At 72.5% G+C, this 115343-nt stretch carries 97 protein-coding genes, 1 tRNA gene and 4 pseudogenes (2 of these 102 running past the window's edge); 47 read left to right on the forward strand and 55 right to left on the reverse strand.

The window, feature by feature from the left end; genetic code table 11:
- The 3 genes from QFW77_RS04065 to rlmM all read left to right on the forward strand — a co-directional run.
- Positions 1–44, forward strand: partial view of a hypothetical protein gene (locus QFW77_RS04065; protein ID WP_280573022.1) — the 3' portion only. The gene continues 322 nt to the left of window position 1, outside the view; 44 of the gene's 366 nt are visible here — the last part of the coding sequence; the start codon falls outside the window, past its left edge; the stop codon is at positions 42–44.
- A complete protein-coding gene (locus QFW77_RS04070; protein ID WP_280573198.1) occupies positions 44–619 on the forward strand; it encodes a nucleoside deaminase in 576 nt (191 codons plus the stop codon). The genes QFW77_RS04065 and QFW77_RS04070 overlap by 1 nt, the downstream gene beginning before the upstream one ends.
- A gap of 65 nt (positions 620–684) precedes the next feature.
- The gene (gene rlmM / locus QFW77_RS04075; RefSeq protein ID WP_280573023.1) at positions 685–1728 is read left to right on the forward strand and encodes a 23S rRNA (cytidine(2498)-2'-O)-methyltransferase RlmM; all 1044 of its coding nucleotides are present in this window, start codon (positions 685–687) and stop codon (positions 1726–1728) included.
- Positions 1729–1747: 19 nt separating this feature from the next.
- Here rlmM and QFW77_RS04080 read toward each other — a convergent pair whose 3' ends face one another.
- Positions 1748–2101: a hypothetical protein gene (locus QFW77_RS04080; RefSeq protein ID WP_280573024.1), complete on the reverse strand. Its 354-nt coding sequence runs from the start codon at positions 2099–2101 to the stop codon at positions 1748–1750.
- Here QFW77_RS04080 and QFW77_RS04085 point away from each other — a divergent pair.
- Positions 2100–2318, forward strand: a complete 219-nt coding sequence (locus QFW77_RS04085; RefSeq protein WP_280573025.1) for an EF-hand domain-containing protein — start codon at positions 2100–2102, stop codon at positions 2316–2318. The genes QFW77_RS04080 and QFW77_RS04085 overlap by 2 nt on opposite strands.
- Positions 2319–2361: 43 nt before the next feature.
- Here the strand turns inward: QFW77_RS04085 and QFW77_RS04090 are convergent, their stop codons facing one another.
- Together QFW77_RS04090 and ubiH are read right to left on the reverse strand one after the other, a co-directional pair.
- The gene (locus tag QFW77_RS04090; protein ID WP_280573026.1) at positions 2362–3540 is read right to left on the reverse strand and encodes an FAD-dependent oxidoreductase; all 1179 of its coding nucleotides are present in this window, start codon (positions 3538–3540) and stop codon (positions 2362–2364) included.
- Entirely contained in the window at positions 3537–4742 is a 1206-nt protein-coding gene (gene ubiH / locus QFW77_RS04095) for a 2-octaprenyl-6-methoxyphenyl hydroxylase (RefSeq protein WP_280573027.1), read from the reverse strand. Before ubiH ends, QFW77_RS04090 begins: the two co-directional genes overlap by 4 nt.
- 124 nt (positions 4743–4866) lie before the next feature.
- Between ubiH and QFW77_RS04100 the strand changes: the two genes are divergently transcribed.
- From QFW77_RS04100 to QFW77_RS04145, 10 genes and pseudogenes are all read left to right on the forward strand, one after another.
- Entirely contained in the window at positions 4867–5454 is a 588-nt protein-coding gene (locus tag QFW77_RS04100; RefSeq protein WP_280573028.1) for a hypothetical protein, read from the forward strand.
- Positions 5455–5475: 21 nt separating this feature from the next.
- On the forward strand, positions 5476–6030 hold the full coding sequence (locus tag QFW77_RS04105; protein ID WP_280573029.1) for a cob(I)yrinic acid a,c-diamide adenosyltransferase: 555 nt from the start codon (positions 5476–5478) through the stop codon (positions 6028–6030).
- Positions 6027–6962 (forward strand): histone deacetylase family protein, encoded by a 936-nt coding sequence (locus QFW77_RS04110; RefSeq protein WP_280573030.1) that lies wholly within the window; start codon positions 6027–6029, stop codon positions 6960–6962. Before QFW77_RS04105 ends, QFW77_RS04110 begins: the two co-directional genes overlap by 4 nt.
- A 214-nt stretch (positions 6963–7176) precedes the next feature.
- Entirely contained in the window at positions 7177–9576 is a 2400-nt protein-coding gene (gene lptD, locus QFW77_RS04115) for an LPS-assembly protein LptD (RefSeq protein ID WP_280573031.1), read from the forward strand.
- Entirely contained in the window at positions 9573–10889 is a 1317-nt protein-coding gene (locus tag QFW77_RS04120; protein ID WP_280573032.1) for a peptidylprolyl isomerase, read from the forward strand. The genes lptD and QFW77_RS04120 overlap by 4 nt, the downstream gene beginning before the upstream one ends.
- A 1-nt stretch (position 10890) precedes the next feature.
- Positions 10891–11886: a 4-hydroxythreonine-4-phosphate dehydrogenase PdxA gene (pdxA, locus tag QFW77_RS04125; RefSeq protein WP_280573033.1), complete on the forward strand. Its 996-nt coding sequence runs from the start codon at positions 10891–10893 to the stop codon at positions 11884–11886.
- Positions 11883–12221: a tRNA-binding protein gene (locus tag QFW77_RS04130; protein WP_280573034.1), complete on the forward strand. Its 339-nt coding sequence runs from the start codon at positions 11883–11885 to the stop codon at positions 12219–12221. The genes pdxA and QFW77_RS04130 overlap by 4 nt, the downstream gene beginning before the upstream one ends.
- On the forward strand, positions 12218–13027 hold the full coding sequence (gene rsmA / locus QFW77_RS04135; protein WP_280573035.1) for a 16S rRNA (adenine(1518)-N(6)/adenine(1519)-N(6))-dimethyltransferase RsmA: 810 nt from the start codon (positions 12218–12220) through the stop codon (positions 13025–13027). Before QFW77_RS04130 ends, rsmA begins: the two co-directional genes overlap by 4 nt.
- Before the next feature lie 35 nt (positions 13028–13062).
- Positions 13063–13446, forward strand: a complete 384-nt coding sequence (apaG, locus tag QFW77_RS04140; RefSeq protein WP_280573037.1) for a Co2+/Mg2+ efflux facilitator ApaG/CorD — start codon at positions 13063–13065, stop codon at positions 13444–13446.
- Between the two features lie 80 nt (positions 13447–13526).
- Positions 13527–14351, forward strand: a pseudogene (locus tag QFW77_RS04145) (symmetrical bis(5'-nucleosyl)-tetraphosphatase); the annotation flags it as partial.
- 10 nt (positions 14352–14361) lie between these two features.
- On the opposite strand, the gene QFW77_RS04150 reads toward QFW77_RS04145, so the two are convergent.
- The 17 genes from QFW77_RS04150 to nudE all read right to left on the reverse strand — a co-directional run bounded on the left by QFW77_RS04150 (position 14362) and on the right by nudE (position 28791).
- Complete coding sequence (locus QFW77_RS04150) at positions 14362–14853, reverse strand: dihydrofolate reductase (protein ID WP_280573199.1); 492 nt, start codon at positions 14851–14853, stop codon at positions 14362–14364.
- Positions 14854–14878: 25 nt separating this feature from the next.
- The gene (locus QFW77_RS04155; RefSeq protein WP_280573038.1) at positions 14879–15673 is read right to left on the reverse strand and encodes a thymidylate synthase; all 795 of its coding nucleotides are present in this window, start codon (positions 15671–15673) and stop codon (positions 14879–14881) included.
- Positions 15673–16590 (reverse strand): prolipoprotein diacylglyceryl transferase, encoded by a 918-nt coding sequence (lgt, locus tag QFW77_RS04160; protein WP_280573040.1) that lies wholly within the window; start codon positions 16588–16590, stop codon positions 15673–15675. Before lgt ends, QFW77_RS04155 begins: the two co-directional genes overlap by 1 nt.
- Before the next feature lie 31 nt (positions 16591–16621).
- Positions 16622–17404 (reverse strand): TerC family protein, encoded by a 783-nt coding sequence (locus tag QFW77_RS04165; protein ID WP_280573041.1) that lies wholly within the window; start codon positions 17402–17404, stop codon positions 16622–16624.
- A 44-nt stretch (positions 17405–17448) separates the two neighbouring features.
- Positions 17449–17829 carry a diacylglycerol kinase gene (locus QFW77_RS04170; RefSeq protein ID WP_280573042.1) on the reverse strand — a complete coding sequence of 127 codons (381 nt, stop codon included), beginning with the start codon at positions 17827–17829 and terminating at the stop codon, positions 17449–17451.
- 237 nt (positions 17830–18066) lie between these two features.
- The gene (locus QFW77_RS04175) at positions 18067–18444 is read right to left on the reverse strand and encodes a VOC family protein (RefSeq protein WP_280573043.1); all 378 of its coding nucleotides are present in this window, start codon (positions 18442–18444) and stop codon (positions 18067–18069) included.
- 25 nt (positions 18445–18469) lie between these two features.
- The gene (locus QFW77_RS04180; protein WP_280573044.1) at positions 18470–19114 is read right to left on the reverse strand and encodes an RNA polymerase sigma factor; all 645 of its coding nucleotides are present in this window, start codon (positions 19112–19114) and stop codon (positions 18470–18472) included.
- A 37-nt stretch (positions 19115–19151) separates the two neighbouring features.
- On the reverse strand, positions 19152–20165 hold the full coding sequence (locus QFW77_RS04185) for an isoaspartyl peptidase/L-asparaginase family protein (RefSeq protein WP_280573045.1): 1014 nt from the start codon (positions 20163–20165) through the stop codon (positions 19152–19154).
- 83 nt (positions 20166–20248) lie between these two features.
- A complete protein-coding gene (locus tag QFW77_RS04190) occupies positions 20249–21484 on the reverse strand; it encodes an ABC transporter permease (RefSeq protein ID WP_280573046.1) in 1236 nt (411 codons plus the stop codon).
- Between the two features lie 112 nt (positions 21485–21596).
- A complete protein-coding gene (locus QFW77_RS04195) occupies positions 21597–22307 on the reverse strand; it encodes an ABC transporter ATP-binding protein (RefSeq protein ID WP_280573047.1) in 711 nt (236 codons plus the stop codon).
- The gene (locus QFW77_RS04200) at positions 22304–23827 is read right to left on the reverse strand and encodes an efflux RND transporter periplasmic adaptor subunit (protein WP_280573048.1); all 1524 of its coding nucleotides are present in this window, start codon (positions 23825–23827) and stop codon (positions 22304–22306) included. The genes QFW77_RS04195 and QFW77_RS04200 overlap by 4 nt, the downstream gene beginning before the upstream one ends.
- Positions 23828–23920: 93 nt before the next feature.
- Positions 23921–25192: a sensor histidine kinase gene (locus QFW77_RS04205; protein WP_280573049.1), complete on the reverse strand. Its 1272-nt coding sequence runs from the start codon at positions 25190–25192 to the stop codon at positions 23921–23923.
- A gap of 24 nt (positions 25193–25216) precedes the next feature.
- Positions 25217–25930 carry a response regulator transcription factor gene (locus QFW77_RS04210; RefSeq protein ID WP_180678515.1) on the reverse strand — a complete coding sequence of 238 codons (714 nt, stop codon included), beginning with the start codon at positions 25928–25930 and terminating at the stop codon, positions 25217–25219.
- 215 nt (positions 25931–26145) lie between these two features.
- Entirely contained in the window at positions 26146–26475 is a 330-nt protein-coding gene (locus QFW77_RS04215; protein WP_280573200.1) for an Mpo1-like protein, read from the reverse strand.
- A gap of 52 nt (positions 26476–26527) precedes the next feature.
- Positions 26528–27364: a nucleoside triphosphate pyrophosphohydrolase gene (gene mazG, locus QFW77_RS04220; RefSeq protein ID WP_280573050.1), complete on the reverse strand. Its 837-nt coding sequence runs from the start codon at positions 27362–27364 to the stop codon at positions 26528–26530.
- A 79-nt stretch (positions 27365–27443) separates the two neighbouring features.
- On the reverse strand, positions 27444–28250 hold the full coding sequence (gene cysQ, locus QFW77_RS04225; RefSeq protein ID WP_280573051.1) for a 3'(2'),5'-bisphosphate nucleotidase CysQ: 807 nt from the start codon (positions 28248–28250) through the stop codon (positions 27444–27446).
- Positions 28237–28791 carry an ADP compounds hydrolase NudE gene (gene nudE, locus QFW77_RS04230; RefSeq protein ID WP_280573052.1) on the reverse strand — a complete coding sequence of 185 codons (555 nt, stop codon included), beginning with the start codon at positions 28789–28791 and terminating at the stop codon, positions 28237–28239. The genes cysQ and nudE overlap by 14 nt, the downstream gene beginning before the upstream one ends.
- A gap of 38 nt (positions 28792–28829) precedes the next feature.
- On the opposite strand from nudE, the gene bioA reads away from it, so the two are divergent.
- The gene (gene bioA, locus QFW77_RS04235) at positions 28830–30257 is read left to right on the forward strand and encodes an adenosylmethionine--8-amino-7-oxononanoate transaminase (protein WP_280573054.1); all 1428 of its coding nucleotides are present in this window, start codon (positions 28830–28832) and stop codon (positions 30255–30257) included.
- A gap of 49 nt (positions 30258–30306) precedes the next feature.
- Positions 30307–31041 carry a 16S rRNA (uracil(1498)-N(3))-methyltransferase gene (locus tag QFW77_RS04240; RefSeq protein WP_280573055.1) on the forward strand — a complete coding sequence of 245 codons (735 nt, stop codon included), beginning with the start codon at positions 30307–30309 and terminating at the stop codon, positions 31039–31041.
- Between the two features lie 26 nt (positions 31042–31067).
- Here QFW77_RS04240 and QFW77_RS04245 read toward each other — a convergent pair whose 3' ends face one another.
- Genes QFW77_RS04245 through QFW77_RS19100 form a run of 3 tightly spaced genes read right to left on the reverse strand, consistent with a single transcriptional unit; the run spans position 31068 to position 35603 of the window.
- The gene (locus QFW77_RS04245; RefSeq protein WP_280573056.1) at positions 31068–31541 is read right to left on the reverse strand and encodes a chemotaxis protein CheW; all 474 of its coding nucleotides are present in this window, start codon (positions 31539–31541) and stop codon (positions 31068–31070) included.
- Positions 31538–33235: a chemotaxis protein CheB gene (locus tag QFW77_RS04250; RefSeq protein ID WP_425603264.1), complete on the reverse strand. Its 1698-nt coding sequence runs from the start codon at positions 33233–33235 to the stop codon at positions 31538–31540. The genes QFW77_RS04245 and QFW77_RS04250 overlap by 4 nt, the downstream gene beginning before the upstream one ends.
- The gene (locus tag QFW77_RS19100) at positions 33228–35603 is read right to left on the reverse strand and encodes a response regulator (RefSeq protein WP_425603271.1); all 2376 of its coding nucleotides are present in this window, start codon (positions 35601–35603) and stop codon (positions 33228–33230) included. The genes QFW77_RS04250 and QFW77_RS19100 overlap by 8 nt, the downstream gene beginning before the upstream one ends.
- A 185-nt stretch (positions 35604–35788) precedes the next feature.
- On the opposite strand from QFW77_RS19100, the pseudogene QFW77_RS19200 reads away from it, so the two are divergent.
- Positions 35789–35992 (forward strand): annotated as a pseudogene (locus QFW77_RS19200) (pentapeptide repeat-containing protein); the annotation flags it as partial.
- Positions 35993–36100: 108 nt separating this feature from the next.
- Positions 36101–36586, forward strand: a pseudogene (locus tag QFW77_RS19205) (pentapeptide repeat-containing protein); the annotation flags it as partial.
- A gap of 607 nt (positions 36587–37193) precedes the next feature.
- On the opposite strand, the pseudogene QFW77_RS19110 reads toward QFW77_RS19205, so the two are convergent.
- The 5 genes and pseudogenes from QFW77_RS19110 to pilG form a co-directional block, all read right to left on the reverse strand.
- Positions 37194–39488: pseudogene (locus tag QFW77_RS19110) on the reverse strand (FimL-related protein); the annotation flags it as partial.
- 94 nt (positions 39489–39582) lie between these two features.
- A complete protein-coding gene (locus tag QFW77_RS04265; RefSeq protein WP_280573058.1) occupies positions 39583–41604 on the reverse strand; it encodes a methyl-accepting chemotaxis protein in 2022 nt (673 codons plus the stop codon).
- 30 nt (positions 41605–41634) lie between these two features.
- Entirely contained in the window at positions 41635–42192 is a 558-nt protein-coding gene (locus QFW77_RS04270) for a chemotaxis protein CheW (protein ID WP_280573059.1), read from the reverse strand.
- Positions 42189–42560, reverse strand: coding sequence for a response regulator (locus QFW77_RS04275; protein WP_280573060.1), 372 nt, complete (start codon positions 42558–42560; stop codon positions 42189–42191). Before QFW77_RS04275 ends, QFW77_RS04270 begins: the two co-directional genes overlap by 4 nt.
- 20 nt (positions 42561–42580) lie before the next feature.
- Positions 42581–42982, reverse strand: coding sequence for a twitching motility response regulator PilG (gene pilG / locus QFW77_RS04280; protein ID WP_280573061.1), 402 nt, complete (start codon positions 42980–42982; stop codon positions 42581–42583).
- A 181-nt stretch (positions 42983–43163) separates the two neighbouring features.
- Between pilG and gshB the strand changes: the two genes are divergently transcribed.
- Positions 43164–44108 (forward strand): glutathione synthase, encoded by a 945-nt coding sequence (gene gshB, locus QFW77_RS04285; protein WP_280573062.1) that lies wholly within the window; start codon positions 43164–43166, stop codon positions 44106–44108.
- A gap of 4 nt (positions 44109–44112) precedes the next feature.
- Entirely contained in the window at positions 44113–44991 is an 879-nt protein-coding gene (locus tag QFW77_RS04290; RefSeq protein WP_280573063.1) for an energy transducer TonB, read from the forward strand.
- Positions 44992–45081: 90 nt separating this feature from the next.
- Here the strand turns inward: QFW77_RS04290 and lepB are convergent, their stop codons facing one another.
- The 5 genes from lepB to mrcB form a co-directional block, all read right to left on the reverse strand.
- Positions 45082–45717, reverse strand: a complete 636-nt coding sequence (lepB, locus tag QFW77_RS04295; RefSeq protein WP_280573064.1) for a signal peptidase I — start codon at positions 45715–45717, stop codon at positions 45082–45084.
- Between the two features lie 183 nt (positions 45718–45900).
- Positions 45901–46614, reverse strand: coding sequence for a tRNA (adenosine(37)-N6)-threonylcarbamoyltransferase complex dimerization subunit type 1 TsaB (gene tsaB, locus QFW77_RS04300; RefSeq protein WP_280573065.1), 714 nt, complete (start codon positions 46612–46614; stop codon positions 45901–45903).
- A gap of 103 nt (positions 46615–46717) precedes the next feature.
- On the reverse strand, positions 46718–48790 hold the full coding sequence (gene yoaA, locus QFW77_RS04305; RefSeq protein ID WP_280573066.1) for a DNA repair helicase YoaA: 2073 nt from the start codon (positions 48788–48790) through the stop codon (positions 46718–46720).
- Between the two features lie 58 nt (positions 48791–48848).
- Positions 48849–49391, reverse strand: coding sequence for a tetratricopeptide repeat protein (locus QFW77_RS04310; RefSeq protein ID WP_280573067.1), 543 nt, complete (start codon positions 49389–49391; stop codon positions 48849–48851).
- Positions 49388–51862, reverse strand: coding sequence for a penicillin-binding protein 1B (gene mrcB, locus QFW77_RS04315; protein ID WP_280573068.1), 2475 nt, complete (start codon positions 51860–51862; stop codon positions 49388–49390). Before mrcB ends, QFW77_RS04310 begins: the two co-directional genes overlap by 4 nt.
- 118 nt (positions 51863–51980) lie before the next feature.
- Here mrcB and QFW77_RS04320 point away from each other — a divergent pair, with 118 nt between their 5' ends.
- Together QFW77_RS04320 and QFW77_RS04325 are read left to right on the forward strand one after the other, a co-directional pair.
- Entirely contained in the window at positions 51981–53264 is a 1284-nt protein-coding gene (locus tag QFW77_RS04320; RefSeq protein ID WP_280573069.1) for a glycosyltransferase, read from the forward strand.
- On the forward strand, positions 53264–54583 hold the full coding sequence (locus tag QFW77_RS04325) for a glycosyltransferase (protein WP_280573070.1): 1320 nt from the start codon (positions 53264–53266) through the stop codon (positions 54581–54583). Before QFW77_RS04320 ends, QFW77_RS04325 begins: the two co-directional genes overlap by 1 nt.
- 158 nt (positions 54584–54741) lie before the next feature.
- Here QFW77_RS04325 and QFW77_RS04330 read toward each other — a convergent pair whose 3' ends face one another.
- Both QFW77_RS04330 and QFW77_RS04335 read right to left on the reverse strand, forming a co-directional pair.
- On the reverse strand, positions 54742–56289 hold the full coding sequence (locus QFW77_RS04330) for a hypothetical protein (RefSeq protein ID WP_280573071.1): 1548 nt from the start codon (positions 56287–56289) through the stop codon (positions 54742–54744).
- Positions 56290–56373: 84 nt separating this feature from the next.
- A complete protein-coding gene (locus tag QFW77_RS04335; protein WP_280573072.1) occupies positions 56374–58512 on the reverse strand; it encodes a RelA/SpoT family protein in 2139 nt (712 codons plus the stop codon).
- Between the two features lie 65 nt (positions 58513–58577).
- Here QFW77_RS04335 and QFW77_RS04340 point away from each other — a divergent pair, with 65 nt between their 5' ends.
- Positions 58578–59069 carry a hypothetical protein gene (locus QFW77_RS04340; protein WP_280573073.1) on the forward strand — a complete coding sequence of 164 codons (492 nt, stop codon included), beginning with the start codon at positions 58578–58580 and terminating at the stop codon, positions 59067–59069.
- 43 nt (positions 59070–59112) lie between these two features.
- Here QFW77_RS04340 and QFW77_RS04345 read toward each other — a convergent pair whose 3' ends face one another.
- Positions 59113–59328 carry a hypothetical protein gene (locus QFW77_RS04345; RefSeq protein WP_280573074.1) on the reverse strand — a complete coding sequence of 72 codons (216 nt, stop codon included), beginning with the start codon at positions 59326–59328 and terminating at the stop codon, positions 59113–59115.
- 152 nt (positions 59329–59480) lie between these two features.
- Positions 59481–63563, reverse strand: coding sequence for an ATP-dependent RNA helicase HrpA (hrpA, locus tag QFW77_RS04350; RefSeq protein ID WP_280573076.1), 4083 nt, complete (start codon positions 63561–63563; stop codon positions 59481–59483).
- 89 nt (positions 63564–63652) lie between these two features.
- Here hrpA and QFW77_RS04355 point away from each other — a divergent pair, with 89 nt between their 5' ends.
- Together QFW77_RS04355 and recQ are read left to right on the forward strand one after the other, a co-directional pair.
- Entirely contained in the window at positions 63653–64240 is a 588-nt protein-coding gene (locus QFW77_RS04355; protein ID WP_280573077.1) for a Dps family protein, read from the forward strand.
- A 242-nt stretch (positions 64241–64482) separates the two neighbouring features.
- Complete coding sequence (gene recQ, locus QFW77_RS04360; protein WP_280573078.1) at positions 64483–66309, forward strand: DNA helicase RecQ; 1827 nt, start codon at positions 64483–64485, stop codon at positions 66307–66309.
- A gap of 28 nt (positions 66310–66337) precedes the next feature.
- On the opposite strand, the gene QFW77_RS04365 is transcribed toward recQ, so the two are convergent.
- The gene (locus QFW77_RS04365; RefSeq protein WP_280573079.1) at positions 66338–70852 is read right to left on the reverse strand and encodes a DEAD/DEAH box helicase; all 4515 of its coding nucleotides are present in this window, start codon (positions 70850–70852) and stop codon (positions 66338–66340) included.
- A 215-nt stretch (positions 70853–71067) separates the two neighbouring features.
- On the opposite strand from QFW77_RS04365, the gene QFW77_RS04370 reads away from it, so the two are divergent.
- Complete coding sequence (locus tag QFW77_RS04370; RefSeq protein WP_280573080.1) at positions 71068–79827, forward strand: glycoside hydrolase family 94 protein; 8760 nt, start codon at positions 71068–71070, stop codon at positions 79825–79827.
- Positions 79828–80323: 496 nt separating this feature from the next.
- Positions 80324–80512 (forward strand): hypothetical protein, encoded by a 189-nt coding sequence (locus QFW77_RS04375; RefSeq protein ID WP_280573081.1) that lies wholly within the window; start codon positions 80324–80326, stop codon positions 80510–80512.
- 101 nt (positions 80513–80613) lie between these two features.
- Here the strand turns inward: QFW77_RS04375 and QFW77_RS04380 are convergent.
- A tRNA-Lys gene (locus tag QFW77_RS04380) sits at positions 80614–80689 on the reverse strand.
- Positions 80690–80964: 275 nt separating this feature from the next.
- On the opposite strand from QFW77_RS04380, the gene ccoN reads away from it, so the two are divergent.
- From ccoN to QFW77_RS04475, 19 genes are all read left to right on the forward strand, one after another.
- Positions 80965–82476 carry a cytochrome-c oxidase, cbb3-type subunit I gene (ccoN, locus tag QFW77_RS04385; RefSeq protein ID WP_280573082.1) on the forward strand — a complete coding sequence of 504 codons (1512 nt, stop codon included), beginning with the start codon at positions 80965–80967 and terminating at the stop codon, positions 82474–82476.
- Entirely contained in the window at positions 82473–83093 is a 621-nt protein-coding gene (gene ccoO / locus QFW77_RS04390) for a cytochrome-c oxidase, cbb3-type subunit II (protein ID WP_280573083.1), read from the forward strand. The genes ccoN and ccoO overlap by 4 nt, the downstream gene beginning before the upstream one ends.
- A 1-nt stretch (position 83094) precedes the next feature.
- Positions 83095–83232: a cbb3-type cytochrome oxidase subunit 3 gene (locus QFW77_RS04395; protein WP_280573084.1), complete on the forward strand. Its 138-nt coding sequence runs from the start codon at positions 83095–83097 to the stop codon at positions 83230–83232.
- Complete coding sequence (gene ccoP, locus QFW77_RS04400) at positions 83229–84161, forward strand: cytochrome-c oxidase, cbb3-type subunit III (RefSeq protein WP_280573086.1); 933 nt, start codon at positions 83229–83231, stop codon at positions 84159–84161. The genes QFW77_RS04395 and ccoP overlap by 4 nt, the downstream gene beginning before the upstream one ends.
- Positions 84162–84199: 38 nt before the next feature.
- Positions 84200–84454 (forward strand): hypothetical protein, encoded by a 255-nt coding sequence (locus QFW77_RS04405; RefSeq protein WP_280573203.1) that lies wholly within the window; start codon positions 84200–84202, stop codon positions 84452–84454.
- A 2-nt stretch (positions 84455–84456) separates the two neighbouring features.
- A complete protein-coding gene (locus QFW77_RS04410; protein WP_280573087.1) occupies positions 84457–86004 on the forward strand; it encodes a 4Fe-4S dicluster domain-containing protein in 1548 nt (515 codons plus the stop codon).
- Positions 86001–86516, forward strand: a complete 516-nt coding sequence (locus tag QFW77_RS04415) for a FixH family protein (protein WP_280573089.1) — start codon at positions 86001–86003, stop codon at positions 86514–86516. Before QFW77_RS04410 ends, QFW77_RS04415 begins: the two co-directional genes overlap by 4 nt.
- Positions 86513–88945, forward strand: a complete 2433-nt coding sequence (locus QFW77_RS04420) for a heavy metal translocating P-type ATPase (RefSeq protein ID WP_280573090.1) — start codon at positions 86513–86515, stop codon at positions 88943–88945. Before QFW77_RS04415 ends, QFW77_RS04420 begins: the two co-directional genes overlap by 4 nt.
- A complete protein-coding gene (gene ccoS / locus QFW77_RS04425; protein ID WP_280573091.1) occupies positions 88942–89154 on the forward strand; it encodes a cbb3-type cytochrome oxidase assembly protein CcoS in 213 nt (70 codons plus the stop codon). The genes QFW77_RS04420 and ccoS overlap by 4 nt, the downstream gene beginning before the upstream one ends.
- Complete coding sequence (locus QFW77_RS04430) at positions 89144–89872, forward strand: sulfite exporter TauE/SafE family protein (RefSeq protein ID WP_280573092.1); 729 nt, start codon at positions 89144–89146, stop codon at positions 89870–89872. The genes ccoS and QFW77_RS04430 overlap by 11 nt, the downstream gene beginning before the upstream one ends.
- A gap of 129 nt (positions 89873–90001) precedes the next feature.
- A complete protein-coding gene (gene azu, locus QFW77_RS04435; protein ID WP_280573094.1) occupies positions 90002–90472 on the forward strand; it encodes an azurin in 471 nt (156 codons plus the stop codon).
- Positions 90473–90575: 103 nt separating this feature from the next.
- Positions 90576–90989 carry a group III truncated hemoglobin gene (locus QFW77_RS04440; protein WP_280573096.1) on the forward strand — a complete coding sequence of 138 codons (414 nt, stop codon included), beginning with the start codon at positions 90576–90578 and terminating at the stop codon, positions 90987–90989.
- Between the two features lie 44 nt (positions 90990–91033).
- Positions 91034–92440, forward strand: coding sequence for an oxygen-independent coproporphyrinogen III oxidase (gene hemN / locus QFW77_RS04445; protein WP_280573097.1), 1407 nt, complete (start codon positions 91034–91036; stop codon positions 92438–92440).
- Between the two features lie 19 nt (positions 92441–92459).
- On the forward strand, positions 92460–93212 hold the full coding sequence (locus QFW77_RS04450) for a helix-turn-helix domain-containing protein (protein WP_280573099.1): 753 nt from the start codon (positions 92460–92462) through the stop codon (positions 93210–93212).
- Between the two features lie 198 nt (positions 93213–93410).
- Positions 93411–95735, forward strand: coding sequence for a nitric-oxide reductase large subunit (locus tag QFW77_RS04455; protein WP_280573100.1), 2325 nt, complete (start codon positions 93411–93413; stop codon positions 95733–95735).
- A 117-nt stretch (positions 95736–95852) separates the two neighbouring features.
- Entirely contained in the window at positions 95853–97088 is a 1236-nt protein-coding gene (locus QFW77_RS04460) for an NnrS family protein (RefSeq protein WP_280573101.1), read from the forward strand.
- 25 nt (positions 97089–97113) lie between these two features.
- The gene (locus QFW77_RS04465; protein ID WP_280573102.1) at positions 97114–97515 is read left to right on the forward strand and encodes a SirB2 family protein; all 402 of its coding nucleotides are present in this window, start codon (positions 97114–97116) and stop codon (positions 97513–97515) included.
- Entirely contained in the window at positions 97499–99475 is a 1977-nt protein-coding gene (locus QFW77_RS04470; RefSeq protein ID WP_280573103.1) for a pyridoxal phosphate-dependent decarboxylase family protein, read from the forward strand. Before QFW77_RS04465 ends, QFW77_RS04470 begins: the two co-directional genes overlap by 17 nt.
- Positions 99472–100575 (forward strand): PLP-dependent cysteine synthase family protein, encoded by a 1104-nt coding sequence (locus QFW77_RS04475; protein ID WP_280573104.1) that lies wholly within the window; start codon positions 99472–99474, stop codon positions 100573–100575. The genes QFW77_RS04470 and QFW77_RS04475 overlap by 4 nt, the downstream gene beginning before the upstream one ends.
- Before the next feature lie 255 nt (positions 100576–100830).
- Here the strand turns inward: QFW77_RS04475 and QFW77_RS04480 are convergent, their stop codons facing one another.
- The 6 genes from QFW77_RS04480 to QFW77_RS04505 form a co-directional block, all read right to left on the reverse strand.
- Positions 100831–101280, reverse strand: coding sequence for a CopD family copper resistance protein (locus QFW77_RS04480; protein ID WP_280573105.1), 450 nt, complete (start codon positions 101278–101280; stop codon positions 100831–100833).
- A gap of 56 nt (positions 101281–101336) precedes the next feature.
- Complete coding sequence (gene fabB, locus QFW77_RS04485) at positions 101337–102557, reverse strand: beta-ketoacyl-ACP synthase I (RefSeq protein WP_280573107.1); 1221 nt, start codon at positions 102555–102557, stop codon at positions 101337–101339.
- Between the two features lies 1 nt (position 102558).
- Complete coding sequence (gene fabA / locus QFW77_RS04490; protein WP_280573108.1) at positions 102559–103074, reverse strand: 3-hydroxyacyl-[acyl-carrier-protein] dehydratase FabA; 516 nt, start codon at positions 103072–103074, stop codon at positions 102559–102561.
- 130 nt (positions 103075–103204) lie between these two features.
- Complete coding sequence (locus QFW77_RS04495) at positions 103205–103429, reverse strand: hypothetical protein (protein WP_280573109.1); 225 nt, start codon at positions 103427–103429, stop codon at positions 103205–103207.
- Positions 103430–103544: 115 nt separating this feature from the next.
- On the reverse strand, positions 103545–105629 hold the full coding sequence (locus QFW77_RS04500; protein ID WP_425603265.1) for a TonB-dependent copper receptor: 2085 nt from the start codon (positions 105627–105629) through the stop codon (positions 103545–103547).
- Between the two features lie 67 nt (positions 105630–105696).
- Entirely contained in the window at positions 105697–106077 is a 381-nt protein-coding gene (locus QFW77_RS04505; RefSeq protein ID WP_280573110.1) for a DUF2946 family protein, read from the reverse strand.
- 172 nt (positions 106078–106249) lie between these two features.
- Here QFW77_RS04505 and nirK point away from each other — a divergent pair, with 172 nt between their 5' ends.
- On the forward strand, positions 106250–107629 hold the full coding sequence (gene nirK / locus QFW77_RS04510; protein WP_280573112.1) for a copper-containing nitrite reductase: 1380 nt from the start codon (positions 106250–106252) through the stop codon (positions 107627–107629).
- A 57-nt stretch (positions 107630–107686) separates the two neighbouring features.
- Here the strand turns inward: nirK and queC are convergent, their stop codons facing one another.
- The 10 genes from queC to ruvB form a co-directional block, all read right to left on the reverse strand.
- Positions 107687–108352, reverse strand: a complete 666-nt coding sequence (gene queC, locus QFW77_RS04515) for a 7-cyano-7-deazaguanine synthase QueC (RefSeq protein WP_280573113.1) — start codon at positions 108350–108352, stop codon at positions 107687–107689.
- Between the two features lies 1 nt (position 108353).
- Positions 108354–109034, reverse strand: coding sequence for a 7-carboxy-7-deazaguanine synthase QueE (gene queE, locus QFW77_RS04520; protein ID WP_280573114.1), 681 nt, complete (start codon positions 109032–109034; stop codon positions 108354–108356).
- 536 nt (positions 109035–109570) lie between these two features.
- Positions 109571–110368: a tol-pal system protein YbgF gene (gene ybgF, locus QFW77_RS04525; protein ID WP_280573115.1), complete on the reverse strand. Its 798-nt coding sequence runs from the start codon at positions 110366–110368 to the stop codon at positions 109571–109573.
- A 6-nt stretch (positions 110369–110374) separates the two neighbouring features.
- Positions 110375–110887: a peptidoglycan-associated lipoprotein Pal gene (gene pal / locus QFW77_RS04530; protein ID WP_280573116.1), complete on the reverse strand. Its 513-nt coding sequence runs from the start codon at positions 110885–110887 to the stop codon at positions 110375–110377.
- Positions 110888–110949: 62 nt separating this feature from the next.
- Positions 110950–112269, reverse strand: a complete 1320-nt coding sequence (tolB, locus tag QFW77_RS04535; protein WP_280573117.1) for a Tol-Pal system beta propeller repeat protein TolB — start codon at positions 112267–112269, stop codon at positions 110950–110952.
- Positions 112270–112347: 78 nt separating this feature from the next.
- The gene (locus QFW77_RS04540) at positions 112348–113301 is read right to left on the reverse strand and encodes a TonB C-terminal domain-containing protein (RefSeq protein WP_280573118.1); all 954 of its coding nucleotides are present in this window, start codon (positions 113299–113301) and stop codon (positions 112348–112350) included.
- On the reverse strand, positions 113301–113738 hold the full coding sequence (tolR, locus tag QFW77_RS04545) for a protein TolR (protein ID WP_280573120.1): 438 nt from the start codon (positions 113736–113738) through the stop codon (positions 113301–113303). Before tolR ends, QFW77_RS04540 begins: the two co-directional genes overlap by 1 nt.
- A 51-nt stretch (positions 113739–113789) precedes the next feature.
- On the reverse strand, positions 113790–114452 hold the full coding sequence (tolQ, locus tag QFW77_RS04550) for a protein TolQ (RefSeq protein ID WP_425603273.1): 663 nt from the start codon (positions 114450–114452) through the stop codon (positions 113790–113792).
- A gap of 255 nt (positions 114453–114707) precedes the next feature.
- The gene (gene ybgC, locus QFW77_RS04555; protein WP_280573122.1) at positions 114708–115133 is read right to left on the reverse strand and encodes a tol-pal system-associated acyl-CoA thioesterase; all 426 of its coding nucleotides are present in this window, start codon (positions 115131–115133) and stop codon (positions 114708–114710) included.
- A protein-coding gene (gene ruvB, locus QFW77_RS04560) for a Holliday junction branch migration DNA helicase RuvB (protein ID WP_280573123.1) crosses the window boundary here: on the reverse strand, positions 115130–115343 show its final stretch. 851 nt of this gene lie beyond the right edge of the window; the window shows 214 of its 1065 coding nt (coding positions 852–1065); its start codon lies off the right edge, out of view; it ends in the stop codon at positions 115130–115132. Before ruvB ends, ybgC begins: the two co-directional genes overlap by 4 nt.

Below are 115343 nucleotides of genomic sequence, written 5' to 3' on the forward strand. Positions count from 1 at the left end.
GCTGCGAAGCGGTGCGGCAGCCGCTGCGGGCGCCGCTGGAATGATGCTGTACGCGCAGGTCCATCTCACCCTGCCCGCCTGGGTGCACGAGGCGGTCGATCCGACGGCGGCGATCGACGGCGACGAGGCCAAGGTGGCGCTGGCGGTGGCGCTGTCGCGGCGCAACGTCGAGGCCGGCAGCGGCGGCCCGTTCGGCGCCGCGGTCTTCGGCCCCGACCAGCGGATCGTCGCGGTCGGCGTGAACCGGGTGCTCCCGCAGAGCTGCTCCGTCGCCCACGCCGAGACCATGGCGTTCATGCTGGCCCAGCAGCGCCTGCAGCGCGCACGGCTCAACCGGGACGCCGCGGACCGGCCGGTCGGGCCGTATACCCTGGCGACCTCGGCGCAGCCGTGCTGCCAGTGCTACGGCGCCGCGGTCTGGGCCGGCATCGACCGGCTGCTGATCGGCGCGCGCGCCGAGGACGTGATGACCCTGACCGAATTCGACGAAGGCCCGCTGCCGGCCGACTGGACCGGCGAACTGGCGCGGCGCGGGATCGAGGTGGTCCGCGATCTCGATCGCGAGGCCGCCTGCGAGGTCCTGCGCGACTACGGCCGGGCCGGCGGCGGGCGCTACTGAGCGCAACTTCCGCGGCGCGCCCGCTCCGGCCCCCTTCCCCGCCTGCGGCACCCGACGGAAACCCGATGCAAGACGCCCTGCTGTGCTACTGCCGCGCCGGATTCGAACCGGAACTGGCGGCCGAGCTGACCGAACGCGCGGCGCTCGCCGGCATCGCCGGCTATGCCCGCGCGAACCGCGACGACGGCTACCTGCTGTTCCATGGCGAATGCGGCGATGCGCTGGCGTCGGCACTGCCCTGGAATGCGCTGGTGTTCGCCCGGCAGAAGATGGTGCTGATCGCCGACGTCGCCGCGCCGGACCCGCGCGACCGCATGGCGCCGGTCCTGGCGGCGCTGGAGGGGCGCGGCCGCTACGGCGAGCTGTGGATGGAACACCCCGATTCCGACTTCGGCAAGCCGCTGTCGGGGCTCGCGCGCAGCTTCGGCAACGCGCTACGCCCGGTGCTGCGCGCGCGCGGGTTTCTCAGCGCCAGGGACGAGCCGCGGCTGCCGCGCCTGCACGTCTGCTTCGTCGCCGGGGACCGGGTGCTGCTCGGCCGCAGCCAGCCGGCCGACAGTGCGCCGTGGCCGCTGGGGATCCCGCGGTTGCGGCTGCACGCCGGCGCGCCCTCCCGCTCGGCGCTGAAGCTGGAGGAGGCCTTGCTGTCGCTGCTCGGCGAACGCGAGCGTCAGGCCCTGCTCAAACCCGGCATGCGCGCGGCCGACCTGGGCGCCGCACCCGGCGGCTGGACCTGGGTGCTGACCCGCCACCACCTGCGCGTGGCCGCGATCGACAACGGCCCGCTGCAGGCGCAACTGCACGACACCGGCCTGGTCGAGCACCTGCGCGCCGACGGGTTCCGCTGGTCCCCGGACGCGCCGCTGGACTGGATGGTCTGCGACATGGTCGAACAGCCGCGGCGCGTGGCCTCGCGGATGGCGACATGGTTCCGCGAGGGCTGGTGCCGTCACGCGATCTTCAATCTGAAACTGCCGATGAAGCAGCGCTGGCAGGAAACCCGGCGCTGCCTGGACCTGTTCGCCGACGAGGCCGGTGCGCCGCTGACGATACGCGCGCGGCAGCTGTACCACGACCGCGAGGAGATCACCGTGTTCGCCACCATTTGAACGATCCACCGGTCGCATTTCAAGTGAACTTCACCGCTGCCGGTATACGTTTGGTTGCGGGATGGATATCGATCTTCATGCGGTCTTCATCCGCCCAAAAGGAGAGCCCCATGTTCCGCAGCACCTTGCTCGCAATCTCGCTGTCCGCATTCGCAGCACCACTGACGCTGTTGGCCCAGCATCCAGCGGCGCCGATCACGTCGACACATCCCACCAGCCAGGCGACCGGGGAAACGCCGACCGGTGCGACCCGACCGTCGGCGCCGATCGACCCGGCCGGGCCGGCGATGCCTTCCCCCGCCACGCCGACCGCGCCATCCAAGAATCGGACTGCTCCGGCGGAGCCGGCCAGCGGTGAAACGGCCGTGATCATGCAGAACGGCCAGGAGGTCCGGGTCAACTCGCTGTCACCCAAGCCGGAGCTCAGCGACTATCGGGTCGATTTCTCCGCGCTGGACCGCGACAACGACGGCGACCTCAGCCGTAGCGAAGCCGCTGCCGACGAGACCCTGGGCGCCCAGTTCGATGCCGTCGACCGCAACGAGGACGGCCGGCTGAGTCGCTACGAACTTTCGGATTGGACCCGGTAACCCAGGCGCTCACGCGCGTGTAGCAGGCACCTTCGCGCGCGCTCTACCTGCCGGCGGCGCGGCGCCACAGCGCGTCGACCAGGGGCGGCATCGCGCCCGCGATCCCCAGCAGGCGGCCGCGCAGCAGCGTCGGCAGCAGTGCGTCGTTGGAGAACACCCGGTTGATGCCGTCGAAGGCATAGGCGGCCACCGCGTTCTCGCTGCGGCGCACACGCGCCCAGCGCTGCAGGACGCTTGCCCGGGCCCAGTCGCCGCCGCGGCGCCGGGCCCGCAGGATCGCATCGCGCAGCGCCGACACGTCGCGCAGGCCGAGATTGACGCCCTGGCCCGCCAGCGGATGCACCACGTGGGCAGCGTCGCCGAGCAACAACACCCGGCCCGCCAGCGCCCGCTCGCTGAGCTGCCGCCGCAGCGGGAACGCGACCCGGGGCGACAGCGGCTTCGCCGCGCCCAGGCGTGCGTCGAACGCGCGCGTCAGCGCATCGCCGAACCCGGCGTCGTCGAGACCCAGGACCCGTGCCGCCTCGGCATCCGGCAGCGTCCATACGATCGAACTGCTGCCGTCGGCGCAGGGCAGGAACGCCAGCGGTCCGCCCGGCAGGAAGCGCTGCCAGGCGGTGTCCTCGTGGCCGCGCTCGGTACCGACGTAGGCGACGACGCCGCGCTGGCGATAGTCGCGCGTTTCCACGGCGACGCCGGCCAGGCCGCGCAGCAACGAATCCGCCCCGTCGGCGGCGATGGCCAGCCCGGCGGCGACCCGGCCGCCGTCGTCCAGCCTCAGCACCACGCCGTCTGGCTCCTGCTCCAGGGATTCCACGCGTGCCGGGCAGCGCAGCACCACCCCGGCCGCGGGCAGCGCCGCCCACAGTCGGTCCACCAGCAGCGCGTGTTCGACGATCCAGCCAAGCGCCTGGCTCCCGAACGCGTCGGCGTCGAACACCAGCTCGCCCCCGCCGCCTGCGTCGAACACGCGCATCCGCCGGTAGCAGTGCGCGCGCGCCTCGCGCACCGGCCCCCAGGCGTCCAGCTCGCGCAGCAGCTGCACGTTGTCGGGCGCGAACGCGTAGACGCGCAGATCCGGCCGATCCGGCGACCACGGCGCCGGGGCGGCGGCTTCTACCAGCTCCACCGACAGGTCCAGCCGCGCCAGCATCAACGCGCACGCGGCGCCGACCACGCCACCGCCGACCACCGCGACGTCGCTGCGCCGACGGCGGCTCATGCCTGCGCCCGACACAGCGCCGGTACCTGCCCGCGATAGCCCATCGCGCCTGTGGCGAGCAGCGACTGCACGGCGGGCACCCGGTCCACCGCGAGCAGGCCGAGGCTGCGCAGCGGGCCGAGCAGCGGCGCGGCGCCCGCGGTCATCCGCGCCAGCCCGTCCGAGAACGCCAGGGTGCGCTCGCGATCCTCGCGGCGGCGCTCCGCATACGCCCGCAGCAGCGCCTCGCCGCCCGGATCCCCAATCTCCGCCGCCACCAGTTCCGCCAGCGTCAACGCGTCGCGCAACCCGAGGTTGAACCCTTGCGCACCGACGGGATGCAGGGTCTGCGCGGCATTGCCGACCAGCACCGCGCGCGTGGCCGTGGTGCGCCCCGCGACCAGGCCCAGCGCCGGATACGCGCTGCGCGCGCCGGCCGCGACGAAGCGGCCGGCGCGCCAGCCGAATGCCGACTGCAGGCGCGCAAGGAACGCCGCCTCGTCCAGCCCCGCGGCAGCCTGCGCTTCCGCGCGCGCGACGCCGTGCACCACCCCGTAGTGGCGGTCGCCGCGCGGCAGCAGTGCGGTCGGACCGTGTTCGGTGAACCGTTCGTAGGCGGTTCCGTCGGGGGGGCGGGAGCTGCGCACGCGCGCCACCAGCAGGGTCTGCCCGTAGTCGTGGCGTTCGGCGCCGATGCCCAGCGCCTCGCGCACCGCGCTGGCGGTGCCGTCGGCGGCGACCAGCAGGCGCGCGTGCAGCACCCGTTCGCCGGCGGCGTCGGCGATGCGGACCCGTTGCCTGTCGCGGTCCGCGGCGCAGCCGAGGAACCGCGCCGGGCGATAGCGGCTCAATCCCGCCAGCTCGTCCAGCCGCGCCGCCAGCGCCGTGCCGAAGTCGCGCGCCACCACCACCTGGCCGAAGCTCTCGCGGCCGTAGTCGGTGGCGAGCAACAGCGCGCGGCCGAAGTCACCGGCGCGGCTGACGTGGATGCGGCGGATCGCGCCCGGCGGCGCGGCGAGCTTCTGCAGCACCCCGAGCGCGGTCAGCGCATTGACGGTGGCATCGGCGAAGCTGAGATTGCGCTCGTCGAACACCGCCGGCAGCCCACCGGCAGGCGTGGCCTCGACCAGGCCGACGTCGAGGCCGGCCCGGTCCAGCGCGATCGCCAGGCTGGCGCCGACCAGGCCGCCGCCGACGATCAGGACGTCGTGATCGGAACGCATCCGGTGCATGATAAGCGCGGCGCGCCCTGCGCGCGCGACCACGCGCTTGGCGGCCGGCGCGGCACGTCCACACGGCAGCGGTGCCGTTCCGCTAAAATGCCCGCCTGCCTCCAGGAACCAGCCCATGACCGCCACCACCCACCGCGCCCTGATCCTGGTCCTGCTGGCCGCCCTGATGGCCAGCACCCGCGTGCATCACTTCGCGGCGGTGCCGGACGCTTCCTGGGCGGTGTTCTTCCTCGGTGGCTTCTACCTGCGGGACTGGACCCGCTGGGCGTTTCCCGCACTGATGCTGCTCGCGGTCCTGGTCGATGCGCTGGTCATCACCGCGCAGGGCCTCAGCTTCTGGCAGCACTACTGCGTCTCGCCGGCCTACTGGGCGCTGGTGCCCGCGCACCTGGCCCTGTGGGGCGGCGGCTGGTGGCTGCGCAACCGCTACCGCGGCGTCGGCCTGCGCTCGCTGGGCCTGGGCGCCGCCAGCCTGCTGGTGGCGGTGGCCGTATGCCACTTCGTCGCCCAGGGCAGCTTCTACTGGCTGAGCGCCAGCGTTCCCGCGCCGGATCTTGCCGGCTGGTGGAAGAACTACAGCGACTGGTTGCCCGCCTATCTCGGCGTCGCAGCCCTCTACGTCGGGCTGGCCGCCGCCGCGCACGCCGTGCTCGTCCAGTCGCTGCCCGGCCGCACCGCCGCCGCGCCCGCCCCGCGACGCTGACCGCGACGCGCCGGAGCGCCGATGGGCAATCGCCTCTCGAGGATCTATACCCGCACCGGCGACGATGGCAGCACCGGGCTGGGTGACGGCAGCCGCATCGCCAAGGACTCGGCGCGGGTCGCCGCCTACGGCACCGTCGACGAGGCCAATTCCGCGATCGGCCTGCTGCTCGCCTGCGCCCTGCCGGACGACGTGGCCGAATTGCTGACCGCCGTGCAGCACCAGCTGTTCGATCTCGGCGGCGAACTGTGCATCCCCGGCCACGCGGCGATCGAGGACGGCGACATCGAGCGCCTCGAACGGCACATGGACCGCTACAACGAGGACCTGCCGCCGCTGAAGGAATTCATCCTGCCCGGCGGCGGCGAGGCCGCGGCGCGCTGCCACCTGGCCCGCACCATCGTGCGGCGCGCCGAGCGCGCCACCGTGACCCTGGCGCGCACGGAGCCGGTGCGCCCGCAGGCGGTCGGCTACCTCAACCGGCTGTCGGATCTCCTGTTCGTGCTGGCCAGGGTGCTGGCGCGCGCCGGCGGCCACGGCGAAGTGCTGTGGAACCACGAACGCCGGCGACGGTGAAGCCCTTCCTCTACACCCACCCGGCCTGCCTGGGCCACGACACCGGCCCCGGCCATCCCGAACGCGCCGAGCGCCTCGGCGCGGTGATCCAGGCGCTGCGCAACGGCCTTCCCGACCTCGGCTGGCGAGAAGCGCCGTTGGCGACCCGCGGGCAGCTGCTGCGGGTGCACGCGGCCGCGCTGCTCGAGGCGGTGCTGGAATCGGGCGCCACGCAGCCGATTCCGCTCGATCCCGACACGGTGCTCTCGCCCGGCTCGCCCGAGGCCGCGCTGCGCGCCGCCGGCGCCGGCGTTGCCGCGGTGGATGCGGTGCTGGGCGGCCAGACCGAAGCCGCCTTCTGTGCGGTGCGCCCCCCGGGGCACCACGCCACCGGCGGCGAGGCGATGGGATTCTGCCTGTTCAACAACATCGCGGTGGCGGCCGCGCACGCGCTGGACGCGCACGGCCTGGCGCGGGTGGCGATCGTCGACTTCGACGTCCATCACGGCAACGGCACCCAGGCGATCTTCGAAGCCGACCCGCGCGTGATGTATCTCAGTTCGCACCAGTCCCCGCTGTTCCCGGACACCGGCGCCAGGATCGAGCGCGGGGTCGGCAATATCGTCAACGTGCCGCTGCCGCCGGGCGCGGGCAGCCGCATGTTCCGCGATGCCTGGCGCGAGCGCCTGCTGCCGGAACTGGACGCGTTCGCCCCGCAGCTGCTGCTGGTCTCGGCGGGTTTCGATGCGCACTGGCGCGATCCGCTCGCGCAGATGCAGCTGGACGCCGCGGACTACGCCTGGCTGACCGGCGAGCTGCGCGAGATCGCCCGGCGCCATTCGGCCGGGCGCATGGTCTCGATGCTGGAAGGCGGCTACGACCTGCAGGCGCTGCGCGAGGGAAGCCTGGCCCACGTGCGCGCCATGGCGGGCGACCGGCCGGGCAGCGCCTGATCCCCCACGCGTCGTCGGTCACCGGCCCGCACCGTGGCGAGGCGGTGGCGATCACCGGAGCCTTCGCCCAACGCCACACCGTTCAGCGCCGGTTCCGCCTGCCTTGTGCGGTACGCAGGCAGCCCATGACGCCGGAGAAACATGGCGAGGACCGAATTGCCGCTTCACGAGGGATGCGGCATGCTGGCGGCCGTTTGCCAGACCGGACTCCTGCGTGCGCCCTGTCCTCCGCCTGTTGCCGTTGCCGCTGTGCATCGCGCTTTCCCTGAACGCCATGGCCGACGAGCGACCCGAGGACTGGCGCCTTTGCCCGCTGGAGGACGCGGTCCCCGAATTCCCGGACGCGCCGCCGCCGGTCGGCGAGCCGGGGGATCGCGAGAACCAGCCCACCGAGATCGGCGGCGACGCGCTGACCGGCGTCTACGGGGCCGAGAGCAACCTGCAGGGTAACGCCACGTTGCGACGCGGCGACCAGTTCCTGGCCACCGACAATCTCACCTACGACGCCGAGACCACGACCTACGTCGCCGACGGCAGCGTGCGCTACCAGGATTCGGGGATGCGGATCGTCGCCGAACGCCTCACCGGCGACCAGGCGGCGGACTCCCACAGTATCGAGAACGTGCGCTACCAGCTGATCGAGCGCCGCGGCAACGGCGGCGCCGAGCGCGCCGAGATGGTGGGCGACCAGGGCTCGTTGATCGGCTCGACCTACTCGACCTGCCCGCCCGGCCAGCGCTGGTGGGAACTGCGCGCCGGGCGCATCGACGTCGACCTCGAAGAAGGGTTCGGGACCGCGCGCAACGCCACCCTGCGGGTGGGCAAGGTGCCGGTGCTGTACATGCCGTGGTTCAAGTTCCCCATCGACGACCGCCGCAAGACCGGCCTGCTGTACCCGGCCATCGGCTATTCCAGCCGCAACGGCTTCGACTACCGCCAGCCGATCTACCTGAACCTCGCGCCGCACTACGACATGACCCTGGAGCCGCGGATCATGACCCGCCGCGGCTACCTGCTGGGGACCGAGTTCCGCTATCTGGCGGAAGGCGGGAGCGGCACCATCGACTTCGAGTACCTGCCGTCCGACCGTCTCACGGAGGACGGACGCCAGGAGGAGATCGACCAGGGAATCCGCGAGGAGAACCGCCGCGAGGACGACCGCGGGATGTTCCGCTACCGGGGACGGCAGCGCATCAACGGAACCTGGCAGGCGCGCGCCAGCCTCAACTGGATCAGCGACCCGCGCTACATCGAGGACCAGAGCAGCAGCCTGATCACGGGGGCTTCCAGCACCATCAACAGCAGTGCCGGGATCTACGGCCGCGGGCGCTACTGGGACGGCGGCCTGATGGCCGATTACCGACTGTTGGCCGACTACACCTTGGCCGAGACCCGGTTGCCCTTCTATCGCCTGCCCCGCGCGTTCCTGAACTGGGAACAGCCGTTCGGGCCGGGGGTGGTGGCGGGTCTGTACGCCGACGCCACCCGCTTCGGCCACGCCGCGGACCCCGCCACGGCAGGCGGCCCCGACCCTCGGCCGGGTGGCAGCCGCGTGGATCTCAAGCCCTTCGTGTCCTTCCCGATCGAAGGCGACGCCTGGTACGTCCGACCCACGTTGGCCTGGCGCTATACCGCCTACCGGCTGGAGGACCAGCTCGCGGAGAACCTGGCGCCCGGCGGCGAGGAGCCGGACACCTCGCCTTCGCGCAGCCTGCCGATCGCCAGCGTCGACGCCGGCCTGTTCTTCGACCGCGAGACCCTGTTCCGCGGCGACAGCTACCTGCATACCCTCGAGCCGCGGCTGTTCTACCTCAACACGCCGTATCGCGACCAGGACAACCTGCCGCTGTTCGACACCCGCGCGATGACCTTCAGCTGGGGCCAGTTGTTCCGCGACAACCGCTTCTCCGGCGGCGACCGCCAAGCCGATGCCAACCAGCTGACGGTGGCGCTGACCACGCGCCTGATCCGCGAGTCGGACGGGCTGGAGAAGCTCTCGGCCAGCATTGGCCAGATCCGCTACTTCGACGATTCCCGCGTCACCCTGAACCCGGGTGCCGACCCGCTCGAGGCAGGCGAATCGTCCTGGGTGGCGCAGGCCAACTACGCCATCAACGACCGCTGGACCATGGGCGCCGCCTACCAGTGGGACCCGAAGATCAACCGCGACGACCTGGTCAGCCTGCGCACCCGCTACCTGATCGGCGACGACGGCATCGCCAACTTCAACTACCGCTACCGCCGCGCCCAGCTGGAGCAGGTCGACTTCTCGTTCCTGTACCCGCTCAACCCGGCCTGGAGCCTGGTCGGGCGCTACTACTACTCGCTGCGCGACAGCAAGGTGCTCGAGGGCATCGCCGGCGTGCAGTGGGACAGCTGCTGTCTGGCGGTGCGGCTGGTCGGCCGGCACTACGTGCGCAATCGCATCGGCGAGACCAACAACGCCATTCAGCTGGAGGTCGAACTCAAGGGTCTAGGGTCCGCCGGTCCGGACACGGAAGGCCGGTTGCGCCGTGCTATTCTCGGCTATTACCGAGACGACCTCTATCTCGTCCCGCCATCGGAACTCGAGGGCGGCACCGACGACGACCTAACGATCGATCCCCTGCCATGAAGAAACTCCTGTTTTCCCTCATCGCCGCCGCTGCGCTGCTCGGCGGCGCCGCTCAGGCGCAGCAGGTCCAGCCGCTCGAGCGGATCGCCGCCGTGGTGGACGAGGACGTGATCCTGCAGAGCGAGCTCGATCGCGCGGTGGCCAACATCCTGGCCCAGTACGGGGACCGCGGCGACCAGCTGCCGCCGCGCGAGATCCTCGAGCGCCAGGTGCTCGAGCGCCTGATCCTGGTCCGCCTGCAGACCGACCGCGCCGCCGCCACCGGAGTGCGGGTCGGCGACGCCGAGGTCGACGCGGCGGTGGCCAACATCGCCCAGCAGAACAACTTCACCACCGAGCAGTTGCGCCAGCAGCTCGAGAACGACGGGATGTCGTTCGCCGATTTCCGCTCCTCGCTGCGCGAGGAGCTGATGATCCAGCGGCTGCGCCAGCGCTTCGCCCAGAGCAGCATCTCGGTCAGCGATGCCGAGGTCGACGCGGCGCTCGAGGCGCAGGCCGGCGGCGGCACCCAGTACCAGCTCGCCCACATCCTGGTCGCGCTGCCCGACGGCGCCACCCCGGAGCAGATCTCCACCGCACAGCAGAAGATCGACGGCATCAAGGGCCTGCTCGATCGCGGCGAGATGGAATTCTCCGCCGCCGCGGTGCGCTATTCGGACAGCCCCAACGCACTCGAAGGCGGAGACCTCGGCTGGCGCAGCCTGGACGAGATTCCGGCCGCCTTCGCCGGGCAGATCCGCAACCTGCAGCCCGGCCAGGTGATCGGGCCGATCCGCGGGCCGAGCGGGTTCCAGCTGCTGCAGCTGGTATCCACCCGCGAGAGCGCCGCCACCGGCACGGTGACCGAGTACCAGGCGCGGCACATCCTGATCCGCACCGATGCGCAGACCGGCGACGAAGCGGCCCGTGCGCGCGCCGAGACGCTGCGCGCCCGCGCCGCCGGCGGCGCCGATTTCGCCGAACTGGCCAGCGAGCATTCCGAGGACGCCTCCTCGCGCGAGCGTGGCGGTGACCTGGGCTGGTTCACGGCCGAGCAGTTCGGCCCGGAATTCGGCGGCCGGGTCGCGGCGCTCGAGGACGGCGCCATCTCCGAGCCGTTCAAGACCCAGGCCGGCTGGCACGTGGTACAGCGCATCGGTTCGCGCCAGGCCAGCGCCAGCGGCAACGAGAACCGCCGCGCCCAGGTGCGCGAGGCCATCGGCCAGCGCAAGCTCGAGGACGAGTGGGACCGCTTCCTGCGGCAGATGCGCGGCGAGGCCTTCGTCGACATCCGGACCGGCGCCTCCGCGCCCGACGCGGACGCTGGCGGCTGACGTGCGCCGTCCGCGCCTTGCGCTGGTCCCGGGAGAGCCGGCCGGCGTCGGGCCGGAACTCGCGGTCGCGGCGCTGCGCCGCGAATCGGACGCCGATCTGGTGGTCTTCGCGGAAGCCGCCACCCTGGCCCGCGCCGCGCGAGTGCTCGGCACCGCGCTGACCTTCCACGACAGCCGCGCCGATCGCGCGCAGCTCGGCGACGACGGGGTCCGGCTGGTCGAGGTGCCCAACGTCGCGGAAGCCGCCTTCGGCAGCCCGGATCCGCGCAACGCCCGCAGCGTCGTGCTCGCCTTGCGCATGGCCGCCGAAGCCTGCATGGCGGGCGAGTACGACGGCATGGTCACCGGACCGGTGCACAAGGCCACGATCAATGCCGGCGGCATCGCCTACACCGGCACAACCGAACTGCTCGCGGCCCACGCCGGCTGCGAGGTGGTGATGATGCTGGCCAACCCGCTCATGCGGGTGGCCCTGGCGACCACGCACCTGCCGTTGCGCGCCGTCGCCGACGCGCTCGACGGGGAGCGGCTCGAGCGCACCCTGCGGATCCTGCACGCGGCGCTGCGCGGGGATTTCGGCATCGACGACCCGCTGGTGGCGGTCCTCGGGCTCAACCCGCACGCAGGCGAGCAGGGCCACCTGGGGCGCGAGGAGATCGAGGTCGTCGCCCCGGTACTCGAACGGCTGCGCGCCGAGGGCATGCGCCTGGACGGCCCCCTGCCGGCGGACACCGCGTTCCTGCCGCGGCGGCTGGCCGCCACCGATGCGGTGCTGGCGATGTATCACGACCAGGGCCTGCCGGTGCTCAAGTACAGCGGTTTCGAGCAGGCGGTGAACCTGACCCTCGGCCTGCCCTACCCGCGGGTGGCGGTGGACCACGGCACCGCGCTCGACCTGGCCGGCAGCGGCCGCGCCGATCCTTCCAGCATGCTTGCCGCGGTCGCCGCCTGCGCGCGGATCGCCGGTGTGCGCCGTACACGGGAACAGCAACGATGAACGAGATCGCCTGGGACGACTTCATGAAGGTGGAGCTGCGGGTCGGGCGGGTGCTCTCGGCCGAACCGTTTCCGCAGGCGCGCAAGCCGGCCTATGTGCTCAAGGTGGATTTCGGCCCCGAGATCGGCGTGCGCCGCTCGAGCGCGCAGATCACCGCGCTGTACCGGCCCGAGCAACTGGTCGGTCGCCTGGTGGTGGGCGTGGTGAACTTCCCGCCCAAGCAGATCGGCCCGCTGATGTCCGAATGCCTGATCACCGGCTTCCACGACAGCGAAGGCCGCGTCGCCCTCTGCGTGCCCGACCACGAGGTGCCGCCGGGCACCCGGCTGCTGTGAGCGCCGGAGACCCGGCAGCGGCCGGCTTCGGCCGGGCCAAGAAATCGCTGGGCCAGCACTTCCTGCACGAACGCGCGTACATCGAGCGCATCGTGCAGGCGGTGGATCCGAAGCCGGGCGACCGCCTGGTGGAGATCGGTCCCGGCCGCGGTGCCCTGACCCTGCCGCTGCTGCGCCGGCACGGTGCGCTGACGGTGATCGAGTTCGATCGGGACCTGGTCGCGCCGCTCGCCGCCGCGGCCGAGGGACTGGGCGAGCTGACGATCGTTCGCGCGGACGTGCTCGCCGTCGACTTCGGCGAGATGGCCGGCGGCGGTCCGCCGCTGCGCCTGGTCGGCAACCTGCCCTACAACATCTCTTCGCCGATCCTGTTCCATGCCCTGGACCACGCGGGTGCGATCCGGGACATGCATTTCATGCTGCAGAAGGAGGTGGTGGAGCGCATGGCCGCCGGCCCGGGCAGCAAGGTCTACGGCCGCCTGAGCGTGATGCTGCAGGCCCGCTGCGAGGTGCTGCCGCTGTTCGACGTGCCACCGGGGGCATTCCGGCCACCGCCCAAGGTCGACTCGGCGGTGGTCCGGCTGCTGCCGCGCGCGCCCGCTTCGACCGGCATCGCCGACCAGGCCATGTTCGCGGCGGTGGTGCGGGCGGCGTTCGGCCAGCGCCGCAAGACCCTGCGCAACGCCCTGTCGGGGGTCTGCGACGCAGACGCCATCGCCGCCGCCGGCATCGACCCCGCGGCGCGCGCCGAACAGCTGGAAGTGGCCGCATTCGTCCGACTCGCGAACGTTTGTCCTCCTCGGTAGTCGAACCCTTCACCCGCGGCCATTACACTGCCTGCATGGAAGAGATTCCCGACTACACGCTGGAGATCCAGATCGCCACGCGCTTTCTCGACGAGGAGTCGGAACCCGAAAGCGACCGTTACGTGTTCGCCTACACGATCCGGATCCGCAATCTCGGCCGATGTCCCGCGCAGCTGCTGCGTCGGCACTGGATCATCACCGACGGCAACGGCAAGGTCGACGAGGTTCGCGGCGAGGGCGTGGTCGGCCAGCAACCACGGCTGGAGCCCGGCGAGCAGTTCGAATACACCTCCGGCGCGGTGCTGGAGACCGCGGTCGGGAGCATGCAGGGCAGCTACGACATGGTCGGCGACGACGGCACCCGGTTCGATGCGCCGATCCCGCCCTTCACCCTCTCCATGCCGCATACCCTCCACTAGGGCCCGCCGACGCTTATGGAGTGCGCCGCGCCGTTGCCCGATCGCCGCCAGACAGGCCGGCTTCGCACCGGAGCCGCGGCATGAGCGTGTGGGCGATCGGGGACCTGCAGGGTTGCCTCGGGCCGACCCAGCGCCTGCTGGAGCGCATCCGTTTCGATCCGGCCGCCGACACGCTCTGGTTCTGCGGCGACCTGGTCAACCGCGGGGGCGAGTCCCTGGAAACGCTGCGCCTGGTCCACTCGCTGCGCGCGCACTGCCGCGTGGTGCTGGGCAACCACGACCTGTCGCTGCTGGCGGTGGCCGAGCGCGACCAGGCGCAGCAGCGCCGGGTCAATCCCGACCTGCAGCGGGTGCTGTTCGCCGAAGATCGCGACGTGCTGCTGGACTGGCTGCGCGGCTGCCCGCTCGTGCATGCGGACCGCGAGCTCGGCTGGATGATGGTGCACGCCGGGCTGGCGCCGAAGTGGACCACGCGGATGGCCGAGGCTCACGCCCGCGAGGTCGAGCAGCGGCTGCGCGGCGAAGGCTACCGCAAGCTGCTGAAGAACATGTACGGCGACCGCCCGGACTGGCACTCGGGCCTGCGCGGGATCGAGCGCGAGCGCGCCATCATCAACATCCTCACCCGGATGCGCTACTGCACCCCGCGCGGTCGCATCGCCGTCGAGGAAAAGGGCGCGCCGGGCACGCAGGCGCCGGGGCTGTATCCGTGGTACGAGGTCCCCGGCCGCGAGGAGCGCGATCTGAGGATCGTCTGCGGGCATTGGTCCACCTTGGGCCTGTTCATCGGCCTGGGCGTGCATGCGCTCGACACCGGAGCGGTCTGGGGCGGCCGGCTCACCGCGCTGCAGCTGGACAGCGAGGAACTCCGGGTGGTGCAGGTGCCGGGGCGCCAGCCGCCGGGCTGAATTCCGCTCAGCGGGCGCGGACGTGGTCGACGAACTCGAAGGCGTGGGCGTGCCGCGCGTCCGCCGGGTGCGCCTCGCGCGCTTCGATCCTCCAGTTGGCGCGATCGAATGCCGGGAAGAAGGCGTCGGCGTCCTCCACCGCGGTGTCGACATGGGTCAGGTGCAGGTGGGTCGCCCGCGGCAGGGCCAGCGCGTAGATCTCGCCGCCGCCGATCACCGCCAGCGCGGCCGCGGCTTCCTCGGCCGCGCGTTCCAGCGCAGCGTCGAGCGAGCCCACCGCCTCCATCCCCTCGAACGGCGCCCGCGTGCCGCGGGTCATCACCAGATTGCGGCGCCCCGGCAGCGCTCGCCCGAGCGACTCGGCGGTCCGGCGCCCCATCAGCACCGGCTTGCCCAGGGTCAGCGCCTTGAACCGCTTCAGGTCGTCGGGAAGGCGCCAGGGCAGCGCGTTGCCGCGGCCGATGGCGCGATTGCGGTCGATGGCGGCGATCAGGGCGATCCTCACCGCTGCCGCACCCGCCGGCTCACACCGCCACCGGCGCCTTGATCGGCGGCCAGGGATCGTAGCCCTCGAAAGCGATGTCGTCGTAGGCGAAACCGAACAGGTCCTCGACGGCCGGATTCAGGCGCAGCCTCGGCAGCGGCCGCGGCTCGCGCGCCAGCTGTTCGCGCGCCTGCGCGTAGTGGTTCGAGTACAGGTGCGCGTCGCCCAGGGTATGGACGAAATCGCCGACCCCCAGGCCGCTGACCTGCGCGACCATGTGGGTCAGCAGCGCGTAGCTGGCGATGTTGAACGGCACGCCGAGGAAGATGTCGCCGCTGCGCTGGTAGAGCTGGCAGCTCAGCTTCCCGTCGACCACGTAGAACTGGAACAGCGCATGGCAGGGCATCAGCGCCATCCGCGGCAGGTCGGCGACGTTCCAGGCGGAGACGATCAGCCGGCGCGAATCCGGGTTGCGGCGAATCTCCTCGAGCACCCAGCGCATCTGGTCGATCTCCACGCCATCGGTCCCGGTCCAGCGTCGCCATTGCTTGCCGTACACCGGGCCCAGTTCGCCCGTGGCGTCGGCCCACTCGTCCCAGATCGAGACGCGGTGGTCCTTGAGGTAGCCGATATTGGTCTCGCCTTTCAGGAACCACAGCAGCTCGTGCACGATCGAACGCAGGTGCAGCTTCTTGGTGGTGACCAGCGGGAACCCCTCGGCCAGGTCGAAGCGCATCTGCCAGCCGAACACGCTGCGGGTGCCGGTGCCGGTTCGGTCGGCCTTCTGCGCACCCCGTTCGAGCACGTGCCGCAACAGCTCCAGGTACTGCCGCATCAGCCCCGCCCCGCCGGGGCCGCGCCCGGCTGCGGTTGCAGCACCGGCGCACCGCGCGACTTCCACAGCAGGAACAGCCCCAGCGCGATCAGTGGCAGGCTCAGCACCTGGCCCATGGTCAACCAGCCGAAGGCGAGGTAGCCGAGGTGCGCGTCCGGCTCACGCACGAATTCCACCGCGAACCGGAACACGCCGTAGCCGAGCGCGAACAGCCCGGACACGAAGTAACGCGCGCGCGGGCGCCGCGACGCCCACCACAGCACCGCGAACAACACCAGCCCTTCCAGCAGCGCCTGGTAGAGCTGCGAGGGGTGGCGCGCGAACGCATCGAGCGCCCCGGACTCGTGCAGGCGCCGCAGTGCATCGGCGTCGAGGCCGCGATAGCGATCGGGCAGGCTGGCGGGGAACACCACTCCCCAGTCGCCGCCGGTCGGCTTGCCCCACAGCTCGCCGCCGATGTAGTTGCCCAGGCGCCCGAAGCCCAGGCCCTGCGGCACCAGCGGGGCGACGAAGTCCATCAGGTCGAAGAAGTGCAGGCCCTGCCGGCGCGCCCACAGCCAGGCCGCGATCAGCACCCCGAGCAGGCCGCCGTGAAAGCTCATGCCGCCCTCGGTGACCCGCAGCAGCATCAGCGGGTCGGCCACGAAATCCCCGAACGCATAGAACAGCACGTAGCCGATCCTGCCGCCCAGGATCACCCCGAGCATGCCGTAGAACATCAGGTCGCCGAACGCCTGCTCGCTCACGCCCGGCAGCCGGCCGGCGCGGATCCTGCTACGCCCCAGCAGCCAGGCCACCGCGAATGCCAGCACGTACATGATGCCGTACCAGTGCACCTGCGGATGGAAGCTGCGGCCGAACAGCTCGAAGGCCGGCAACGCGATCGCGACCGGGTCGATCTGGTGCAGATGGGTCATGGTCCGGCAGCTCCCGGCGTTCGACGCGCGCTCATCGCGGCATCGGCCGGCGCGGCTCGTCCACCGGCGGCGGCTCGATGCCGGCACGACGCATCGCGTTGCGCTTGGCCCACAGGTTGAGCAACTCCACCAGCGCCGAGAACCCCATCGCCCCGTAGATGTAGCCGCGCGGGATATGCAGCTCGAAGCCTTCCGCCATCAGGTACAGCCCGATCAGCACGATGAACGCCAGCGCCAGCATCTTCACGGTCGGGTTGGCGTCGATGAAGCGCCCGAGCGGCTGCGCCGCCAGCAGCATCACCGCCACCGCGATCAGGATCGCAGCGACCATCACCGGTACGTACTCGGCCGCCATGCCGACCGCCGCGATCACCGAGTCCAGCGAGAACACGATGTCGATCACCGCGATCTGCGCGATCACCGCACCGAACGACGCCGCGGCGGCCTTGCCTCCCACCCCGTCGCCATGGTCCTCGTCCCCACCCACCTGCTCGCGGATCTCCAGCACGCCCTTGACCACCAGGAACACGCCGCCGAGGATCAGCACCAGGTCGCGCACCGAGATCCCCTGGCCGAACAGCGCGAACAGGTCGTCGGTCAGGCGCGCCAGCCAGGCCAGGGTGAGCAGCAGCCCGATGCGGGTGATGCAGGCCACCGCGATGCCGAACTTGCGCGCGAACTCGCGCCGCTCCATCGGCAGCTTGCTGACCGCGATGGAAATGAACACCAGGTTGTCGATGCCCAGCACGATCTCGATCGTGCTCAGGGTCAGCAGCAGGATCCATACCTGCGGGTCGGTCAGCAATTCCAGCATGCGTTGCGTTTCCTCGATGGGTTGGCTTGGCGTGGCGCGACCGGCTAGACCCAGCGCGGCAGCAGGATCAGCGCCCAGGTGGCTCCGGCATTGAGCATCGCCACGAACACCGCGGCCGAACCCATGTCCTTGGCGCGACCGGCGAGCTCGTGGCGTTCCGGGCCGAAACGTTCGATCACCGTCTCGATCGCCGAGTTCAGCAGCTCGACCACGAGCACCAGCAGGCAGCTGCCCAGCAGCATCGCGCGCTCGAGGCCGTTGCCGCCCAGCCACAGCGCCAGCGGCGCCAGCACCCCCAGCAGGTAGGCCTCCAGCCGGAACGAGGACTCGTGCAGCCAGGCCGCGCGCAGCCCCTGAAGCGACCAGATGGTGGCCTTGTAGACCCGCCCCGGCCGGCGCGGCAGGTGCCCGTACTCGTCGGCCATGGCGGCGTCTTCAGCCGCCTGACGCGTCACGGCCGGTGGTGTCGGACGGGCGGGCGGTCCCCCGGCTGGCGGCGCGAAGGCCGGTGGGGGCTGACAGGGGCATCGGCTGCATCGGGATCGGGGTCGGGCCAGGCCGGAATGGCGCCATTCTGCCACAACCGCCGGGTGCGTCCGGCGTGGCGCGCCGGCGCGCGTTGCCACCCGCGCCGGCGGCTGATTCACTGTCGGCGTCCCCGCTCAGCCGCTCCGCGGCGCCGCGGCGGACTGGTAGAGGCTCAACACGTTGCCGTCCGGATCGAGAAAATCCAGTGACAGCCCGCCGTCCGGCGCCTCGCTCACCGGCACCACGATCTCGACGCCCTTGGCGACCAGCGCCTGGGCGCAGTCGTCGATGCCGCCGTCGATGCTGAACACCACTACCGGCGACTCGCCGGGCCGCGCCTCCCGCTGGATGAATACCAGCCAGACCGCCCCGGCCTGCGCGGTCGCGAACGTCCCGTCGTGGCCCTCGACCGCGGACACCGCCAGGCCCAGGGTGTCGCGATAGAAGTCGACCGCGCGGTCGAGACGGGAAACGAAGAACACCACGGTTTCGAGCTTGGCCTGTGCGAGCATCGGGGATCTCCTCTGTTGGTCCCGTCTATCCGTTGCCGCCGGGCGCCGGAACGTGAGCAGGCCGGTCCACCAGCAGCAGATGACCGTCGGGATCGTGGGTCCCCACCGCCGCGATGCCGCGCATGGCCGCCTTCAGCGCGCGGCGCAGCGGCCCCGAACGCGGCCGGCCGCCACCCACCGGGGGCTCCGCCAGCGAGCGGATCGCGCCACGCAATTCCGGGGGCAGCGCCGCGACGGTCCTGCGAACCATCGCCACGCGCTGCCGGAACGCCGCCTCCGGGACGCCCAGCAGCCAGCGGATCTCGGGGGCGCCCAGGCCGTGGAGCGCGAGTTCGGCGACCCTGCGCGAGGCCGGCGGCAGCTTCGCCAGCAGCTGCGTCGCGCAGGCTTCGGGTTCGGAGCCGTCCCCCGGACAGGGACCGAACTCCAGGGGGCCGGCCGCCGCGCGTTCACGCCGGCGGCGGCGCACGGCGGTGCGGACCGCCAGCGCCGCCTGCCGCCGCAGCACCCCCGACAGCCACGCCGGATCGGCGCGGCGGGCCTGCAGCGCGACCAGCAGGACATCCTGCAGCAGGTCCTCGGCGTCGGCATCGCAGCGGCTCAGGCGGCGCGCCTGCGCGCGCAGCGCGCGCAGGGTGGACGGGTCGGGCAGACCGGGCCGGTCCGACACCGGACCGGGCGCCGCCGCGGCGCACACGCCCGCCATGTCAGTCGGGGTCGCGGAAGATCGCGGTGCCGCGGCTGCCGTCCGGATTCACCCAGCCGCGGTACATGCCCGGCGTGTTGAACGGCATGGCGATGGTCCCGTCGGCGTCCAGCGCGATCACCCCGCCGTCGCCGCCGTGGGCCGGGAGCACGTCCATCAGCACCGTTCCGGCCGCCTCGCTCAGTGTCGCGCCGCCGTAGGCGACGCGCGCGCAGATGTCGTGGGCGACGGCATTGCGGATGAAGTACTCGCCCCAGCCGGTGCCGGACACGCCGCAGCGCGCGTCGGCCCAGGTGCCGGCACCGATCACCGGCGAATCGCCCACCCGGCCCCACTTCTTGTTGGTCATGCCACCGGTGGAGGTGGCCGCGGCGATATGCCCCTGGGCGTCCAGCGCCACCGCGCCGACGGTGCCGAAGTAACGACTCGCCGGGAGCCGGCCGGCGGCGCTGCGACCGGCCGCGGCCTCGCGCGCCCGCGCCCGCTCGAGCTGCTCGCGGCGCAGCGGCGTGTCGAACCAGTCGTTGGGCACCCGCTCCAGATCCGGGTGATCGTCGGCGAAGCGCTCGGCCCCTGCGCCGATCAGCATCACGTGCGGGGAACGCTCCATGACCCGGCGCGCGAGCGAGATCGGGCTGCGCACGGTGGCGACCGCCGCGACCGCACCGGCGCGGCGGGTATGCCCCTCCATGATCGAAGCGTCCAGCTCGTGCCGTCCCTCGGCATTGAACACGGCCCCCTTGCCGGCGTTGAACCGCGGCGATTCCTCCAGCACCCGCACCGCCGCCTGCACCGCGTCCAGCGCGCTGCCGCCCTCGGCCAGCAGCGCGTGGCCCGCATCCAGGGCGCGGTCGAGGTCGGCGCGGATCGCGGCTTCCTCGGCCGCGCCGAGCGCGTCCCGCTCCATCACCCCGGCGCCGCCGTGCACCACCAGGGCGACGCGCGGCGCGGGGTCGTCGGCGGCCGCCGCGGTGGCGGCCGCCACGGCCAGGAGCAGCAGGGACAGGATGCGCATGCGTCGGCTCCGCGAAAACCCCGAGGATACCGGAGCCGGGAAAGGGCGACACGCGGCAGCGTTCTCGCGCCGGGCGCCCGGCATCACTGCTGGCGCAGCGCCTCGATCGGATCCAGCTGCGAGGCCTTTCGTGCCGGGTAGTAGCCGAAGAACAGCCCGGTGGCGATCGAGAACCCCGCGGCCATGCCGATCACCTGGCCGTCCAGCTGCACCGGCAGCGCCCCGAACCGTCCCACCAGCAGCGCCCCGGCGATGCCCAGGACGATGCCGATCGCGCCGCCGATCAGCGAGATCAGCATCGCCTCGGCGAGGAACTGCCGGCGCACGTCGGACGGCCCGGCGCCGACCGCCATGCGCAGGCCGATCTCGCGGATCCGCTCGGTCACCGAGACCAGCATGATGTTCATGATGCCGATGCCGCCGACGATCAGCGAGATCGTCGCCACCGCCCCCAGCAGCAGCGACATCAGCCGGGTGGTGGCGGTGCGCGTGGCCACGATCTCCGAGATGTTGCGGACGCTGAAATCGTCCTCTTCGCCGGGGCCGATGCGGTGGCGCTGGCGCAGCAGGGCCTCGACCTCGCCCTGCACGTAGGACAGGTCGTCGGCCTCGCGCACGGTCAGCGCGATCTGCATCACCGCGCGCGGCGGCAGGCCCATCGCCCCGAGCAGGCGCCGCCGCCCGGTCTCCATCGGCACCATCATCACGTCGTCCTGGTCCTGGCCGAAGCCACCCTGCCCCTTGGGCTCCAGCACCCCCACCACGGTGAACAGCACCCGCCCCAGCCGCACCGTCTCGCCGATGCCGCTGTCCTGGCCGAACAGCTCGCGGCGGACCGTCTCGCCCAGGATCACCACCTTGGCGGCGCCGGTATAGTGCTGCGGCTCGAACGGCTGGCCCTCGGCCAGCCGCCAGGCGTTGATCTCGAAGTAGTCCGGCTCCACGCCTTGCCAGGTCGCCGCCCAGTTGTTCTCGGCGAACACCACCTGGGCGCTGCCGCGCAGCGAACCGGACACGTACTGCACCTCGGGAATCTCGCTGCGGATCGCTTCCGCATCGCCCTCGGTGAGGGTGAAGAAGCTGCTCGCGCTCATCCGCGCACCGCCCGGCCCGCGCCGCGAGCCCGGCGAGATGTCGAGCCGCTGCGAACCTAGCCCCGAGACCAGCTTGTCGATTTCCGACTGGGTGCCCTGCCCCACCGAGACCATCACGATCACCGCGGCGATGCCGATGATCACGCCCAGCGAGGTGAGCGCGCTGCGCATCCAGTTGCCGCGCAGGGCGAAGACGGCGGTGCGGAGGATGTCGGTGAAGGTCATGGGGCTGTGATTGGGGATTGGGGGATTGGCGGCTGGCTATGGATGGATGGTCGTGCGGCGCCATGGGGCGAGGAAGAGGCGTGATCGGATACGGCCACATGCACTTGGCCAATCACGAATCACCAATCACCAATCGCGGCTCTTCACGCAGCTCGCCGTCGAGCATCGTCAGGACCCGCCCGGCATGGGCGGCGACCTCGGGGTCGTGGGTGATGATCACCACCGTGTGGCCGTCCTCGCGGAGCCGACCGAACAGTGCCAGGATCTCCTCGCCGGTGCGCGAGTCCAGCGCGCCGGTGGGTTCGTCGGCCAGCAGGATCGGGGGCCGGTTGATCAGCGCCCGGGCGATGGCCACGCGCTGCTGCTGGCCGCCCGAGAGCTCGCTGGGACGGTGAGATTCGCGCTCGGACAGGCCCACCGCGGCCAGCGCCTCGTGGGCCAGCGCGCTGCGCTCGTCGGGCGGAACCCGGGCGTAACCGAGCGGCATCGCCACGTTCTCCAGCGCGCTCATCCTCGGCAGCAGGTTGAAACCCTGGAAGACGAAGCCGATCTTGTCGCGGCGCAGGACCGCCAGCTCTTCGGCGTCGAGCGTCGACACGTCGATGCCGTCGCAGCGGTAGGTCCCCGCGCTCGGGGTGTCGAGGCAGCCGATGAGGTTCATCAGCGTCGACTTGCCGGACCCGGACGGGCCCATGATGGCGACGAAATCGCCGCGAGCGATGCTGATGTCGACATCGCGCAACGCCACCACCTCGGCCTCGGTGCCGGGCGAATACACCTTGCCGAGGCCCTGGGTCTCGATCACCGGGACCTGTCCGCTCACGGGTCCGCCCGTTCGCCGGTGATCAGGATGTCGCCTTCGGCCACCTCGCCCGAGATCTCGGTGTTGCTGCCGTCGCTGGCCCCGATACGGACCATCGCCGCCCGCGGCCTGTCGTCGACCAGCTTGTACACTGGTGCGTATCGCGCCCCGGCCAGCGCCACCAGCTCGCGGTCCCAGCGCTGGCGCTGGCCGGCGTCGAGACTGTCGCGGAAGGCGGCGAAATCCTGCCGATAGCGCTGCAGCATGCGCTGGCGCATCTGCGCCTGGATGTTGCCGTCGCCGGCGCCCGGGCCGATCACGCGCATGCCGCCGCCACCGCCGCCGAACACGCTGCCGCCGCCCTGCGGCGCGGCGGCGCGGCGCGCCTCCGCGCGCTGGCGGATCTGTGCGATGGCGGCATCGAACGCCTCGCGCTGGGCGGCGGTGAGCTCCATCGTCCCGGCCAGCCGCGCCAGCCCCTCGACCGCGCCGCCGCCGGCCCGCACCGGCGGCGCCTGGAGCGCGGCGGCCTGGGCGTCGGAGGGCTTGTAGCGCAGCGCGGCATTGGAGGCCAGCAGCACGTCGTCGCGGTGGCTGACTTCGATCTCGGCGTTCACGGTCAGCCCGGGCAGCAGGGTGCCGTCGCCGTTGTCCACGCTCACCACCACCGGATAGGTGATGACGTTGTTGGTGTCGGTGGCCGACAGCCGCACCTGGCGGACCTCGCCGCGGAAGCGCCGGTCGGCGAAGGCATCGACGGTGAAGGTGACCGCCTGGCCCTCGGCGACCTGGCCGATATCGGCCTCGTCCACCGCGAGCTCGATCTGCATCTTGCCGAGGTCCTCGGCGATGGTGAACAGCTCCGGCGCCTGCAGGCTGGCAGCGACGGTCTGGCCGGGTTCGATCGTGCGGGTGAGCACCACCCCGTCGACCGGCGAGCGGATCTCGGTGCGGTCGAGGTTGACCTGGGTGGTCTGCAGCGATGCGGCCTGCTGGCGGATCTGCGCGCGCGCCGACGCGACCTGGGCGCGCGCCTGGTCGAGCGCGGAACGCGCCAGGTCGACATCGCTTCGCGCGACCAGCTGCCGCTCGCCCAGCCCGGCCTTGCGGCGGTGGTCGAGTTCCGCGTTGCGCAGGGTCGCCTCGGCCTGCGCCAGCGCGGCACGGGCGCTGGCCACCTGTGCGTTGCCCTGGTCGATCTGCGCCTGGTAGCTGCTCGGGTCGATGCGCGCAATCAGCTGGCCCTTGCGCACCTGGTCGTTGAAATCGACCAGCACGTCGGTGACCTGCCCCGAGATCTGGCTGCCGATCACCACCGTGGAGGTCGCGCTGAGCGTGCCGGTGGCCGAGATCACCACGCGAATGTCGCCGCGCTCGACCACGGTGGTGCGCCAGGCGCCCTCGCCCCCCTCGTCGCCGCGTTGCAGCCAGGCCCAGGCCCCGGCGGCGATGACCGCCGCCGCCAGCGCCAGCAGCGCGAGGCGACGCGGGAGTCCGGGTTTCGTCTTGCGCGCGGGCGCGGGTTTGCGGGGCTGGCTCATGAGGTCCTGGTCCGTAGGGTCTAGGCGGGAACGCACGGCGCCTGCCCGGCGTTGACAGGCCACGCAACCGCGGGTGAACGCCGCCCCGCCGCCTCAGCCGCCGAACCGGATCACCGCGGTGGTGCCCCGGCCGGGCACGCTCTCGAGCGCGACCGGCCAGCCGAAACGCTCGCCGAGCCGGCGCACGATCGACAGCCCCATGCCCTTGCCGCTGGCGAACTGGTCGGCGCGATAGAACGGATCGTAGGCGCGTTCCAGGGTTTCAGCGCTCATGCCGATCCCGGTATCGCGCACCACCAGGCGATCGGGGGCGACCTCGACCTCGACGCTGCCGGCTTCGGTGAACACGCAGGCGTTGCTCAGCAGATTGCCGAGCATCACCCCCAGGACCCGCGGCGGCGCGTGCAGCCGCGGCGTGGCGGTGCCGGTGACGCGCAGATCCACCGGTTTGCCCGCGAGCAGCGGCCTGGCCTTCTCCACCTCCTCGAACACCACCTCGCGCACGTCGAGCTCGACGCTCTCCGGAGCCACCTGGGCCTCGCGCGCCAGGATCAGGAACGCGTCGATCACCGCTTCCATGTCACGGCTGGCGCGCTGGATGCGCTGCAGCGAGCGCAACGCCCGCGGCTGCAGCTCCGGGTCGGTAAGCAGCATGTCGGTGGCCACCCGGATCACCGTCAGGGGGGTGCGCAGTTCGTGGCTGGCGTCGCGCGTGAAATCGCGTTCGCGCCGCACGAAGGCATGCACCCGCTCGGACAGGTCGACCAGCGCGCCGCTGAGCTGGCGCACCTCGGTGCCGACGTCGCCGGGAATGCGCTCGGGCGCAAGGATCCCGGCGACGTCGCCGTCGGGCTCCCAGTGCGCGACCTGGCTGGCGAGCCAGCTGACCGGCGCGATCAGGCGCCGCGAGGTGCGGTAGGTCAGCCAGGTCACCAGGTAGAGCGCCAGCATGCCCGCCAGCATCAACGCCAGCGCCCCGCCCCAGAGCACCCGTTTGGGATAGGCGAACGACATGTCGACGTACAGGCGGCCGGCCGCGGTCTGCTGGACCAGCACGTTGCGGTCGAACCCCGGCATCTGGTGATAGCCCGGCGGCAGCCGGCGCAGGGCCTCCGGCAGCGTGGCGCCCGCGGCCCCCGCCGGCACGAAATGCACTTCCGAGTTGGAGGTGGCCGGGGGCAGGAAATCCGGGTCTGCCGCACGGCCGGCCCAGAACTCCTCGGCCTGGGCGTCCAGCCTGGCGTTGATCAGCACCTCCAGCCCGTACGCGCAGGCCACGGTGATGCCCACCACGATCGCCAGGCTCGCCAGCGCCGCCTGCATGAGAAAGGCATAGCGCAGCTTGCGTGGCAGGCCCTGGGACATCGCGGTGCGATCGGTACCGCGGCGTCAGGCCGGCGACTGCTCGATGTCGGCGATGCGGTAGCCGGCGCTCTGCACGGTATGCAGCAGCGGCCGGTCGAACGGCTTGTCGATGGTCTTGCGCAGGTTGTACAGGTGGCTGCGCAGGGTGTCGGAGTCGGGAAGGCTGTTGCCCCAGATCTCGCGCTCGATCTCCTGCCTGCTGACCACCCGTGGCGATTCGCGCATCAGGATGGTGAGCAGCTTCAGGCCGATCGGCGAGAGCTGCAGCTCCTGCCCCGCGCGGGTGGCGCGCAGGCTGGCCGGGTCGAGCACCAGGTCGGCGACCTTCAGCACCTCGGAGCCGACCTGGCGGCGCTCCCTGCGGATCAGCGCCCGCAGCCGTGCTTCCAGTTCCTGGATCGCGAACGGCTTGGTGAGGTAGTCGTCGGCACCCGAGCCGAGCCCGGTGAGTTTCTCGTCGAGGGTGTCGCGCGCGGTCAGCATCAGCACCGGGGTCGACTTGCGGGCCTCCTCGCGCAGGCGCTTGCAGACCTCGATGCCGTCCAGCCGCGGCAGCATCAGGTCCAGCACGATCACGTCGTAGCTGTTCTCCGACGCCAACCGGTAGCCATCCAGGCCATCGGCGGCATAGTCGACCTCGAAGCCGCGACCCTCGAGATACTCGCCGACCATTTCGGAGATGTTTCGGTTGTCCTCGACGATCAGGATGAGACCGCCCGGTTCCTGGGTTCCACGCATACTGGCTCCGATCCACAAAGGGGTTGAAAAGAAGGGGGGCTTCAGCTTTGTGAAGGATGCCGGTCTGGCGGTGCAGGGCTCGTGAAGAAGTCGTTGCGGCGCGGTGCGCCGCCGGGTTTGCCAGCGACCGGCGCCCGTGGCGCCGGTGGAAGGGCGCCCTCGCGGCGGGGCCGGAACGGGCCGGCTGGCGCCCGCCCGGGAGCCGCGCGCCCGACCTAGAAACGGATCCTGCCGATGAGGATGTCCTTGAACATCACCCAGTCGCCGAGGAACGAATACAGCGGGTGGCGGAAGGTCGCCGGGCGGTTCTTCTCGAAGAAGAAATGCCCCACCCAGGCGAAGCCGTAGCCGCAGGCCAGCGCCGCCAACAGCCACCAGCCGTTGCGCTGCCACAGCGCCACCGCGACCAGCACCAGCACGCCGCAGCTGCCGACGAAATGCAGCCGCCGCGACACCCGGTTGGCGTGTTCGCCGAGATAGAACGGATAGAACTCGCGGAAGCTTGCGAAGCGGCGCGTGCGTCTCTCCCGGGCCCATGGGTGCAGCCCATGATGGCGCGTGCCGCGGCGGCGAACAAACCCGCAGGCCAGGCCGGACTCATCCGCCGCCCGGGTCTTGCTCCTCGCGCTTGACGCGTTGCCACAGCGCTTCCTGCGCGGCCAGCGGCATGTCCTGGAGCTGGCGGTCCTGCGCGGCCGCCAGCGCCTCCATCGCCCGGAACCTGCGTTCGAACTTGAGGTTGGCGCGGCGCAGCGCGCCGCCCACGTCCACCCGCGCGTGGCGCGCCAGGTTGGCGGCGACGAACAGCAGGTCGCCGATCTCCTCCTCCAGCCGGTCGCGCGCGCCCGCATCCTCCGGGGCCACCGCCAGCGACTCGAACTCCACCCGCGCCTCGGCCAGCTCTTCCTCCAGCTTGGCAAGCACCGGCGCCGGCCCCGGCCAGTCGAACCCGACCCGCGCGGCGCGGTTCTGCAGCTTCACCGCGCGCTGCCACTCGGGCAGTCCGCGCGCGACCCCGGCCAGGGCGGAGCGATCGGCCTCGCCGCGCGCCTCGCGCTCGCGCCGCTTGTGCGCCTCCCACTCCCGGGTCTGCGCCTCGGCGTCCTCTACCGACGCCCCGGCGAACACGTGCGGGTGGCGGCGGACCATCTTCGCGCAGATCGCGTCCACCACGTCGGCGAAGGCGAACGCCCCCGCCTCCTCGGCCATCCGCGCGTGGAACACCACCTGCAGCAGCAGGTCGCCCAGCTCGTCCCTGAGCGCCCCCATGTCGCCGCGGTCGATCGCGTCGGCGACCTCGTAGGCCTCCTCCACGGTGTAGGGAACGATGCTGGCGAAGGTCTGCTCGAGGTCCCACGGGCAGCCGCCGTCGGGGTCGCGCAGGCGCGCCATGATCTCGAGCAGCCGGTGGATGTCGTTCGCGCTTTCGGTCATCGTTGTCCCGTGGTCGGCTGGTGCGGCCGCCTCTCCGGCCGCAGGAACGGCGTGCGCGGCGGCGGCTGCCGGCCACGGGCTAGGACCCGGACGGCAGCCACTCCCGCCACGGCAGCGCCGGATCGCCCAAGGCGATGAAGTCGCCGTTGAGCAGAGTGTCGCGCTGGTTGTAGCGAAACGGGCGGTCGCGCGGGTCCAGCACCGCCCCGCCCGCGCCCTCCAGGATCGCCTGGCCGGCGGCCGTGTCCCATTCGCTGGTCGGGCCGAAGCGCGGGTACACGTCCATGCGGCCCTCGGCCAGCCAGCAGAACTTCAGCGAGGAACCCAACGCCACCGGTTCGGTCTGGCCGATGCGGGCCATCAGCGCTTCGGTGCGGGCGTCGCGGTGCGAACGGCTGGCCGCCACGCGCAGCGGCGCGCCCGCCGGGCGGTGCACGCGCAGGGTGCGGTCGGTGCGGCCCTCGCGCCGCTGCGCGCCGCAGCCGGCGCCGCCGTACCACACCGCGCCGGTGACCGGCTGCTGGATCACTCCGAACACCGCCACGCCGTCCTCGACCAGGGCGATGTTGACGGTGAATTCACCGTTGCGCTTGACGAATTCGCGGGTGCCGTCGAGCGGATCGACCACCCACAGGCGCGGCCACCGCCGGCGCAGCGCCAGCGGCACGGCATGCGCCGACTCCTCGGACAGCACCGGGATGTCCGGGGTCAGGTCCGCCAGGCCGGCGAGGATCCGGTGGTGCGCGGCCATGTCCGCCGCGGTCACCGGCGAGGCATCGTCCTTGCGCTCGACCGCGAACTCGCCGGCGTACACCTGCAGGATCGCGTCCGCCGCCTCGCCGGCGAGCGCGATCACGCCCTCGCGGACCGCCTCAGCGACCGGCATGGTGCTGCAGGTACTCGCGCACGACGAACAGCGCGGCCAGCGAGCGGCCTTCCGAGAACTCCTCGCGCAGGACCAGCTCGTGCAGTGCATCCAGCCGCCACGGCACCACTTCGAGCTCCTCGGGTTCGTCGCCGGGCAGGCGCTCGGGGTACAGATCGCGCGCCAGCACCAGCCAGGTGAGATGACTCATGTAGGTGGGGGCCAGGGTCAGGGTGCGGATGACCTGCAGGTCGCGCGCGCCGTAGCCGGCCTCCTCCTTGAGCTCGCGGCCGGCGGCCTCGAGCGGGGTTTCGCCGGCATCGATGCGGCCCTTCACCAGGCCGAGTTCGTAGCGGTGCACGCCGGCGGCGTATTCGCGCACCAGCAGCACGGTCTGGTCGTCGATCAGCGGCACCACGGCCACGGCGCCGTGGCCGCGCCCGTGCAGGCGTTCGTACAGGCGCCGCTCGCCGTTGCCGAACTCGAGGTCGAGCCGCTCCATCCGGTAGGGCCCGGCCTCGTGCTCGGTGATCGAGTGGATGGTCGGCAGGCGGCGGCTCATGCTCGTCGTCCGGCTGCCGGCCGGGCGATAATACCGGGATGACTGGGAAACTTCACGATTCGACCATTCTAGCCGACGCCGCCGCATGGCGGGCGCGCGACCTGGCGGTGCTCTGGCACCCGTGCACGCAGATGCGCGAACACCACGGCGGCTTGCCGCTGCTGCCGGTCGCGCGCGGCGAAGGCGCCTGGCTGGTCGGCCCGGACGGCCGCCGCACCCTGGACGCGGTGTCGAGCTGGTGGACCAACCTGTTCGGCCACGCCGAGCCGCGCATCGCCGGCGCCATCGGCCGGCAGGCGCACACGCTGGAGCAGGTGATCCTCGCCGGCTGCTCGCACCTGCCCGCGGTGGAGCTGGCCGAGCGCCTGCTGGCGCTGGCGCCGCGCCAGCCCGGCCGCGATCCGCTGGCGAAGGTGTTCTATGCCGACAACGGCTCGGCGGGCGTCGAAGTGGCGCTGAAGATGGCGTTCCAGTGGTTCCGCAACCGTGGCGACGAGCCGCGGCGGACGAGATTCGTGGCACTGGAGAACGGCTACCACGGCGAGACCGTCGGCGCGCTCTCGGTCGGCGACATCCCGCTGTACCGGCGCGTCTATGCGCCGCTGCTGATGGAAGCGCTGTTCGCGCCTTCGCCGGATGCCTACCTGGCGCGCGAAGGCCAGAGCGCCGCCGGCCACGCCGAGGAGGCCGCCGACGCGCTGGCGCGCCTGTTCGACGAGCACCCCGGCGAGATCTGCGCGCTGGTGCTCGAACCCCTGGTGCAGTGCGCGGGCGGCATGCGCATGTACGATCCGGTCTACCTCCGGCGCGCGCGCGAGATCTGCGACGTGCATGGCGCGTTCCTGATCGCCGACGAGATCGCGGTCGGCTTCGGCCGCACCGGCACCATGTTCGCCTGCGAGCAGGCGCCCGCCGGTGCCCGCGCCGGCGCCGGGGGCGGGATCCAGCCGGACCTGCTGTGCCTGTCCAAGGGCCTGACCGGCGGGTTCCTGCCGCTGGCCGCGGTCCTGGCCACGCAGGCGATCTACGACGGCTTCCTCGACGACTCGCGCGAGCGCGCCTTCCTGCATTCGCACAGCTACACCGGCAACCCGCTGGCCTGCGCCGCGGCACTGGCCACGCTCGACGTCTTCGACAGCGACGACGTGCTGGCGCGCAACCGCGCCACCGCCGCGCGGATGGCGGAGCTGGCCGCGCCGCTGGCCGCGCATCCGCACGTCGCCGACGTCCGCCAGACCGGGATGATCGTGGCCATCGAGATGGCCCCTGGCGGCGAACGCCGCGCGCCGTTCGCGGCGGAGCGCCGCGCCGGCCTGCGCGCCTACCTGCATGCGCTCGAGCGCGGGGTGCTGCTGCGGCCGCTGGGCGACGTGCTCTACTGGATGCCGCCGTACTGCGTGCGCGAGGACGAACTGGCGCTGCTCGCCGACGTCACCGGCAGCGCGATCGAGGCGGCGACGGCATGAGCCGGCCGAGCTGCCCCGAACGGTTGCGGCCCGCTCCGGCGGAACGGCCGTGCGCCTGAGCCGCGCCCACGTCGACGCCGAACTGGCGCCCGGGCGCCGCGTCAGGCTTTCCGAAACCGCTGCCGCGCATCTGCTGCGGGTGTTGCGCCTGCGGGTGGGCGAGGCCTGCGTGCTGTTCAATGGCGACGGCCGCGATTACGAGGCCCGCATCGTGGCCGCCGACCGGCGCGGTGGCGAGGTCGAGATCCTGCACGCGCGCGAGGTGGCCAACGAGTCGCCGCTGCGGGTGGTGCTGCTGCAGGGCATCGCCCGCGGGGAAAAGATGGACCTGATCCTGCAGAAGGCGACCGAGCTCGGGGTCGCCGCGTTCGTGCCGGTGAGCAGCGAACGCAGCGAGGTGAAGCTGGACGCGGCGCGGGCCGAGAAGCGCCTCGCCCACTGGACCAGCGTGGTGGTCGCGGCCTGCGAGCAGAGCGGGCGCGCCCGCATCCCGGTGGTGGCGCCGGTGCAGCCGCTGGCCGCGGCGGCCGGGGAAGCCGCCGACGGGCCGCGGCTGCTGCTCGACCCCGCGGCGGCGTCGGGGGTGGACGGCCTGGATGCGCCGGCGCCGGCGGCGCTCACCATCGCGGTCGGGCCGGAGGGCGGCTGGTCGCCGCGCGACCGCGCCCAGCTGGTGGAGGCCGGGTTTCGGGGCATCCGCCTGGGACCGCGGGTGCTGCGCACCGAAACCGCCGGCATCGCCGCGATCGCCGCGCTGCAGGCGCGCTTCGGCGACCTGCGCTAGCGCACCACCCGCCGCGGCCGCGGCGCTCACGCCGCCTGCTGCAGCGCCTGGTCGATCGAGGCCGCCACGGCGTCGAGGTCGGGAATCAGCGCCGGGTCGCCGTTGAGCAGCACCCGGACCAGCACGTCCGCCGGCAGCCCCGCATCGCCCGGCTCGTCGGTTTCCAGCGCGTCGCGCGGCACCGTGACCAGGCGCGGGAAGCCCTGCGTCAGCAGCGCGAAGTACGGCAGCCGCGGATTGCCGTCGAGCGCCTTCAGCACCGCCACCTTGCTGCCCAGCCCACCCTGCTCCGGGGCGATACCGGCCAGGCGCGAGAACGCCACCAGCGGCAGTTGCCAGCCCTGCCAGCGGATCCGCCCCAGCAGCCAGTCCGGCGCGCCCTCGACCGGGTCCGGGTCGGCGTAGGACAACACCTCGGAAATGGTCGCGTTGGGCAGCAGCAGGCGCGCTTCGCGGACCTGGATCAGCACGCCGCGAATGTCCTGGCGTTGCTCGTTCATGGGGTCGGCTCCTCGAGATGCGCGCCCGCCGGGCGGTCCGGCGGCGGCCAGCGTTCGGCCAGTTCGTCGGCAAGCTGCCTGGGCGTGCCCGAGCGACCGCCTCGGGCGATGACGATATCGGCCGCGGCGCCGTCGTAGCAGCCTTCCGGCGACTGCCCGGCCACCAGCGCCCCACCCCAGGCCTGGCCCATGGCGGCATCGACCAGCGCGGGGTCGCTGCCGCTGAGAAACAACACCGCGCTGTCGTCCGACGGCAGCGACGCGGGCAGGGCCGCGCTGGCGCCCTCGGCCGAGACGAAACGCAGCTGCGCGCGCTCGCGGGCCACGCCGATGTCGGGCGGCAGGAAATAGACATGGCCCGGCTCGACCGCCGCGCCGTCCTCGGCCAGCGTCACCGGCAATTGCGCGGCGCGCTCCATCTGCCGGACCAGCCGGTCGTAGCGGCCGCCGTCCAGGCGCAGGCGCACCAGCAGCGGCCGCGGGAAGCCCGGCGGGATCGCCGCCAGCAGCTGGCGCACCGCATCCGGCCCGCCCAGCCCGCCCTCGATCACCACGGCGCCGCGCTCGGGGCCGTTGCCGTAGCTGTCGGTATCGGCCAGCGAGAGGCCGGCGATGCGCTGCTCGAGCGCCGCCAGATCCGGACCGGAGCGCTCCTGCTCGGGGGCTTCGGCCGCGACGGCCGCCGACGCATCGCCACCGTCGAAGTCGAAGCCATCGAAGGAGAGGGCCCGGTCCGCGGACTGCTCCGCTTCGCCGCCGTGGCGTTCGGCGGCCGGTGCGGGACCATCGCTGGCCGGGCCGGGCTCCGGCAGCGAGTCCTGTTCCGTGCTCGGATCCGCGTCCGTATCGTCTTCGACAACGGGCTCGTAGCTGATGTCCTCGAGGGCCAGCCCGGTGAAGTCGAAGCCTTCCAGCTTCACGTCCTGCAGCGTGTCGCCGCCGAGCGCGATCGCCTCCAGCGCGGAGGCGTCGAGTTCTTCAGTCTCCAGTCCGGACGGCGCGGCGGGCGCCGGCTCCGCACCCTCGTCGGTATTCGCCCCGCCGGTGAAATCGAAGTCGAAGTCGCTCTCCAGGGCCGCGACGGCCGTGTCGTCCGCGGCATCGGTCCGGCCACCGTCATACCCGGCAGCGCCGCCGATGGCCTGGTGCTCGCTGCCGCCCCCCTGCTCGGCCGAAGGCGCGAGGGGCGGGGCTCCGGCATCCAGGCCATCGTCGCGCGGCACCAGGTCGGCGACGTGGCGGGCCTCGCTGGCGATCGATGCCAGGTCGTGCTCGGAGACTTCGCCCATTCCCTGCGGCAACGGCCCGGGGGACGGCTGCCAGTCGCCGGGGTCGTGTTCGCGCCCCGGTGGAAGCACGTCGTCGTGCCGGTGGAGCTTGGCCGCCAGGTGGCGGACCCAGCGGGCGGCGTCCCAGCCGGCGCGCTGCGCCGCCAGCTCGGCCTCGTCGAAGATCACCGCGATCCCCGGGTCGGCGAGCAGCGGCTCGTAGGCCTCCAGCGCCTCCTCGATGGCCGGCTCCAGCGCCACCAGGATCGCCTGCGGCGCGGCGGCGGCCACCTCTGCGACGTCGGTGTCCGTGGGGTCGGCCACCGCCACCAGCTCCGCACCGGCTTCGCGCAGCGCCCGCTCCAGGCGCTCGCGCGCATCGCCTGCCCGGGCCAGCAGCGCGACGCGGGTGGCGCCATCAACCATCGTCGCGCCCGCCCAGCAGATCGAGCACGTTGCGCATCAGTTCGTTCTCCTGGTACGGCTTGCCGAGATAGCGCTCCACCCCGATCTCGAACGCGCGCTGGCGGTGTTTCTCGCCGGTGCGCGAGGTGATCATCACGATCGGAACGCCGCGCAGGCGCGCATCGGCCTTCATCTGCGTGGCGAGCTCGTAGCCGTCCATGCGCGGCATCTCGATGTCCAGCAGCATCAGGTCCGGCACGCGCTCGTCCATGCGCTCGAGCGCGTCCACGCCGTCGCGTGCGGTCACCACCTCGAGGTTGTGGCGTTCGAGCACGCGCCCGGTGACCTTGCGCATCGTGACCGAGTCGTCGACCACCATCACCAGCGGCACCTGGCGCCGTTCTGTGGCCTCCGCAGGCGCCTCGTCGCGCGGCTGCACCGTCTGGCGGCGCACCAGCGGCGCGACGTCGAGGATCACCCGCACGCTGCCGTCGCCCATGATGGTGGCGCCGAAGATCCCCGGCACCGAGGCCACCTGCGGGCCGACCGGCTTCACCACGATCTCGCGGTTGCCGATGATCTGATCCACCGCGACCGCCGCGCGCAGCTCGCCGGCGCCGATCAGCAGCAGCGGCATCTGCAGATGGCCCTCGGCGCGCGCCGGCGCGTGGCCGACCAGCTTGCCGAGGTCGTGCAGGGCGTATTCCTCGCCGCCGTACGAATAGACCGCGCCGGCCTCGGCCATCTGCTCGCGGGTGATCCGGCCGACACCGCGCACCGAGGCGATCGGCACCGCGAAGCTGGTCTCGCCGATGCGCACGAACACGGCCTGGGTGACCGCCAGGGTCTGCGGCAGGCGCAGGGTGAAGGTGGTGCCCTGGTCGCGCCGCGAGTGGATGTCGAGCGTGCCGCCGAGCTGCCGCACCTCGCTGGCCACCACGTCCATGCCGACGCCACGACCGGCCAGGCGGCTGACCTCGTCGGCGGTGGAGAAGCCGGGCTGGAAGATCATCATGTCGAGATCGCCGTCGCCCAGCGCCGCGCCGGTGCGCACCAGGCCGCGCTCCTCGGCGCGGCGGCGGATCGCCTCTCGGTCCAGGCCTCGGCCGTCGTCGCCGACTTCCAGCACCACCTCGGAACCTTCGCGGCGCACCGCGATGCGTACCGTGCCCTGTTCCGGCTTGCCTGCCTCGCGGCGCCGCTCGGGCGCTTCCAGGCCGTGCACCACGGCGTTGCGCAGCATGTGCTCCAGCGGCGCGGTCATGCGCTCGAGCACGTTGCGGTCGAGTTCGCCCTGCGCGCCGTCCAGCCTCAGCTGGACCTGCTTGCCGGTCTCCGAGGCGGCCTGGCGCACCACCCGCCGCAGCCGCGGCAGCAGCGCGTCGAAAGGCACCATGCGCGTGCGCATCAGCCCTTCCTGGAGGTCCGAACTCACCCGTGACTGCTGCAGCAGCAGGGTCTCGTACTGCCGGGTCAGGTCGTCGAGGGTCCCCTGCAGGCTGGTCATGTCGGTGGCCGACTCGGCCAGCGCGCGCGACAGCTGCTGCAGGGTGGAGAACCGGTCGAGTTCCAGCGGGTCGAAGGCGGCATCGCCGCTGTCGCCCTCGCGCTGGAAGCGCGCGATGATCTGTGCCTCGGTTTCGATGTCGAGGCGGCGCAGCTGGTCGCGCAGGCGGGTGTTGGTCTGCTCCATTTCCGCCATGGCGCTGCGGAACGCGCCCAGCTGCTGCTCCAGGCGCGCACGGTAGATCGCTACCTCGCCGGCGTAGTTGACCAGGCGGTCGAGCAGATCGGCGCGGATGCGCACCTGCTCCTGCGGCGCGCGCACCGAGATGTCCTCGCCCTCGCCCGCGACGTCCTCGCCGATCGGCGCCGACAGCGGCGTCAGCGGCTCGATCGGCGCCGCATCGGGCAGAGCCGGGGCCGACGCGGAGGTCTCCGGCGCTTCCGGTACCAGCGTTTCCCCGCGGGCGCGGGCGTCGAACTCGACGCTGAGCCGCTCCGAGGCGCCCACCGCGCGGCGCGCGCCGACCCGCGTGACCATCACGTGCAGCCGGTCGAAGCCGCGCTCGAGCAGCGGGATGCCGTCGCTGCCCAGTTCGCAGCGCTGTTCCACCACGGCTTCCAGCAGCGACTCCATGGCGTGGCCGAGCTCGCCGATGGCCATGATGCCGGCCATGCGGGCGCCGCCCTTGATGGTATGCAGATCGCGCTGCAGGCCGATCAGCGGCTCGCGCTCGCCGGGCGCCTCGCGCAACTGCGCGAGCAGCCCGTCGGAGTGGTCGAGCAGGTCGCCGCTCTCCTCGACGAAAATGTCCACCAGCTCGGCATCCAGGCCGGTCAGGTCCAGCGGCTCGTCGGGATCCTCGGCCGCCGCCGGGACCGCCACGACGTCGCCATCGGTCGCGGCGGCCGTCGCGACCGCACGCGCGACCCGATCCTGTTCGGCGTACTCCGCCTCGAGGCGGGCGTACTCGGCTTCTTCCTCGGCTCGCAGGCGCTCGATCTCGGCGCGCTCTGTCGCGGCGCGCTCGGCCTCTTTCGCCTCCGCGTCGTCCGCTGCGACCCTGGGCTGTGCCGTCTCCAGGCGCTCGGTCTCGACAGATTCGGCCTCGCGACGTTCGGCTTCGGCGCGTTCGGCTTCGGCGCGTTCGGCTTCGGCGCGTTCCGCTTCCGCGCGTTCCGCTTCGGTGCGTTCGGCTTCGGCGCGTTCGGCCTCGGCGCGCTCGGCTTCGAGGCGTTCGGCTTCGAGGCGTTCGGTTTCGAGACGTTCGGCTTCGAGGCGTTCGGCTTCGAGACGCTCGGCTTCGAGACGCTCGGCTTCGAGACGCTCGGCTTCGAGACGCTCGGCTTCGAGACGCTCGGCTTCGAGGCGTTCGATTTCGAGACGTTCGGCTTCGAGACGTTCGGCTTCGAGACGTTCGGCTTCGAGACGTTCGGCTTCGAGACGTTCGGCTTCGAGAAGTTCGGCCTCGAGGCGTTCGGCTTCGAGGCGTTCGGCTTCGAGACGTTCGGCTTCGAGGCGTTCGGCTTCGAGACGTTCGGCTTCGAGGCGTTCGGCTTCGAGACGTTCGGCCTCGAGGCGTTCGGCCTCGTCAGACTCGCCGTCGCGACGCTGGTCTTCCGGCGTTCCGGTACCGGACGCATCGTCCGCGGCCGGCGCGCCGAACCTGGGAACCGCGCTGTCGGCCAGGTCGCCGTAGGCGCTCAGGTCGAACGCCGACAGCTCGCCGTCCACGCCGGGCAGCGGTTCCGCCAGCTCCGGTTCTTCCGGCGGCAGCACCGCCCGCACCTCGGGCAGGGTGTCGCGCAGCGCAGCGAGGCGCGCGGCCAGCCCGGCGCAGGTCGGGACCTGCGGGCGCTCGGCCTTGAGCCCGGAGACCGTCGCCGCCACCACCTTCGACAGTTCCGCCACCGCCGCAACGGCGGCGGGCTCGGCCGCCTCCCCCGCCGCCGCAAGGCGCCGGATGTAGGATTCGGCAGGGGTCAGCGCCTCGGTGATCACCGGCACCTCGGCCATGGCGAAGGCACCGTTCATCGTGTGCACTGCGCGCAGCAGTGCGTCGTCGGCGCTGGTCGGCTCCGCCGACGCCCGCTGCACCCACGCATCCACCGTGGCCAGGTGGCCCGCGACCTCGGCGTCGAGGATCTCCAGCAGCAATGCGTCCACCGCGGCGGGCACCATGTTGCCGTCCATTTCCTCCGCGGCGGGCGCAGGCGCCCCCGCCTCGGCGACGGGAGCGGGCTCGGCGGCTTCGATCTCCTTCGGCGCTTCCTGCACCTGCCCGGAAGCGGGCTCCGCCTCCGCCGCCGGTTCGGCAGGCGGCGGCAGCGCGGCGCCGCGCGATGCGGCATCGCGCGGCGGCGCCTCGTCGCCGGCGGCGATGCGCTCCGCGTCGTCTTCCATCCGCTGCAGGTCGACCTGCAGCGCGGCTTCACCACGCAGCGCAGCCTGCAGTTGCGGGAGCGTGTAGAACGCCTGGTCGACCATCGCCACCACCGCGGGGCTCGCGGCGCGGGTGCCTTCCAGCACGCGGTTGAGCAGGCTCTCGATCTTCCAGCTGAACTCGCCCAGGGTGCGCGCGCCGACCAGACGCCCGCTGCCCTTCAGGGTGTGGAACACGCGCCGGATCGGACGCAACCGCTCCAGGTCGTCGGGCCGCTCCCGCCACGGAGGCAGCAGGCGGTCGAGGTTGTCGATCTCCTCGGCGAACTCCTCGAGGAACACCTCGCGGATCTCGTCGTCGATGTCGTCGTCGGTGGCCTCGAAACCGCCGCTGACTCCGACGGGCGCCGGGGTTGGCATAGCCGGCGTTGGCGCCGGGGCCGGGGACGGAGCGGCCTGGGGCGCCGGTGCCGGCGCGGCCTCGGTGGCAGCGTCCGCGGCGGAAGGCGGCGCTTCCCCGGGCGCGGCCAACGTCTCCGCGACCTCCCCGTGCGCGGCTTCGCGCGCATAGGATGGCTGGCCGGGCTCGCGATCCATGAACGCGGCCACGCCGGCGGCGATGTCCTCGGCGCCGGTGGCGGCGTCCACCGCGTCCGTTGCCGCGCGCTCCGGCGCTCCAGCCGCTGCCGGGGTCTCGGTCGGCAGCGGCCAGTAACCGAGCGCCTCGAGGCTGTTGCGGGCGATGTCGAGGATCTCGTCGCGATTGCCGCGCTGCTCACGCAGCGCCTCTAGGTAGTACTCCAGGCTGGCCAGCGCGTCGGCCAGGGTATCGAGCTGGCGGCCATTGGGCACGCGCCTGCGCGCCAGCAGTTCGGTCTCGGTGTAGCGGCGCACGCCAGTCACATAGCCGGCCGGAAGCGGCAGCTCCAGCATGTGCAGCACGCCGGCGACCTCCTGCAGCAGGCGCGGCACCTCGGCCAGTTCGCCATGCTCCCAGCTGGTTTCGACGAAGGCGACGAAAGCCTGGCGCGCGTCGGCGAAGTTGGCGATCGCCTCGCGGGCGATGACCTCCTGGGCCTTGCGCGACTCGCCGACCAGCGGATCCTCCTCGCTGCCGGCGTCGCCCTCGCCCAGGCGCGCGACCTGGTCGTCGAGCGAGGCGTCGACGTACAGCAGCGAGCCGGCGATGTCGAGCAGGGTGCTCTCATCGGCCTGGCGGTCGCCGCGGACGATCGCCTCCATCGCCTCGCGCTGCTGCTGCACCACGGTGCGGGCCACGCCCAGGCCGAGCATGCCCAGGGTGTCGGCCACCCGGGCGAGCGCTTCGACCTGCGGCTGCAGCAACGCGGCATTGCGCTCGCCGGTGCGCAGGTGCAGATCGAGTACGTCCTTGACCCGCAGCAGGTCCTCCTTGACGGCGCCGGCCACGGTGTCGAGCAGGGCGCGGTTGCGGCCGCGCAGGCTGCCGCGGGCGTGGTCGAGTTCGGCCTGGCTGGGCGCGTCGGCATCGAGCTCGAAGGTCTCGCGCAGCTCGCGCAGCGCGGCATGCTCGCCCGGGGTATTGGCGACGTGGTACAGCAACTGCCGGGTAGGCTCGAGCGCGGTCTCCGGCGAGGGGACGCCGAAGCCGTCCTCCTGCAACTGCTGCCTGGCCTCCCGCACCACCCCGGCGAAGCCCCGGCGCAGCTCGTCGCCCGGCTCCAGCGCGCCGTCGCGCAGCGCGTGCATCACCCGCGCGGCGACCCAGAGCATCCGCCGGACCGGTTCGACCCGGGTCAGCGGAAGCAGCGCTTCCAGCGCCCCGGCCAGGGCGCCGGCGTCGGCAGGCGCGCCGTGCTCCGGCCACGCCGCCATCGCCGCGTTGAGCTCGGCCAACTGCGCCGCCGTCCTGCCGCGCGAGGGTTGCGGCTCGGGCGCGGCCTCGGGCAGGTCGGCCGGAAGCGGACGGTGCAGGTCGGGAACGAACAGCACGCTCTCACTCAGCCCGGTGGCGCCGCGCGCGGCGCGCAGCTCGTTGAGCAACGGCAGCAGCACGATCGGGATGTCCTTGTGCCCGCCCTGCAGCCGCTCCAGGTAATCGGGCAACAGCACCACCCCACGCATCAGCGAGGCGCAGGCGCCGTCGCGGTCGGCGGTCTCGCCGTTCTGCAGCGCCTGCGCCAGCCGCTCCATCTCCTCGGCGACCATCGCCGGCGCGTACAGCTCGACCATGCGCAGCGTGCCCTGCACCTGGTGCAGGTAGCCGGCGCAGAAGCGCATCCGGCTGGTGTCGGTGGGGTCCTCGACGAACGCCTCGATCTCGAGCCGCGCCTGGCGCAGGGTCTCGTCGAGTTCCGGCTTGATCCAGCCGAGCGAGGTGTAGTCGATCGCGTCGCGCAGCGCCGTCATCGCGCACCCCCGGGGGTGTGCGCGCAAACGCGGCTGCAGGCTGTACCGGTGCGCTTCATGCTGGTGTTGGTCTCGTCCTGGCTGGCGGCGGCGGTCAGGCCGGCAGCTTGAAGTCGGCGACCGAGCGGCGCAGGTCGGCGGCGAGCTGGGCCAGGTTGCCGATCGATTCGGCGGTCTGGCTGGCGCCCTGCGAGGTCTGCGCGGTGATCGACTGGATCGTGTCCATCGCCTGGGTGATGTTGGAGGCCGCGGCCGACTGCTGCTGCGCGGCGCTGGAGATGCCCTGAATCAGGTCGGCCAGGCTGGTCGAGACGCTTTCGATCTCGCCCAGCGCGGTGCCGGCGTCCTCGGCCAGGCGCGCACCGGCGACCACTTCCGAGGTCGTCTGCTCCATCGAACTGACCGCTTCGTTGGTATCGCTCTGGATGGTCTGCACCAGCGTTTCGATGCGCTTGGTCGCGTTGGAGGCGCGTTCGGCGAGGCGCTGCACCTCGTCGGCCACCACCGCGAACCCGCGGCCCGCTTCGCCGGCCGAAGCCGCCTGGATCGCCGCGTTCAGCGCCAGGATGTTGGTCTGCTCCGAGATGTCGTTGATCAGTTCCACGATCGAGCCGATCTCCTGGGACGATTCGCCCAGGCGCTTGATCCGCTTGGATGTCTCCTGGATCTGGTCGCGGATCGAGTCCATGCCCTGGATCGTCTGCCGCACAACCCCGGCGCCCTTGGTGGCGATCTGCACCGAGCGCTGCGCCACGTCGGCCGATTCGGCCGAATTCTTCGAGACCTGGTCGATGCTGGCCGCGATCTCGCTGATCCGGTTCGACGCCGAGGTGATCTCGCGCGCCTGGTGTTCTGCGGCCTCGGCCAGGTGCATGGCGGTGGCCTGCGTCTCCTGGGCGCTCGAGGAGACCTGCACCGAGGTGTCGTTGATGGTCTGCACCAGGTTGCGCAGCTGCTCGACCGCGAAATTGATCGAGTCGGCGATCGCACCGGTCATGTCCTCGGTGACGGTGGCCTTGACCGTGAGGTCGCCTTCGGCGAGCGAGCCCATCTCGTCCAGCAGGCGCATGATCGCCTCCTGGTTGCGGTTGTTGAGCTCCATCGTGGTCTCGTAGCGCTCCTTCTGGGCGCGGTTCAGACTGAGCACCAGCAGGACGATGGCGGCCAGCGCGATCGCGCCGGCGATGATGCTGATCCAGATGTTGCCGAGGACGCTGGTGTCGGCGAGCGAGCCGAACGCGGTGAATGCCTGGAACAGGTTCTCGCTGTCGGACAGCAGCTGGTCGGAGCCTGCGGTGATCGCCGCGGCCGCGTTCTGCGCGCCGAACAGGTTCGGGGCGCTGCCGAGGATGGCGTCCAGGTCCTCCTTCATCTCGGTCCACAGCGCGGTGGCGTTCTCCAGCGCCGCCAGTGCGCCGCTGTTGCTCAGCGCCTGCACGTTCATGCCCTCGTCGCCCTCGCGCAGGCCGTCGAGCACCTGCTCGAACACGCCCACGTCGCGCGCCAGCGCCTCGCCGGCGATCGCCGCGGCGGGGCCGCCGGCCTGGATCTCGGTGACGCGCCGCGCCATGGTCGATGCCAGCACCACCTCGCGCAGGGCGATGTAGACCTGCGAGGCCGGCGAGCCGCTGTTCGACATCGCCCGGACCAGTTCGTCCAGCTGCGCCTGCAACTGCGGAACCCGCTGGGTGAAGCGCTCGGCGTTGCCGGCCAGGGCCAGCACCGCCTGCTCGCTGGCGATCACCTGCTCCGCGTTCTTCTCCAGCGGCGCCCAGGTCTCGCTGACCGAGCGGATCGGCCCGGCCACCCCGGCGGTCTCGCCGAAGTTGCCGACGAGCCCGGCGATGTCCTGGTCGATCTCGGCCTTGGTGGACTTGAACGCCGCGTAGGCCTCGGCGTCGCCGGCCACCGCCTCGCGGCCCTGGATGGCGAGCCGCTGCGAGTTCACCTGCAGGCTCGAGGCCGCGGTGCTGGCGCCGCCCAGGCGCGAGGCCTTCCAGATCGCGTAGCCGGTGTTGGCGCCGAAGATCAGCAGCGCGATCGCCAGCACGGTCAGCCAGAAGTTGGTGCCCAGATTGCGGCCCTTGCCGGCGACGGTGTCCATTACGGTGCTCATGGCCTTACCCCTGTTCTTTCGATGCGGCGTTCAGGCCGCGGCTTGTCTGAATTCCGGTGTGCGCGCCAGCCGGTCGAGGCTGAAGATTCCCCACTCGATGTCGCCCAGCCGGTAGGCGCGGTCGACGAAATGCGCGTAGCGCCCCGTGGCCAGCGGCTCGGCCGGCATCTGCTGCTCCTCGAGGAAGCTGCGCTGGCCGAACAGTTCGTCGATGGTCACCGCCACGTCGCCGCCCGGCTGGCGCACGATCAGCACGCGCTGGCTTTCGTGCAGCACCGTGCGCTCGCCCTCGAGAAATTGCTTGAGATCGACGATCGGCAGCAGGTTGCCGCGGATGTTGGCGACGCCGAGCATCCACGACTGCGCCCCGGGCACCGGGGTGATCTGCGGCATCGGCAGGATCTCCAGCACCTCGTCGAAGCCGGACGCGAGGCGCCGCGCGCCGATCCGGTAACCGACTCCGCGCCAGAGCCCAGGCGCGTCCAGCTCCTCGGGCAGGCCGGCCACATGCGCCAGGCTGCGCGCCTCGTAGTCGAGCAGGATCGAGAACGGATCGCCTGGGAGCTGCGGGTCGCGCGCGCGGATCATGTCGCGGCGCCGAGCAACTCGTTGATGCTGCCGATCAGGGTGTCCTCGTTCGGCGGCTTGACCAGGTAACCCTTGGCGCCCTGGCGCATGCCCCAGGCGCGGTCGGTCTCCATGCCCTTGGTGCTGACGATGATCACCGGGATGTGGCTGGTGCCGGCGTCGCGCGACAGCGCGCGGGTGGCCTGGAAACCGTTCATGCCGGGCAGCACCACGTCCATCAGCACCAGGTCCGGGCGCTCGCGGCGGCATGCCTCGATGCCGTCCTCGGCGCTGGTCGAGGTCAGCACCTGGTGGCCGTTGCGTTCGAGCAGCTGGGTGAGGACCGCGGTATCGGTCGGCGAGTCTTCGATCAACAGGATACGTGCCATGGTGTTGCCTTACCCCCCGGTCAGGCGCTGACGTGCTTGCGGATCGCGTCGAGGAGCTCCTCGCGCGTGAACGGCTTGGTGACGTACTGCTCGGAACCGACGATCCGGCCGCGGGCCTTGTCGAACAGGCCGTCCTTGGAGGACAGCATGATGACAGGTGTCTGGCGGAACATCTGGTTGTTCTTGATCAGCGCACAGGTCTGGTAGCCATCCAGCCGCGGCATCATGATATCGACGAAGATGATCTGCGGGTGCTGGTCGGCGATCTTGGCCAGGGCCTCGAAGCCGTCCACCGCCGTGGTCACCTCGGCACCCTCGCGCCTGAGCAGCGTCTCGGCGGTCCGGCGGATGGTTTTCGAGTCGTCGATCACCATCACCCGCAAGCCATCGAGGCTCCCGGCGCGTTTCTGGTCTTGCGTCATCAATGATCCCCTGGCGCGATGTTCCCGACGGCCGACACCGCTGCAATCCGTCTTATATCCCAGCCGGCCGGCGCACTGTCAAGCTTCGCACGCCAGGCGCTTCGCCGCGACCCGGGTGGATGGCGCCGCGGCGCGAATCGCGCCTGCTAACATCGCCGCTCCCCCGCTGCCGCCCGCCGCCATGCCCCTCGATGTGGTCGTCGTGATGGACCCGATCGGCTCGATCAAGGTCGCCAAGGACTCGACCTTCGCGATGCTGCTGGCGGCGCAGCGGCGCGGCCACCGCCTGCACTACGTGCTGCCGGGCGGGCTGTCGGTGACCGCGGGCGTCGCGAATGCGCGCGTGGCGGCACTGACGGTGCGCGACGATCCCGCGGAATGGTTCGAACTGGGAGATGCATCACAACGTACCCTGGGGTCCGGCGACGTGGTGCTGATGCGGCGCGACCCGCCGGTCGATGCCGAATACATCTACGACACCCAGATCCTCGGCCTGGCGCAACGCGCCGGCGCGCTGGTGATCAACGATCCGCAGGGCCTGCGCGACCTGAACGAGAAACTGGCGGCGCTGGAATTCCCCGACTGCTGCCCGCCGACCCTGGTCGGGCGCCAGGCGCAGGCGCTCAAGGCCTTCGTCGCCGAACACGGCGAGGCGGTGCTCAAGCCGCTGGACGGCATGGGCGGGCGCTCGATCTTCCGGGTCCGCGCCGGCGACCCCAATCTGAACGTGATCCTGGAAACCCTGACCTCCGGGGGCCGCACGCTCGCCATGGCGCAACGCTACCTGCCGGAGATCGCCGGCGGCGACAAGCGCATCCTGCTGATCGACGGGGAGCCGGTACCCTACTGCCTGGCCCGGATTCCCCAGGGCGACGACTTCCGCGGCAACCTCGCCGTCGGCGGCCGCGGCGAGGGCCGCCCGCTCAGCGAGCGCGACCGCTGGATCGCGGCCCGGGTCGGCCCGGAGATGCGGCGCCGCGGGATGGTCTTCGTCGGCCTGGACGTGATCGGCGACTGGCTGACCGAGGTCAACGTCACCAGCCCGACCTGCATCCGCGAGCTCGACGCCCAGTTCGGCCTGGACATCGCCGGCGACCTGTTCGCGGCGATCGAGGCCCGCGCCTGAGCCGATGAGCGCCGTCGCGCACCCGTCTTCCACGCCGATCGGCGACCGCGAGCGCCTGAGCGCCACGCTGGTGCTGTCGCTGCTGCTGCACGGCATGCTGGTGCTGGGGCTGGGCTTCACCCTGGACGATGCCGCGCCGGTGGTGCCGACCCTGGACTTGATCCTGACCGAGACCACCAGCCCGCTGACCCAGCAGCAGGCCGATTTCCTGGCCCAGGCCAGCAACCAGGGCGGCGGCGAGCACGAGCGGAGCCGGCGCCCGCGCGAATCACAGCTCGGCCATGCGCCGCAGGACGAGCCGGGCATCGCCCCCGAGCCGCTGCGCGCGCAGTCCCCGGACGCCCGGCCGCCGCCGCAGGCACGGGTGATCAGCAGCCGCAGGGGCGAGCAGCAGGCGGCCGTGCCGGATCCGACTCCGCAGGCCGACCCCTCGCTGCTGCCGGAAGGCCGCGACCGCATCGAACGGGACATGGAGATGGCGCGCCTGGCCGCCGAGATCCACCTGCGCTCGGAACGCTACGCCCGGCGACCGAAGCGCAAGTTCGTCTCGGCCAGCACCCAGGAATACGCCTACGCCGCCTACCTGCGGGCGTGGGTGGACCGGGTGGAACGGGTCGGCAACCTCAACTATCCCGACGAGGCGCGCCGCCGCCGGCTGGCCGGGGAACTGGTCATCAGCGTGGCGATCCGCCGCGACGGCTCGGTGGAGAACGCCCAGGTGATCCGCTCCAGCGGCATCCGCCTGCTCGACGACGCGGCCCTGCGCATCGCCCGCCTGGCCGAGCCCTACCCGCCGCTGCCGCGCACCGAAGAGGAAGTCGACGTGCTCCACGTCACCCGCACCTGGCAGTTCCTGCCGGCGGGCGAACTGGTCGACGGCTGAGGGGCTCGGGAATCGGGAATGGCTTGACTGTCCGCCATCCCAACGCAGGCCGGGACCAGGACCCCGGGGCGCTCCGGGCGTTTCCGTCGCTCACAGCCGTTTCCAGACGAAGCCATCGCCGCGGCGGTGATAGACCGCCAGCGCGCGGCCGTAGAACGCCCGCATCGGCACCAGCCCGAACGCGCGCCCGTCGGCACTGCGCCCGCGGTGATCGCCGAGCACCAGGGCCATGCCTGGCGGAACCTCGATCGGCCCGAGGTCGGGGCCGCCGCCGTCGCGCAGGTCCAGTTCCGCCAGCCGCGCCCCGAAGCGCTCCACCTCCGCGACGGCGCCCGGCGGCCGCAGCCAGGTGCCATCGACGCGCAGGCGCCCGTCGACCAGCTCGACGGTATCGCCGGCCACCGCCACGACCCGCTTCACCAGCCGGGTACCGTCGACCGGGGAGTCGAACACCACCACATCGCCGGGACGCGGGTCGTCGCGGGGGACCAGGTCGACCAGGGTGAAGGGCAGGCGCAGGCCGTAGGCGGTCATGTCGACGGCGATGCGGTCGCCGGGCTGCAGGGTCGGCTGCATCGAGCCGCTGGGCACGTGGTAGTGGTTGGCGAACGAGGAGCGCGCCACCAGCATCAGCAGCACCAGCGCCACTAGCGGCAGCGCTTCGGCGCGAACCCAGGCGCGGGCCCTGGCGGCGGCGGACCCGGCTGCGGCTGGGGAGCGCTGCATGGCGATTCCTCGTCTGCGGTGGCGGAAGCGCGGCACCGGCCGCAGCGTTGGGACCGGTGGGCGCAGCGAAAGTTCATTCCGTCGCCTGGGCCGGTTGCCCGCAGGGCGGGCCAGGCACGCGAACGCCGGCGCGGCGGCCAGCCGGCGCGATCGCCGCCGGGCGCCGCGTGCGGGCTGGCGGAGCTACCGCCCCTGCGTGCGTCGCGCCTGCTGCTGCTCCGCCAGCGTCAGCGCGACCTGGTCGCGCAGGTACGCCGGTTCGAGCCGGTCCGGTGCGATGCCGCCGCCGGCCGCGAATTCCGCGGCCGCCAGCCGCGCCACGTCGCCCGCGTGCGGTAGCGCAGTCGCATCGACGCTGCGCAACGCAGCCGCCAGCCGCGTGGCGAGCACGCCCTCGGCGGCCGCGAAGCCGGTCCCCACGCCGAACCAGCCCGGGGCATCGTCCGGCAACTCCACCGCCACCGGCGGTGCGACCCGCTCCGCGGCGAGCGGCGCCAGCGCGTCGCCCTGGCGACGGAAGGCACCGACGTAGACCTCGCCCATGCGGGCGTCGATCGCGGCCACGACCCGCGCATGCCCTGCGCCGGTGGGCGCCCGCATCGCCAGCGCAGCCAAGGTCGACACCGGCAGGACCGGCAGGTCGAGCGCCAGGGCGATGCCCTGCGCCAGCCCGATCCCCAGGCGCACGCCGGTGAAGGCCCCCGGCCCGCGCCCAACCGCGACCGCGTCGAGCTGCGCGCGCGCGAGCCCCGCCTCGGCCAGCAGCGCCTCCGCCCAGGGCAGCGCCAGCTCGGCGTGGCGGCGCGGGGCGAGTTCGTGGCGCTCGATCAGCCCGGCGTCGGTCCACAGCGCGACGGAACAGGCCTCGGTGGCGGTTTCGAAGGCGAGCAGGTTCATTCGGGAATCGGGAATCGGGAATCGGGAATCGGGAATCGGGAATCGGGAATCGGGAAAAGCCTAACGGCTTTCGTCGCCGGCCAGAGGATCCGGCGAGGCGCGGCTAGCCGGCCGCCTCGGCGAAGGCCGGGGTGAAGAAGGCCTGGACGTCGGCGACGTCGCGGGTGACCGGAAACGGGGGCATGGAGTCAAGGAACACGCGGCCGTAGCCCTTGCCGGTCAGGCGTGGATCGCAGAGCACCAGCACGCCGCGGTCGCGCTCGCTGCGGATCAGCCGGCCGACCCCCTGCTTGAGGGCGATCACCGCCTGCGGCAGCTGTTCGTCCGGGAACGGGTTGCCGCCGGCACGGCGGATCGCCTGCAGGCGGGCCTCGAACACCGGATCGTCGGGGGCGGCGAACGGCAGCTTGTCGATGACCACCACGCTGAGCGCGTCGCCGGCCACGTCCACGCCTTCGCGGAAACTGGCGGCCCCCAGCAGCACGCCGTTGCCGGACTCGCGGAAGCGCTGCAGCAGCACGTGGCGCGGGCCCTCGCCCTGCACGAACAGCGGCCAAGGTCCGCCGCGCAGCAGCGCCGCGGCCTCGCGCAGGGCGCGATGCGAGGCGAACAGCAGGAACGCGCGCCCGCCCGAGGCGTGCAGCACCGGCAGCACCGCCTCGACGAGCGCCGCGGTGTAGTCGCGTGCGGCGGGCTGCGGCAGCCGCGGGGGGAGGTAGCACAGCGCCTGGGCGTTCCAGTCGAACGGACTGGGCGCCAGCAGGGTGCGCGGCGCGTCAAGCCCCAGGCGGGTGGCGATGTGGCCGAAGCCTCCGCCGACCGCCAGGGTCGCCGAGGTGAACACCCAGCCCGCGCGCGACTGCTCGCGATGACTGCGCAACGGTCCCGAAACGTCCAGGGGCGTACGCTGCAGGCGAAACCCGCGGGGCGACAGTTCGTACCAGCGCACGTCGTCGGAAGGAGCGAGGGGGTCGGGCTCGTCCTCTCGCCTGGAGAATTCCGGCACCGAAGAATCGTCGGCGGAAAATGCACCCGAGCCCGTTGCTCTTTCGTCCGGCCCCGGCTCCAGTTCCCGCCACCGCCCCAGTCGCGCCGAGAATTCCAGGGTGCGGGCGTGGCAGGCATCGAGCCCTGGAGCGGCTTCGGCCAGCGGCGCCACCGCGGCGGCGAAGTCGCCCAGCACCGCGGCCAGCCGGTCGAGCGCCGCCGCCACCGCGGGCTCGTCCAGCAGGCGCTCGCGGGTGCCGCGCGCGGGCAGCGCCTCCAGGTCCGCGCGCAGCGCCCGCACCGCCTGCTCCAGCTCGCGGGCCGGTCCCTGCACCACGGCCAGCGCGCCATCCACCTGCCGGCATTCGCCCAGCGCGTCTCGCGCCAGCTCCACCAGCGGCCGGGCGCTCAAGCCCTCGCCGAAGAACTGCGCCGCCAGCTCCGGCAGCTGGTGCGCCTCGTCGACCACGAACGCCTGCGCGCCCGGCAGGATCTCGCCGAACCCCTCCTGCTTGAGCGCCAGGTCGGCCAGCAAGAGATGGTGGTTGACCACCACCAGGTCGGCGCTCTGGGCGCGCTGGCGCGCCTGCACCACGAAGCACTCGCTCCAGAACGGGCACTCGCTGCCCAGGCAGTTGTCGACGGTGGAGGTGACCATCGGGATCAGCGGCGAGTCGTCCGGCATCGCCTCCAGTTCGGCCAGGTCGCCCATGCGGGTACGCCCGCTCCAGGCCATCACGCGCTGGAACAGCGCCACCTGGTCGCGCGCGGTGAAGCGCGGCTCGCCCTTGGCCCGCTCCAGCCGGTACCGGCACAGATAGTTGGCCCGGCCCTTCAGCAGCGCGGTACGCAGCCCCGCGCCCAGCGCGTCGCGCACCCGGGGCAGGTCGCGATGGTAGAGCTGGTCCTGCAGGGCGCGGGTGCCGGTGGAGACGATGGTCTTGAGCCCCGACAGCAGTGCCGGCACCAGGTAGGCGAAGGTCTTGCCGGTCCCGGTGCCGGCCTCCGCCAGCAGCGTGCCGCGGCCCTCGAACGCCTCGGCGATGGCCGCCGACAGGGCCTGCTGCGAAGGCCGGGGGACGAATCCGGGGATTCGCCCCGCCAGCGCCCCGCCCTCGCCCAGCGCCGCGCGCGTAGCCAGCGCCAGGCCGTCAGGCTCGGCGCCCAGAGCGTCGTCCCCGGTGCTCATCGGCGCGTTGCGCACGGCGGGAGCCGGCGCGCCGCCCACTGCAGCCAGGATCGCATGCTCAGTAGCGCTCCGGGCCGGCCACCCGGCAGCCCGCGACCTGCTCGCGCGCCGAGGCGGCGCCTTCGGCGTCCCCGGCCAGCAGCCGCAGTTGCTCCAGGGTCGCCCAGTGCCGGCGGCACAGCGGACCGACCTGGGCACCGAGCGCGTAGGCGCGCTGGGCCAGCGCGTCCGCGGTGGCGAACTCACCCAGCAGCAACGCCAGTTCGGCGCGCTCCTGGAGCAGCGCCGGATCGGCATCCACGATCTCCAGGGCGCGATCGAGCGCCTCGGCCGCCGCCCGGTACTGCCCGGCCGCCTCGAGCCGGCCGGCCTGCTGGCGCAGGTCCTCCACGCGCGGATCGCGCAGCGGCTGCACCGCCAGCTCGCCCTCGCCGTCGCCGGCGGCGGCGCGGATGCTGGCGACCATGCGCGCGGCATCGGCGGGCGGCACCTCGGCGCCGCGCCACGGCTCTCGCGCCGGCCCGCCGGCACAGGCCGCCAGCACGGCGGCGGCCGCCAGCGGCAACACCCGCGCGGCGGCGCGGAATCGCGCGACGCTCATGGCTCGTCCTCCTGGGGCGGGGCCTGCTCGGGAGCAGGCTGGGGGGGCACGGGTTGCGCTTCGGGCGGGGGGTCGCGCTCGCGCTCGCCGATGCCGAACCAGCGGCGCCAGCCGCCGCGGCGTGGCGCCTGGTCACCGGCGGCGGCGGGTCCGGCCTGCTGGTCGTAGCCGCCGTCGGCGATCTCCTCCTCCCCGTAGTAGCTGCAGGGCTGGAACGGCGGCGCGAATCCAGCCACGAACGGAAACCGTCGCGCCTCCGGGCAGCCGGCTTCGGTGCTGAACCCGTGCACTACCCACTGCCAGTCGAGGCCGCCATCGCCGACCTCGAGCGGCGCGCTCGGCAGCCGCGCGAACATGTCCGACCATGCGCGCATCGCGCCGGTGGCGCCGTACAGGCCGGTGGACTCGTTCTGGTCGTTGCCGATCCACACCACCGCGAGATGGTCGCCGGTCCAGCCGGCGAACCAGCTGTCGCGGCCGTCGTTGCTGGTGCCGGTCTTGCCGGCGGGCTTGAGCCGGCCGAGGCCGTCGTTGACCAGCTGGCGGCCGGTACCCGAGGTCACCGCGTGCTGCAGGGCCAGAGTGACCAGGCGCGCGGCGACGGCGTCGCCCTCCTGGGCGGCGGCGGGGGCCTTGTCGTAGCGGTTGACCGCACGCCCCTCGGGGTCGAGCACGCCGCGGACCAGCCGCAGCGGCTGGATTTCGCCGCCGGAGGCGAGGAACTGGTACAGCTGCGCCATCGCGTACGGGCTCTGGTCGACCGACCCCAGGATCAGCGACGGATTGGCCTCGGCCTCGATCCCTGCCAGGGTGCGCAACAGGTCGGCCAGGCGCCGCGGGTCGACGTCCATGCCGATCCGCACCGTGGCCTGGTTGTACGAGCGCGCCAGGGCGTCGATCAGGCGCACGCTGCCGTGGCTGCGTCTGTCCGAATTGACCGGCGTCCAGCGCTTGCCGTCCGGCAGGGTGATGTCGACCGGAGCATCGTCGACCCAGCTCGCCAGCGAGTAGCGGGTCGGCTGCGCCAGCGCCAGCAGGTACACGAACGGCTTGAGCAGCGATCCGACCGGGCGCTGCGCCTCGATGGCGCGATTGAAGCCGTGCTCGGTCGGCTCGCGGCTGCCGACCGCGGCGATCACCTCGCCGTTGTGCACGTCGGTGAGCACCAGCCCGGCCTGCAGCGGCGGGCGCTCGTCGTTGCTGAGCGCCTCGATGGTGCGGCGCACCGCGCCCTCGGCATAGCCCTGCGCAGCGGGCGACATCGCCGTCATCACGCTGAGCCCGGCGCCCTGCAGGGCGTCGGCGGGATAGTCGCGGGCCAGCTGCCGCCGCACCAGGTCGACGTAGGCCGGGAAGCGGTTGGCCGCGAGACTGCCCGGGGTGCTGGTCACCCCCAGCGGGGCGGCGAGCGCACGCCGGTACTCGGCCTCGTCGATCAACCCGGTGCCGTGCATCTGCGCCAGGGCGAAGTCGCGACGCTCGCGGGCGCGCTCGGGATGGCGCCGCGGATCGTAGAACGACGGCCCGCGGATGATCCCCACCAGCAGCGCGATGTGCTCGGTCTCGAGGTCGGCGAGCCGGCGCCCGAACCAGAATTCGGCGCCGGCGGCGACGCCGTGGATCGCCTGCGCGCCGCGCTGCCCCAGGTACACCTGGTTGAGGTACGCCTCGAGAATGACGCCCTTGTCGTAGCGCGCCTCGATCAGCAGCGCGTAGAGGATCTCGTTGAACTTGCGGGTGTAGGTCTGTTCGCGGCCGATCCCGAGCAGCCCGGAGCGCGCCAGCTGCTGGGTCAGGGTGCTGCCGCCCTGGCGCGCCTCGCCGGCGCGCAGGTTGACCCAGACGGCGCGGATCATTCCACTCAGATCGATGCCGCGATGATGGGCGAAGTCGCGGTCCTCGACCGCCTGCAGGGCGTCGGTGAGCAACACCGGCACCTCCTCGACCCGCACCAGCCGCCGCTCCTCCTGCTTCTGCCCGTACAGGGTGGCGATGCGCGCAGGATCCAGCCGTACCCGCTCCACGGCGCGGTCCGCGGCCGGATCGCGCAGGCGCGCCACGCGCCCCCGCGACAGCGTGACCTCCACGCGTGCGGGCGCCACCGCGCCGTCGACGTCCTGGAAGCCGCGGCTGGAAATGATCCACTTGCCCTCGCCGCCGCTCCAGGTCCCCGGACGCTCGCCGTCGCCCTCGCGATAGGCGGCGGAGTCGAGCTCGGTGCGCAGCGTCTGCGCATCCATCGCCAGCCCGGGGGCCAGCTGCAGCGGCCGCGCGTACACCCGCGTCGGCACCTGCCAGCGCAGCTCGCCGAAGTGGCGGCTGACCTGCTGGTTGAGGTACAGCGTATAGGGAATCAGCAGGCCCAGGCCGAGTCCTGCCGCAGCCAGTCCCCAGGTCAGGATCCGCCGCCGCCAGTCGGGGCGCGCCGCGCCGTCGGCGGCGTCGTCTTCGTCGTAATCGATACGGGGCATTGAGCTGGGGGGCGCGCGAGGAATGCGACAATGGGCAATCCCGCGAGTCTAGCGCAGCGCCCCCGCGCGCCTCCCCCGCGGGTGGCCGACCATTCAGATTGCGAGCGACGCCGACGCCGTGCTACCCGATCCCCGCTACCACTGGCGCCGCCTCGGCTCACGCCTGCACCGGCTGCGCCTGGCCGTGCACGCGCGCGGCTGGCGCGGAGCGCTGGCGCGGCTGGCCGAGCGGCCGCCCGCCCCGGCCGATCCCGCGGCCCCGGGCAGACCGGAGCCCGCCGCGCCGCTGCCGGCCGCGGGCGACGGCCGGCGGGTGCTGCTGGTCGACGTCAGCACCCCGCGGCCGGATCGGGACTCCGGCTCGTTGCGCGCGTTCAACCTGATGCGGGTGCTGGCCGAGAGCGGCGACCGCGTCGAATTCCTCCCCGACGACCGCGTCGACGCGGGCGCCTACACCGATGCGTTGCGCCTGCTCGGGGTGGTGGTGCACACCGGGGCCGGCGCCTATCCGCACTGGTTCGCCCGGCACCTGCGCGGCTTCGATGTTCTGGTGGTGAGCCGCTATCACCTGGCCGAGTTCCTGGTACCGCTGGCGCGGCGGATCGCGCCCGGGACGCGCATCGTGCTGGACACGGTCGACCTGCACCACCTGCGCGAACGGCGCGAGGCGGACCTCGGCGGCGACCGCCGGCTCCGCCGGCTGGCCGCGATCACCCGTCGGCGCGAGCTGCGCGCGGTCGCGGAGGCGGACGTGACCTGGGTGGTCAGCCCGGTGGAAGCGGCGCTGCTGCGCGAGGCGCTGCCGCAGGCCCGGGTCGAGGTGCTGCCGAACCTGCACCAGGTCGAGGAAACGCCGGCCGGGTTCGCCGAGCGCGAGGGCCTGCTGTTCGTCGGTGGCGCACGCCATCCGCCCAACGTCGACGCGCTGCGGTGGCTGCTGGCGGAGATCTTCCCGCTGGTCCGTGCGCGCCTGCCGGACTGCGCGCTGCACGTGGTCGGGGACGGCCTGGCCGCGGCGGTGGCCGGACTGCCGCTGCCGCCGGGGGTGCGGCTGCACGGGCACGTCCCGGACCTGTCGCCGCTGCTACGCCGCTGCCGGGTGGGCCTGGCGCCGCTGCGTTTCGGCGCCGGGGTCAAGGGCAAGATCAACCTGTGCATGGCCGCCGGCATGCCGGTGGTGGCCACCGCCTGCGCCGCCGAGGGGATGCATGCGCGGGACGGGGTCGAGCTGCTGGTGGCGGACGCCGCCGCCGCGTTCGCCGAAGCGGTGGCGCGCCTGCACGGGGACGAGGCGCTGTGGACGCGGCTGGCGCGCGCCGGCACCGACAACGTCCGCAACCACTTCTCATTCGACTCCGCGCGCGCCACCATCGCCGCCTCGTTTCCCACGGCCCGATGCTGATGCGGCTGCTCCTGATCGCCTACGAATTCCCGCCCAGCCCGTCGCCGCAGTCGCTGCGCTGGACCTATCTGTGCCGGGAGCTGGCGGAGCTCGGCCACGAGGTGCACGTGCTGGCGCCCGATCTGGGTGGCGAAACGCCCGGCCTGCCTCCGCTGCCCAGCGGCGTGCGCGTGCATCGCAGCTTCCCCGGCCCGGTGCGCGGGATGCTGGCCCTGCTGCGCAAGCGCAAGCAGCGCAAGGCGGCCCGGGGCGCGGCGGGTCCCACCGGCAACGGCGACGCCGCGCGCGACGGCGCCGCGCCGTCTCCGATCCGCCCGCCGCGTAGCTGGAAACAGCGCATCTCCGAGACGGTGCAGCGGATCGCCGAATACCTGCACTACCCGGACATCCGCGGCGAGTGGCGGTACTGGGGCCGGCGCGAACTGCAGCGCCTGCTGGACACCCTGGCGCCGGACCTGGTGCTCAGCTCGCACGAACCCGCCACCTCCCTCGAGCTCGGACTGCTGGCCGCGCGCCGGGGGTTGCCCTGGGTCGCCGACCTCGGCGACCCGGTCCTGGCCGGGTACACCGCGCCGCGCTGGCGCCGCCGCGCGCACCGCCTGGAGCGCGAGGTCTGCGAGCGCGCCGACCTGGTCACCGTGACCAACCCCGCCGCGGCCGCGCTGCTGCACGAACGCCATGCCCGCAGCGGTCCGATCGCGGTGCTGCCGCAGGGCTACGACGACCGCGCCGCTGCCGCCCGCGCCGCTGACGCGACCCTGTTCGATCACGCCAGGCTCGAACTGCTGTACACCGGCAGCTTCTACAGCTTCCGGCGCATCGATGCGCTGCTGGAGGCCCTGGACCGCCATCCGCAGGCGCGCCTGAGCATCGCCGCGATCACCGTGCCGGAATCGATCCTGGCGGCGGCGAGGGGCGCACCCGAACGCATCCGCCTGCTCGGCTTCCTGCCGCACACCGCGATCCTGGCGCTGCAGCGGCAGGCCGACGTGCTGGTCAACATCGCCAACGACGACATCACCCAGATCCCGGGCAAGTTCCACGAATACCTCGGCGCCGCAAGGCCGATCCTGCATCTGGGCGACGCCGACCCGGTCGCGGAAATGGTGGTGGCGCTGCGCCGCGGCTGGAGCTGCGCGAACACCGCCGACGCGATTCACGCACGCCTGGCGGCCCTGGAGACGGCGAAGGCCGACCGGCGCCTGGACGATGGGCTCGCGCTCGGCGCCGAAGGCATCGAGCAGTACGGCTGGAGCCGGATCGCCGCGCGCCTGGATACGCTGCTGCGCGAGGTCGCAGGCCCGGCCCGGACGACCTGACCCGTGCAGGTGGCGAACCGGAAGGCGCCACGGCGCGGGCCTGGAGCACCCGGCAGCACAGGCGGCGACTCCTGGCGCCGCCGGCGGCACCGGGCGTTCGCGTGCAGGGCACGCGCCTCCTGCGGCCCGCTCCGACGGGCCTCCGGGGCCGGACCCGTCTAATCGACGCGGGCCGAGGCCCGCTCCAGCCGCGCTTCGAATTCGGCGAGCCCCGGCACCGCCGGATCGATCTCGCGCGCGGTGGCCGCGGCGTGGCGCGCGGGCTGCAGCTCGCCGGCGCCCAGGCGTTCCTCGCCGACCGCCAGCCAGCGCTGCGCCAGGCGTCGGCGGGCCAGGGCCAGGTCCTCGACCTCGTCGGCCAGCGCCACGCGCGCATCCAGGCAGGCGCGGGCGCGGCCGAGGCTGTTGCTGCGCAGCTCGCGCTCGAAGCACCCGCGCGCGACCGGCAGGAGCTTTTCGCTGGCACGGCGCACGTCGGGGTCCTCGGGAGCGATCGCGCGCGCGCCGCGCAGGTGATCGTAGGCGCTCTCGCCGGGCGGCGTCAGCAGGTCGCCGCGCGCCTCGGCGGCAGCGGCGGCGGTCAGCAGGTCGCGCACCCGCGCCGCGCGTTCGCGCGGCGATAGCCTCGGCCCGAGCCGCGCCTTCAGGCGCCGCGCCCGCTCGACGTGCCGGGCCGCCTCCAGCACCGCGGGATGCTCCGGCGCCAGGGCACCGGCGCGCTCCAGCACCGCATCGGCATCGGCGAAACGGAAATCCGCCGACAGGCGGGCGGCCCGCTGCGCCAGCGCCACCGCCACCCGGTCCAGCCCGGCCCTGGCGTCGGCCGCCTCGCGATCCATCTCCAGCAGCCGCCGGTAATGCCGTTCGGCGCGTTCCAGCCGCCCTCCCTCCAGTTCCCGGGCGGCGGCCGCGAGGGCCGCCTCGCGCTCCTCGGCCAGGCGCGCGGCAGTATCCGGCAGGTCGACATGTCCCGGATCGAAGCTCCGTGCCAGCGCCACCGCGGCGGCGGCACCGGCCAGCTCGCCACGGCGCAGCCCGGCGCGCGCCTCCTGCAGCAGCTCGCCGATGGCGTCCTCGCGCGCGCGCAGTACTTCGGCATTGCCGGAATCCAGCTCCAGGATGCGGCGGTACAGCGGCAGCGCCGCAGCGGGATCGCCGTGCAGCCGACCGGCACGGTGCGCCTGCTGCGCGCGCGCCCACAGCTGGTCCAGGCCGGCGTGCGCGGCCTCGCGCCGGCGCAGCGCATCGGCGGCGGCGGCGGACGCGTCGCGCGGCGCGTCCAGCTCGCGCGCCAGGCGCAGGGCGGCGTGGGCGTCGGCGAAGTGGTTCTGCGCGGTGGCCCGGCGGGCCCGTTCCAGCGCCGCCAGCGCCACCCGCATCAACCCTTGGCGCGCCTCGCTGCGATCCGGCTCCATCGCCAGTGCGGCCTCGTAGAGTTCGCGCGCGCCGCTGCCGTCGGCAGCGCTGAGGTGGCCGCGCTCCAGGGCTGCGCCGGCTTCCTCGCGCAGCTCCTGAGCGCGGGTCTGCGGCCACAACAGCTCGGCCAGCGGCTGCCGCACGGCGAGCAGGATCAGCAGGAGAATTCCGGCGATCGCCGCGGCCCGGCGCCAGTGGCGCCGCCATCCGGAGCGCCAGGCCGCCGCCGACCCGCGCGGCGCTGCGGGGCCGGCACCGGCGGCGGGGCTGGGATCGCGATCACGGTTCACGCGCGCAGCATAAGAGAAGCCGGTGAACGCCGCCGCACCGCCGCCACCGTAGCCGGTGGCGGCGGGCCGGCACCGGCCCGGCGCTCATTCGCGGTAGGCCCGCTCCACCCCGGCGATGCCCTCGATCCTGCCGAGCAGCCGCGAAAGCTGGCCGAAATCGCGTACCCGCAGCTGCAGCCGCAGGCGGGTGCGGCCGAGCCCGCGACCGCCGTCGCTGCTGATGCCCAGCACGTGGGCGTCCTCCTGCGCGATCAGGTTGGTCAGGTCCTTGAGCAGATGCTTGCGATCCACGCCCTCGACGGTGACGTCGGCGTCGTGGGCGCCGCCGCTGCGGCCCCATTCCACCGGCAGCACCCGCTGCGGCTGACGCGCGGCCAGCCGCTGCAGCGCCGGGCAGTCGGCGCGGTGCACGCTGACCCCGCGCGAGCGGGTGAGGTACCCGGCGATCGCCTCGCCCGGCAGCGGCCGACAGCAGCGCGCGATCTGGACCAGCAGGTTGTCGACCCCGACCACGCTGAACGCCGAACTCGGCTTGGGCGGGCGCCGCGGCGCCCGCGGGGCGGAGATCGCCGGCGGCTCCGCCTGTTCGTGCTCGAGCAGCGCGCGCGTCACCTGGTGCGGGCCCACGTCGCCCAGCGCGACCAGCACGTACAGGTCGTCCAGGCCGGCGGCGTTGAACTTGCGCAGCGCCGGCGTCGGATCCGCGTGCTGCAGCCCGAGCCGCTTGAGCTCGCGATCCAGCATGTCGCGGCCGTCCTGCAGGTTGCGGTCGCGGTCCAGCTTGTGGAACCAGGCGCGCACCTTGTCGCGCGAGCGGCCGCTGGCCAGGTAGCCGTTCGCCGCCAGCAGCCAGTCGCGACGCGGTTCGGCGGTCTTGCCGGTGAGGATCTCGACGCGGTCCCCGCTGCGCAGCCGATGGTCGAGCGGAACGATCCGCCCGTTGACCTTGGCGCCGCGGCAGCGGTGGCCGACCATGGTGTGCACGTGATAGGCGAAATCCAGCGGGGTCGCATCGCGCGGCAGGTCGATCACCTCGCCACGCGGGGTCAGGGTGTAGATGCGGTCCTCGACCAGCTCGGTGTCCAGCGCGCCCGCCAGCGCGGCTTCGTCGCCACCGTCCTGGTGCGCTTCGAGCAGGCGCCGCATCCATTCGATCTTGCGTTCCAGCGCGGCGTCGCCGCCGCCGCCCTCCTTGTATCGCCAGTGGGCGGCCACGCCCAGCTCGGCCTGCTCGTGCATGTCGAAGGTGCGGATCTGCACCTCGAGGGTCTTGCCCTCCGGGCCGATCACCGCGGTGTGCAGCGAGCGGTAGTCGTTGCGCTTTGGCCGGGCGATGTAGTCGTCGAACTCGCTCGGCACCGGCGTCCACAGCGCATGCACCACGCCCAGCGCCGCGTAGCAGGCGGGAATGTCGTGCACCAGCACCCGCACCGCGCGCAGGTCGTAGAGTTCGCCGAAGGGGATCCCCTTGCGCTGCATCTTCTTCCAGATGCTGTACAGGTGCTTGGGGCGGCCCGCCACCTCGCCGCGCACGCCCTGGGCGGCGAGCGCCTCCTCCAGGTCGCGCCCGAGCGCCTCGATGTAGCGCTCGCGGCCGGTGCGCTTGTCGTCGAGCAGACCGGCGATGCGGCGATAGGTGTCCGGTTCGAGGTAGCGGAACGCCAGGTCCTCCAGCTCCCACTTCAGTTGCCAGATGCCGAGCCGGTTGGCCAGCGGCGCGTGGATGTCGCGGGTCAGCCGCGCCAGTGCGCGCCGCTCATCGTCCGGTGCCGTCGCCGCGGCACGCATCCAGGCCAGCTGCCGCGCCAGCAGGATCGGCACCACCCGGAGGTCGCGCACGATCGCCAGCAGCAGGCGGCGCAGGCCCTCCTGATTGCCCTCGCCGTCGCGCTCGGCGTGCAGCGCCCAGACCTGCTGGGCGGCGCGCTGCCCGTCGACCAGCATCGCGACGCCGGGGTGTCGGCGTGCGAGTCCGTCTTCGACCGCCGCCCCCCACGTCGGCGCCGCGTGCAGGATCGCGGCGGTCACCACCTCGCCATCGGCCTGCAGCAGCGCCAGCGCGCGCAGCGTCTCGACCAGCAACGGCAGCGCCTGGTCCAGCCCCGGGTCCGCGACCGCCTTCGCCGCCGCCGTTTCCAGCAGCCCGTGCAGCGGTGGGGTCAGCGCCGCCGCGGCCGGCAGCGCGAGCAGGGTGTCCAGCGGGGTGCGTTGGGCGGACGCCACGGACGGTCACGGAGCGGGAATGGACCGACTACACTAATTGATGTCCGCCAACGAGGAACAGACCGATGCGCGCCTTCCGCCTCCTGACCGCCGTCCTGCTGCTGGCCTGCGCCGCCCAGGCGCTGGCGCAACAGTCCCTACGCGACCGGATGACGCCGCAGGAGTTCAGCGCCGCGGGGCTGGACAAACTGGCGCCGGAGGAGCTGGCGGCACTGGATGCCTGGCTGCAGCGCCGGGTGGGCGAGGAAACCGCGGTGGCCGCCGAGCAGGCCCGCGAGGAAGGACGCCAGGAAGTGGTCCGCAAGAATCGCGGTTTCTTCCACTTCGATTCCGAGGAACCGATCGAGGGCACCCTGCTCGGCGAGTTCACCGGCTTCCGCAAGGGAGAGCGCTACACCCTCGACAACGGACAGGTCTGGGAGCAGACCGACCCGACCAGCCTGCCGGGCGTGCGCCGGACCGATCCCAAGGTGACCATCCGCCCGGGCGTGTTCGGCGCCTGGTGGCTGCAGATCGATGGCTACAACACCCAGGCCAAGGTGCGGCGTATCGAATAGCCCATCGGACCCGCCACGTCGCGTGGCGGGCCCGCAACGTGGATCAGTACCAGGTGCAGTCTCCGGGACCGTCGCAGCGCGCGACCAGTTCCCATTCGTTCGCCAGGCACAGGTAGAGCAGGCCGCCGTTATGGCCTCCCTGGTAGTAGGTCGTGCCCTGGTTTTCGGCAGTGCAGGGAATGGGCGGGGCCGCGGAGGCGCTCCCTGCGAATCCGAGCGAAAGCGCAGCGACAGCCAGGGCGGTTTTCAGCTTCATCATGGTCTCTCCTTAGAACGCGAGCTGGGCGGCCGTCCATGCGTCCCTTCCGGCGGTGCGGGACGGCCGAAGTCGACACCGCCGCGGCACCTTTCTACTACGAAGCCCGGCATCCGGACCGCGACCCGGGTCGCGGTTCGGCGTCCGGGTCGGCATTACCCGCCCCGCAGCGCATCCAGCCGGCGCGCCAGCTTCTTCGCCGAGACGTTGCCGCGGGCCCCCAGCTCCTGCGCGTACAGCGAGACCCTCAGCTCTTCCAGGTCGCGGGCGAAGGCGCGCCATTGCGGCGCCTTCGATTCGCCCTCGACCTCGGCCTGCCGCAGCGCGGAAACGAAGGGCGCCAGTTCCAGCATCCGCTGCTGGTCGCGCAGCGGATCGCGCAGGGCGCGCTCGGCGCGCAGCTCCAGCGCCTGCAGGTAGCGGGGGGTTTCGGCCAGCAGCGGCTCCGGGACGTCGCGCAGAAACCCCGGCGGTGCCAGCGCCGACAGCTGCGCCCGCATGTCGTCGAGGTTGGCGCGCGCCCAGCCCATCAGGCCGGAGTCCAGCCTTGCGCGGATCGCCGCGACACGTTCGAGGATGTTCTCGGCCAGGCGCAGGCGGCGGGTCGATTCGGCGAACAGCGCACGTGCCACCGCATCGCGGCGCGCGGCGAACGCCCCGGCATCGCGAACCTCCCCAAGGCCTTCGGCGGCCAGCGCCAGGAAGGCCCCTTCCACCAGGTCTTCGCGCAGCAGGTCGCCACCGCGCGGTTCCGGCGCGCGCGGCGCGGCGGCTTCGATCGCGGCGTAGAGCAGCGCGGTCTTCGGCGCCACCGGCAGCTGCTTGCGCGCCTGCCGGAGCCGGGTCTCCAGCGCGATCCGCAGCAGCCGGAGCACGCCACCGGGGTGAAGCGCGTCGGCGCGCGCCGGGTCGGCGTGCACCGCCAGGCTGGCGCCGTCGCCGGCGTCGGCGAGCGCCGGATAGGCCGCCACCCCGCCGACGCCCGGCACCGAGCGCGGCACCGGCTGCTCCGGAAACTCCCTGAGGCCCTCGCGGGCCATGCCCTCGGCCGCCCGCGCCGCGAAGGCGCGCGCCGCGCGCTCGCCGAACTGCGCGCGCAGCGCGTCCAGGTCGCGCGTTTCCGCGAGCACCTGGCGGCCGTCTGCCGCCAGCAGGCGCAGGTTGATGCGCAGATGCGGTTCCAGCGCCGCACCTTCGAAGTCCGCAGCGGCCACGGCCGCCCCGGTCAGCCGCTGCAGGAAACGCGCCAGCGCGCTCTCGAACGCGTCGCTCTGCGGTTGCGGATGCGCCTCGGCGAAAGCACGGGCGAAATCCGGGACCGGTACGAAGTTGCGGCGCAGCACCTTGGGCAGGGAACGGATCAGCGCCGTCGCCTTCTCCTCGAAGAAACCCGGCGCCAGCCAGCCCAGCCGAACCGGGTCGAGGGCGTTGAGCAGGTGCAGCGGCACGCTCACGGTCATGCCGTCGTCGGGCGCGCCCGGCTCGAAACGGTAGCGCACCGCCAACCGCGCCTCGCCAAGTGCGAGCACGGGCGGGAACCGCGCCGCGTCGCTCTCGTCGCCCACCAGCAGCTCGTCGCGGCTCCACTCCAGCGCGCGCCGCTCCGATTCGGGCGCCTTCGCGATCCAGGCGTCCAGCGTACGCGCATCGACGATCTGCGCCGGAATCCGGGCGTCGTACCACTGCGCCATCCACTCCTCGTCGACCACCAGGCCGGCCCGCCGCTGCTTGGCCTCCTCCTCGCGCGCCCGTTCCAGGGTGGCGAGGTTGCGGGCCAGGAACGGACTGCGCAGATTGATCTCGCCGGCCACCAGCCCGTCGCGCAGGAACAGTTCGCGCGCTTCGCGCGGGTAGAGGCGCCCGTAATCGACCGGGCGCTTCGGCGCCAGGACCAGCCCGAACAAGCCGACCTGCTCGCTGCCCAGCACCCGCCCCTGCGCGCGCGACCAGCGCGGATCGTGATGGCGCCGGGCCAGCAGGTGGCCCAGCTCGGCGATCACCCAGTCCGGCTCGATCGCGGCGTTGGTCAGCGCCCACACCCGCTCGGTGTCGAGCAGCGTCGCCGCGAGCACCCACGGCGGCGGCTTGCGCGCCAGTGCCGAGCCCGGAAACAGCTGGAACCGGCGCCCGCGCGGGCCCTCGTAGAGGTTGCGATCGCCGCGCTGGCCGATCTGGGTGGGCAGCCCGGCGATCAGGGCGCGGTGCAGCGTCGCATAGGGGTGACGGCCCTTGCCCGGCGCCTGCGGGGCGGCGCCGGCCCGCCGGGGCCGCCCTGCCGCGACCTTCGCATCCCCCGGGTCGCCGGCTCCGGCCTCGGCGTCCGCGAGCGCGAGGGGTTCGTCGAGGCCGGCGACCGCCCAGCCGAGCGCCTCGCACTGCAGCTTGAGCTGGCGGTGCAGCTCGCGCCACTCGCGCATCCGCAGGAAGCCGAGGAAATGCCGATCGCACCAGCGCCGCAATTGTGATTGGGTGGAGTCCTCGTGGGCCTCGCGGTAGGCGTCCCAGAGCCGGAGGATGCCGACGAACTCCGACTTCGGATCGGCGAACAGCGCGTGCGCATTGTCGGCCGCGGCGCGCTGCTCGGCGGGGCGCTCGCGGGGATCCTGGATGCCGAGGAAGGCGGCGATCGCCAGCATCTCGCGCAGGCAGCCGTGCTCGCGGGCGGCGACCAGCATCCGCGCCAGCTTCACGTCCACGGGCAACCGGGCCATGCTGCGGCCGGTGGCGGTGAGCCGGCGCTGGTCGTCGACCGCGCCGAGTTCGGCGAGCTGCTGCCAGCCGTCGGCCACCGCGCGCGGATCGGGCGGTTCCACGAACGGAAACCGCTCGATCTCGCCCAGCCCGAGCGCCAGCATCCGCAGGATCACCCCGGCCAGGGCGGCGCGGCGGATCTCGGGGTCGGTGTACGGCGCCCGGGCCTGGAAGTCCGCCTCGGAATAGATCCGGTAGCAGATGCCGGGCGCGATCCGGCCGCAACGGCCCTTGCGCTGGTCGGCGCTGGCCTGCGAGACCGGTTCCACGTGCAGCCGGTCGAGCTTCTGCCGTGGGCTGTAGCGCTTGACCCTCGCCACGCCCGGGTCGACCACGTAGTGGATGCGCGGCACCGTCAGCGAGGTCTCGGCGACGTTGGTGGCGAGGACGATGCGCCGCTGCGGACCGGGGTCGAACACCCGGTCCTGGCCGCGCGCCGAGAGCCGCGCGTACAGCGGCAGCACCTCGGTGTGGCGGTACCGGCGCGCCTCCAGCGCGCGGTGGGCGTCGCGGATCTCGCGCTCGCCCGGCAGGAACACCAGGGTGTCGCCGCCGCCCGGCTCGCGCGCGATCTCGTCGCACGCGGCGACGATGCCGTCGAGCAGCGAAAGGGACTCGGAGTCATCTTCTCCAGGAGATCCCCGGCGTTCGGCCGCCGGCGAGGGAGAACGCGGTTCTGACCCCGGTTCTCCCCCCAACGGCCGGTACCGCACCTCCACCGGATACCCCCGGCCCTCCACGCTCACCACCGGCGCGCCGCGGAAATGCGCCGCGAAGCGAGCGGTATCGATGGTGGCGGAAGTCACGATCACGCGGAGGTCGCTGCGCTTCTCCAGCAGCTGCTTCAGGTACCCCAGCAGGAAATCGATGTTGAGGCTGCGCTCGTGGGCCTCGTCGACGATGATGGTGTCGTAGGCCGAGAGCCAGCGGTCCGAGCCGATCTCGGCCAGCAGGATGCCGTCGGTCATGAACTTGATCGCGGTGCGCTCGCCGGCGCGGTCGCTGAAGCGCACCTGGTAGCCCACCACTCCGCCCAGCGGCACCCGCAGCTCCTCGGCCACCCGCCGCGCCACCGCGCGCGCGGCGATGCGCCGCGGCTGGGTGCAGCCGATCGTGCCGGCGGCGCCGCGCCCGGCCTGCAGGCACAGCTTGGGCAACTGGGTGGTCTTGCCGGAGCCGGTCTCGCCGGCGACCACCACCACCGGGTGCTCCCGGATCAGCCCGACGATCCGCCCGGCCTCGCCGGCGATCGGCAGCGATCCCTCGACCGGCGCATCCGGCAGCGCCGCGGCGCGCGCCCCGCGGGCGGCCCGCGAGGCCTCCAGCGCCTCCTCGAACCGGGTCCGCGCCGCTTCACTGCCGGGCGCCGCGCGCCAGCGCGACCATAGCCCGTGGAGCCGCCCGCGGTCGCGCGACAGGCCCGCGTCGATCGCGCTGCGCGCGCGCTTCAACGTCTCGCTCACCGCCTTGGCGCCGGGATTCTCCATTCGCTTGCAAAACCTTCCGGGAAGTCACATATCCAGAACGCGGACCGCCGTATTGTGGCGGCAAATCCATCCCCACCGGAGCCCTGAAGATGGCAAAGACCAAGACCGCCGGATCGAAGAAGAACTCCCCGAAGAAGAACGCCCCCAGCGCCCGGGACGCCACCCCGGCCGTGGCGTCCCCCGGCCCGAGCTCCAGCGCGCCGGCCATCGATATCGGGATCGGAGACAAGGATCGCAAGCGGATCGCCCAGCACCTGTCCGCCTTCCTGGCCGACGCCTACACGCTGTACCTGAAGACCCACAACTTCCACTGGAACGTCACCGGGCCGATGTTCAACGCCCTGCACGCGATGTTCGAGACCCAGTACACCGAGCAGTGGAACGCCCTGGACGACATCGCCGAGCGGATCCGCGCTCTGGGCTACAATGCCCCGGGGTCGTACGCCGAGTTCATCGAGCTGTCCTCGATCAAGGAGGAGCCGGGCCTGGAGAAGGCGCCGGAATGGCGCGAGATGGTCCGCCAGCTGGTGATCGGCAACGAAGCCGTCTGCCGCACCGCGCGCAAGGCGCTGGACGTGGCCGACGACGCCGACGACGAGCCCACCGAGGACCTGCTGATCCAGCGCCTGCAGACCCACGAGAAGAACGCGTGGATGCTGCGCTCGCTGCTGCAGTGAAGCCCCCACGCCGCTCGTCCGGCGAGCGCGGGTTTCGCGTTGCGAAACCCGCCCACCGGGCTCCGCGGTTCCGGTCCTCGCGCCTTCCGCGCGCCGCCTTGCCGAGGGGGCTCCGCTCCGGAGCCGTGCGAACGAGCTAGCGATCCGGGAACCCGGCACCCGGCGACGGCGCGGCGTCTTCCCAGGCGCGCCGGAGGCATTCCCCGATAGGCCGCGACCGGCATCGCCGGTATCCTTGCGCCATGCCATCCCCCCAGGACCCACGTGCGCTGGAGGCGCTGCAGCGCGTCTTCGGCCACGCCGCGTTCCGCGGCGCGCAGGCCGCCATCGTCGAGCATGTCGCCGCCGGCAACGACGCCCTGGTACTGATGCCCACCGGCGGCGGCAAGTCGTTGTGCTACCAGCTGCCGGCGCTGCTGCGCGAGGGCGTGGCCATCGTGGTCTCGCCGTTGATCGCGCTGATGCAGGACCAGGTGGAGGCGCTGCGCCAGCTCGGCGTGAATGCGGCGTTCCTCAACTCCACCCTCGACGCCGCGGCCGCCCAGGCGATCGAGCGCCAGCTGCTGGCCGGCGACCTGGACCTGCTCTACGTCGCCCCGGAGCGCCTGCTCACCCCGCGGTTCCTGTCGCTGCTCGAGCGCGCGCCGCTGGCGCTGTTCGCGATCGACGAGGCCCACTGCGTCTCGCAGTGGGGCCATGACTTCCGCCGCGAATACCGCGAGCTGACGATCCTGCACGAGCGCTGGCCGCAGGTGCCGCGGATCGCCCTGACCGCGACCGCCGACCCGCCCACCCAGCGCGAGATCGCCGAGCGCCTGCAGCTGGAGGACGCGCGCCGCTTCGTCAGCTCCTTCGACCGCGCCAACATCCGCTACACGGTGGTGGAGAAGGAGAACGCGAAACGCCAGCTGCTGGAGTTCCTGAAGGCGCACACCGGCGAAGCCGGCATCGTCTACTGCCTGTCGCGGCGCAAGGTCGAGGAGACGGCGCAATTCCTGGCCGGGCACGGCATCGACGCGGTGCCCTACCACGCCGGCATGGATGCCGAGCTGCGCGCCGCCAACCAGCGCCGGTTCCTGCGCGCCGAGGGCGTGGTGGTGGTGGCGACCATCGCCTTCGGGATGGGCATCGACAAGCCGGACGTGCGCTTCGTCGCCCACGTCGACCTGCCCAAGTCGATCGAGGGCTACTACCAGGAAACCGGCCGCGCCGGCCGCGACGGCGAGCCGGCCGACGCCTGGATGTGCTACGGCCTCGGCGACCTGGTACTGCTGCGGCAGATGATCGAGCAGTCCGAATCCGGCGACGAGCGCAAGCGCCTGGAGCACCGCAAGCTCGACGCCCTGGTCGGATACTGCGAGTCGATGCGCTGCCGGCGCCGGGTGCTGCTGGCCAACTTCGGCGAGGACTACGTGCCGGCCGAAGGCGAAGGCTGCGGCAATTGCGACAACTGCCTGCAGCCTCCGCAGGCCTGGGACGCCACCGAGGCGGCGCAGAAGGCGCTCAGCTGCGTGTACCGCAGCGGCCAGCGCTTCGGCGCCGCGCACGTGATCGACATCCTGCGCGGCAGCGACAGCGAGAAGGTCCGCCAGTTCGGCCACGACCGTCTCAGCACCCATGGCGTCGGCACCGATCTCGACGCCCGCACCTGGCGCGGCGTGTTCCGCCAGCTGGTCGCGCACGGGCTGCTGGAGGTCGACGCGGAGGGCTACGGCGGCCTGCGCCTGACCGCCGCCAGCCGCGCGGTGCTCAAGGGCGAGCAGCGGGTGCTGCTGCGGAGGATCTCCGCGCGCCGCGAACGCGAGCGCAGCGTGCGCGGCGCCGCCCCGGCGGCCGACCTGGCCGCAGCCGACCAGCCGCTGTTCGAGGCCCTGCGCGAGCTGCGCGCGCGGCTGGCGCGCGAGCAGAACGTGCCGGCCTACGTGATCTTCCACGACAGCACCCTGCGCCAGATCGCCGCGCGCCGCCCCGCCAACGAGGACGAACTCGCCGGGATCGGCGGGATCGGCGCCGGCAAGCTGGCGCGCTATGGCGTGGCGGTACTGGAGACGGTGTCCGGATCCGGCTGAGCCCGCGCCGGCGGCGCGGGCCGGGCGCCTACGCCGGAACCGCGGGCGCCGCCGGCTCGCGAAGCAGCGCGCGGCGGGCCTGCACCGTCTGCTCGGCATCGAGCGCATGCAGCGGCTGCAGCTCTCCGGCCACCAGCGCCGCCAGCGGCACGCCGTCGCGGTACAGCACCCTGGCCCCCGGCAGCCGCGGCACCTTCGCGCCCGGCAGCAGGGTGCCGGTGAGGTTGAGCGGATCGCACGCGGCGACGCAGACCAGCGCGCCGTCGTCCGGGCGCCGGCGCACCTTGCGCAGCAGGCCCACCGCCTCGGCCAGCGCGAACTGCTCGCCGGACAGGCCGGCGATGAAGCGGCCGCCGCGGATCTCGCCGCGCGCCTCGAGGCGCCGGTACACCCGCGAGAGTTCGCGCCACGGCGGCAGCCAGGCGGCCTCGCGCTCGAGCACCCGCCAGCACACCACGCCGTAGCGGCGCAGCAGCACCCGGGCCACGTGTTCCAGCGCCTCGGCGTCGCCACCTGCCGTCGCCGGGGGCCGGCGCACCGGCGCCCAGCGCCCGGCATCGGCGATGCCGGTCAGCAGCGGGCGCCGCCGCCGGCCGCGCGCCGGAGCGCGCTTCGCGGCCGGTACCAGCAGCGCGCGCAGGCCGGCGAAACTGTCGCAGTGCGCATGCCCCCGCGCCACCAGCTCGGCCAGCGCATCCTCCAGCTCGGTGCGCAGCAGCCCGGTGGCGTCGGCGATCTCGTCGAAGAACGATGCGCCGTGCGTGTCCAGGTGCGCGGCGAGGCGCCGCGCGCGCGAGGACAACGCCGCGGGGTCGGCCACCGGCGGCGCCAGCCGCGCCCAGTGGGCGGCGCTGCGCCGCGGCAGCAGCACCACCGGCGTCGCCCGCACCGATCCGGAGCCGCGCCCCGCGCCCGGCTCGGCCTCGTGCGCGCGCAGCCGGGTCCACAGGGTGCGCCCGGCGGTGCACTGTTCGTCGAGCCAGCCCGGCGAGTATCCGGCCACCCGCGCCGGCAGCAGTTCGGCCTCCCACGCGGCGGCGGGCGCCTCGAAGCCCTCCAGCTGCGACAGCACCCCGGCCAGGGCCTCGGCGCCGGCCGCGCGCACGGTGCCCGACACCCGCTGCCAATCGAACAGGAAGCGCAGGAAGTCGCGCGCCGGCACCGGCTCGATCTCGCGTCGCAACCGGCCCAGGGTGTAGCGATGGATGCGCGCCAGCAGGTGGCGTTCGCACCATTCGATCGCCTCCGCGCCGGAAGTGAAGCGGCCCTGCATCGCGTAGCCGTCCTGCTGCAGTCGCAGCAGCGCGGCCTCGGCCTGCGCCGGCGACAACCCCAGCGCGTGCGCCAGTTCCGCCGCAGGGGTCGGTCCCAGCCCGGACAGGCGCGAACGCAGCAGTTCGGCCGCCGCGTCCTCCGGCGTCCAGGCCACGCCCGCGTACTCGTCCGGCACCCGGATCCGCGGCTGCAGCGCCGCGCCGGGCTGCAGCGCCAGCAATTGCGGCAGGCGCTCGGCCGCGACCCAGCAGCCAGGCGCCGCCGCGGCGGGCGACTGCTCCGGGACGGCGGCTTCGCCGCCGCCGGCCACGGCAGCCTGGCCCGGCCGGTCGCCACCCGCCCGCAGCACCAGGGTGGCGCGCCCGCCGTCGGCCAGCGCCTCCAGCATGGCGCGCCACGCAGGGTCGCGACGGGCCTCCGCCGCGGTGACGCAGCCCAGACCCATCAGTGCATCGTGCATTTCGTCCGCGCTGCGCACCTCGGGCCATGCCTGGGCGCGGACCTCGGCGATCGCCTCGGGGTCGAGCCGGCCCAGGTCGTCGGCGGATTCCGGATCGGCGTAGCGGCGCGCCTGCACCGCCTGGGTGCGGCGCTCCTCCAGCGGGGCGTCGTCCAGGAAGGCGTAGGGCCGGGCGTTGATCGCCTCGGCGGCCAGCGGCGAAGGCGCGGTGAGGTCGCGCGCCAGCACCTCCACCGCACCGGCCTCGATGCGCCCCAGCAGCCGCAGCCAGCCTTCGCTGTCCATCGCCTCGTCGAGGCAGTCGCGCAGGGTCTGCGCCACCAGCGGATGGTCCGGCACCTCGCGCTCGCCGACGATGTTCTCCAGGCACGCCACCTGGTCGGGAAACACCGTGGCCAGCAGATCCTCGGAGCGCATCCGCTGCAGCTGCGGCGCCACCTTGCGTCCGCCCGAGAAGCGCGGCAGCGCCAGCGCGGTGGTGGCGTTCCAGCGCCAGCGCACCCCGAACAGCGGCGCATCCAGCAACGCCTGCACCAGCACGTCGCGGGCGGAGGCCGAATGCAGGTACTGCGCCACCTCGATCAGCGGGAAACTGTGGCTGGTCGAGAGCGACAGCACGATCGCGTCCTCGGTGGCGGCGGCCTGCAGTTCGAAATTGAACTTGCGGCAGAAGCGCTTGCGCAGCGCCAGGCCCCAGGCGCGGTTGAGGCGGCTGCCGAACGGCGCGTGGATCACCAGCTGGGTGCCGCCGGATTCGTCGAAGAAGCGCTCCAGCACGATCCGCGACTGGGTCGGCAGCGCGCCGAGCGCGGCCTGCGCACTGGCCAGGTAGCCGGCGAGCTGGTGCGCGGCCTCGTCGTCGAGCCCGAGCTCGCCCTGCAGCCAGGCGATGGCGAACGCAGTGTCCCGCGCCGGGGACTGCTCCCCCCGTGCCGCTCCGCCGCCCGTGCCGCGAGAGTCCGGCTCCGGCCGCGGCCCCAGGCGCGACCCGACCTCTTCGCGCAGCCGCGCCACCCCGGCCGACAGTTCGTCGCTGCGCCCCGGCGCCTCGCCGAGCCAGAACGGGATGCTCGGCGGCAGCCCCTGCGCGTCCTCCACCCGCACCCGGCCGGGCTCGACGCGGAGGATCCGGTAGCTGGCGTTGCCGAGCTGGAAGACGTCGCCGGCCATGCTCTCGACCGCGAAATCCTCGTTGACGGTGCCGATGTTGCTGGCCTCGGGCTCCAGCACCACCGCGTAGTCGCCGGTGTCGGGAATCGTGCCGCCGGACATCACCGCGGTCATCCGAGCGCCCTTGCGGCCGCGCAGCCGGCGGTTGACCGCGTCGCGGTGCAGGTAGCCGGCGCGCGGGCCGCGGCGGTCGGCGTAGCCGCCGGCCAGCATCCGCACCACCGCGTCGTAGTCGGCGCGCGCCAGGCGCGCGTAGGGCCAGGCGCGCCGCAGCATGTCGTACAGGGCGTCCTCGTCCCAGTCGCGGCAGGCGGTCTCGGCGACGATCTGCTGGGCCAGCACGTCGAGCGGCGCGGGCGGGATCCGCAACGCGTCGAGCTCGCCGCGGCGCACGCAGTCGAGCAGCGCCGCGCATTCGACCAGCTCGTCGCGGGTGGCGGGAAACAGGCGCGCCTTGGGCACGCCGCCCACGGAGTGCCCGGAGCGCCCCGCGCGCTGCAGGAACGCGGCGATCGAGCGCGGCGAGCCGAGCTGGCAGACCAGATCGACGTCGCCGATGTCGATGCCGAGTTCCAGCGAGGCGGTCGCCACCAGCAGCTTCAGTTCGCCGCGCTTGAGCCGCTGCTCGGCATCGAGCCGGTGTTCGCGCGCCATGCTGCCGTGGTGCGCGGCGACTCGCTCGCGCCCCAGCAGTTCGCCCAGGTGGCGCGCGGCGCGCTCGGCCATGCGCCGGGTGTTGACGAAGACCAGGGTGGTGCGGTGCGCGTCGGCGAGCGCGGCGATGCGCCGGTACACCTGCTCCCACTGGTCGCTGGACATCACCGCCGACAGCGGCGTCGGCGGCAGCTCCAGCGCGAGGTCGCGGCGGCGCTGGTAGCCGATGTCGACGATCGCGCAGTCCGCCGCTGGCTGCATGGCGGCATCGTTCCGATCGACAGGCGCGCGCACCCCGTCGCCCGCGCCGGGAACCGGTGCGCCCCCGGTCCCCACCAGGAACCGCGCCACCTCCGCGATCGGCTTCTGGGTCGCCGACAGCCCGACCCGCACCAGCGGCCGCGCGCACAGCGCCTGCAGCCGCTCCAGCGACAGCGCCAGATGGCTGCCGCGCTTGTCGTCGGCGACCGCGTGGATCTCGTCGACGATCACCGTGCGCACGGTACCCAGCATCGCGCGCCCGGACTGGGAGCCCAGCAGCACGTACAGCGATTCGGGCGTGGTCACCAGGATGTGCGGGGGCCGCCGGCGCATGCCGGCGCGCTCGGACTGCGGGGTGTCGCCGGTGCGCACCGCGGTGCGGATCTCCACGTCGGCCAGCCCCATCTCCGTCAGCTCGGCGCGGATGCCGGCCAGCGGCGCTTCCAGGTTCACGTGGATGTCGTTGGAGAGCGCCTTGAGGGGCGAGACGTAGACCACCGCGGTCGCATCGGGCAGGCCGCCGCCCGCCAGCCCCTCGCGCACCAGCCCGTCGATCGCCGCCAGGAACGCGGTCAGGGTCTTGCCCGAGCCGGTCGGCGCGGCCACCAGGGTGTTGCGGCCGGCGGCGATCGCCGGCCACGCCGCCTCCTGCGCCGGCGTCGGCGCGGGAAACGCGGCGCGGAACCATTGCGCGACGGCGGGATGGAAGGCGTCGAGGGGCATCGGGGGACCGGGGGGGTTCCGGGGAGCGCCGGCGGGATGGCGGCGCCGGTGCTTCGGAGCGGGCGGGTTCCGGCCAATATGCGCCCGCGCCGGGCCGGATTCAACGCCGCGCGGCCAGGCGCGGCCTGCTCCGCGGCCGCACGGGTGCGCATCACGGCGCGCCACACCCGCGGGTGCCATGCTGGGTCATCTCCCTCCGAGCGCCCGTTTCCACGATGTCGAACGCCCGGCAACTGCTCGGTCACTGGCTGCGCCTGCGGCGCCGCCTGTGGCGGCTCGGGCAGAACGCTTCGGGCAAGCCGGCGCAGGCCGAGCAGCCGCTGCGCTCGCCCCTGTTCAGCGCCGAGCAGATGGAAGCCCACGGCCGCGCCCTGGCGCGGGTGCACGTGCTGCGGGCGCAGTCGGGACCCGACCAGCTGCTGCCGCGCCTGCGCGAGAACGAGGACCTGCTCCAGCGCGCCAATGCGCTGCTGGCGCGGATGGTCCAGGACGACGTGCGCATCACTCCCGCCGGCGAATGGCTGCTGGACAACTTCTACCTGATCGAGGAGCAGGTCCGCACCGCGCGCCGGCATCTGCCGCGCAACTACAGCCGCGAGCTTCCCGCCCTGGCCGGCGGCCCGTCCGCCGGGGTACCGCGGGTCTACGACCTGGCGATGGAGGCGGTGGCGCACGGCGACGGCCGCATCGACGCCGAGGCCATGACCCGCTTCGTCGCCGCCTACCAGTCGCGCGCGCCGCTCACCCTCGGCGAACTCTGGGCGATCCCGATCATGCTGCGCCTGGCGGTGATCGAGAACCTGCGGCGCATGGCGGCGCGGGTGATGCACGACGGCATCGAGCGGCGCGAGGCCGGCGACTGGGCCCGGCTGCTCAACCAGACCGCCACCCACAGCCCCACCGAGGTCGTGTTGGTGGTCGCCGACCTGGCGCGCGCCCAGCGCGCGGTGACCGGCGCGTTCGTGGCCGAACTGGCGCGCGGGGTGCAGGGCCGCAGCCTGGCGCTGGCGATGCCGATGAACTGGATCGAACAGTGGGTGGAACACAGCGGCCAGAACGTCGAGTCGCTGGTGCAGGCGGAGAGCCAGCAGCAGGCCGCCGACCAGGTCTCGGTGAGCAACAGCATCGCCAGCCTGCGCCTGCTCGCGACCATCGACTGGCGCGAGTTCGTCGAGAACCTGAGCATGGTCGAACGGACCCTGCGCGAGGATCCGGACGGCACCTACGCGCAGATGGATTTCGCCACCCGCGACAGCTACCGCCACGCCCTGGAACGGCTCGCCCGGCGTAGCGGCATCGACGAGATCGCCGTGGCCCGCACGATCCTCGGGCTGGCGCGAGCACACGCCGGGGCGCGCGACACCCGCGCCCATGTCGGCCACTATCTGGTCGGGGACGGGCACGCGCAAGCCTGCGCGGCGGTCTGCGCGCTCGACGGCGCGCGCGCGGTGCAGGCGCCTCCGGCGACCATCCCGCTGCCGGCCTACCTGCTGCCGATCGGCGCGGCGGTGGCGTTCTTCACCTGGGGCCTGCTTTCCACGCTCGACGGCCCGGTGCCGGGAGAAGCGCTGCGGTGGCTGCTCGTTGCGCTGGCGGTGGTGGTGTTCAGCGAACTCGGCATCGCCCTGGTCAATTGGCTGGCGACGGTGCTGGTGCCGCCGCGGCCGCTGCCGCGGCTGGACTTCTCGCGCGGGATGCCGCGCGCCGCGCGCACCCTGGTGGCGGTGCCGAGCATGATCGGCAGCGCCGCCGCGGTCGACGGCCTGGTGGAGGGACTGGAGGTGCGGTTCCTCGCCAACCGCGACCCCTACCTGCACTTCGTCCTGTTGACCGACTTCCTCGATGCCGACCACGAACTGGTCGAGGAGGAACGGGCGTTACTCGACCACGCGGTGCGGCAGATCGACCGGCTCAACGCGCGCTACGCGCCCGAGCACGGCGGCCGGTTCTTCCTGCTGCACCGGGCCCGCCGCTGGAATCCGCGCGAGCGCAGCTGGATCGGTCCGGAGCGCAAGCGCGGCAAGCTGGCGGCGCTCAACCGGCTGCTGCGCGGCGCGGCGCCGGCCCAGGAATTCATGCGCACCGCCGGCAACCTGGCGATGCTCGGCAACGTCCGCTACGTGATCACCCTGGACACCGACACCCGCCTGCCGCGCGATGCCGCACGCGAGTTCGCCGCGACCATGGCCCATCCGCTCAACCGGCCGCGCTTCGACGAGCGCCGGCGCCGGGTCACCCGCGGCTACGGGATCCTGCAGCCCGCCATCGGCAGCAGCATGGGCCCGGGGCGCAGCACCCGCTACGCCCGCCTGTTCGGCAGCGAGCCTGGCATCGATCCCTACACGCGCACGGTCTCGGACGTCTATCAGGATCTGTTCGGCGAGGGCTCGTTCGTCGGCAAGGGAATCTACGATGTCGACGCGTTCGAATACGCGCTGGGCGACCGCTTTCCGGACAACAGCATCCTCAGCCACGACCTGCTGGAAGGGTGCTACGCCCGCGCCGGGCTGGTCAGCGACGTGCAGCTGTTCGAGGATCCGCCCGCGCGCTACGCGGCCGAGGTCAAGCGCCGCCACCGCTGGATCCGCGGCGATTGGCAGCTGCTGCCGTGGCTGCTGCCCTGGGTCCCGCGCGCGAACGGGGGGGTGGAGCGCAATCCGCTGTCGTGGCTCTCGCGCGGCAAGCTGCTGGACAACCTGCGCCGCAGCCTGGTGCCGGGGGCGGCCACCGCGCTGCTGGTGACGGGTTGGGCGCTGGCCCCCGCTCCGCTGGCCTGGACCGCCTGGCTGCTGGGCCTGTGGCTGCTGCCGGTGCTGGTCCCGGCGGCGCGGAACGTGCTGGCGCGGCCGCCGGACATGGCGCTGGAACCGCATCTGCTGCAGGTGGGCCGCGCCGCGGCCCGCCAGCTGCAGGCGGCGCTGGTCAACCTCGCCTGTCTGCCCTACGAGGCGTGGTTCAGCCTCGACGCGACCGCGCGCAGCCTGTGGCGGATGGCGGTCAGCCGCCGCCACCTGCTGCAGTGGAGCCCGTCGAGCGAGGTGGAACGCAAGCTCGACCGCGACGCCCTTGGCGAACTGCGCAGCATGTGGTTCGCGCCGGCCTTCGCGGTGGCGGTGACGCTGCTGGTGGCGTGGATCAACCCGGGCGCGCTCTGGGTCGCGGCGCCGCTGCTGGCGTGGTGGGCGGGCTCGCCGCTGCTGATGACCTGGCTGGGCCGGACGCCGCCGCCGCGGCGCGCACGGCTCTCGGCGACCCAGCTGGACTTCCTGGGGCGGCTGGCGCGGCGCACCTGGGCCTTCTTCGAGGTCCACGTCCGCGCCGAGGACCACTGGCTGCCGCCGGACAACATCCAGGAGCACCCGGTGGCGGCGATCGCCCACCGCACCTCGCCGACCAACATCGGGCTGTCGATGCTGGCGAACCTGGCCGCCTGGGACTTCGGCTACCTGCAGGCGGGCGGCGTGATGGAACGCACCCGCCTGACGCTGCACACGCTGGACGCGCTGCCCCGTCACCGCGGCCACTTCTACAACTGGTACGACACCCAGACCCTGCAGCCGCTGCCGCCGCGCTATATCTCGACCGTGGACAGCGGCAACCTGGCCGGCCACCTGCTGACCCTGCGCCAGGGGCTGCTGGCGCTGCCGGACGCGCCGCTGCTCGCGCCGGCGACGTTCGAAGGACTGGCGCATACCCTCGGGGTGCTGCGCGAGCAGGAACCGCCGGCGGGAGGCGCCGGCGCCGACGGGCTGGATCCCCGGCTCGACGCGTTCGAGGCCCGGCTGGGGGAGCTGCGCGCGGCGCCGCCTTCCGAGCCCGCCGCCGCGTCCGCCGCGCTCGCCGGACTGGCCCGGCAGGCCGAGGCGATCGCGGCGGCATGGCCATACCGGCCCGCGGACGCAGCCGAGGCGCCGGCGCTGCTCCCGGACTGGCCGCAGGCCCTGCTGCAGGCCTGCCGCGCGGCGTGCGCGGAACTGGATGCGTTCGCGCCCTGGCCGCGGCTCGACGGCGGCACCGACGCGACCGGCATCCCCACGCTGCGCCAGCTGCGCGATCGCAGCAGCGACCCGCTGGCGCGGCTGCGCGCCGCCGACCGGATCCTCGAACTCGAAGCGCTGGCGCACCGCGTCGGCCAGTACTCGCTGATGGAGTACGGCTTCCTCTACGACCGCAGCCGCCACCTGCTGGCGATCGGCTACGACGTCGAGGAGCGCCGGCTCGACAACGGCTACTACGACCTCCTCGCGTCCGAGGCGCGCCTGGGCAGCTTCGTCGCGATCGCCCAGGGCCAGCTGCCGAAGGACACCTGGTTCGCGCTCGGGCGCCTGCTGACCGAGGTCGACGGCCGCGCCGCGCTGCTGTCGTGGAGCGGCTCGATGTTCGAATACCTGATGCCGCAACTGGTGATGCCGAGCTACCCCGACACGCTGCTGGCGCAAACCAGCCGGCATGCGGTGGAGGCGCAGATCGGCTACGGACGCCAGCGCGGGGTGCCGTGGGGCATCTCCGAATGCGGCTACAACACCGTCGATGCGCGGATGAACTACCAGTACCGCGCGTTCGGCGTACCCGGCCTGGGGCTCAAGCGCGGACTGGCCCAGGACCTGGTGATCGCGCCCTACGCCAGCATGATGGCGCTGATGGTGGCGCCGGAGGAGGCGGCCCAGAACCTGCAGCGCCTGGCCGGGCTCGGCTTCGGCGGCGAATTCGGCCTGTACGAGGCGATCGACTACACCCCGGCGCGGGTGCAGCGCGGCCAGGAGTACGCCGTGGTGCGCTCGTTCATGGCCCACCACCAGGGCATGGGCCTGCTGTCGCTCGCGTATCTGCTGCGCGAGCGGCCGATGCAGCGGCGTTTCGCCGCCGACCCGCAGTTCCAGGCGACCCTGTTGCTGCTGCAGGAGCGGGTGCCGCACACCGGCGTGTTCCACCCGCACGAGGCCGAGGCCGGCGCGCGCGTGGTGGTCGAGACCAGCGAGACCCGGCTGCGCGTGTTCCGCAACCCGGACACCTCGCGGCCGGCGGTGCAGATGCTGTCCAATGGCCGCTTCCACGGCCTGTTCACGGCGGCGGGCGGCGGCGGCCTGCGGCTGCGCGACATGGCGGTGACGCGCTGGCGCGAGGACGGCACCCGCGATCACTGGGGCAGCTTCTGCTATCTGCGCGACGTCGACAGCGGCGGCTACTGGTCGGCCGCGTACCAGCCGACCTGCGTCGCGGTGAAGCACTACGAGGCGATCTTCTCCGACGCCAAGGCGGAGTACCGCGGCCGCAAGTTCGGGTTCGACACCCACATGGAGATCGCGATCTCGGCCGAGGACGACATCGAGCTGCGCCGGCTGCGCGTCTCCAATCGCTCGCGGCGCACGCGCACCATCGAGATCACCACCTACGCCGAAGTGGTACTGGCCCAGGGGATCGCCGACGAGGCGCACCCGGCCTTCGGCAACCTGTTCGTGCAGACCGAGCTGCTGGCCGGCAAGCAGGCCCTGCTGGCGACGCGGCGCCCGCGCTCCCACGCCGAAGCCACGCCGTGGATGTTCCACCTGGTGGCGGTGCACGAGGCCGACATCGGCGCGATTTCGTACGAGACCGACCGCGGGCGTTTCCTGGGCCGCGGCAACACCCCGCGCGCACCGTTGGCGCTGACCTCGCTGGAGCCGCTGTCCGGCACGGTCGGTTCGGTGCTCGACCCGATCGTCGCGATCCGCTGCCGGATCGAACTGGCGCCCGAACAGACCGCGATCGTCGACATGGTCAGCGGCGTTTCCGGCGACCGCGAAGGCTGCGCCACCCTGATCGACAAGTATCGCGACCGGCGCCTGGCCGACCGCGTTTTCGACCTGGCCTGGACCCATAGCCAGGTGGTGCGCCGCCAGATCAACGCCTCGCAGGCGGATGCGCAGCTCTACGAGCGCCTGGCCGGCCTGATCGTCTATGCGCATCCGCTGCTGCGCGCCGACAGCGCGGTGCTGCTGCAGAACCGCCGCGGCCAGCCGGCCCTGTGGGGCCACTCGATCTCCGGCGACCTGCCGATCGTGCTGGTGCGGATCACCGACTCGGCCAACATCGAGCTGGTGCGGCAGATGGTGCAGGCGCATGCGTACTGGCGGCTCAAGGGCCTGAACGTCGACATGGTGGTCTGGAACGAAGACACCGCCGGCTACCGCCAGGAGTTGCAGGAGCGGATCCTCGGCATGGTCTCGGCCGGTCCCGAGGGCGGCATGCTGGACCGCCCGGGCGGTGTGTTCGTGCGGATGGCGCAGCACATCCAGCAGGAGGACCGCATCCTGCTGCAGGCCGCGGCGCGGGTGATCGTCGGCGACGAGCACGGCACCCTGGAGGCGCAGGTCGGCCGCAGCATCCCGCCCGAACGCGCACCGCCGCTGCTGCACCCTGCCGGCGCCGTCGCCGAGACCGCGAGGAAGGCGCGCGCCGCGGTGGCCGCCGCGCCGGCGTTGCCACCACCCGTGCCGACACCCCCATGGCCGTCGCCGGTATCGGGCGACGACGACCCGTGGCCGTTCGACCCCGCCGCAGCGGCGACGATGCTCGACAACGGGACCGGCGCCTTCTCCGCCGATGGCGGCGAGTACCTGATCGCGCTGCGCGAAGGCGCCGCCACGCCGGCGCCGTGGTGCAACGTGCTGGCCAACGAGCGCTTCGGCACCGTGCTCAGCGAGAGCGCCGCGGGCTACACCTGGCTGGGCAACGCGCACGAATTCCGGCTGACCCCGTGGCACAACGACCCGGTCGCCGACACCGGCGGCGAGGCGCTGTACCTGCGCGACGAGGACAGCGGCCTGGTCTGGTCGCCGCAAGCCCTGCCCTGCCGCGGCGCTGGCGACTACCGCACCCGCCATGGGTTCGGCTACAGCGTGTATTCCCACGTCGAGGACGGCATCGCCAGCGAGCTGTGGGTCTACGTGGCCCCGCGCGACGCGATCAAGTTCTCGGTCCTGCGGCTGCGCAACCTGTCGGGGCGCGCGCGCCGGCTGTCGGCGACCGCCTACGTCGAATGGGTGCTCGGCGACCTCCGCCGCAATTCGCTGCTGCACATCGTCACCGGCCTCGACGAGGCCAGCGGCGCCCTCACCGCGCGCAATCCATACAGCACCGAGTCCGGTGGCAGGGTGGCGTTCCTGGACGTCGACGGCGCGGCCGGCAAGCGCGCCTTCACCGCCGACCGCACCGAGTTCATCGGCCGCAACGGCAGCCTCGCCGCGCCGGCTGCGCTGCGCAACGCCACCCTGTCGGGTCGGCTCGGCGCCGCGCTCGATCCGTGCGCGGCGCTCCAGGTGGGGCTGGCGCTGGCGCCCGGCCAGACCTCGGAGACGGTCTTCCGGCTCGGCGCCGGGGAAGACGCCCACGACGCGTCCCGGCTCGCCCTGCGCAGCAAGGGCGCCCGGGTCGCGCACGACGCCCTGGCCGAGGTCCGCAGGCACTGGGAACGGACCCTCGGGGCGGTGCAGGTGCAAACCCCCGAGCCGGAACTGGACGTGCTGGTCAACGGCTGGCTGCTGTACCAGACCCTGGGCTGCCGGCACCTGGCGCGCAGCGGCTACTACCAGTCCGGCGGCGCGTTCGGCTTCCGCGACCAGCTGCAGGACACCATGGCCACCGTGCACGCCGCGCCCGGGACCACCCGTGCGCACCTCCTGGCCAGCGCCGCGCATCAGTTCCCCCAGGGCGACGTGCTGCACTGGTGGCACCCGCCAGGCGACCGCGGCGTGCGCACCCGCTGTTCCGACGACTTCCTGTGGCTGCCGCTGGCGGTATGCCGCTACCTCGAGGTGACCGGCGACGCCGGGGTGCTGGACGAGCATGCCGCTTACGTCGAAGGGCGCCTGGTGAGTCCGGACGAGGAGTCCTATTACGACCTGCCGGTGCCATCGCGGCTGCGCGAGCCGCTGTACGCGCACTGCGTGCGCGCGCTGCGCCGCGGCATGCAGCTGCGCGGCGAGCGCGGACTGCCGCTGATCGGTACCGGCGACTGGAACGACGGCATGAACCGGGTCGGCGATGGCGGCCGCGGCGAGAGCGTCTGGCTTGGTTTCTTCCTGGCCACCGCGCTGCAGCGCTTCGCCGCGGTGGCGCACGCGCGCGGCGACGATGCGTTCGCGAAGGAGTGCGCGGCGGTGCGCGCGGAACTGGAGCGCAACCTCGACGCCCACGCCTGGGACGGCGACTGGTACCGGCGCGCCTGGTTCGACGACGGCACCCCGCTGGGCTCGGCGCAGAACGAGGAATGCCGCATCGACTCGATCTCGCAGAGCTGGGCGGTGCTGTCCGGGGCGGCCGAGCCGGCCCGCGCGCGGCGGGCGATGGAGGCGCTGGACCGCCACCTGGTGCGCCGGGAAGCCGGCCTGGTGCAGCTGCTGGACCCGCCGTTCGACCGCATCGTGCAGGACCCGGGCTACATCCGCGGCTACGTGCCCGGGGTGCGCGAGAACGGCGGCCAGTACACCCACGCGGCGGTCTGGGCGGCGATGGCCTTCGCGCAGCTCGGCGACGGCGAGCGCGCCTGGGAGCTGGCGCGGATGATCAATCCGCTCGGCCACGCCCGCGACGCCGAGGCGGTGGAACGCTACAAGGTGGAACCGTACGTCATGGCCGCCGATGTCTACGGCGTGGCGCCGCACGTCGGCCGCGGCGGCTGGACCTGGTACACCGGTTCGGCCGGCTGGATGTACCGGTTGCTGACCGAGTCCCTGCTCGGCCTGGAGCGCCGCGGCGACGCCCTGCGGCTGACGCCCTGCCTCCCGGCCGACTGGCCAGGCTTCACGCTGCGCTACCGCTTCGGCGAGAGCCTGTACCGGATCGAGGTCAGCTGTTTCGACGCCACGGCAGAAGGCGACGCACCGACCCCGCGCCTGCTGCTGGATGGCGCCGAACAGCCATCGCCCTGGATCGCCCTGCTCGACGACGGCGCCGACCACCGCGCCGAACTGCACTGGCCCGCGCTGCGCCGCTGATGCGGCGATGCGTAGCGGCGGTGCTTCTGAGCCAAAGGGGGGGGCCGGGCCATCGGGCGGGGGTGGCGCCGCAAGTCGCTCCCCGATACTCGCTTGGTTGCGGCGCCACCCCCACCCGATGGAGTGAGATCACCGGCGCTTCCAAGAAAAGCGGGGACCGACGCGGCCAAGGCCCAGCTGCGACCCACGCTTTCCGGCCCGATCACCGCATCGTCCCCAGCGGGCCGGGGGATGCGTGACAACCAAGCGAGTATCGGGGAGCGACTTGGCACGTATCCCCCGGCCCNCCCGCCCCCCCGCGCGCTTTCCAGCATTGCACGCGTCTCCCGAAGCACTCCCGACCAGATGACCCTGGGCGACAGATACGGACCACCGGCGACACGGCGGCGCGGCGCCGGCACTGAAGGCGGCGGCCACGGGCCCGGCCGCAATTGGCGCGGCCCTTGCATGTCCGTGGGCATCCGGACGCAGGCGCGTCCGTTGCCGAGGAGCGGGCATGACCTGGACCATCCACCTGCAACCCGGCGTCGGCTACCTGCTCAGGGACGAGGCCGGCGCCGAATACCTGCCGCGCTCCAACCGCCCGCTGATCTTCGCCGATGCGGAGCAGGCGCTGGCGGTCGCGGCGAGGCTGAACGCGCGCGCCGCCGCGCGGGCGGCGCGCCGGCCGGTCCCGGCCGGCTGAACCGGTGAACCCGGCGATGGCGGGGAGGGCGGCTTGCACCGCGCAGGCGCCTGACGCGACCTGCGCGCAGCCGGATTCGGCGTGAAGAGAGGGCGGGCGTGTGGTGGGTCGTGTTGGATTCGAACCAACGACCAGCGGATTAAAAGTCCGATGCTCTACCGACTGAGCTAACGACCCGGGACGCCCGCACCTCGTCGAGGACGACGCAGGGCGAGCTGGATATTGTGCCACGGCCCGCGGTTTTCGCCGACCCCTGCCACCGCGCGATGATGACCGCTAGGGTTCGCTCTGCCGCCGTCGCGAACCTCACGGCAGGCCGCTCTCGGCGGCGGCCCGTGAGCGCGAGCGCCACGCGCGCCCCAGATCGCCCCGCCCCGGCTATTTGATCCTAATCAAGTCGCCTCCGGCCGAGGCCGGCCACAATGCACGCAGGATCCGGAGAACCCAGCCCCATGGCCCATCAGCCCAACCTCGTATCGGACGTCGACCCCGCCACCGCGCGCGCCGCACCCGCCCCCGGCGGCACCTACAACGACAAGGTGGTGATCCAGTTCGCCGTGGCCACCGTGGTCTGGGGCATCGTCGGCATGCTGGTGGGCGTGGTGATCGCCGCCCAGCTGTACTGGCCGACCCTGTTCGAGGGCGTTTCCTGGCTCAGCTACGGGCGGCTGCGCCCGCTGCACACCAATGCGGTGATCTTCGCCTTCGGCGGCAGCGCGCTGTTCGCCACCAGCCTGCACGTGGTGCAACGCACCTGCCACGTGCGGCTGATCTCCGACCGCCTGGCGGCGTTCGTGTTCTGGGGCTGGCAGCTGGTGATCGTCTCGGCCGCGGTCACCTTGCCGCTGGGCATCACCCAGAGCAAGGAGTACGCCGAACTCGAATGGCCGGTCGACCTGCTGATCACGGTGGTCTGGCTGGCGTACGCCTGGCTGTTCTTCGGCACCATCGCCAAGCGCCGGGTCCGGCACATCTACGTGGCAAACTGGTTCTACGGCGCCTACATCATCACCATCGCGCTGCTGCACGTGGTCAACAACCTGGCGCTGCCGGTGGGCATGCTCAAGTCCTACCAGGTCTACACCGGCGCGGTCGACGCGATGGTGCAATGGTGGTACGGCCACAATGCGGTCGGCTTCTTCCTGACCGCCGGCTTCTTGGGCATGATGTACTACTACGTGCCCAAGCAGGCGGGCCGGCCGATCTACTCTTACCGGCTGTCGATCGTGCACTTCTGGGCGCTGATCGCGGTGTACATGTGGGCCGGCCCGCACCACCTGCAGTACACCGCGCTGCCCGACTGGGCGCAGTCGGTGGGCATGGTGTTCTCGCTGATCCTGCTGGCGCCCAGCTGGGGCGGTGCGATCAACGGCATCATGACCCTGTCGGGCGTCTGGCATAAGCTGCGCACCGACCCGATCCTCAAGTTCCTCATCGTCGCGATCAGCTTCTACATGATCGCCACCTTCGAGGGGCCGATGATGTCGATCAAGACGGTCAACTCGCTGTCGCACTACACCGACTGGACCGTCGGCCACGTCCATGCCGGCGCGCTCGGCTGGGTGGCGATGATCTCGATCGGATCGATCTACTCGCTGCTGCCGCGGCTGCTGGGCCTGCAAGGCATGTATTCGACCAAGTGGATCGACCTGCATTTCTGGATCCACACCCTCGGCGTGGTGCTGTACATCGCCTCCATGTGGATCGCCGGGGTGATGCAGGGCCTGATGTGGCGCGCCACCAACGACGACGGCACCCTGACCTACAGCTTCGTCGAGGCCCTCAACGCCACTTACCCGTATTACTTCGTGCGCCTGCTCGGCGGCCTGGTGGTGGTGGGCGGCATGCTGCTGATGGCGCTCAACACCTGGAAGACCTTCGCCATGGCACGCGATCCGGCGCCGCAGCCGGTGCTGCCGCCCGACCCCAGCGACGAACGCGCCATGCCCGGGAGCGCCGCATGAGCAACAACAACCCGCACGAGAAAATCGAGAAGAACGTCGGCCTGATGGCGGTGCTGATCGCCGTGGCGGTGTCGTTCGGCGGCCTGGCCGAGATCGTGCCGCTGATGTACCAGGCCGAGGCGGTCGAGCCGCTGCCCGGGGTGGAGCCCTATCCGCCGCTGCAGCTGGCCGGGCGCGACGTGTATGTCCGCGAGGGCTGCTACAACTGCCACTCGCAGATGGTGCGCACCCTGCGCTTCGAGACCGAGCGCTACGGCCACTACTCGCTGGCCGGCGAGTCGGTCTACGACCGCCCGTTCCAGTGGGGCTCCAAGCGCACCGGTCCGGACCTGGCGCGCGTCGGCGGCCGCTACCCGGACGACTGGCACCGCGTGCACCTGAACAATCCTCGCGACGTGGTGCCCGAATCCAACATGCCCAGCTATCCCTGGCTGGCCGCGGCGCAGCTGGACGGGGACACCGTGACCCGGCGGATGAGGGCGCTGCAGACGCTGGGCGATCCCTACACCGACGAACAGATCGCCGGAGCCGCCGCGGAGGTGGCCGGCAAGACCGAACTCGACGCCGTGGTCGCCTATCTGCAGGGACTCGGCCGCCACGCACCCAGGGGGCAATGACATGGTGTCCGGTATCGTGACGACGATCCTGCTGCTGCTGTTCGTGGCGGGGTGGATCTGGGCCTGGAGCCCGCGCCGCAAGCGCGACTTCGACGAGGCCGCGCGCCTGCCGCTGAGCGACGGGGAGGAGCAGCGATGAGCACTGCATGGTCGTGGTACGTGATCGTGCTGATCGCGATCAACATCGGCGGCTGCGTGTGGCTGCTGTGGTGGACCGCGCGGCGGCGCCCCGGCGATCCGGCTCCCACCGAGACCAGCCACGTCTGGGACGGCGACATCACCGAGTACAACAAGCCGCTGCCGCGCTGGTGGATCAACCTGTTCTACATCACCATCGTGTTCAGCATCGGCTATCTCGCCTGGTATCCCGGGCTGGGGTCGTTCGCCGGTTACGGCGGCTGGAGCTCGCAGCTCGAGCACGAACGCGAGAAGGAGAAGCAGGACGCACGCCTGGAGGAGACCTTCTCGGTCTACGCCGGGCAGCCGCTGCCGGCGCTGGCGGCCGATCCCGACGCGATGCGCCTGGGCCGATCGATCTTCGCCAACACCTGCGCCACCTGTCATGGCTCGACCGCGCAGGGCGCCACCGGCTATCCGGACCTCACCGACGACGTCTGGCACTGGGGCGGCGAGCCCGAGCAGGTCCTGGCCACTGTGCTCGACGGCCGCGAGGGCGTGATGCCGCCCTGGGAGAAGGTGCTGACCGGCATGGGCGGGGACCAGGCGATGACCGCGATCGTCGCCTACACCCGCTCGCTGTCGCAGCCCCCCGGCGGCGACTACTTCGCCGCGCGCGGCAAGCCCCTGTACGAGGGCCTGTGCGTGGCCTGCCACGGCGCCGACGGCACCGGCAACGAGGCGCTCGGCGCGCCCGACCTCACCGACGACTATTGGCTCTACGGCGGCAGCAGCGAGGCGCTGTTCGCCAGCATCGGCGAGGGCCGCCACGGGATCATGCCGGCGCACCGCGAGCTGCTGGGCGAGACCCGCGCCCGGCTGGTGGCGGCGTACGTCTGGTCGCTGTCCAATCCCGCACCGGCCGCCGCGGCCGCAGGCACGGCGCAGTGACCGAGGCGCCCGCCGCCTACGACCACCCGCCGCGCCCGATGGCGCAGAAGCTCGGCGCGATCCTGTGGCCGAGCTTCTTCGCCGCGGGGGTCGCCACCATGGTGTTCTTCGCCTTTGTCGATCCGCTGCTGCTGCGCGACATGACCTTCCCGTCGTTGCCGATGGCCCGCGGGCTCGGCTACACGCTGGGCTTCTTCACGTTCTGGGTGGCCACCGCTTCGTCCAGCCTGTTCACCTGGTGGCTGCTGCGCCCCGCCAGCCGCTTCAACCGCGCGCTGCCGCCGGAGCGCTGAGAATGGCCGGGCGGATCCCACTGGAGGTCGTCGACGACGGCGGCGGCAGCCTCTACGTCAGCGAGGGCAAGATCTATCCGCGCGAGGTTTCTGGGCGGTTCGACCGCCTGCGCAAGATCGCGGTGGTCTGGCTGCTGGGCATGTTCTACGCGTTTCCCTGGCTGCGCTGGGACGGGCGCCAGGCGGTCCTGTTCGACCTGCCGGCGCGGCAGTTCCACGTGTTCGGGCTCACCTTCTGGCCGCAGGATTTCCTGTTCCTGGCGCTGCTACTGATCATGGCGGCGCTGGCGCTGTTCTTCTTCACCGCGCTCGCCGGCCGGCTGTGGTGCGGGTACGCCTGCCCCCAGACCGTCTGGACCGAGGTGTTCCTGTGGATGGAGCGCTGGACCGAGGGCGACCGACACCGGCGGATGAAGCTGGACGCGGCGCCGTGGTCGGCGGACAAGCTGCTGCGCAAGGGCGGCAAGCACCTGCTGTGGCTGGTGTTCGCGCTGTGGACCGGTTTCACCTTCGTCGGCTTCTTCACCCCGATCACCGATCTCGGCGCACGCCTGGTGCCGTTCGCCTGGGGCGGCTGGGAGACGTTCTGGGTGCTGTTCTACGCGCTGGCCACCTGGGGCAACGCCGGCTTCCTGCGCGAGCAGGTCTGCAAGTACATGTGCCCGTACGCGCGCTTCCAGAGCGCGATGTTCGACCGCAATACCCTGCTGATCGCCTACGACCCCATGCGCGGCGAGCCGCGCGGCCCGCGCAAGCGCGGCCTGCTCGAGGGCGTGCAGGAACGGGCCCGCGGCCTGCTCGACAAGGTCACCGCCTACGACTACGTGTTCCGCGCCGCCCAGCATCCGACCGCGGCCGACAACCGCGCCCAGGCGCACGGCACCATCACCTTCGACCCGGGCCAGGCGGAGCCGCTGCCGAAGTTCGCGCCCGAGGAACTCGGCGACTGCATCGACTGCACCATCTGCGTGCAGGTCTGCCCGACCGGCATCGACATCCGCAACGGCCTGCAGTACGAGTGCATCGCCTGCGGCGCGTGCATCGACGCCTGCGACGAGGTCATGGACCGGATGGGCTACCCGCGCGGGCTGATCCGCTATTCCACCCAGAACGCGATCGACGGCAAGCCGACCCGGGTGCTGCGGCCACGCGTGCTGGCGTACGGCGCGATCCTGCTCGCGGTGATGGCGGCATGGGCCTGGGGGGTGGGCAACCGCAGCCCGCTGATCGCCGAGGTGCTGCGCGACCGCAATGCGCTCTATCGCGAGGTCGCCACCGGCGTCGAGAACGGCTACACCCTGAAACTGGTGAACAAGAGCAATGACGCGGCCAGCTACCGCGTCTCGCTGGAGACCGAAGTGGCGGGCATGCGCCTGGTGGAGCCGGCCGCGCCGGTGCGGCTGCGGCCGCAGCAGGTGCTTTCGCTGCCGGTGGTGGTCGCCGCCCCGTCCGGCACCGGCGGGCGCCATGAGGTGCGGTTCATCGTCGAGGCGGTCGAAGGCGATACGCTCGCCACCGTGGACAGCAGCTTCTTCGGGCCGACGCGATGACCGATCACCCTTCCCCCTGGCGCAACCCGGTGATCTGGCTGGTGATCGGGCTGCCGTTGGTGGCGATCGTCGCCGGGGTCGGCCTGGTGGTGGTGGCCAGCCGCAGCGGAGGCTCCGACGCGATTCCCGACACGGTGCGCCGCACCGCGCAGGTCCAGGTGGCCGATCTGACCCCGGACGCCGCGGCCCAGCGCGAAAGGCTCAGCGCGGTATTGCGCTTCGACGCGGAACGCGGGCTGGTGGAGGTGCTGCCGGTCAGCGGCCGCTTCATGCGCGACGAGCCACTGCGGCTGACCCTGGCGCATCCCGCGCGCGCCGACGACGACCGCGAACTGCAGCTCGCGCCGACCGAGACCGGCTGGCGCGCCGAGGCCGCGCTCGACACCGGCCACGACTGGAACCTGCGCCTGACGGCAGCCGACGGCCGCTGGCGCCTGCAGGGCCGCCTGGCCCGCGGCGAGCTGGCCGCGCACATGCACCCGGCGCTGCTGGACGACGCCGCCGGGCAATGAGCATCGCCCTGCCCCACGGCTCCGCGGTACCGGCGGTTTCCGGGCCGGCGGAGGCTGCCGGCTGCCACCATTGCGGGCAGGCGTTGCCGGCGGCGCCGGCCGAATGCATGCTCGACGGGCGCCGCCAGCGATTCTGCTGCGAGGGCTGCGCGGCCGCCGCGCAGTGGATCGGCGAGGCCCGCCTCGGCGACTACTATCGCCTGCGCACCGCGCCCGCCGAGCGCATCGACCCCGATGCCGACTTCTCGCTCTGGGACCGCGACGAGGTGCAGGCGGCGCACGCCCGCGAAGTGCCCGGCGGCCGCGAGATCACCCTGCTCACCGACGGCATGCGCTGCGCCGCCTGCGCTTGGCTGATCGACCGCGCGCTGGCGCGCGAGCCGGGCGTGCTGGAGGCCGGCGCCAACGCCGTCACCGGCCGGATCCGCATCGCCTGGGACCCGGCGCGCACCGCGCTGTCCGCGCCGCTGCGGCGGCTGGCGGCGCTGGGCTACCGGCCCTACCTGGCCACTGGCGAGGCGCGCGAGCGCGAACGCCGGCGCCAGCGCAACCGCGACCTGCTGCGCATCGGCGTGGCCGGCCTGGGCGCGATGCAGGCGATGATGCTGGCCGAGGCGCTGTACCTGGATTTCTCCTCCAGCATGCCGCTGCCGACCCGCGACTTCTTCCGCTGGGTCACGTTCCTGGTCTCGACGCCGGTGGTGTTCTTCGCCGGCTGGCCGTTCCTGGCCGGGGCCTGGCGCGAGCTCTCGCAGCGGCGCCTGGGCATGGACGTGCTGATCGCCGGCTCCACCCTGCTCGCCTGGGGCGCGAGCGTGGTGGAGACGCTGCGCGGCGGCGCCCACGTCTGGTACGACGCCGCGGTGATGTTCGTGTTCCTGCTCCTGGTCGCGCGCCTGCTGGAGCAGCGCGCGCGGGCGCGCGCCAGTGCCCAGGTGGACGCCCTGGCGCGGGCGCGGCCGGCGTTCGCGGTGCGCGAGCGGGCCGGCGGCGGGCGCGAGACGGTTGCGCTGGCGGCGCTCGGCCCCAACGACATCGCCTGCGTGGCGGTGGGCGGGGTGGTTCCCGCCGATGGCGTGCTGCTCGATCCGGCGAGCTTCGAGGAGGCGCTGCTGACCGGGGAATGGACCCCGGTCTCGCGCCAGCCGGGCGAACGGGTCTATGCCGGCACGCTCTGCCGCGATCGCCCGGCGCGGTTGCGCATCACCGATACCGGCAGCGGCACCCGGCTGTCGCAGCTGACCCGCCTGGTCGAGGCGGCGCAGGACCAGCGCCCGCCGCTGGCGCTGGCGGGCGAGCGCATCGCCCACCACTTCGTGCTCGGGCTGCTGCTGGCCGCGCTTGTGGTCTACCTCGGCTGGCGCGTCCACGATCCGGCGCGCGCGCTCGAGGTCACCCTGGCGCTGCTGGTGATCAGCTGCCCCTGCGCGCTGACCCTGGCGGTGCCGGCGGCGCTGGCGACCGCCAACGGCGCCCTGGCCCGGCTCGGCGTGCTGGTGCTCGGCGAGCGCGCGCTGGAGCGGCTGGCCGCCGCCACCGACCTGGTCTTCGACAAGACCGGCACCCTCAGCGACGGCAGGCCGGTGCTGGTCGCGGTCGAGCCGGTGGCCGAACTGGACCGCGCGTCGGTGCTCGCGATCGCAGCCGCGCTCGAACGCGACAGCGGACATCCGCTGGCGCGGGCGTTCGCCGCGGTGCCGCAGCGCCTGCATGCCAGCGGGGTCCGTGCGGTCGCAGGCCAGGGCGTCGAGGGCAGCGTCGACGGCGCGCGCTGGCGCCTCGGCCGGGCCGCCTTCGCCAGCGGCGGAGACGGAGCCGGCGAGGACGGCGGCGAACTCTGGCTCGGCGACGGCAGCCGCGCCGTGGCGCGGTTCCGCACCGGCGAGGCCGCACGCGACGACGCGGCCGCCGCGGTCGCGCAGCTGCAGGGCCTCGGCCTGGAGGTGCACCTGTCCAGCGGCGACGCGGAGGCGCCGGTCGCGGCGTTCGCCCGCGCGCTCGGCATCGCCCGGGTCCACGCCCGCCAGAGCCCCGAGGACAAGCTCGCCTACGCGCGCGACCTGCAGCGCCACGGCCGGGTGGTGGCCATGGTCGGCGACGGGCTCAACGACGCCCCGGTGCTGGCCGGCGCCGATGTCTCGCTGGCGGTGGCCGAGGGCGCGCCGCTCGCGCAGCAGAGCGCCGACCTGGTGCTCACCGGCCGTTCGCTGGCCAGGGTGCCCCAGGCGGTGGCGGTGGCGCGCCGGACCCGCCGGGTGATCCGTCAGAACCTGGGCTGGGCGGCGGGCTACAACGTGGTCGCGCTGCCGCTGGCCGCCGCGGGCCTGGTGACGCCGTGGCTGGCGGCGCTGGGCATGGCGCTGTCCTCGCTGCTGGTGGTCGGCAACGCGCTGCGCCTGGCGCGGGTGCCGGCCGGGGCCGGCGCATGAACATCCTGCTGCTGCTGATCCCGCTGAGCCTGGTGCTGGTGCTGGTGGCGGTGGGGGCGTTCGTCTGGGCGGTGCGGCGCGGCCAGTTCGACGATCTGGACACCCCGGCCATCGACATCCTCGGCGACAACGACGCGCCGCTCCCGCCCGCCGAGAGCGCCGGGCGCGGCGAACCCCGCCCGGGGGCGCGGAACGGCGATGCCGGTTGACTGGCTCACCCTCGGCGCGGCGCTGCTGGCCGGACTGATGGGCGGCGCGCACTGCGCCGCCATGTGCGGCGGCATCGCCACCGGCTTTTCGGCGATGGCGCCCGGCGGCGGCTGGCGCGCCGCGCTGGAACCGAACCTCGGCCGGGTCGGCGGCTACGTGCTGGCCGGGGCGATCGCCGGCGGCATCGGCCACGGGATCGTGCGCGCCGCGCAGCTGGAGTGGCTGGCCTGGGGCCTGCGCGCCGCGGTCGGCCTGGTGCTGGTGGTGGTGGCGGCGCGGCTGCTCGACCGCCGCGGCCGCCTCGGCTTCCTGTCGCGTCCGGCCGCCGGCGCCTGGAGCCGGCTGCGGCCGCTGCAGCGCCGGCTGCTGCCGGCGGACACCAGCGCGAAGCGCATCGGGCTGGGGGTGCTGTGGGGGTGGCTGCCGTGCGGCCTCAGCACCACCCTCCTGGTCGCGGCCTGGCTGCAGGCCGACGCCCGCAACGGCGCCCTGACGATGGCCGCGTTCGGCCTGGGCACCCTGCCGGTGATGGTTCCGCTCACCTGGACCGGCGCGCGCCTGGGGCGCTGGCTGCAAAGGCCGCGCTGGCGCACGGCGGCCGGCCTGCTGGTGCTGGCGGCCGGCCTGCTCACGCTGGGGGCGCCGTGGCTGATGCAGATTCCGGCGCTGCACGGGCCGCTGCAGGCGCTGGGCTGCGCCCCGCCGCGGCTCTCCTGAACCGCGCCCCCCACCGTTGCGCCGCCCGGGCACCGAATCCGGCGCGCGCCTGATCTGGATCAATTCGCTCGGTCGAGGCCTGGGCCAGACTGTGCCCATCGAATCAACCACACCCACTGGAGTCACCCGATGATCCGTCAACTTTCCGCCTTTGGCCTGCTATGCGCCGTCGGCCTGGGCGCGCTGTCCGTGTCCGCCCCGGCCCAGGCCGCCGGCTGCAGCGCCACCGTCGAAGCCAACGACGCCATGCAGTTCTCGACCAGGGCGCTGAGCGTCCCGGCTTCCTGCAAGGAGTTCGAGGTCACCCTCAAGCACACCGGCCAGCTGCCGGTGGTGGCGATGGGCCACAACTTCGTGGTCGGCAAGACCGCCGACATCGGCGGCATCAATGCCGAGGGCATGGCCGCCGGCGCCGAGAACGACTACGTCAAGCCCGGCGACGCGCGGGTGATCGCCGCCAGTTCCCTGGTCGGCGGCGGCCAGAGCACCACGGTCAAGATCCCGGTGGGCAAGCTGAAGGCCGGCGAGGACTACACCTTCGTCTGCACCTTCCCCGGTCACGCCGCCATCATGCGCGGCACGCTGACCCTCGGGCAGTAATCCCGCCCTCCTCCCCGGCCGGGCCCCGGCCCGGCCTTCCGGCAGGTGGAACCGGCACGTCCGGTCCCGCCTGTCGCTTTGTTGTCCGGACCCCTGCACGCGCATGACCGACCACGCCCTCCCCGGCCGCGAGGATCTCGCCCGGCTGGTCGACCGCTTCTACGAGAAGGTGCGCCACGACGCGCTGCTCGGCCCCGTGTTCAATGCGGCGATCGACGACTGGGATGCGCACAAGGCCACCCTGGTGGAGTTCTGGAGCTCGGTGACGCTCGGCACCGGCGGCTACCGGGGCAATCCGATGGCCGCGCACCGGCCGCATCCGATCGTCGATCAGCACTTCGCGCATTGGCTGGCGCTGTGGCGCGAAACCGCGCTCGAGGTGCTCACGCCGGGCCAGGCCGCGCTGGTCGGCGATCGCGCCCAGCGCATCGCCACCAGCCTGCGCTACGGCCTCGGGCTCGATCCGCGGCGCCCGCTGCGCAGGAGCTCCCCGTGCGCGCATCTGCCCGGCGATTGATTCTGGTCAAGGCACGGCCGCCCCCGGCTGCCTAGTCTGGCCGCATGCACAACTCGCCCACCCTCGACACCGCACTGCTGCAGCGCTACGACCGCCCCGGCCCGCGCTATACCTCCTATCCGACCGCGCCGCAGTTCGGCACCGGCTTCGGCGAAACGCAGTTGCGCGAGGCGGTGCTGGCCAGCAACGGCGATCCGATCCCGCGCCGGCTGTCGCTGTACCTGCACGTGCCGTTCTGCATGAGCCCGTGCTTCTACTGCGGCTGCAACCGCATCATCACCCGCGACCTGGCCCGCGGCGAGCACTATCTGGTGCGGCTGTACCGCGAGATCGCGGCAATGGCGGCGCTGTTCGACCGCGACCGCGAGGCGATCCAGGTGCACTTCGGCGGCGGCACCCCGAACTTCCTCTCCCCGTCGCAGCTGGGCGAGGTGCTCGACGCGCTGCGCCGCCAGTTCCTGTTCTCGTCCAGTCCCGAGCGCGACATCTCGATCGAGCTGGACCCGCGCTTCGTCTCCCCTGCCGACATCGGCGAACTGGCCGCATCCGGCTTCAACCGCGCCAGCCTCGGCGTACAGGACTTCGACCCGGCGGTGCAGGCCGCGGTCAACCGGATCCAGTCGGTGGAGCAGACCCTGGCGATCATCGAGGCCTGCCGCCACCACGGCTTTCGCTCGGTCAACGTCGACCTCATCTACGGCCTGCCGCGGCAGACCCCGGAGGGCTTCGGGCGGACCCTGGACACGGTGGCGAAGGCACGCCCGGACCGGCTGGCGGTGTACGGCTATGCCCACCTGCCGGAGCTGTTCAGGCCGCAGAAGCAGATCGACGCCTCCGAGCTGCCGGACGCCGCCACCCGCCTGGCGCTGCTGCAGCTGGCGATCGCCAAGCTCACCGACGCCGGCTACGTCTACATCGGCATGGACCATTTCGCGCTGCCCGACGACGAGCTCGCCACCGCGCAGGCGCGCGGCGGCCTGCACCGCAACTTCATGGGCTACACCACCCATGCCGATACCGACCTCGTCGGGCTGGGGGTCAGCGCGATCAGCCACATCGGCGACACCTTCAGCCAGAACCCGCGCGACCTGCCGAGCTGGCAGCTGGCCCTGGACGAGGGCCGGCTGCCGGTGTTCCGGGGCATGCGCCTGACCGAGGACGACCAGCTGCGCGCCGACCTGATCCAGGCGCTGATGTGCCAGGGAGAGATCCCGGTGGGCGCGCTGGAACGGCGCTACGCCATCGAATTCGACCGCTATTTCGCCGCCGAGCTGGAGCGGCTGCGGGCGCTGGCGGCCGACGGGCTGGTGCGGGTCGCACCCGGGCGGATCCGGGCGACCTCGCAAGGACGGCTGCTCCTGCGTAACATCGCGATGTGCTTCGACCGATACCTTCACCAGCCGGCCGCCCCGGCGGCCGACCCGACCCCGCGTTTCTCGCGCGCCATCTGAGCCCGCGGGGGCGCGGCGCGTGAGCGGGACCACGTTCCCGCGCCAGGACGGCCGCACCCTCGCCGACGACGGCGACGCCCTGCATTTCTGCTCCACCTGCGCGTTCTCGCAGGCCTGCATGGCCGAGGGCATGGACAAGGCCGACCTGCTCGACCTGCACATGCTGGTCGAGCACGTCGGCCCGCTGCGCGCCGGCGACCACGTGTTCCGCGAAGGCGACGCGTTCGAGGCGATCGCGGCGGTCCGCTCGGGCACGGTCAAGACCTATACCGTCGACCGCGAAGGCCATGAGCACGTGCTTGGGTTCTATTTCCCCGGCGAGGTGATCGGCCTGGACGGCATCCACGGCGACCGCTACCCGTGCAACGCGGTCGCGCTGGATACCGTGATGCTGTGCCGGTTCTCGTTCCCCAAGATCTCGGTGCTGGCGACCCAGCTGCCCGGCCTGCAGAAGCACCTGTTCCGGCTGCTCAGCCGCGACATCGGCAGGGCCGCGCTGCTGGCCGGCGACTGGACCGCCGACCAGCGCATGGCGGCGTTCCTGATCGGCCTGTCGCGCCGGCTCGCCGCGCGCGGGTTCTCGCCCAACCGCTTCCAGCTGACCATGGCGCGCACCGACATCGCCAACTACCTGCGCCTGGCCCCCGAGACCGTGAGCCGGGTGCTGCGCCGGTTCCAGCAGGACGGGCTGCTGCGGGTCGACCGCCGCGAGGTGGACCTGCTCGACCGCACCCAGCTCGACGCCCTGGCCGAGCCGCTGCTGCGCGACTGAGCGCCGCGCGGCCGTGGCCGCGCCCTTCACATCGACGATGACATGGTCGGGCCCGGCGTCCGGGGGGTGCCGGGTCGCGCTCGCGCGGCGCGGTCGCGCCGCGGGCCTCGCGACGATCTGCCGGCCGCTTGACCTGGGTCATCGCCGCCGCCGCGCCGCGTCAGCAGCATTCGTGGATTCATCCAGGGAGAGTGCGTCATGGGCGACACCCGCAAGCTGTGGATAGGGCTGGCGATCCTGCTGATCGCCTCGTTCTCGGTGCTGCTGTGGTCCGGCACCGAGATCAACCGCAACGCGCCGCCGATGCCAGAGCGGGTGCTGGCGGAGGACGGCAGCGTGGTCTACACCCGCGCCGATCTCGAGCGCGGGCGCCAGGTCTGGCAGTCGATCGGCGGCATGCAGCTGGGCTCGATCTGGGGCCACGGCGCCTACGTCGCGCCGGACTGGAGCGCCGACTGGCTGCACCGCGAGGCGGTGACCATCCTCGAGCGCTGGGCGCGGGCCGAACACGGCAGCGCCTTCGCCGAGCTGCCGGCCGACGACCAGTCGGCGCTGCAGGGCCGGCTGCAGCGGATGATGCGGCGGAACACCTACGACGTGGACGCCGGGACGATCACCCTGAGCGCCGACCGGGTCGCGGCGATCTCCGACGTCGCCGACCACTACATCAGCCTGTTCGGCAACGCACCGGAAACCGCCGAACTGCGCGAAGCCTACGCGATGAAGAACGATACCGTGCCCGATGCCGAACATCGCCGCGCGCTGGCCTCGTTCTTCTGGTGGACCGCCTGGGCCGCCACCACCGAGCGCCACCTGGGCGCCGACGACACCGTGGCGCCCGAGCGCCCCGCGTTCGAGAACCGCAAGGTCACCTACACCAACAACTGGCCCGGCGAGCCGCTGGTGGGCAACACCCCGCCGCCGAGCACCTGGGTGTGGTCGGCCTTCAGCGTGCTGTTCCTGATCGCCGGCATCGCCATCCTCGGCTGGCACCACGCCGTCACCCACGGCCAGGACGACGGCCACCGCATCCCCGACAAGGATCCGCTGGCGGCGCTCAAGGTCACCCCGTCGATGCGCGCCACCGCCAAGTACTTCTGGGTGGTGCTGGCGCTTTTCCTGGTGCAGATCCTGTTCGGCGCGATGACCGCGCACTACCAGATCGAGGGCCAGGAGGCCTACGGCTTCGCCCTGGCGGAAATCCTGCCGTACTCGATCACCCGCACCTGGCACACCCAGCTGGCGGTGCTGTGGATCGCCACCGCCTGGCTCGGCACCGGCCTGTACATCGGCCCGGCGATGTCGGGCCACGAGCCGCGCTTCCAGCGGCTCGGCGTCAACGTGCTGTTCGTCTGCCTGCTGATCATCGTGGTCGGCGCGTTCGCCGGGCAGTGGTTCGCGGTGATGCAGAAGCTCGGCCTGGACAACAACTTCTGGTTCGGCCACCAGGGCTGGGAATACGCCGACATCGGCCGCTTCTGGCAGTGGTTCCTGTTCATCGGCCTGCTGCTGTGGCTGGTGCTGGTGGGGCGCTCGCTGTGGCCGGTGCTGACCGGGCCGCGCACCGACACCAAGGCGATCGTCGGGCTGCTGTTCCTGTCCACGGTGGCGATCGGGATCTTCTACGCCGCCGGCCTGATGTGGCGCGAGCACACCCACATCTCGATCGTCGAGTACTGGCGCTGGTGGCTGGTCCACCTGTGGGTGGAAGGCTTCTTCGAGGTCTTCGCCACCGCGGTGATGGCGCTGATCTTCACCAGGCTCGGGCTGCTGCGCGCCTCCACCGCATCGGTGGCGGTGCTGTTCGCCACCATCGTGTTCATGACCGGCGGCGTGCTCGGCACCCTGCATCATCTGTACTTCGTCGGCAGCCCGACCGCGGTGATCGCGCTCGGCGCCAGCTTCAGCGCGCTGGAAGTGGTGCCGCTGGCCTACATCGGCTTCGAGGCCTACCACACCTGGCGGCTGGGCAGGGCCACGCCGTGGATGCAGCGCTACCGCTGGCCGATCTACTTCTTCCTGTCGGTCTCGTTCTGGAACCTGGTCGGCGCCGGCCTGTTCGGCTTCCTGATCAACCCGCCGCTGTCGCTGTACTACATGCAGGGCCTCAACCTGACCCCGCTGCACGGCCATACCGCGCTGTTCGGCGTCTACGGCATGCTCGGCATCGCCCTGGTGCTGTTCTGCATGCGCGGGCTGCGCCCCAACCAGGTGTGGAACGAGAAGGCGCTGCGGCTGAGCTTCTGGGGCCTCAACATCGGCCTGGCGCTGATGGCGGTGCTGACCCTGCTGCCGCTGGGCACGATGCAGCTGCTGGCGGCGATCGAGCACGGCTACTGGTACGCGCGTTCTGCGGACTTCATGCAGAAGCCGATCGTCGACTTCCTGGTGTGGATGCGGGTACCGGGCGACACCATCTTCAGCGTCGGCGCGGTGGCGCTGGTGTACTTCGTGATCCGGCTGTGGATCAGGCCGAAGCTGGAACAGCCCGATGCGGAACGCTCCGAGGTCCGCAGCGGCTGATGCCCGGCGACGGGGCGGCCACCGGCCGCCCCGTCCGCGTTCCTCTCCGCTCCCGGCACGGTCGGCAGCGTGACCTGGATCAATGCACCAGGACAGGCCGCGCGCGATCCTGACACCATGGAATCACCCCCTCCTTCCGCTCCCCCGACCCGGGTGTCGCCGCGCCTGCTGGGCGCGGCGCCGCACCGGCTGATGTTCTTCATCGGCGCCGGCAACCTGCTGCTGGCGATGGCCTGGTGGGCCGGCTGGTTGGCGGCGGCGCGCTGGCCGGCCCTGTCGATGCCGCAGCCGGAGCCGTATGCGGGCTGGCTGCACGCCTTCGTGATGCAGTACCAGGTGCTGCCGAGCTTCTTCTTCGGCTTCCTGCTCACCACCTTTCCGAAATGGACCGGCCAACCGGATTTCGAGCGCTGGCGCTACGCGCCGGTCGGGCTGGGCCTGATGGGCGGCCAGTTCGCCACCCTGCTCGGCGCGCTCGGCTGGGACGCTGGCATCGTCGTCGGCCTGCTGATGACGAGCGCCGGGTGGGCCGCCGGGCTGGCGACGCTGGCGCCGCTGCTGTGGCGCGAACAGGGCGTCACTTGGCATGCGCGTTCGTGTTTCGCCGCCCTGGCCCTCGGCATGGGCGGGATGCTGGCATGGGCCGCCTTCGTGCTCGGCGCCTCGCCGCTGTGGGCCTTCGCCAGCATCAAGCTCGGCACCTTCGGGCTGCTGCTGCCGGTGTACGTCACCGTGGCCCACCGGATGTTCCCGTTCTTCGCCAGCCGCGTGGCCGCGGGCTACCAGCCGTGGCGGCCGTTGTGGCTGCTCGGGCTGTTCTGGCCGCTGGTGCTGGCGCACCTCGTGCTGGAACTGCTGCATGCCTATCGCTGGCTGTGGCTGGTCGACCTGCCGCTGCTGGCGCTGGCCGCGGCGATGCTTTGGCGCTGGTGGCCGCGCGGCGACAAGCCCGGCATTCTCTCCGTGCTGTTCATCGGTCTGGCCTGGCTGCCGGTCACCTTCGCGCTCTACGCCGGCCAGAGCGTCGCCTACGCGCTGACCGGGGTGTACTGGCTCGGCCGCGGCCCGGCGCATGCGCTGTTCATCGGCTTCTTCGGCAGCGTGCTGATCGCCATGGTCACGCGGGTGACCCAGGGCCACTCCGGCCGCCCGCTGGCGATGTACGGGGCAGCATGGTTCGCGTTCGTCGCCGTCCAGGTGGTGGCGGCGATCCGGGTCCTGGCCGAGGTCGCAGCCGATGCGATGGCCTGGCACGTCGTCGCGGCGCTGGGCTGGCTGCTGGCGTTCGCGCCCTGGGTCGCGCGCATCGGCCGGATCTATTTGAGCCCCCGGGTCGACGGCCGCCCGGGCTGACCCGGCCGCGCAAGGACAGGATGCAATGATCGAGTTCTACCCGCAGATCAAGCACGCCCACGTTTTTCTGGCGCTCGCCAGCGGCGCGCTGTTCGCGCTGCGCGGCGGCGCCGCGCTGGCCGGGATGCGCTGGCCGCACTGGCTGGCGGTGCGCTGGGCCAGCTGGAGCGTGGATACCGCGCTGCTCACCGCGGCGCTGATGCTGCTCACCATCCTGCCGGGCGCGTTGTACGCCAATGGCTGGCTGGCGGTGAAGGTCACCCTGATCGTGGTCTACGTGGTGCTCGGCGTGCTGGCGCTCAAGCGCGGGCGCTCGCGCGGCGCGCGAGCCGGCTTCTACGTGGCCGCCCTGGCGACCTTCGCGATGATCTACAGCATCGCCCGCGCGCACCACCCGCTGGGATTCCTGCATGTCCATTTCGCCTGAACTGGCGCCGCTCGCGGCCGCCGCCCCGCCGCGCGACCCCGACCGCGCCCTGCTCGACGCGCTGTTCCTGGGCCCGTACGGCGAGAACGACACCATGCTCGAGAAGCTGGTGACCGAGTTCCTGCGCGACCACGTCTACTGGCGCCGCAATTTCCACCCCGAGGATCCACCGGCGATCTCGACCCGGGCCGCCCAGCACCCGGACTACCAGGCCTTCGAGGCGCGTCTGCGCGGCGAACTGCACCAGCTCTCGGCAGCGCTGAAGCGCTCGGTCCCGTTCCACAGCCCGCGCTACATCGGCCACATGGCCTCGGACCTGCTGCTGCCCGGGCTGGCGGCGCAGATCCTCACCCTGCCCTACAACCCCAACAACGTCAGCGAGGACGCCGCCCCGGTCACCATCGACCTCGAAATCCGCGCCGGACTGCAGCTGGCGCGGATGCTGGGCTACCCGGACGACCCCGCGCGCGCGGACTGCGCCTTCGGCCACCTCACCTCCGGCGGCACCGTGGCGAACTACCAGGCGCTGCGGCTGGCGCTGGCGCTCAAGGCGTTTCCGGTGGCGCTGCGCGCGGCGGCGGTCCCCGACCTCGACCTGCCCGCCGACGACTGGGCGGCGTTCAACACCGGCCCCCGCGCCGCCACCGGGCTGGTCGAACGGTGGCAGGTCTGGCTGGCGTCGCAGCCGCCGCGCGAACGCCGGCGCTGGCGCGAGGCGGTGCAGGCGCAACGGATCGAATCGCTGGGGATGGTCGGGTTCTTCGCCCGCCACCCGGAGCTGCGGGTGCCGAAGGTGCTGGCACCGATCACCGCTCATTATTCCTGGAGCAAGGGTCTGAAACTGCTCGGCCTGGGCCGCGACCAGCTGGAGCTGCTGCCCGAGCGCGGCATGCGCCTGGATGCCGAGGCCCTGGAGCGGACCCTGCAGCGCTGCGAGCGCGAACGCCAACCGGTGCTGATGGCGGTGGCGGTACTCGGTACCACCGAGTACGGCACGGTCGATCCGGTCGACGCGGTGGTCGCGGCGCGCGAGCGCGCGCTGGCGCGCGGGCTCGGCTTCAGCGTGCATGTCGACGGGGCCTGGGGCGGGTACCTGGCCACGCTGTTCCGCGAGGAGGACGGCAGCCTGCGCGATATCGACGCGGTCCGCGCCGACTACGCGAGCTTCCCGCTGCCCGAGGTGCACGCCGCCTTCGCCGCGCTGGGCGACACCGACTCGATCACCGTGGATCCGCACAAGCTCGGCTACCTGCCCTACGGCGCCGGCGCCTTCGTCTGCCGCGACCACCGCGCGGTGGCGCTGCTGGCCGAGACCGCGGACTACGTGTTCCAGGACAGCGGCACCGCCGACTACATGACCCGCTACCGCCAGCTCGGCCAGTTCGTCCCCGAAGGCTCGAAATCCGGCGCCGCGGCGGCAGCGGTCTACGTCACTCACAAGGTGCTGCCGCTGGACCACGCCCACTTCGGGCGCCTGCCGCGGCAGACGGTGCTCGCCGCCGAGGCGTTCCACGCCCGCGCAGCGCGGCTGGCGACCGAGCTGGAGGGGGTGGCGCGGGTCGCGGTGCCGTTCGTGCCGGACAGCAACCTGGTGTGCCTGGCGATCAATCCGGCGGGCAACACCGGGCTGAGCGCGGCCAACGCCTTCGTCCGCCGGATCCACGACGAACTGCGCTGCGACCCGCGCCAGCCGCTGCAGCTCAAGCAGTTCTTCGGCTCGAGCACCACGCTGCGGCCCGAGGCCGTCGGCGAGACGGAGATGCGGCGGATCCTGGCCTCGATCGGCATCGATCCGGCGACGCTCGACCCCGACGGCGGCCACGACGACGACCGCCTGGTGATCCTCCGCCACACCCTGATGAACCCCTACCTGATCGACCACACCAACGGCCGCAGCTATATCGACCTGTACCTGCAGCATCTGGGCGCGAGGATTCGCAGCCTGCTGACGCCGCAATGAGCGACTCCGCTGCCGTGGCCGCCGCCGGCGAGCGCCGATGGATCGCCCAGGCGCTGGGCCGGCTGCGCCAGGAGGCCGCGCGCTCGGCCGACACCCACCTGCTCAAGCTCGGGTTCGCCGGGTTCCCGGGCATCGATTTCTATTTCAAGGACGAGGCCGCGCACCCCACCGGCAGCCTCAAGCACCGCCTCGCCCGCTCGCTGTATCTGTACGCGCTGTGCAACGGCCGGCTGCGCGCCGGCCAGCCGGTGGTGGACGCCTCCTCGGGCAGCACCGCGATCTCCGAGGCCTGGTTCGCGCGCCTGCTCGGGCTGGAGTTCACCGCGGTGATGCCGGCGTGCACCGCGCCGCGCAAGATCGCCGACGTCGAGGCGCTGGGCGGGCGCTGCGAGCTGGTGCAGGACCCGGCCCGGGTCCACGAGCGCGCAGCCGCGCACGCCGCCGCCGGCGCCTGCCACCTCGACCAGTTCGGCCTGGCCGAGCGCGCCACCGACTGGCGCGGCAACAACAACATCGCCGAGTCGATCCTCGGCCAGCTCGCCGGGGAGCCGCACCCCGAGCCGGCGTGGATCGTGTGCGGGGTCGGCACCGGCGGCACCTCCGCCACCATCGGCCGCTACCTGCGCTACCGCGGGCTGGGCACCCGGCTGTGCGCGGCCGAGCCCACCGGCAGCGCGTACGTGCACGGCTGGCGCAGCCGCGACCGCGGCGCCGTCTGCAGCCGGCCGACGGTGATCGAGGGCATCGGCCGCCCGCGGGTGGAGCCCGGCTTCCTGTTCGAGATCGTCGACGAGGTGGTCGAGGTCGACGACGCGGCCTCGATCGCGGCGATGGCGGTGCTCGAGCAGCATCTGGGCCGGCGCTACGGCGGCTCCTCGGGCACCAACCTGGCCGCCTGCCTGGAGCTGGCCACGCGCATGCGCGAACGCGACGAGCGCGGCAGCATCGTCAGCCTGCTGTGCGATCCGGGCGAGCGCTACGACGGCACCCTGTCGGATCCGGACTGGCTGCGCCGCAACGGCCTGGACCCGGCGCCGGCCGCCGCCGCCCTGCGCGCCACGATCGCCAGCGGCCGCTGGCATCCGCCCGAAAGCGTCTGACGCGCAGCGGCCCGGCCGGTACCCTGCCGCGCCCCACCGACGCGTGCGGTCGGTGCTCGGGGGGTTGCGGCGCGCGCCCCGGACCCGCCGGCGCGGCGGAAGCGCCTGCCGATGCCGCGCGCGTCGAAGGGGTGGATCTGCAGGGAGAGTGCGGAGGAGGCGTTCATGGTGGTCCTGGTGGGCTCGGGGACCGCAGGATGGCGCCGACGCCGCGCCGCGCTCGTCGACCTGGATCAGGCGCGACGCAGGTGCGGCTCACCAATGCAGCGCGAACATGGCCTTGGCCAGCACCGCGATCGCCAGCACGTGGACGAAGACGCTCAGGTGCACGCGCCTGGACAGCGCCGCGTCCAGCGTGCCCCTGCGCTGGCGCAGCATCACGAATGTGAAGTGGCCGAATACGGACAGCGCCAGCGCGATCTTCGCCGCAAGCAGCACCCCGACACTGCCGGACGTGGGCGGCGCCAGCGCGGCGCGATGCGTCCAGCCAAGGCCGATCCCGCTGCCGTACAGCGAGAGCAGCACCCAGGGCATCACCTTGCGCGCGCGGGCGCCGACCGCCGCTTCGACCTGGACCACCACCCGCGCCGGCAGCCGCCGGCGCAATGCGCCGAGCACCACCACCTCGAAGAACACGGAACCGCCGAATGCGATCGCCGCCAGCAGGTGCAGCGCCACCAGGTAGGGGTAGACGTGGGTGGGCATGGCCCATCATCGGCCGCGCGCGCGGCGACGGCCATGACCCAGGTCAGCCCGGGCGCTCAGACCCGCGAGAACACCAGGCTGGCGTTGGTGCCGCCGAAACCGAAGCTGTTCGACATGACCGTGTCGAGACTGGCCTCGCGGCTTTCGCGCACGATCGGGAAACCCGCCGCCTTCGGATCGAGTTCGGCGATGTTGGCCGAGCCGGCGATGAAGCCCTCCTGCAGCATCAACAGGCAATAGATCGCCTCGTGCACGCTCGCCGCGCCCAGCGAGTGTCCGCTCAGGGCCTTGGTCGAGGACAGCGGCGGCACCGCGTCGCCGAAGGTCTCGCGCACCGCATCGAGCTCGATCACGTCGCCGACCGGGGTCGAGGTGCCGTGGGTGTTGAGGTAGTCGATCCGGCCGACCTCGCGGCCGCCGCTGCCGGCCATCGCCATGCGCATGCAGCGCACCGCGCCCTCGCCCGAGGGCGCGACCATGTCGACGCCGTCGGAGGTCACGCCGTAGCCGGTCAGCTCGGCGATGATGTTCGCGCCGCGGGCCTTCGCGTGCTCGTACTCCTCCAGCACCAGCATGCCGCCGCCGCCGGCGATGACGAAACCGTCGCGGTCGACGTCGTAGGGGCGCGACGCGCTCGCGGGCGTATCGTTGTGCCGGGTCGACAGCGCCCCCATCGCGTCGAACTGCGCGGTCATCGCCCAGTGCAGCTCCTCGCCGCCGCCGGCCAGCACCACGTCCTGCATGCCGTGGCGGATCATGTCGGCGCCGGCGCCGATGCAGTGCGCAGAGGTGGCGCAGGCGGCGGAGATCGAATAGCTGACCCCGCGGATGCCGAACGCGGTGGACAGCGTGGCCGAGACCGTCGAGCCCATCGATCGCGGCACCATGTAGGGGCCGATCTTGCGCACGCCGCGGCTGCGCAGGATATCGGCGGTCTCGATCTGCCACTGCGGCGAGCCGCCGCCGGACCCGGCGATCAGCCCGGTGCGCTCGTCGTGCAGCTGCGCATCGTCGAGCCCGGCCTCGGCGATCGCATCGCGCATGGCGAGGTAGGCGTAGGCCGCCGCGTCGCCCATGAAGCGCTTGAGCTTGCGGTCGATCAGCGCGGCCAGGTCGATGTCCGGGACCCCGGCCACCTGGCTGCGCAGGCCCAGTTCGACGTATTCGGGCACCGGCACGATGCCCGCCCTGCCTTCGCGTAGCGAGGCGGCGACGCTGGCGCGATCATTGCCGAGACAGGACACCACGCCCAGCCCGGTGACGACGACACGACGCATCTCAGAATCCCTCCGTCGAGGAGAACAGCCCCACCCGCAGGTCGGAGGCGGTGTAGATTTCGCGGCCGTCGACCAGGGTGCGGCCGTCGGCGATCACCAGATCCAGGCGCCCGCGCATCACCCGGCGAATGTGCAGCTCGTAGGACACCAGCTGCGCCTGCGGCAGCACCTGGCCGGAGAACTTCACCTGGCCCACGCCCAGCGCGCGGCCGCGGCCCTTCGCGCCCAGCCACGGCAGGTAGAAGCCGCACAGCTGCCACATCGCATCCATGCCCAGGCAGCCGGGCATCACCGGGTCGCCCTGGAAATGGCATTCGAAAAACCACAGGTCCGGGCGGATGTCGAGCTCGGCGCAGACCAGCCCCTTGCCGTAGCTGCCGCCCTCGGCCGAGATCGAGGTGATGCGGTCGAACATCAGCATCGGCGGCAGCGGCAGGCGCGCGCTGTCGGGGCCGAAGAGTTCGCCGCGGCCGCAGGCCAGCAGCTGCTCGTAATCGTAGGAATTCGCTCGGGTCATGTGGGCACGCGGTGTGGAAACCGCCAATTCTGCCGGTTCCGGGCGATGAGCGCGTGCACGCCGACCATGGCTGCAACCATACGCAGGCGTAGGTGTCGCGTGGCCGCGCAGACCTCGGTACCCAGGGGACTCAGGCGGAGGAAGTGCCCGCGAGGGGGCGTGGATCCCACCAGGCCCGGAGCGGCGCCGATTGCGCGGCGATCCAGGACCCGGTGCCGGTGGCATCGCCCTCCACCTGCGGCGCCCGCCCAGGCTCGGCCACGTGGCCGTCCACGCCGGCCACGCTGGCCCATTCGGCGGGCCCGCATGCCGGGGGCGTCGCCACCGCGTCGAACTCGAAGCCGATGTCGTTCATCCGTCTGTCCTCTGGTCGCTACCGGGCCAGCACACCACGCCGGGGCGCGGGCCGCCCTGACCTGGGTCAACCGCGGCCGCGCCGGGCCGCGCGCCCGGCGCCCGGCCCGGCCGGCTCAATAGCTGACGTTGAGCTTCACCCAGGCGGTGCGTCCCGGCTCGTTGATCCGTATCGGCTCCGCCGGGTAGCCGAAGTCGGCGTTGCCGGCGAGATTCAGATGCTCGCTGTAGGCGCGGTCGAACACGTTGTCGATGCCGGCGCTGAGCCGGGCGGTGCTGCCGAAGCGGTAGCCTGCGTTGAGCGCGAGGGTGGCGAAGCCGGCGCTGGTGCCGAGGTCCTGCCCGACCACGTTGCCGTAGCCGGGCGCCACCCGGTCCTGGCCGGCCACCGCCCGCACCAGCACGCCGGCGGACCAGGCGCCGTCGTCCCAGGCCGCGCTCAGCCGGGCCTCCAGCGGCGGCATCTGCGGAAGCGGCCGGCCGCTGTCGCGATCCTCGCCGCGCGCGTAGGCCAGACTGCCACCGAACGTCCAGTGCTCGCGCGGCCGGAACTCGGCGCCGAGCTCGGCCCCGCGGATCTCCGCGTCGATGTTGTCGGCGATGGAGCTGTCGCCGCCCATCGCGCCGGCGACGTAGCGGAACTGGATGAAGTCGACGACGCGGCCGGCGTAGGCCGAGGCCCAGGCATCCACGCGCCGGCCGCGGTACTCCAGGCCGACATCGAGCTGGGTGGTCTTCTCCGGTTCGATCCCGGCAAAGGCGTTGACCGCGCCCACCGGCCCCACGTCGGGCGAGAACAGTTCCCAGTAGTCGGGCATGCGGGTGGTATGGCCCAGGCCCGCGAACCAGGTCAGCGGGAACCCGGCGGCGTCGCGCTCGAACCGGACGAATCCGGCCGGCAGGGTCTGCGCGCGCGTCTCGCCCGCGGTCGGGTTGGGGCGGGCCATCCCCATCGCGCCGACCGTGGCGCGCCCGTCGGTGGCTTCCGAACGGTCGAAACGCGCGCCCGCGACCAGGCGGCTGCGTTCGCCGCGGTACCAGGTGGCCTCGGCGAATGCGCCGAGGCTGGAGAAGCGCGCATCGGTTCGCCAGCGCTGGGCGAGGTAGGCGCCCCGGCCGACGGCGCCGCGGCGGCGGTGGCGGCCGTCCTGCGCATCGGCACCCGCCACCAGCTCCCAGGTGTCTGCGCGCCAGGTCGCCGCCACCCGCCCGCCGCTGGTGCGGCGCTCGACGTTCGAGGCCATCGGCATGGGCATCGCGCCGTCCGGGTCGGGCGTGCGCAGGCTGTAGTTGTCCATCACGTGGTCGGCGCGGTTGTGGTACGCGGTGGCCTCGAACTCGGCCAGGCGCCCGCCGAGGTTGCGTTTCTCGAAGCGCAGCCCGAAGTTCTCCCGCTCGAACTGCGAACCGTCCATGCCGCGGGTGGCGTAGCGCGCCTCGCCATCGCCGATGCCGGCGGACAGTTCGAGCAGGGTGTCCGGGCCCGGGGTCCAGCCGAGCGCGAGGTCGGCGTTCCACTTGTTCCAGGCCGAGCCGACCCGCTCGCCATCGCCGTCGCGGTAGTCGCCGGCGTCGGAGCGGTTGGCGCTCACCCGCGCGTAGCCGGGCCGGCTCCCCCAGGTGAGGTCGGCGACCTGATCGTTGCGGCCGGACGAACCGCCGAGCAGGCTGCCGTCGAACTTCAGCGCGGGCTCCTCGAAGTGCTCGCGGTCGCGCTCGAAGCGCACCGTGCCGGCCGAGGCGCCGGGGCCCCAGAGCACCGTCTGCGGCCCCTTGATCACCACCAGCCGATCGTAGGTTTCCGGCGCGATGTAGGACATCGCATTGTCCATCCGCGAGGGGCAGGCGCCGGGCATGGCGCCGTCGTTGGTGAGCAGGTTGAGGCGCGAGCCGAACATGCCGCGCAGCACCGGATCGCCGTTGGTGCCGCCGTTGCGCACCACCGAGAAGCCGGGGATGGTCTTGAGATAGTCGGCGCCGTCGCTGGCCGGCACCGGCTGGCGCGGGAGCCTGGGGTCGGTTTCGAAGGTGAGCGGCGACACCGGCATCATCGCCGTGACCACCACGGCGTCGAGGTCGATCGGATCCATCGGATCGCGAACGAGGTCTTCCGCCGCGAGCGCGGCGGGGCAGAACAGTGCCGCGAGGATCGCGGCGGTCAGGCAAGCCTGGGGCGTTGCCGGACTCCTGGAAGTCGACATGGGGGTACTCCGGAGCATTCGGGTGGCGCGCGGTCTGCGCCGCGCACGCGGGTCTGGATGGATGCGCTCAGGAGTTCGGCGGGCCGCGCGAGCCGAGGCCCGCCGGGTGACGGCGCGTCAGGCGCGGATCGGCACGCACCGCGCCAGGCGCCGCCGCCCGCGTCCGCAATGCAAAGAGGGGCGGCCGCTGTGGCGAGGGCACCAGCGAGGCCAGCAGCGGGCAGTAGCCGCAGTCGCCGCCGCCGCTGTTGGCCGGCGGCTGACCCCGGCCCCCGCCGTCGGTCGCATGATGGTCACGATGGAGTTCGCTGCCGCCCGCGCTCGCCGAGCCCGCGGCACGCTCGCCTTCCGCACCGAGCAACCGGCCGGCCGCGGGGAGCAGCGAGAGCGCCAGCGCCGCGCCCAGTGCCAGGCGGCTCATCCAGCGGTGGAAGGGACGGGGGCTCATCGCGAAGCGATTCTGCTCGGGCCGCGGCCCCCATTCACTGATCTGGGTCAAGCGCCGGTTTCCGCTCCCGGCCCGAGGCGGCGTGCGGCTTGACGCAAGTCATGGCCGGCCCCTGACCGGCCGGTCAGGATGTCCGCCAAGCATCGACGAACCCCAAAAAGGAACCGCAGCAATGAAAGACCTGATCCTGCTCTTCGCCCTCGCGACAGCCGCCGGCTTCACGCCGCAGGCGCTCGCGGCACGCGATGCCGCCGCCGACGTCACCCCGGTGGCGGACGTCACCTTCAGCATGCGCACCGAGATCTCCAACGGCCAGCTGGTGTTCGTGGGCAACGCCGGCGCGATCAAGGACGTGGTGAATCCGGAACTCAAGGTGCCGGAAGGCGCAGTGGTCGCGATCACCGTGACCAACGGCGACGGCGCCATGCACGACATCGCGGTGCCGGACTTCGGCGTCCAGTCCGACCAGATCGTCGGAAAGGGCTCGGCCACCACCATCGTGTTCCGCGCCACCAAGGCGGGAACCTTCGAGTACCTGTGCACCATTCCCGGGCACCGCGCCGCCGGCATGTTCGGCAAGCTGATCGTCGGCGACGTGGAAGAAGTGGCGAGCACCGCGGTCGACATCGCCAAGAACCCGGCCGAGGTCGAAACCCCGGTCGGCGACCGCGCGCCGCAGCACATCACCTACGACCTGCTCACCACCGAGGTCGAGGGCCATCTGTCGGACGGCAGCACCTACCGCTACTGGACCTTCAACAACACCGTGCCGGGGCCGTTCCTGCGGATCCGCAGCGGCGACACCGTCACCGTGAACCTGAAGAACTCGGAAGAGAGCGTCAATATCCACTCGGTGGACTTCCACGCGGTGACCGGGCCGGGCGGCGGCGCCGCGGTGACCCAGGTGGCCCCCGGGCAGACCAAGAGCTTCACCTTCAAGGCGCTCAACCCGGGCCTGTACGTGTACCACTGCGCCACGCCGATGATCGCCCACCACATCTCCAACGGCATGTACGGGATGATCCTGGTCGAGCCCGAGGGCGGCCTGCCGGCGGTGGACCGCGAGTTCTACATCATGCAGGGCGAGCTCTACACCGCGCAGAAGCACGGCTCCCGCGGGCTGCAGGAATTCTCGGTGGACAAGCTGCTCGACGAGAACCCCGAGCACCTGATGTTCAACGGCTCGATGGAAGCGCTGACCAAGACCTACAAGATGGAGGCCAGCGTGGGCGAAACCGTGCGCATGTACTTCGGCGTCGGCGGGCCCAACCTGATCTCCAGCTTCCACGTGATCGGCGAGGTGTTCGACCGGGTCTTCGACCAGGCATCGCTGACGAGCCCGCCGCTGACCGACGTCCAGACCACGCTGGTGGCCCCGGGCGGCGCGACGATGGTGGAGTTCAAGGTCGACTACCCCGGCAAGTACATCCTGGTCGACCACGCCCTGTCGCGGGCCGAGAAGGGGCTGGCGGGCTTCCTCCACGTCAACGGCGAGGCGGACCCGACCATCTTCAACACCAACGAGGCGATCGACCACTCCTCGGGCCATTGAGGAATCGCAACACCCGGGGGCGCCTGCGGGCGCCCCTTTTTTTGTTCTTGGCTCCGGTCAGGCGTAGCGCGTAGGGTCGGCGACGCCGGCTGCGGCGAAGCCCGCCGCACGCAGCCCGCAGGCATCGCAATGGCCGCACGCGCGGCCATCCGCGTCCGCGCGATAGCAGGACACGGTGGCGGCGAAATCCACCCCGAGCCGCACGCCTTCGCGGACGATGGCGTCCTTGCCCAGCCGCAGCAGCGGCGCGTGGATCCGGAATCCGGCGCCCTCGACCCCCGCCTTGGTGGCCACGTTGGCGAGGCGCTCGAAGGCCCCGATGAACTCCGGGCGGCAGTCGGGATAGCCGGAATAGTCGACCGCGTTGACCCCGCAGAAGATGTCCGCGGCGCCGAGCACCTCGGCCCAGCCCAGCGCCACCGAGAGCATGATCGTGTTGCGCGCCGGCACGTAGGTCGCCGGGATCCCGGCCCCGCCCGGCTCCGGCACCTCGATGTCGGCGGTGAGGGCCGAACCGCCGATGCTGCGCAGGTCCACCTGCACCGTCTTGTGCGCGGCCGCGTCCAGGGCCCCGGCGACCCGCGCGGCGGCCGCCAGCTCGGAAGTGTGGCGCTGGCCATAGGCCACGCTGAGCGCATGCGCGGCGAAGCCGCGCTCGCGGGCGATGGCCAATACGACGGCGGAATCCATGCCGCCGGAGAGCAGCACGACGGCGTTCTTCATCTCACCTCCCCGGCTCGTCGTTCCACAGCAGCTTGTGCAGCTGCATCTGGAAACGCACCGGCAGGCGGTCGGCGACGATCCAGTCGGCCAGCGTGCGCGCGTCCAGCTCGGACTTGCTCGGCGAGAACAGCACGTCGCAGCGCGCCGCCAGGCCGTGTTCGCGCACCACCCCGACCGCCCAGTCGTAGTCGTCGCGGCCGCAGAGCACGAACTTGACCTGGTCGTGCGCGGTCAGCAGCGGCAGGTTCTCCCAGCGATTGCGGTGCGCTTCGCCGGAGGCCGGGGTCTTGATGTCGAGCACCCGCGAGACCCGCGGGTCGACCGCGCCGATGTCGATCGCGCCCGAGGTCTCCAGGGAGACCGCGCGGCCGGCGTCGCACAGCCGCCGCAGCAGGACGTGGCAGCGCTTCTGCGCCAACGGCTCGCCGCCGGTGACGCAGACGTGGCGCGCGCCGAGGCGGGCGACCTCGGCAAGGATCGCGTCGATCTCCCACCACTGGCCGCCGTGGAACGCGTAGGCGGTATCGCAGTACACGCAGCGCAGCGGGCAGCCGGTCAGGCGCACGAACACCGTCGGCCAGCCGGCATCGCGGGCCTCGCCCTGCAGCGACAGGAAGATCTCGGTGATCCGCAGCCGGTCCGCCGCCGCGGCGTCGGCAGCATCGGAAGCGACGGCATTCATTCGGCTATTGTAGAGCGGAGCTCGCGCCGCTGCCCCACCGGCGCCCCGCCCCTCCCGATCGGGCCGCCCCGCCCTCTGGCCAGATCGTCGTATCCCCGGCCCGCCCTCCGGCGCATTCCGGTAGTCCCGACCGACTACCGTCCACAGGCTCGCGAACGAACGGCAAGAGGACACCTGGGGCCATCGGGCGGGGGTGGCACCGCAAGTCGCTCCCCGATACTCGCTTGGTTGCGGCGCCACCCCCACCCGATGGAGCAGATTCGTCGGCGCTTCCGGAAAAGCAGGAGCCGACGCGGTTACACCTGGCCGCGACCCACGCTTTCCGACCCGATCGCCGCATCGTCCCCAGCGGGCCGGGGGATGCGTGACAACCAAGCGAGTATCGGGGAGCGACTTGGCACGTATCCCCCGGCCCGCCCCTCCCGGGATGCGTTTCCAGATGACTGCACCCAGCATTGCGCCCCACCAACCCGGCCTCACGGCCAATCGGAGCCGGCATGCTGCAGCCGGGCAAGCTGGGCTCTACGCGGCGTGGCTCAGCGCAGGCGGCCGAGCTGGATCGCGCGCAGGCGGTCGTCGGCGGTACGGGCGGCGTCGCTGCCCGGGAAGCGCTCGATCACCGAAGCCAGCGTGGCCTCGGCAGCATCCAGCTGCTCCTGGCCGTATTGCGACAGACCGACCTTGAGCAGCGCGCCCGGGGCCTTGTCGTGGGTCGGGTAGCGGTCGATCAGCGCCTGGAACTGCTGCTGGGCCAGCTCGTAGTTCTGGGTGACGTAGTAGCTCTCGCCCAGCCAGTACAGCGCATTCGGCGCGTAGGAGCCGGACGGATAGCGCTGCAGGAAATCCTGGAACAGTTCCGCGGCCTCGGCGTAGTTCCCCGAGCGCAACGCGTCGAACGCGGTCTCGTAGGCGCCGCGCTCGTCGGCGGTCTGGGCCAGCAGGCCCGGGTCGCCATGGATCGAGGGGGCGGTGTCGCTGGGCGGCGGCGGCGGCAGTGCCGTCCCCGCGTCCCCGTCCACGCCCGGCGCGGCGGGCAACGACCCGGCGCCGCTTTCGAGCCGGTTGAGGCGCCCGTCGATGTCCAGATACTGGTCCCGGCTCGCGTTCTTCAGCTGCTCGTTCTGCTGCTGCAGTTCCTCGACCATCGAACGGAGCGTGGTCACCTCGCTGCGCAACTGGGACAGCTGGTTGAGCAGATCGACGTTGCCGCGGTTGGCAGCGGCCTGCTGTTCCAGCACCGCGACCCTGTCGGCCAGGCTCGGACGCTGGGCGGAAACGGGTGCGGCGGCCACCAGGGCCGCCGCAACCACGATTGGAGCGATGTAACGACGCATGCGCGGTCAGCGTGCGGTGTAGACGATCTCGACGCGGCGATTGCGCGCCCAGCAGTCCTCGCTCGACTCGGTGCAGGTCGGACGCTCCTCGCCGTAGCTGACCACGGTCAGCTGCGCCGCGCCGCCGCCGTTGGCCTGCAGCGCCGAGGACACCGCGTTGCCGCGGCGCTCGCCGAGGCCGAGGTTGTACTCGCGGCTGCCGCGCTCGTCGGCATTGCCTTCCAGGGTGATGCGGGACGACGGACGGTCGCGCAGGTACTTGGCGTGACAGCCCATGATCGACTGGAACTCCGGACGCAGGGCATCCTGGTCGTAATCGAAGTAGACCACGCGCTGGCGCAGGCAGGCATCTGAATCCAGGTCCTCCGGGCCGTAGGCGCCGGCGGTGGGCTGCTGCGGCTGGGTCACGGTACCGGTATCGCCCGGCTGCTGCACGGGTTCTTCCTTGACACGCTTGGAGCAGCCGACGACGGCAACGCACAGCGCGGCGGCGATCAGGACTCGGGTGGTGGTGTTCATCTCGTCGATCCCTAGTGGATGGAAGGGTGGTTCAGGTTGATGGATAGGTTGTGCAGGCGGCGTCAGCGCTGTTCCCGGAAGGGTCCCCAGGCGGGCTCCCGGACGTCGCCGTCGGCAAGCACGAGGCGCTGTCGCACCCGGCCGTCCGCGGACACGGCGTACAGCACCCCCCGCCGTCCCTCGCGCGCCGCGTACAGGATCATGCTGGCGTTGGGCGCGAAACTCGGCGATTCGTCGAGTGAGCCTGGCGACAGCGTGGACCACCGCGGCGAACCGAGGCTGCGATCCAGCACCGCGATACGGTACACGTTCCCTGAACCCTGCGCCACGGCGATCTTCTGGCCGTCGAACGAGACGCTGGGGTCGGAGTTGTAGTTGCCCTGGAAACTGACCCGGCTGGCCCCGCCGCCGCCGGCCGGCACCTGGTAGACCTGGGGGCGGCCGCCGCGGTCGGAGGTGAAGTAGACGCTGGCGCCGTCCGGGCTCCACTCGGGGGCGGTGTCGATGCCGAAATGCTCGGTGAGCCGGGTCAGCGCCTTGCTGCCCAGGTCCATCACGTAGATCTCTGGGTTGCCGCTGCGCGACAGGGTCAGCGCCAGGCGGCGGCCGTCCGGGGAGAACGCCGGACCGCTGTTGATGCCGCGGAAGCTCGAGACCAGCTCGCGGCCGCCGGTGGTCAGGTCCTGGATGTAGATCGAGGAGTTGCCGCGCTCGAAGCTGACATAGGCCAGGCGGGCGCCGTCGGGCGACCACGAGGGCGACAGCAGCGGCTCGTTGGAGCGGACCACGGTCTGCGGGTTGTGGCCGTCGGAGTCGGCGACGATCAGCGCGTAGCGGGCGCCCTGCCCGACCCCGGTCTGGGTCACGTAGGCGATCCGGGTCCAGAACGCGCCGCGCACCCCCAGGATCTTCTCGTAGATCGCGTCGGCCATCTGGTGGGCGACGTCCCGCATCGCGCTGGCGCGACCGGTCATGGCCATGCCGATCAGGCGCTCCTGCTTGGCCACGTCGAACAGTTCGTACTCGACCCGGTACGCGCCGTCGCCGGCGTCGAGCACCCGGCCCACCACTAGGAAATCCTGCCGCAGCACCCGCCAGGTCGGGAACTGCACCTCGCTGCCGCGGGTCGGCCGCTCGACGATGTCGCGCTCGGGCAGGGTGCGGAACTGGCCGGAGCGGTCGAGGTCGGCGCGGATCACCGCGGCCACGTCGGTGTCCGGAGCCCCGGCCGAACCCTGGTAGGGCATCGGCACCACCGCGATCGGCAGCGCCGAGGCGTGACCGCCGACGATGTCGATCTCCAGGCCCTGCTGCTGGGCCGCGGCGAGCATCGGCAGCGCCAGCGCGAAAAGGGCGAACAGGATGCGGGCGAATCGTTTCATCGGGTCACCGAGTTGGGGAAGCAGAACTGGGCGCCAGCTTGGCGGTTGCACGGCGCGCGAAGATGAATGGCGGCGTACTTATCGGTCCTGGGCCGTGAAATTGAGGTTGAGCCGGCGCGCGAACACCGGCTCGAATCCCCGGTACGGCAACGGCTCGGCCTTGCGCACCGCCGCCTCCACCGAGCGCCGGCCGAGAGCGTCGAACGGGCAGGAGGCGTCGAATTCCACGCTCATCACCTGCCCGCCGGGCAGCTGGGTGATGTACAGCCGGCAGGTCTGGCCGAGCGGCACGTTGTCGGGGCGGACCCAGTTGCGCGCGATCGCCTCCTGCAGCGCGGCGGCGTAGCGGGCCGCGAGATCGCTGTCGCCGTCGGGCCGGCCGGGAGGCGGCGAGGCGGCCTCCGCGGCCTGTTCGGACGCCTGGCGAGCACGGGCATCGGCGATCTGCTTGAGCTTCTGCTCGGCCAGCTCGGCCTCGCGGCGGAGCCGCTCGCGCTCGGCGCGCAGCTTCTCCAGTTCCTGCTGGCGCGCCAGGCGGCGCTGCTGCTCGGCCTCCTCCTGGCGCTCGCGCTCGGTCAGGTCGATCTGCTCCTGGCGCCGCCGCTCCTCCTGTTCGCGCTCGGCGGCGAGTTCGGACTCGGCCTCGCGGCGGGCCGCGTCCTGGTCGAGCGTGTCGGGCTCGGGCATCCGCTCCTGCGCCCGCGGCTGCGGATCCACCATCGCGTCTTCCGGCATCGGCTGGGGCAGCGGCTGCGGCGGCGGCGCGGCCTCTTCCTCCACCGGCTCCGGCGCGGGCAGCCGCTCGGGCTCGGGCGGCTCGGGTAGCGGCTCGGGCGGCGCCTCCAGCGCGCGCCGCTGCGCCGCCGAAAGCGCCTCGGGATCGAACAGCTCGGCGGTGACCGGCGATCCGAACGCCGGCTCCGCGTTGCTGCGGGTCCAGGACAGCCCGAACACCAGCAACAGTAGCAGCGCCACGTGCAGCGCCAGCGCGAGCAGGACCGCGCTGACCGTGTCGGCGGGGCGTTGCCGCATCAGCCACCCGCCTCGAGCGGCCGGCTGAGCAGGCTGACCCTGGTCACCCCGGCCTCGTTGATGATGCTGATCGCGTCCATGATCCGCTGGTAGCTGGCGGCGCCGTCGCCGCGCACCAGCACCGTCGCCTCCGGATTCTGGCCGTGGATCGCGCGCAGCCGCGCCAGCAGGTCTTCGCCGGTGACCGACTGGTTCTGCTGCTCGACCATCAGCGCCAGCGCGCCGTCCGGGTACACGCTGACCACCACCGGGTCCTTGGGCGTGGCCACCGAACGCGCGTTCGAGTCGGGCAGGTTGACGTCGGTGCCGAGGTTGAGCAGCGGGGTGGTGACCATGAAGATGATCAGCAGCACCAGCATCACGTCGATGTACGGCACGACGTTGATCTCGTTCTTGAGCTTGCGGCGCTTGCGGCGGCGCAGGACGGCGGCGGTCATGGCGATCCTCGAAGAGTCTGTGGAGTCAACGCGCGGGACGGCGGCGCGGGGTCACTCGTCGCCGTGCGCCTGGCGCTCCAGGATCGAGGAGAACTCCTCGGCGAACGCGTCGTAGCGGCCGGCGATGCGCTCCACCTTGGTGGCGTAGCGGTTGTAGGCCCAGACCGCGGGAATCGCCGCGAACAGGCCCATCGCGGTGGCGATCAGCGCCTCGGAGATGCCCGGCGCCACGGTGGCGATGGTCGCCTCGCGCACGTTGGCCAGGCCATGGAACGAGATCATGATCCCCCACACGGTGCCGAGCAGGCCGACGTAGGGCGCGATCGAGCCGACGTTGGCCAGGAACTCGAGGTTGTGCTCCAGGCCGTCCAGCTCGCGCGCGGTGGCCACCCGCATCCCGCGCTGCGCGCCCTCCAGCTGGGCGCGGCTGTCGGGATTGCGGCGGCCGCGCGGGCGCGAGTACTCGCGGAAGCCGGACTCGAAGATCGCCTCCAGGCCATCGATCTCGCGATTGCGCTCGGTCGCCGCGGCGTAGAGCTTGGTCATGTCGGCCCCGGACCAGAACCGCTCCTCGAAGCGGTCGGCCTCGCGGGCGGCGCGGTCGAGCATGCGCTTCTTGCGAAAGATGATCACCCACGAGGCGATCGAGGCGAACAGCAGCAGCAGCATCACCAGCTGCACCGGGATCGACGCGTGCAGCACCAGCTGCAACATGTCGAGCTCGGTGCCGACGGGGGCCGCGGCCGCGGCGCCGGTCTCGGCGGCGAGCTCGGTGGCGCTGGCCGTGGCCTCCTCGGGCAGGGGTTCCACCTGGGTGGCCTGCAGCAGCATAGAAATGGGGGTCATGCATCGCTCCTGGATCGGGATGGCGGCAAGCACGGGCGGCGCATGCGCTGCCCGCGGTTCGGTCTGGCCCTGCCCCCGCATCGCGGGGAAGGGGTGGTTGAGAACTCCGGTCCGACGTCCTTGTCAGCCCGGCAGGACCTGCGCCGCGAGTTCCCGGTACAGCGCTTCCGGGATCCCGCGCGGACGGAACCCGCCGGCGTCCAGCGCCGCCACCCGGACCCGGGCATCGAGCAGCCGCTCGCCGTCGCGTTCGACCGCCTGCTCGAACACCAGGCTCGCGCGCCGGCACTCGCGCAGCACCGCCGAGACCTGCAACGCGTCGTCCAGGCGCGCCGGCTTGCGGAAATCGAGCCGCATGTCGCGCACCGCGAACAGCAGGCCATGCAGGTCGCGCAGCTGCTCCTGGCCGTAGCCGTGCGCGCGTACCCATTCGCTGCGGGCGCGCTCGAGAAACGCCACGTAGCGCGCGTGGTACACCACACCGCCGGCGTCGGTATCTTCCCAGTAAACCCTGACCGGTAGGCTGAACGGCGTTTGAAGTGCGGTCACTGCTCCGGCTCTCCGCCGCCCGCGATCGGCTCGGACGCGGCGACGAACAGGTCCGGCGGCGGCGCCTTCGCCTTCAGCCCCAGGTGCCGGTAGGCCTTGTGCGAGGCCATGCGGCCGCGCGCGGTGCGGACCAGGAAGCCCTGCTGGATCAGGAACGGCTCGATCACGTCCTCGAGGGTGCCGCGCTCCTCGCTCAGCGCCGCGGCCAGC

The organism is Luteimonas endophytica (assembly GCF_029887875.1).
In the GTDB taxonomy this organism is placed as follows: domain Bacteria; phylum Pseudomonadota; class Gammaproteobacteria; order Xanthomonadales; family Xanthomonadaceae; genus Luteimonas; species Luteimonas endophytica.

Coding starts and splice junctions, on each gene's coding strand:
- QFW77_RS04070 (WP_280573198.1), top strand. CDS start 44: ATGCTGTACGCGCAGGTCCATCTCACCCTGCCCGCCTGGGTGCACGAG.
- rlmM (WP_280573023.1), top strand. CDS start 685: ATGCAAGACGCCCTGCTGTGCTACTGCCGCGCCGGATTCGAACCGGAA.
- QFW77_RS04085 (WP_280573025.1), top strand. CDS start 2,100: ATGCAGAACGGCCAGGAGGTCCGGGTCAACTCGCTGTCACCCAAGCCG.
- QFW77_RS04080 (WP_280573024.1), bottom strand. CDS start 2,101: ATGATCACGGCCGTTTCACCGCTGGCCGGCTCCGCCGGAGCAGTCCGA.
- QFW77_RS04090 (WP_280573026.1), bottom strand. CDS start 3,540: ATGAGCCGCCGTCGGCGCAGCGACGTCGCGGTGGTCGGCGGTGGCGTG.
- ubiH (WP_280573027.1), bottom strand. CDS start 4,742: ATGCGTTCCGATCACGACGTCCTGATCGTCGGCGGCGGCCTGGTCGGC.
- QFW77_RS04100 (WP_280573028.1), top strand. CDS start 4,867: ATGACCGCCACCACCCACCGCGCCCTGATCCTGGTCCTGCTGGCCGCC.
- QFW77_RS04105 (WP_280573029.1), top strand. CDS start 5,476: ATGGGCAATCGCCTCTCGAGGATCTATACCCGCACCGGCGACGATGGC.
- QFW77_RS04120 (WP_280573032.1), top strand. CDS start 9,573: ATGAAGAAACTCCTGTTTTCCCTCATCGCCGCCGCTGCGCTGCTCGGC.
- QFW77_RS04130 (WP_280573034.1), top strand. CDS start 11,883: ATGAACGAGATCGCCTGGGACGACTTCATGAAGGTGGAGCTGCGGGTC.
- apaG (WP_280573037.1), top strand. CDS start 13,063: ATGGAAGAGATTCCCGACTACACGCTGGAGATCCAGATCGCCACGCGC.
- QFW77_RS04155 (WP_280573038.1), bottom strand. CDS start 15,673: ATGCGGCAGTACCTGGAGCTGTTGCGGCACGTGCTCGAACGGGGTGCG.
- lgt (WP_280573040.1), bottom strand. CDS start 16,590: ATGACCCATCTGCACCAGATCGACCCGGTCGCGATCGCGTTGCCGGCC.
- QFW77_RS04165 (WP_280573041.1), bottom strand. CDS start 17,404: ATGCTGGAATTGCTGACCGACCCGCAGGTATGGATCCTGCTGCTGACC.
- QFW77_RS04170 (WP_280573042.1), bottom strand. CDS start 17,829: ATGGCCGACGAGTACGGGCACCTGCCGCGCCGGCCGGGGCGGGTCTAC.
- QFW77_RS04175 (WP_280573043.1), bottom strand. CDS start 18,444: ATGCTCGCACAGGCCAAGCTCGAAACCGTGGTGTTCTTCGTTTCCCGT.
- QFW77_RS04185 (WP_280573045.1), bottom strand. CDS start 20,165: ATGCGCATCCTGTCCCTGCTGCTCCTGGCCGTGGCGGCCGCCACCGCG.
- QFW77_RS04190 (WP_280573046.1), bottom strand. CDS start 21,484: ATGACCTTCACCGACATCCTCCGCACCGCCGTCTTCGCCCTGCGCGGC.
- QFW77_RS04200 (WP_280573048.1), bottom strand. CDS start 23,827: ATGAGCCAGCCCCGCAAACCCGCGCCCGCGCGCAAGACGAAACCCGGA.
- QFW77_RS04205 (WP_280573049.1), bottom strand. CDS start 25,192: ATGTCCCAGGGCCTGCCACGCAAGCTGCGCTATGCCTTTCTCATGCAG.
- QFW77_RS04210 (WP_180678515.1), bottom strand. CDS start 25,930: ATGCGTGGAACCCAGGAACCGGGCGGTCTCATCCTGATCGTCGAGGAC.
- mazG (WP_280573050.1), bottom strand. CDS start 27,364: ATGACCGAAAGCGCGAACGACATCCACCGGCTGCTCGAGATCATGGCG.
- cysQ (WP_280573051.1), bottom strand. CDS start 28,250: ATGCCGGTCGCTGAGGCGGTCCGCGAGGGCGTGATCGCGCTCGCCGGC.
- nudE (WP_280573052.1), bottom strand. CDS start 28,791: ATGAGCCGCCGCCTGCCGACCATCCACTCGATCACCGAGCACGAGGCC.
- bioA (WP_280573054.1), top strand. CDS start 28,830: ATGACTGGGAAACTTCACGATTCGACCATTCTAGCCGACGCCGCCGCA.
- QFW77_RS04245 (WP_280573056.1), bottom strand. CDS start 31,541: ATGAACGAGCAACGCCAGGACATTCGCGGCGTGCTGATCCAGGTCCGC.
- QFW77_RS04250 (WP_425603264.1), bottom strand. CDS start 33,235: ATGGTTGATGGCGCCACCCGCGTCGCGCTGCTGGCCCGGGCAGGCGAT.
- QFW77_RS04265 (WP_280573058.1), bottom strand. CDS start 41,604: ATGAGCACCGTAATGGACACCGTCGCCGGCAAGGGCCGCAATCTGGGC.
- QFW77_RS04270 (WP_280573059.1), bottom strand. CDS start 42,192: ATGATCCGCGCGCGCGACCCGCAGCTCCCAGGCGATCCGTTCTCGATC.
- QFW77_RS04275 (WP_280573060.1), bottom strand. CDS start 42,560: ATGGCACGTATCCTGTTGATCGAAGACTCGCCGACCGATACCGCGGTC.
- pilG (WP_280573061.1), bottom strand. CDS start 42,982: ATGACGCAAGACCAGAAACGCGCCGGGAGCCTCGATGGCTTGCGGGTG.
- gshB (WP_280573062.1), top strand. CDS start 43,164: ATGCCCCTCGATGTGGTCGTCGTGATGGACCCGATCGGCTCGATCAAG.
- QFW77_RS04290 (WP_280573063.1), top strand. CDS start 44,113: ATGAGCGCCGTCGCGCACCCGTCTTCCACGCCGATCGGCGACCGCGAG.
- lepB (WP_280573064.1), bottom strand. CDS start 45,717: ATGCAGCGCTCCCCAGCCGCAGCCGGGTCCGCCGCCGCCAGGGCCCGC.
- tsaB (WP_280573065.1), bottom strand. CDS start 46,614: ATGAACCTGCTCGCCTTCGAAACCGCCACCGAGGCCTGTTCCGTCGCG.
- yoaA (WP_280573066.1), bottom strand. CDS start 48,790: ATGAGCACCGGGGACGACGCTCTGGGCGCCGAGCCTGACGGCCTGGCG.
- QFW77_RS04310 (WP_280573067.1), bottom strand. CDS start 49,391: ATGAGCGTCGCGCGATTCCGCGCCGCCGCGCGGGTGTTGCCGCTGGCG.
- mrcB (WP_280573068.1), bottom strand. CDS start 51,862: ATGCCCCGTATCGATTACGACGAAGACGACGCCGCCGACGGCGCGGCG.
- QFW77_RS04325 (WP_280573070.1), top strand. CDS start 53,264: ATGCGGCTGCTCCTGATCGCCTACGAATTCCCGCCCAGCCCGTCGCCG.
- QFW77_RS04340 (WP_280573073.1), top strand. CDS start 58,578: ATGCGCGCCTTCCGCCTCCTGACCGCCGTCCTGCTGCTGGCCTGCGCC.
- QFW77_RS04345 (WP_280573074.1), bottom strand. CDS start 59,328: ATGATGAAGCTGAAAACCGCCCTGGCTGTCGCTGCGCTTTCGCTCGGA.
- hrpA (WP_280573076.1), bottom strand. CDS start 63,563: ATGGAGAATCCCGGCGCCAAGGCGGTGAGCGAGACGTTGAAGCGCGCG.
- QFW77_RS04355 (WP_280573077.1), top strand. CDS start 63,653: ATGGCAAAGACCAAGACCGCCGGATCGAAGAAGAACTCCCCGAAGAAG.
- recQ (WP_280573078.1), top strand. CDS start 64,483: ATGCCATCCCCCCAGGACCCACGTGCGCTGGAGGCGCTGCAGCGCGTC.
- QFW77_RS04365 (WP_280573079.1), bottom strand. CDS start 70,852: ATGCCCCTCGACGCCTTCCATCCCGCCGTCGCGCAATGGTTCCGCGCC.
- QFW77_RS04370 (WP_280573080.1), top strand. CDS start 71,068: ATGTCGAACGCCCGGCAACTGCTCGGTCACTGGCTGCGCCTGCGGCGC.
- QFW77_RS04375 (WP_280573081.1), top strand. CDS start 80,324: ATGACCTGGACCATCCACCTGCAACCCGGCGTCGGCTACCTGCTCAGG.
- ccoN (WP_280573082.1), top strand. CDS start 80,965: ATGGCCCATCAGCCCAACCTCGTATCGGACGTCGACCCCGCCACCGCG.
- ccoO (WP_280573083.1), top strand. CDS start 82,473: ATGAGCAACAACAACCCGCACGAGAAAATCGAGAAGAACGTCGGCCTG.
- QFW77_RS04395 (WP_280573084.1), top strand. CDS start 83,095: ATGGTGTCCGGTATCGTGACGACGATCCTGCTGCTGCTGTTCGTGGCG.
- ccoP (WP_280573086.1), top strand. CDS start 83,229: ATGAGCACTGCATGGTCGTGGTACGTGATCGTGCTGATCGCGATCAAC.
- QFW77_RS04405 (WP_280573203.1), top strand. CDS start 84,200: ATGGCGCAGAAGCTCGGCGCGATCCTGTGGCCGAGCTTCTTCGCCGCG.
- QFW77_RS04410 (WP_280573087.1), top strand. CDS start 84,457: ATGGCCGGGCGGATCCCACTGGAGGTCGTCGACGACGGCGGCGGCAGC.
- QFW77_RS04415 (WP_280573089.1), top strand. CDS start 86,001: ATGACCGATCACCCTTCCCCCTGGCGCAACCCGGTGATCTGGCTGGTG.
- QFW77_RS04420 (WP_280573090.1), top strand. CDS start 86,513: ATGAGCATCGCCCTGCCCCACGGCTCCGCGGTACCGGCGGTTTCCGGG.
- ccoS (WP_280573091.1), top strand. CDS start 88,942: ATGAACATCCTGCTGCTGCTGATCCCGCTGAGCCTGGTGCTGGTGCTG.
- QFW77_RS04430 (WP_280573092.1), top strand. CDS start 89,144: ATGCCGGTTGACTGGCTCACCCTCGGCGCGGCGCTGCTGGCCGGACTG.
- azu (WP_280573094.1), top strand. CDS start 90,002: ATGATCCGTCAACTTTCCGCCTTTGGCCTGCTATGCGCCGTCGGCCTG.
- QFW77_RS04440 (WP_280573096.1), top strand. CDS start 90,576: ATGACCGACCACGCCCTCCCCGGCCGCGAGGATCTCGCCCGGCTGGTC.
- hemN (WP_280573097.1), top strand. CDS start 91,034: ATGCACAACTCGCCCACCCTCGACACCGCACTGCTGCAGCGCTACGAC.
- QFW77_RS04455 (WP_280573100.1), top strand. CDS start 93,411: ATGGGCGACACCCGCAAGCTGTGGATAGGGCTGGCGATCCTGCTGATC.
- QFW77_RS04460 (WP_280573101.1), top strand. CDS start 95,853: ATGGAATCACCCCCTCCTTCCGCTCCCCCGACCCGGGTGTCGCCGCGC.
- QFW77_RS04465 (WP_280573102.1), top strand. CDS start 97,114: ATGATCGAGTTCTACCCGCAGATCAAGCACGCCCACGTTTTTCTGGCG.
- QFW77_RS04470 (WP_280573103.1), top strand. CDS start 97,499: ATGTCCATTTCGCCTGAACTGGCGCCGCTCGCGGCCGCCGCCCCGCCG.
- QFW77_RS04475 (WP_280573104.1), top strand. CDS start 99,472: ATGAGCGACTCCGCTGCCGTGGCCGCCGCCGGCGAGCGCCGATGGATC.
- QFW77_RS04480 (WP_280573105.1), bottom strand. CDS start 101,280: ATGCCCACCCACGTCTACCCCTACCTGGTGGCGCTGCACCTGCTGGCG.
- fabB (WP_280573107.1), bottom strand. CDS start 102,557: ATGCGTCGTGTCGTCGTCACCGGGCTGGGCGTGGTGTCCTGTCTCGGC.
- fabA (WP_280573108.1), bottom strand. CDS start 103,074: ATGACCCGAGCGAATTCCTACGATTACGAGCAGCTGCTGGCCTGCGGC.
- QFW77_RS04495 (WP_280573109.1), bottom strand. CDS start 103,429: ATGAACGACATCGGCTTCGAGTTCGACGCGGTGGCGACGCCCCCGGCA.
- QFW77_RS04500 (WP_425603265.1), bottom strand. CDS start 105,629: ATGTCGACTTCCAGGAGTCCGGCAACGCCCCAGGCTTGCCTGACCGCC.
- QFW77_RS04505 (WP_280573110.1), bottom strand. CDS start 106,077: ATGAGCCCCCGTCCCTTCCACCGCTGGATGAGCCGCCTGGCACTGGGC.
- nirK (WP_280573112.1), top strand. CDS start 106,250: ATGAAAGACCTGATCCTGCTCTTCGCCCTCGCGACAGCCGCCGGCTTC.
- queC (WP_280573113.1), bottom strand. CDS start 108,352: ATGAAGAACGCCGTCGTGCTGCTCTCCGGCGGCATGGATTCCGCCGTC.
- queE (WP_280573114.1), bottom strand. CDS start 109,034: ATGAATGCCGTCGCTTCCGATGCTGCCGACGCCGCGGCGGCGGACCGG.
- ybgF (WP_280573115.1), bottom strand. CDS start 110,368: ATGCGTCGTTACATCGCTCCAATCGTGGTTGCGGCGGCCCTGGTGGCC.
- pal (WP_280573116.1), bottom strand. CDS start 110,887: ATGAACACCACCACCCGAGTCCTGATCGCCGCCGCGCTGTGCGTTGCC.
- tolB (WP_280573117.1), bottom strand. CDS start 112,269: ATGAAACGATTCGCCCGCATCCTGTTCGCCCTTTTCGCGCTGGCGCTG.
- QFW77_RS04540 (WP_280573118.1), bottom strand. CDS start 113,301: ATGCGGCAACGCCCCGCCGACACGGTCAGCGCGGTCCTGCTCGCGCTG.
- tolR (WP_280573120.1), bottom strand. CDS start 113,738: ATGACCGCCGCCGTCCTGCGCCGCCGCAAGCGCCGCAAGCTCAAGAAC.
- tolQ (WP_425603273.1), bottom strand. CDS start 114,452: ATGTTGCAGCTGGTGCTGCACGCGTCGATCCCGGTGCAGCTGGTGATG.